Raw genomic sequence first — 111,553 nt, forward strand, 5'->3', positions numbered from 1 at the left:
CACCCCAAAAGCCAGGCCGCCGCTCATCTGTGGCGTTGGGAGAATCTGCTCAAGCTGGCGGATGAAGCCGGCCGCATCGTCCCCGTGGGCCGGGGCGGCGAGCGCCGCGCGATTGCCCTGGCCAATCCGGCGCTGGGCGGCCGCCCGTTTGCCACGCCCACGCTGTGGGCTGCCATCCAGTACCTGATGCCCGGCGAAGATGCGCCCGAGCACCGTCACACCCAGCATGCCTTCCGCTTTGTGGTCGAAGGCGAAGGCGTGTGGACCGTGGTCAACGGCGACTCGATCCGCATGTCGCGCGGCGACTTTCTGCCCCAGGGCGGCTGGAACTGGCACGCCCACCACAATGCGGCTAGCCAGCCCATGGCCTGGATAGACGGGCTGGATATTCCGTTTGCCTACTACACCGAATCTCAGTTCTTCGAGCATGGCCGCCTGCATCTGGACCCGCAGGAGCGTGCCACGCCCGAGTTCTCGCGCTCCGAGCGCCTCTGGGGCCACCCTGGGCTGCGCCCTGTGGCTCATCTGCAGGACAGCCCGACCACGCCTTTGCTGGCCTACCGCTGGGTGGATACCGACCGCGCGCTGAGCGAGCAACTGGCGCTCGAAGCCGAAGGCCATGCCGCCACGGTCAGCCCCGGCCATGCCGCCGTGCGCTACACCAACCCCAGCAATGGCCGCGACGTGCTGCCCACCATTCGCTGCGAAATGCACCGCGTGGCTTGCGGCGCCAGCACCCGGGTCAAGCGCGAAGTGGGTTCTGCCGTCTTCCAGGTCTTTGACGGGCAGGGAACGGTGACCGTGGGCGAGCGCCAATGGCAGGTGCGGCGCGGCGACATGTTTGTCGTGCCCTCCTGGCAGCTGTTCAGCGCGCAATGCGATGCCGACCAACCGCAGCTGGATCTGTTCCGTTTTGCCGATACGCCGATTTTCGAGGCCGTCCACGCGTACAGGGCGGATACGCCCTGAGCCGCTTCGCGTCTTCCCCCTCAAGGGGGAGACAGCCTTTGCTGCAGGGCGGCGGGGCCGCCCAGGCCCTTGCCGGCTGTCTCACACATGGAACGCCTCTTTTTCAAGCACCTAGTCACCGATACCCATCAGGAATCACATATGACCCAAGCCAACTACAACGACAACTATCTCTGGGCTCCGTCCCCCGTGCAGTCCCTGCCCGTGCGCGGCAGCGAGCAGCGCCTGCCCGTCAACCGCCTGTTCTTTGTGGGCCGCAACTACCACGCCCATGCGGTGGAGATGGGCCGACCCGTGGACAAAAGCACAGAGCGCCCCTTCTACTTCACCAAGGCCCCGCAAACCTTGACCGAATCGGGCGCCACCGTGGCCTATCCACCCGAGACCAGCAACTACCACTTCGAGATGGAGCTGGTCGTGGCCATCGGCAAACCGGGCTTTCGCATTCCTGCCGACCAAGCCCATGAACATATCTACGGTTATGCCTGCGGCCTTGATATGACACGCCGCGATCTGCAGCTGGTGGCACGCGACAAGGGCCGCCCCTGGGATCTGGGCAAGGATGTGGAGCAGTCCTCCGTCGCCAGCGAAATCGTACCCATGCCCGGCAAGGTGATCGAGTCCGGCCTCATCGAGCTGAGCGTCAACGGTCAGGTCAAGCAGCAGTCCGATGTGAACAAGCTGATCTGGAATATCCGCGAAATCATTGCCGACCTGTCCCTGTTCTATCACCTGCAAGCCGGCGATCTGATCTACACGGGCACGCCCGAGGGCGTGGGCGCCGTGCTGCCGGGCGACCGGATCACCGGCCGCGTGGAAGGCGTGGGCGAGATTACCCTGAGCGTGGGCCAGCCCGAGTAAGGCGCGCAGACCATGAAGCTCTACAGTTTTTTTCGCAGCGGCACCTCGCACCGCCTGCGCATTGCTCTCAATCTCAAGGGCCTCACACCCGACTACCTCCCTGTCGATCTGCGCGTGGACGAGCAGGCCGAAGCGCCGTTCAAGCGCATCAACCCGCAAGGCCTGGTGCCCGCGCTGACGCTGGACAGCGGCGAAACGCTGATCCAGTCGCCCGCCATCATCGAATGGCTGGAAGAGCGCTACCCCACGCCTGCACTGCTGCCTGCCGACCCCGAGGCACGCGCCCATGTGCGCGCCATGGCGGCCATCGTTGGCTGTGATGTGCACCCCATCAACAACCGCCGCATCCTGCAGACCCTGCGCCAGCAGTTCGGTGCCGACGAGGCCGCCATCAACGCCTGGTGCGCCACCTGGATCACGGCCGGCTTTGACGCCATCGAAGCCTTGCTGGCCCGGGACGGCACACGCGGCAGCTTTTGCTTTGGCGCAGCACCGAGCCTGGCCGATGTCTATCTGATTCCACAGGTCGAGAGCGCACGCCGCTTTGGCGTGGATCTGGCCCGCTGGCCGCTGATCTGTGCCGTCGATGCGGCTTGCAGCGCCCTGCCCGCCTTTGCCCAGGCAGCGCCTCTGGCCCAGCCTGACGCCCCGCAATAGACCCGCCACTGCAGCCGCCTCAGACGCGGCTGCCCAGCAACGCTTTGCAGTCCCTAAAAACACCCACCGGAGACAAACTGTGAAATACGAGCAAAATCAACACCGAGCCCAATCGGAATCTGCGCAATCAGCTATTAAATCTATCGCCATTGCTGCAGCTCTGCTGGCCTCAGCCGGCCATTCACTGGCCCAGGGCGATGCATCCAGCTATCCCAATCGCCCCGTGACCGTGGTCACGGCCTTTGCCGTGGGCAGCGGTCCTGATGCCGTGCTGCGCATCGTTGGCGAAAAGCTGGCCCAGCGCTGGAAACAGGGCGTGACCGTGGACAACCGCCCCGGTGGCGGCGGCTTTGTCGCCATCGAGTACGCGCGCCGTGCCAAGCCCGACGGCTATACCCTGCTGCAACTGGACAGCGAGCATATCTCTGCCCTGCCCTATCTCTACAAGAACAAGAACTTCAACACGCTGAGCCACTTCGACCCCGTGGCCCCGCTGTTCCTGACTCCGTTCTTTGTGGCCGTGCCCACGAATTCGCCATGGAAGAACATGGGCGATCTGATCAAGTCCGCCAAGGCCGAGCCCGGCAAGATCAGCTACGGCTCCTGGGGCGTGGGCAGCCCCGGCCATCTGGGCGGCGAATGGCTGGACTATCTGACGGGCAGCAAGATGACCCATGTGCCTTACCGCGAGGTCAGCCAGCTGTTCACCTCGGTGGCCAACGGCGACCCGAGCTGGAGCTTTGCCAGCCTGCCCTCCAGCCAGGGCATCTACAAAAGCGGCAAGATTCGCTATCTGGCCGTGGCCGCCCCCAAGCGCATTGCGCAAATGCCGGACGTGCCCACGGTCGCCGAAGCCGGTGGCCCTGCCGAGCTGGATGTGAACTCCTTTGTCTCCCTGCTCAGCCCCAAGGGCGTGGATGCCGCCGTGCGCGACAAGATCCGCAGCGATGTGGTGGCCGTGCTGCAGGACCCGCAGGTCAAAGAGAAGTTCTCCACCTTCGCCTTCCAGCCCATGAGCTTCACCGTGCCCGAGATGCAGCAATTTGCCAAGAAGAAGTCCGAGCAATACAAGCTGCTGATTGAGAAAGCCCAGATCAGCCTGGATTGAGAGCCGCCTTCGGCCATCAAATAAATCACGGCAAAGGCATACGCCCGCAGCCGGCAAAGCCCCGTCAGCACTGGCTGCACGGGGCTTTCTTCATTGATGCAATGCCTCTCTGTGCTCCGGATCAAGAGGAGCTGCACAAAGACAGCAGAGCTCCCAAGGCGTGCAAAAACGACCTCGACCCGGGGTTACACTTGTTGCGAGGCGTTTCTCCGGATTTCCATCCCACCTCTAGAACGCCCGCATGCCATGAGCCCCCGTTGATAAGCGTCAGGGCTGTTCGGCAACTTCCCGCCCAAGCCGCAGCGCCGTCTGTCTGCCAGGGCTCCATGCTGTTTTCACGTGACCCCACGTGATTCAGCCCCTTCAAATCGTTATAAAAATATGAACAATTCCATCAAGACTGCCATCGCTTTTTTGCTGCTGCCCCTGGCCGCAGCTTCGCAGGCAGCCGAGCCGCCTTCGCCTATTGCTGCTGCCGAGCTGTACATCCGCACCCTGGTCAATCACGACGAGCAGGCCATCAGCCAGCTCAATGACTATCTGCGCCCGGACCGCCTGCGCTCGGGCCGCAGCGCGGACTACGCCAACGCCGCCGAACTCAAGCAAGCCGACAAGGACTTCCCACGTGAAGTCACCGACGTGGCCCTGCCCCTGTTCCCCGAGGCACAGCGCAGCGCCCTGCGTGCGCCCGTGGAAAGCCTGATGAGCACGGTGCAACAGGCGCGTCAGCAATCGCAGTGCAAGACCGTCTCGGCCACCAAGCCCAAGCTCGACAAGCATGGCGTGCTCAATAGCGATGTGAAGTTCAGCTGCCAGCTGGTCAAGACCCCCGAGACCTGGGCCGAGGGCATTCAACGCATGGTGCGCAACAAGCTCAGCCTGGATCAGGTGCAGGGCGAACTCAAGAAGCTGCAAGCTGCATACTCAGCCCCCGCCAGCTACACCTACGAGGGCGTACTTTCCCTGGGCATGGTGCCCAAGGACAAGGACAAGGCCTGGCGCAACGACTTCGCGAGCGAAGCCTTTGACGAGATGTTCAGCGAGCTCTAAGAGCACCTGAGAACGGCAAAAGGGCCCGGGTGGGCCCTTTTGCATTTTGCCGCCGCAGGTACTGCAGTCATGCCTGCACGACAAGCTCCAAAGCGCTGGCAGACATAGCATCCACTTGTGCACATTTGCACACCCTATGTGCAGTGTTTGCTATTGCTACAGCAAATCCGCACACATACCATGAGGAACGAATTCACCAACGGAGACACCTCATGAACGCACCGACTTCCGCCAAGGTTCTGGCGCCCACGGTCAAGCTGCTTATCAACGGGCAGATGGTCGAATCCAAAACCACCCAGTGGCGCGATGTGGTCAACCCCGCGACGCAGGAAGTGCTGGCGCGCGTACCGTTCGCCACGCCCGACGAGGTCAACGCCGCCGTGGCCAATGCCAAGCAGGCGTTCAAGACCTGGAAAAAGACGCCCATCGGCGCACGCGCCCGCATCTTTCTGAAGCTGCAGCAGCTGATCCGCGAAAACATGAAGGAGCTGGCCGCCCTGCTGACGGCCGAACAAGGCAAGACCCTGCCCGACGCCGAAGGCGATGTCTTCCGCGGCCTGGAAGTCGTGGAGCACGCGGCCAGCATCGGCAATCTGCAACTGGGCGAGCTGGCCAACAATGTGGCCAACGGTGTCGATACCTATACGCTGAACCAGCCTCTGGGCGTGTGTGCAGGCATCACGCCCTTCAACTTCCCGGCCATGATTCCGCTGTGGATGTTCCCCATGGCGATCGCTACGGGCAATACCTTCATCCTCAAGCCTTCCGAGCAGGACCCCATCGTCACCATGCGTCTGGCCGAGCTGGCACTGGAAGCCGGCGTGCCTCCTGGCGTGCTCAACGTCATCCACGGCGGCGAAGACGTGGTCAACGCCATCTGCGACCACCCCGATATCAAGGCCATCAGCTTTGTGGGCTCGACCAAGGTCGGCACCCATGTCTACAACCGCGCCAGCCTCAATGGCAAGCGCGTGCAATGCATGATGGGCGCCAAGAATCACGCCATCGTCATGCCCGACGCCAACAAGGAGCAGTCGCTCAACGCCCTGCTGGGCGCTGCCTTCGGTGCGGCCGGCCAGCGCTGCATGGCGGTCTCCGTGGCCGTTCTGGTGGGAGAAGCCCGCAACTGGATTCCCGACCTGGTGGCCAAGTCCAAGACCCTCAAGGTCAATGGAGGTACCGAGCCCGGCACCGATGTCGGCCCCCTGGTGAGCTGCGCAGCCCTGTCGCGTGTCGAAGGCCTGATCGAACGCGGTCTGGCCGACGGCGCCACGCTGGAGCTGGACGGTCGCAAACCCGAGGTGGCAGCCTATGCCAAGGGCAATTTTGTCGGCCCAACCATCTTCAGCGGCGTCAAGCCCGGCATGAGCATCTACGAGCAGGAAATCTTCGGCCCCGTGCTGTGCCTGGTCGCGGCCGAGGACATCGATCAGGCCATCGAGTTCATCAACGCCAACCCCAATGGCAACGGCACGGCCATCTTCACCCAATCGGGTGCGGCCGCGCGCAAGTTCCAGGAAGACATCGATGTGGGCCAGGTCGGCATCAATGTGCCCATTCCCGTGCCCGTGCCGCTATTCTCGTTCACGGGCAGCCGGGCCTCCAAGCTGGGCGACCTGGGCCCCTACGGCAAGCAGGTGGTGATGTTCTACACCCAGACCAAGACCATCACGGCGCGCTGGTTCGACGACAGCACCACCAGCCACGGTGTGAACACCACCATCAGCCTCAAGTAAGCCGGCCATGAAACCCGACAGTGCCGCCCTGCCTCTTGCAAGGCCCGGGCTGCACTGGGCGGCTTTGCCGATGATGGCAGGCATGTACGTTCAAGAATTGTCCCGTTTCCCATCTCAGCGTTCTGCCATCGGCACAGCCGGCATTTCTGCCCGGCCGCTGGCCCGGCTCTGCGCCCTGGCCGTCAGCGGCCTGCTGCTCATCCACCTGCCTGCAACTGCAGCCCAGGATGGTGATCAGGAGGCACCGCATTGCCCGTCTGGCCAGCCGCTGTCGCTTGCCTGCCTGCAGCACCAGGCCCAGGTCATAGAACGCAGCATGCAGGTGCTCTATCTGTCTTTGCAGCGCCGGCTGCCGCAGGACAGCGCCCAGGCTCTGCAGACCGAGCAGCAAGAGTGGACGCAGGAGCGTGATCGGCGCTGCCAGCCCAATGGCTATGTCCATGAGGCCGAAGACATGGCTGCCTGCCGCATCGGCATGGCCCTGAGCCGGGTCGTGGTCTTCAAGAACCAGTGGCATCCGCTGGCCAGGAACGCGCAAGGCGACGAACAGCCATGAATCGGGCAATTCCACACCGACAGCGCCTGCAGCCCACCATGGGCTGCGATGATGCGGGCATGACGATCCGCACTCCCCAAAGCAGGCGCACATGGCATGCAGCCGTTGCCAGCCAATCGCTTGCAGCTCTTTTGATGACAGCCAGCTTGAGCCAGCACGCACTGGCCCAGGCCGGTGCCGACTGCGTGCCCGGCGGCACCACGGCCCAGACCAATGCCTGTGCCATCAAGGATTTCCAACAAGCCGACACCGACCACCAGATTCTCTATGGCGATGTGATGCGCGCGCTATCGGCTCATGAGCGCCCCGCTCTGCGCAAGGAGCAAGGCGAATGGAGCCGCCATCGCATCACCCAGTGCAAGCAGGCCACGAAGGCCTTTGAAGCGCAGCCCGACTGGCCCAGCCGCTACCACGGCTGTCTGGTGCAGCAAATCACGGCCCGCGATGCGGTGCTCAAGCGCTGGCTGCACCAGGGGCCGCCGGACTGAGCTGCAAAGCCGTCGGGGGCCAGAAGACGAATAGAACAAAAAGGAGACATGAAATGGACTTTGAACTCAGCGAAGATCAACGCGCTTTTGCCGATACCGCCCGTGCTTTTGCGCAGGCCGAGCTGGCGCCGCATGCGGCCGAGTGGGACCGCGAGCACATCTTCCCGCGCGAGGCGATTGCCAAGGCCGGCGAGCTGGGCTTCTGCGGCCTCTATGCTCCGGAGAGCATCGGCGGCCTGGGCCTGCCACGACTTGATGCAACGCTGGTATTCGAAGAAATGGCGGCCGCCGATCCATCGACCACGGCCTTCATCACCATCCACAACATGGCAACCTGGATGCTGGGCACCTGGGCCACCGACGCCGTGCGCGCCGAATGGGGCGAGCAGCTCACCAGCGGCAGCAAGCTGGCCAGCTACTGCCTGACCGAGCCCGGCGCGGGTTCGGATGCGGCCTCGCTCAAGACCCGGGCCGAGCTGGTCGGCAACGAGTACATCGTCAACGGCAGCAAGGCCTTCATCAGCGGCGCGGGCAGCACCGATGTGCTGGTGCTGATGGCAAGAACCGGCGATGCCGGCTCCGGGGCTTCGGGCATCTCGGCCTTTGCCGTGCCTGCCGATGCGGCCGGCGTGAGCTATGGCAAAAAGGAAGAGAAGATGGGCTGGAACAGCCAGCCCACACGCGTCATCAGCTTCGACAATGTGCACATTCCCGCGCACAACCTGCTGGGCCGCGAAGGCGAAGGCTTCAAGATCGCCATGAAGGGCCTGGACGGCGGGCGCATTAATATCGCCACCTGCTCGGTGGGCGCGGCCCAGGGGGCACTGACCCAGGCACAAAGCTATATGCAAGAGCGCAAGCAGTTCGGCAAAGCGATTGCGAGCTTTCAGGCCCTGCAGTTCAAGCTGGCCGACATGGCGACGGAGCTGGTCGCGGCACGCCAGATGGTGCGCCTGGCTGCGTCCAAGCTGGATGCCGGTGCGCGTGATGCATCGACCTACTGCGCAATGGCCAAGCGCTTTGCCACCGATGCCGGCTTCATGGTCTGCAACGAAGCCCTGCAGCTGCATGGCGGCTATGGCTATATCCGCGAGTACCCGCTGGAGCGCCTGATGCGCGATGCCCGCGTGCACCAAATTCTGGAAGGCACGAACGAAATCATGCGCGTCATCATTGCCAGGCGCATGCTGGAGGGCGATGCTCCGGAGGTCATTCGCTAAGCTGCTGCCATCACGCAACGCAAGGATCGTCATGCCCGCCAAGCCCATCGCCCCTGAAACCCTGCAGCTCATAGATGCCGTGCGCGATGCGCTGCAAGATTGCACAGCCGTGGAAGAGAAGACCATGTTCGGCTGCCATGTGTTCATGGTCGACGGCAAGATGTGCCTGGGCGTGGAAAACGACGAGTTGCTGGTGCGCCTGCCCCCCGCCAGTCATGCGCAGATTGCGGAGATGCCGGGCGTGCGCCCGCTGTCCTCACGCGGACTGATGGATGGCTACTTTCTCGTCGGCCCCACGGCCTATGCCCGGCGGGATCAATGGCTGTACTGGATAGGCGAGGCCCTGGCCTTCAACCCGTTGGCAAAGGCCACGCCAAAACGCAAGACCGGCAGCAAGGCCAGCAGCGAGACCGATAGCAAGAAGCCGGGCGAGGGAGAAAGTCCTGCCGGCCAAGGCACCGGCAGCGGGCGCAAGCGCACCAGGGCTGCCCCGAAACCGGCTGATGCAGACGTCCCCAGAAAACATCCTATTTTCGACAGCGAATAAGCACAAAGGACTGACCTCATGGCCATACGCATAGTCCAGCTAGGCAGCGAACGCGCCCCCGACGAGGGCCTGCGCATAGGTACGGTGCGCAGACCGCCGCGCGGCGTGCCCAAGGCCGAGTTCGCAAGCCGCAACTACTACGACTGCTGGTATCCCGAACTCTCGCCCGAGGTGGAGCTGATGCAGCAGGCCCTGGAGGCCATCAAGCTGCGCACGGCCGGCCAGGAGGCACAGGCCGACAAGCTCTGGAAGCAGTTTGAAAAGCAGTTCCGCAAGCAACTGGCCGAGCCCGCAGCCGATCGCACCCTGGGCCTGCTCGCAGCCTTGTCGCACAGCTCCGCCTTTTCTCTGGGCTGCTACTGCGACGACGAGGCGCATTGCCACCGCAGCATCTTGCGCAGCCTGCTCGCTGACAAGGGTGCCATTCTCAAGAATTAAGCGAAAAACCAATCAATCGCTTATGGATAAAGCGCTAGACGCTTTCAATTCAATAACAGCAAGGAGACAGACATGCAAATCGCTTTTATCGGTCTGGGCAATATGGGTGCGCCCATGGCCGTCAATCTGGCCAAGGCCGGCCACAGTGTCAAAGCCTTCGACCTGAGCCAGGAGGCCATCGCCAAGGTCGTGGCCGCCGGGGCACAGGCGGCCTCCAGTGCCCAGGAAGCCGTGCAAGGCGCCGAAGCCGTCATCACCATGCTGCCCGCCAGCCAGCATGTAGAGAGCCTGTTCCTGGGCCGCGACGGCGCGGCCGGTCTGCTCGCGCATATCGCCAAGGGCACGCTGGTCATCGACAGCTCCACCATCGCCGCGGCCACCAGCCAGAAGGTGGCCAAGGCGGCTCAGGCAGCGGGCATAGACTTCATCGACGCCCCGGTTTCGGGCGGCACCGGCGGTGCCATTGCCGGCACGCTGACCTTCATGGTGGGCGGCAGCGACGCGCAGCTGGCACGCGCCCAGCCATTGCTCGAAAAAATGGGGGCCAATATCTTCCACGCGGGCGGTGTCGGCGCGGGCCAGACGGCCAAGATCTGCAACAACATGCTGCTGGGCATTCTGATGGTGGGCACCAGCGAAGCAATCGCCCTCGGCGTGGCCAACGGCCTGGACCCCAAGGTGCTGTCCGAAATCATGCGTCGCAGCTCGGGCGGCAACTGGGCCCTGGAAAAATACAACCCCTTCCCCGGCGTGCATGAGAACGCGCCGGCCAGCAAGGGCTATGCAGGCGGCTTCGGCACGGACCTGATGCTCAAGGATCTGGGCCTGGCGCAGGATAACGCCACGGCCAACCGCGCCAGCACGCCGCTGGGCGGCATGGCGCGCTCCATCTATGCGGCGCACAGCCTGTCCGGCCACGGCGGCGAAGACTTTTCCAGCATCATCAAGATGCTGCAGAAAAAGGCCTGAGATCATGGCCCTGCCCCACGCCCAACCCGGGGTTCCCGTCGAAGTGCAGCCCTACGGCACCTCGCTGGGAAACCAGAAGACCGCTGCACTGTTCAAGTCCGACACCCTGGAAGTGATCCGCCTGGTGTTGATGGCAGGCAAGCGCCTGCCTGCGCATCAGGTGCAGGGCGAACTGACGATTCAATGTCTGGAGGGGCGGCTCGCCGTCATCCAGGGCGCAAGCCGCCAGACACTGAGCGCGGGGCAGTTGCTGTTTCTGCCCGCCCAAACCATGCATGAGGTCGAGGCCGAGCTCGACTCCTCGGCCCTGATCACCATCGTGCTGCACAGCCACTAGCCACCAGATCCGGTCGCCGGCCAGCTGACCCCGCTCTGCTGCAGCGGGTATCACAGCTGGCCTCCGGGCTTGAAGCCTGTCAGGCTGTCAGCTCTGACTCCGCAAGCGCTGACAGCTATTCTTTCCGAAGCGGACTGCTCCTGCTGAAGACTCCTTGTCTGCCCACGCAAATCGACTCCTGCTGACGCTTGCCACGGTGGTGCAAATCGCTGCCCTGTGTTTAAGATGGCCCCAGAGGAAGTGATCGCTGCGTTGCTCTCAAGGAGTTCTCCATGATGAAGCTGACTGGACAGAACATTCTCATCCTCGGCGCCGGCAAGATCGGCTCAACGATCGCCGACATGGCTGCCGAGCTGCATGAAGCCACCGTCACGCTGGCCGATAAGCAGCCCCCGCCCGGCAGCGACCCGCAGATCCACCCCCTGCAGCTGGATATCGACGACGATGCAGCACTGAGCAGCGCGCTGCAGCAGCACTCGCTGGTCATCAATGCCCTGCCCTTCTTCTGTGCCGAGCGCGTGGCCCGGGCTGCGGCGCGGCAGGGCGTGCATTACTTCGATCTGACCGAGGATGTGGCAGCCATGCGCGCCATACAGGACATTGCGGCGCAGGCGCGCTCGGTGCTGATGCCGCAATGCGGACTGGCACCGGGCCTGATCGGCATGCTGGGTGGGCATCTGGCCCAGCAGTTCGACGAGCTGTTCGATCTGCAGCTGCGCGTGGGTGCGCTCACCCGCCATGCGACAAATGCGCTGCGCTACCACTTCACCTGGAGCGTGGACGGCGTCATCAACGAGTACTGCAAACCCTGCAACACCATCGTCAACGGTCAGCCCATGCTGGTGCCGCCGCTGGAGGGGGTCGAAGCCCTGATTCTGGACGGCGAGAACTTCGAGGCCTTCAACACCTCGGGCGGTCTGGGCACGCTGTGCGAGACGCTGCAGGGCCGCGTGCGCAACCTCAACTACAAGACCATACGCCACCCCGGCCATCGCGATGCCATGCATTTGCTGCTGCACGGCCTGCGCCTGATAGAGCGACGCGATCTGCTGCGCCAGGTGCTCGAAGGCGCGGTGCCCCACAGCCGTGAAGACATGGTGGTGATTGCCGCCATGGCCAGCGGCATGCGCGCGGGCCGGCTGGAGCAGCTGATGCGCGGGGCCCGCATCTTTGGCGCTGCACTGCGCGGCAGACAGCGCACGGCCATAGAGCTGACAACCTCGGCCGGCATGCTGGCCGCCGTGGAGCTATTCGCCACGGGCCAACTGCCGCAGCAAGGCTTTGTGCGCCAGGAACAATGCACGCTGGCCGCACTCTCGGGCACCCGCGTGGCCCCCTACTTCGAAGGCCTGCTAGGCTGAGGCCTGTATCTCGAACCATTCAGGAGGGAATGCCATGACTGCCATCTCCGCTGCCGACTTCCAGACCGTGCTGAGCCGCTGCGGCATAGCGCTGCAGGCCCTTGAAGGCAAGGACATCCGCGTGCACTCGCCCATCGACGGCACGGAACTGGCCAGCCTGACCGCCCTGCCCGGCGCTCAGGTGGCGCAAGTCATAGACCATGCAGTCGAGGCGTTCAGGCAATGGCGCCTGGTTCCTGCTCCGGTACGCGGCGAGCTGGTGCGGCTCTGGGGCGAGGAGTTGCGCAGCGCCAAGGCCGATATCGGCCATGTGATTTCCTGCGAGGTCGGCAAGATAGCTCAGGAAGGCCTGGGCGAGGTGCAGGAAGGCGTGGACATCTGCGAATTTGCGCTGGGCCTGTCGCGCCAGTTGCATGGCAAGACCATTGTTTCCGAGCGTCCCGGCCATCGCATCATGGAGCAATATCACCCGCTAGGGCCGGTGGCCATCATCACGGCCTTCAACTTTCCCAGCGCCGTATTTGCGTGGAACGCGGCGATTGCCCTTGTCTGCGGCAACCCGGTGATCTTCAAGCCCTCCGACAAGGCGCCGCTATCGGGCCTGGCCACCTTCAAGGCACTGGAGCGGGCCATTGCGCGGTTTGGGGACCGCGCTCCGGCAGGTCTGGCGCAGATCGTGCTGGGCGGCGCAGCTGTCGCCGAGGCCCTGGTGGACAGTCCCCGGATTGCACTGGTATCGGCCACGGGGTCGAGCCGTATGGGCCGCACTGTGGGCCCCAAGGTGGCGGCGCGCTTTGGCAAACGCATTCTGGAGCTGGGCGGAAACAACGCCATGGTGGTCACGCCCGCTGCCGATCTGGATCTGGCCGTGCGTGCCATTGTCTTCAGCGCCGTGGGCACGGCCGGCCAGCGCTGCACCTCGCTGCGCCGCCTGATCGTGCACCGCGATGTCAAGCAGCCGCTGCTGGACAGGCTGCTGCCGGCCTACCGCAGCCTGCGCATCGGCAACCCGCTGCAGCCGGACACCCTGGTCGGCCCCCTGATCAACGAGGCATCGTTCGAGGCGCTGCAGCACTCGCTGAGTCAGGCGCTGAAAGACGGCGGCCATTTGCTCACGGGCGGCCAGCGCCAGCTGGAGCAGCAGTTTCCGCAGGGCTTCTATGTGGCTCCGGCGATCGTGGACATGCCGGCGCAGACCAGTATCGTGCGGCACGAGACCTTTGCTCCCCTGCTCTATGTGCTGGGCTACGACGAGCTGGAGCAGGCCATTGCGCTCAACAACGATGTGCCTCAGGGCCTGTCCTCCTGCATCTTCTCCAACGATCTGCGCGAGGTGGAAGTCTTTCTGAGCGCGGCCGGCTCGGACTGCGGCATGGCCAATGTCAACATCGGGCCCAGCGGTGCCGAGATCGGCGGAGCCTTTGGCGGCGAAAAGGAGACTGGCGGCGACCGCGAGAGCGGCTCCGACGCCTGGAAGCAATACATGCGCCGCACGACCAACACCATCAACTACTCGCGCGAGCTGCCACTGGCGCAAGGCATTCAATTCGGCTGAGCCACAGGCATTGCCATCTTTGACTGACAGGGTCTCATGGAGCAGGTTTTCTCGTCGAGCGGCAACAGACGCACCGAAGTTGCGGACTTAGCGGACTGCGGCTGGGAGTTCTGGCCGTGCGGCGTGCACCAGGTTCTGCACGCTGGCCACAAAGGCCTCGAGCACGGCCGGCATGCCCTGTGGCCGCCAGGCCAGCACGGCCGGCGTGGTCACGCGGCTGCCGCGCAGCGCCGCAAAGCGCACGCCGTTCATGCCCACGGTCTGCATGCAGGCAGGCACCAGAGCCACCCCCTGCCCGGCCGAGACCAGTGCCATGACGGTCAGCCACTGGCGCGCGGCATGGCGGGTATGCGGATGGATGCCGGCTTGCTGCAGACAGGCGATGACGTTGTCGTAATTTGCCGGAGCCACCTCGCGTGCAAACATGACAAAAGTGTCCAGAGCCAGCTCGTGCAGATCGATTTCGCCACGCTCGGCCAGTGCATGGTCGCTGGGCAGGCAGCAGACAAAAGCCTCCTCGCCAATGGACAGCGTGCGTATATCGTCCTGGGGCGTACCGATGTTGAGAAAGCCGCAGTCGATCTGCCCGCTGGCAATGGCCTGCAGCTGGTCGCGCGTGGACATCTCGTGCAGGCATAGCTCGACCAGCGGGCGCTCGACGCGAAAGGCCCGACAGAAACGAGGCACCTGCCGGTAGACCATGGACCCTGTGATGCCGATGTCCAGTCGCCCCTGCAGCCCCTGCGCCACGCCGCGCACCACCTCGGCCGCATGCTGGAGCTGGGCCAGCACCTTGCGCGCCTCATGCAAAAAGGCTTCACCGGCAGGCGTGAGCCTGACGCTCTTGGCGTCGCGCTCCATGAGTACCGTGCCCAGATCCTGCTCCAGCGCCTTGAGCGCCATGCTCAGCGGCGGCTGGGTGATGCACAGGCGCTGGGCGGCGCGGCCGAAGTGCAACTCTTCGGCCAGGACCACAAAGTAACGCAGCAAATGGGTTTTCATCATGATTCGCAAAGTCTGGTCAAGACCATACTCGATGCAGCAAGACACCGGGAATTCGCCTCGGTGGCTCATATGCCTCGCTCACCAACTCCTGCGGTCATGTAGCTGCAACAGAGAATTCAATTCAAATCAGCCTCTAGCCCTTTCACAGCATGCGCAAGCAGCTATCAAAAACAGCTATCAGATTTGTCGCCAGCGACAGAGGCCTTGCCGGCCACGCCGGGATTTCGCCCCGGCGGGCGACTCACTTTCTTGCTTGTGCAAGAAAGTAAGCAAAGAACACAGCCCTACCGTCCGCGTCCCTGCGCTTCGCTACGGGCAAACCTGCGTCACGCCATTCAGACTGCGGTGCCGCCCAACTCGCTGCGCAGCAAGCCGCTTCGCTCAGACAGACGGCGGCAAGCCAGAGCACGATGCAACGCTGTCCTGCGGCAGCGTTGCCCGCATCCCGAACCGCATGCCGCAGGCGCAGACACACGGGTGGGTACGGGCGGCCTGCAAGAATTGGGACGAAGCCGGTTGTTGGTCTCACCCCTTGTGCCCACGCCTGTGACGGCAAGCTCTTGCGGCGTGCAGCTGCACCGCAGAGTGCAGCTGCATCGTCATCAAATCTGCGGCCGTGTGTCTGAGCGAAGCGTGCACAGCACGCGCAGCGAGTTGGGCCGCACAGCCGCAAGAGCTTGACGGCGCAGGTTGCCCGCAGGCGCAGCCGGCGGGACGGGGGCAGCGGGGGCCGGCTCTTTGCCTACTTTCTTGCGGAAGAAAGTAGGTCGGCTGGCGGGCCGAGATCCGCCCTCTGACCTTGGCGACGAAAGGTCAAGCGGGTCATTTGCTAACCCTCCCTCCGCTGCCCCTCGGGCTGTCAATACGACTTGGGCAAGCCCAGCACCTTCTCGGCGATAAAGCACATGATGAGCTGCGGGCTCACGGGTGCCAGGCGCGGAATCCAGGACTCGCGCATATAGCGCTCCACATGGAACTCCTTGGCATAGCCCATGCCGCCGTGCGTGAAGATGGCGGTCTCGCAGGCCTTGGCGCAGGCTTCGGCGGCCAGGTACTTGGCGGCATTGGCCTCGGCTCCGCAGGGCAGGCCCTTGTCGTAGAGGAAGGCGGCCTTCTGCACCATCAGATGTGCGGCCTCCAGGCCCATCCAGGCCTGGGCCAGCGGGTGCTGCACGCCCTGGTTCTGGCCTATGGGCCGGTCGAAGACCACGCGTTCGTTCGCATACTGGGTGGCGCGCGCCAGGGCCGCACGGCCCAGGCCCACGGCTTCGGCCGCGATCAGGATGCGCTCGGGGTTGAGGCCGTGCAAGATGTACGAAAAGCCCTTGCCCTCCCCGCCGATGCGGTCCTGCACCGGGATGCGCAGGCCGTCGATGAAGAGCTGGTTGGTATCCACGCATTTGCGGCCCATCTTCTCGATCTCGGTCACGGCGATGCGGCTGCGGTCCAGGTCGGTATAGAACAGCGACAGGCCTTCGGTGCCCTGGCACTCTTCCACGGGCCTGGTGCGCGCCAGCAGCAATATCTTGTTGGCCACCTGGGCCGTGGAGATGAAGACCTTCTGCCCGTGCACCACATAGACATCGCCGTCGCGCACGGCACGGGTCTGCAGCTTGAGGGTGTTGAGTCCGGCATTGGGCTCGGTCACACCGAAGCAGGCCTTGTCCCGGCCAGCGATCAGCGGCGGCAGCCAGCGCTGTCTTTGCTCGTCGGTGCCGAAGACCACGGCCGGGTGCAGGCCGAAGATATTCATGTGCACGGCCGAGGCCCCCGACAGGCCTGCCCCCGTGGCCGAGATGGTGTGCATCATCAGCGCGGCCTCGGTGATGCCAAGACCCGCACCGCCGAACTCCTCGGGCATGGCAATGCCCAGCCAGCCGGCTTCGGCCAGGGCCTGGTGGAAGTCGTGCGGAAAGCCGCCGTCCCTGTCCTTCTTCAGCCAGTAGTCATCGTCGAAAGGCGCGCAGGCCCGCTGCACGGCATCCCGGATCTGTTCCTGCTCGGCGCTCCATAAAAAATCCATGGCAGCTTCTCTCTATCGGTTGAATTTCAATGAAATCCGCCTCAAACGCCCGCCTGACAGGCGCTATCAGCTATTGTTTTTATCAATCAGGTCGACGCACGCGCGCCGGGTTCTCGCCATAGGGCGGGCTGTAGATGACCAGCAGACGCACAGGCTGGTCGCTGGTGACGCGAAACACATGCATGCAGTCCTCGGGGAAGAAGCAGGTGTCGCCCGCCTGCATGGCAAAGCGCTCGGTCTGGCCCTGGCTTTGCACCTCCACCTCGGCCGTGCCGTCCAGCAGATAGCAGGCCTGCTCCATGCCCGGGTGGGCATGCGGCAGCGCACCGCCGCCTTTTTCCAGCGTTCCGAGCACCACTTCCATATGCTGGGCGCCGACATTGGCCTGGCTGACGAGGCGCCGGTTCACCGTGCCGTGGTGGTTGGCGGGACTGTAGCCCTGTACGTCCTGCTCGCGGATCAGATAGCGGGGCATATGTCTGTCTCTCTTTGGTCGTTGGATGATGAAGCCTGCATGCAGGCACCGCTGGCCTGCAGCGCGGCAATCTGCGCCTCGCCAAGACCCGCTTCGCGCAGCACCTGCAACGTGTGCTGGCCCAGCTGCGGCGCAGCGCTGGCCTCGCGGCCCGGGGGCGTTGCGCTCCACTGCGTGGGATTGGCCGTGGTGCGCAGCCGCCCCTCGCTGGGGTGCTCGATCTCGCGCACGAATCCCGTGGCCGCATGGTGGGGGTCGGCCAGCAGGTCCTCGGGCGAGGCCATGGGCATATTCGGCACGTCGGCCGCATCGAGCAGCGCACGCCACTCGGCCGTGCTGCGCTCGCGCATCAGGCTCGCCACCTCGGCATAGACGGCATCGATATTCGCTGCGCGCTGGCCGTGGGCGGCAAACATGGGCTCGCGCATGCGTTCGCCCTGGCCTATGGCGTTGAAGAAGCTGTGCCAGTGCTTGTCGTTGTAGATCAGCACGCAGAGATGGCCGTCGCTGGTGCGGTAGGGCTTGCGATGGCGCGTCAGCAGCCGCGCATAGCCGGCCTCGCCCAGCGGCGGCTCGAAGCTCAGCCCGGCCATGTGATCGCCGAGGATGAACTGCGTCATGGCCTCGAACATGGGCACGACCACCGCCTGGCCCTGGCCGCTCTTCTCACGCGCATACAACGCTGCGGTGACCGCATAGACCGCATGCAGGCCCGTGACCCGGTCGCCCAGCGTCATGGGCGCATAGGACGGCTCGCCCCCGCCATACTGCTGGGCCAGCCAGGGCACGCCGGTCGCCCCCTGGATCAGATCGTCGTAGGCAGGCCTGGCCGCATAGGGGCCGGCCTGATCGAAGCCGCAGCAACTCACATGGATCAGGCGCGGATGGCTTTGCTCCAGCGTCTGCCAGTCCAGGCCGAGTCTGGCCATGGCCTGGGGCCGCACATTGCTGATGAAGACATCGGCATCGGCCAGCAGCTGCAGCAGCGCCTGGCGCGCTGCGGCCTGCTTGAGATCGAGCACCACCGAGCGCTTGCCCTGGTTGGCCTGCAGAAAAATGGGGCCCATGCCAGGGTTGCGCATGGGTCCTACATGGCGCATGTTGTCGCCCTCGGGCGACTCCACCTTGATCACATCGGCGCCCAGGGCGGCCAGAATCTGCGTGGCAAACGGCCCCATGATCACAGAGGTCATGTCCACGATCCTGACGCCGGCCAAGGGACCGGCTGATGTATCCGCTGAGGGGCTCGCTGTGTGGCCCGCAGCCTGACTGCTATTGCTGTGCATGCTCGTCATCTCACTGCGCCTCGATACCGGCCTGCTTGACCAGCTGCCCCCATTTGGCAAGCTGCTCCTTCACATAGAGCGCGAACTCGTCGGGCGTGGCCGTGGGCCAGACTTCGAAGCCGACCTGGGCCAGTTGCTCCTGCACGGCCTTGTCCTTGAGAATGAGCTGCAGCTCGCTGTTGATGCGCTCGGCAATGGCCTTGGGCATGCCGGCCGGGCCGAAGATGCCGTTCCACGAGGTGATGTCGAAGCCCGGCAGCGTCTTGCCGATGGCGGGCACATTGGGCAGCAGCTGCGATCCCTTGGCCGCCGTCACGCCCAGCGTGCGCACGCGCTCGGTCTTGAGCGTGCCCCAGGCCGAACCCAGGTCGGCCACATACATCTGGATCTGGTTGCCCATCACATCGGTCAGCGCCTGCGGGCTGGACTTGTAGGGCACGCCGGTGATCTGCGTACCCGTGATGTATTTGAAGGTTTCCGAAGCCACCAGCGAGGTGCTGTTGGGCGTGCCGTAGGAGAGCTTGTCCGGATGCGACCTGGCATAGGCAATCAGCTCGGCCACGGTCCTGGCCGGCACCGAGGGATGGACCACCAGCGCGAACGGCAGCTCGCCCACACGAGCCACGGGCGTGAAGTCCTTGACTGGGTCGTACTTGAGCCCCTTGACCAGCCAGGGATTGGCCGAATGCGAGGTGTTGGTGGTCATGAACAGCGTATAGCCGTCCGGCTTGGCCTTGACCACATGCGCGGCCGCAATCTGGGCATTGGCCCCGGCCCGGTTGTCCACCACCACGGGCTGCTTGAGTCGCTCGCCCAGCTTGTTGGCCACCACGCGGGCTACCGCATCGGTGCCGCTGCCCGCGGCAAACGGCACCACCAGCGTGATGGGGGCTGCGGGATAGCTCTCCTGAGCCAGCACCGCCCCGCCAAAGCCCATGCTCATGGTGGCTGCCAGGCCTGCGCTCGCACAGGCTCGCACTAAGAATCGCTTGTTCATGCTTGTCTCCTTGTTCAGGCTGCGGCACCTGTATCCGGTGCCTGCACTGCATGCTGAAGCGTTCAATCATTCAAGTCCAATTGTTTAAACCGCATGAATGATTCGATTTGCAAATCATTGAAGCCAGCTAGACATTCCCAGCCGCTGCGCACGGCGCCTCGCCTTCCCCTCTGCACGGCGAAATGAGCCGGATTTGTACCTGCGTGACCAGCCCTTATGCCTTTGAGGTGGCGACAGCGGCGACGATCGCGAGAGCGGCTCCGACGCCTGGAAGCAATTCATATGCCGCACGAGCAACGCCATCCACTATTCACGCGAGCCGGCGCTGGCGCAAGGCATTCAGTTTGAGCAAATAGCTGAAGCGGATACGGCGTTGAAGCGCCGCTCAATGGCAGACTGTCGCCTTGTTTCTTCTGTATTCCTCTGACCATGGCCGAGCCTCTCAATCACCCCGGCAGCGACATCGAGTTCCATGCCGACCCGTCTCTTTTGCTGGCGCCCTTCGATATCTATGATCGGGAAGAGTCTTTGGGTCAGGAACTCGCAGCCTATGATCCCAATGATCCCCAGCAGTTGCTGCAGTTGCTCGATCGCTATTTCTTTCCCTGCTGTGAGCAGGCTTCATGGAGCACAGCGCATAAAGTGATGCTGACCCGGTCACTGCAAGCCGCCTTGCAAAGCCTGCAATACGACTTTGCAGCCCCACTGCAAGACAGCCATGACGACTGCTTCTACCTGCCCGCAAACTGGCGGATTCAGGCTCCTCGACAGTTCTTCCTGAACGCTTATTCGATCCTGCTGAAACGCTGGGCTGCAGAGTTCGCGACAGCGGGCTTCAGCCCCATGCCTGCCGAGAATCTACGACACCTGGCATGACAGCTGCCAGCCGTTCCCGGACCTCTGCGATACGCGCCAAACAGCGCTGATGAGCAACGAAACGAGGCGATAAGGCCTGATGCCCTACAGCGCTGTCACAAAACGGTGATTGAACTTGGGCCCCACTCGGGGGAGAATGCGTTATTACCGCTTTCGCTCAGGTGCTGTCATGGACCATATCCACTCCACGCCCACCCACCAAGCTCTGGATGTCGCTCCTTACGGAGCCAGGCTTCCTGCCGCTCACTCGAGCGTGCTCTTCAAGGCGGAAGATCTGGAAGTCATTCGCGTCGTGCTGCGCTCGGGCCAGTCGCTGCCGCCGCATCGCGTGCCTGGCAGCGTCAGCCTGCAATGCCTGGAAGGTCGGCTCGAAGTTCTCATCGGCCAGACCGTGCATGAACTGGGCCCCAAGCAACTCATGCATCTGCCAGCCAATATGCCCCACGCCGTGCGTGCCATGGAAGACTCGTCCGCGATTGCCACCATCGTGCTCTGTGAGGCCTGAAGAACTTCTATCGAACGGGCAAAAACTGCATGAACGGTCCGGCAAGCAATCCCTGCGCATAGCCGATGACGGAGCGCCGGTAGCGCTCGGTGGTGTAATCCGCCACCAGATCCAGCCGGCCGATGATCTTTCCCATCTCGCGCTCGAAGCTCAGGTTGCGCCCCTCTTCCGCTATCTGATTCGATAGCAGCAAGGGCTTTCCACCGGGAGCTTTACGCGAGTTGAGAATCCAGTTGGCAATTTCCAGATTGCGCGCTGCATTGAAGACATGCTGCGGATCCAGTCCGTCGATCAGCGTGAAGCTGGTGCGCCCGCCATGCGCGGTGATCAGCATGTCGGCTGCTGCATGGACGAAGGCCGCGACCCGGTCCCCTGCGAACTCGGGCTGCAAGGCCAGGGACAGCGCTGCCACATCGCGTTTGTCCTGCAGCTCATGCCAGGGCTGGCGCTCCATAACGGCAATGCGCACATAGGTCATGGCCGCTTCGCGGCTGGAAGCCGTCTTTTTCCATTCGGTGGGATTGCGGCGATAGAGCTTGTCCATGATGAGAAACAGGCTCTCCAGATTTTCCTTCATGGCCAGCGTTGCCATGCGGTTGCTGTCGGACTGCAGCAGCTCGCGCGAGTGAAAGTCCTCGCCCTTTACTTCGCCATGATTCGTGGGGGCGCTGGAACAAGCGGCCAAAGCGCACAGCACCAGCGCTGACAGCAGCCACCGCCCCATGCGCGGGCGACCGCGCAGGGGATCGCGCGTGCAGTGGCCTGCGGCGGCATGGGGCAAAGCTCGTGCTGCTGTCATGCTACAAACATAACAGCAGATGCTGCTGGGTCAGTCACGCCAGAGGCGCGCGATTGTTATCAATCGTGAACGACGCCCTGTCCAGGCACCGGTTTCGGCGCTATTTGCGCAGCTGCCTGAGGATCTGCTCCAGCACCTTCCATGGCTCGGTCTGGTCGGCCATCGCCACGGGCACGCGCAGCTTGCTGCTGGTTGCCTGCTGCGGCGAAAACAGCAGGCCCGGCGCCAGCAGCAGATTGCTCAGCGCCGCCTGACGCGCCAGAACCTCGGTGTCCACGCCGCAATCGACCCAGGCAAAAGTGCCGGCCACGGGTTCGTACTCCGCATGGCAGCCGAGCGCTTCGAGCTTGCGCAGGCAACGCCCGCGCGCGCGGTCCACGCGCTCGCGCAGCCGGTCCACATGCTTGCGAAACGAACCGTCGGCCAGAATATGGTGCACGATCTGCTCCGCCGGCAACGAAGAGGTCAGGCCTGCCAGCAGCTTCATGTCGGTGAGCCGGTGCACATACTCGGGTTTGGCCGCGATATAGCCCACGCGCAGTCCGCCCGACAAGGTCTTGGAATAGCCCCCCACCAGAATCACGCGCTGCAATCTGTCCATGGCCGCCAGCCTCAGCGGCATGGCGCCCAGGAATTCGGCATAGGTGTCGTCCTCTACCAGCAGGAAATCATGGCGTTCGGCAATGCGCAGCACCTCGTGGGCCACGCCGGCAGACAGGCTCAGCCCCGTGGGATTGTGTACCGCCGTGTTGAGGATGAAGAGCTTGGGCTTGTGGCTCTGGGCCAGCGATGCCAGGGCAGCCACATCGGGCCCGCCGGGCAGGCGCGGCACGCCGACCACATTCACACCCATGTACTTGAGCCGCCCGAAGATCAGGAACCAGGCCGGATCTTCGACCAGCACGGTATCGCCGGGCTTGAGAAAGCAGCGCACGACCAGATCCAGCCCGTGGGTCACCCCGCCCACCGTCATGAGATTGGCCTCGGGATGGGCCGGCACCTCCTGGGCTTGCAGATTCGAGGCGATCTGCTGGCGCAATGGCAGAAAGCCCTGTGGATGGCCATAGCTGAGAAAGCTCTGCTCGGCCCGCGCATTGTTACGGGTGATGGCGCGCATGGCGCCCGTGATCAGGCCTTGATCCATCCAGCTCGAAGGCAAACAGCCCGCCCCCCCGGTGCCCGCGCTGTCATCACGAAAAATGCCGCGCAGCAGATAAGCGGTGTCGAAGTCCGCCGGCTGCGCCGAGGCGGCAGCAACGGCGGCAGGCTCCATCACGCGGCGCTGGGCCGCTACATAAAAACCGCTGCCGCGCCGCGATTGCACCAGGCCCTGGGCAGCCAGCTTGTCGTAGGCCTGGACCACGGTGTCGCGGCTGACACCTGCGCTTTCCGCCAACGCCCGCACCGAAGGCAGGCGCACGCCCACACGCAGGCCGTGGTTGCGGATCAGCCCGCCGAAATGCTCGACCAACTGCTCCACCAGTCCCACCGCACTGGAGCGCATGGGCTGCCAGCCCAGGGATGCCGTAGCGGCCACAGGCAAGGCTGCCGGGGTCGCTGCCCTGCCGTCGATATGAGCATCCAGCATGAAGTGCTTCCTCAAAGTGTCAGGTCAATTAGAGCAGGCCAGCTCATCAACTGGCCTGCAAAAGTGTACTGATAGTGTACTGACTACAGATCTTAGTATAGAGGCACAACGCTTATGCAGCCCCAAGGTTCACCATGCCATTTCTGCCTGAATCCCCAGCCTTCATCCTGCCATTGGCCATGTTTGCCTTTGTCAGCTCCGTCACGCCTGGCCCCAATAATGTGATGCTGACGGCCTCGGGGGCCACTTTCGGCTATCGCCGCAGCGTGCCGCATATGCTGGGCATCTGTCTGGGCGTGGTCATCATGGTGCTGCTGATCGGCGCGGGCCTGGGCAAGTTGTTCGAGGCCGAGCCCCGCATCTACACCCTGCTCAAATATGTGGGCGCGGCCTATCTGATCTGGCTGGCATGGAAAATCGCCCGTGCCGGCGGCGTGGACCAGGGCCAGTCGGGCAGCCGCCCATTCAGCTTCTGGCAGGCCGCCGCTTTCCAGTGGGTCAACCCCAAGGCCTGGATCATGGCCGTGGGCGTGGTCGCGACCTACACACCGCGCGAAGGCTTTTTCGTCAATCTGATGCTGTCGGCCCTTGTTCTGGGTCTGGTCAACTATCCCAGCATCAGCGTCTGGACCCTGTTCGGCAGCACCGTGGGGCGCGCACTGCGCACTCCACAGGCACTGCGCATGTTCAACGGCGTGATGGCCGGCCTGCTGCTGCTGTCGCTGGTGCCCATTTTTGCCGAGCATGTCTAAACTCGGCCCATGCAATATGACATACGCCAACTGACTGAGTCCGACCTTTGCAGTTATCGCGACCTGCGCCTGCAGGCCCTGACAGAATGTCCCGCCGCCTTCGGTGCCACGCCCGCGACCGAACAGGCACTCGGCGATGCGCAATTGCTGAGCCGCTTCAGCGGCGCCCAGGGTCAGGCCATGTGGGGAGGCTTTGACGCAGACGGCAGACTCTGCGCCAGCCTGGGCATGTATCGCGATCAGGGAGAGAAGACCACGCACAAGGGCCATCTCTTTGCCATGTATGTAGCTTCAACGGCCCGTGGCCAAGGCCTGGCACGCCGCCTGCTGGAGACCGCTGCTGAGCACGGCAGAGCGCTGAACTTGCGGCAACTGATGCTGGGCTGCAATGCCGGCAACGGCAACGCACTGCGCTTGTATGAGCAGGCAGGTTTTCGCGAATATGGACTGGAGCCCGCGGCCCTGTACGTTGACGGCGAATATTTCGACGAGGTGCTGATGGTGATGAAGCTGGACTAGTCCGCACCGCACCGGCCCTTTTCAGCTGGCAGGTTTGAACAAGCGGCTTGGCTCAGCGCACCTGCATCGCAATGATCTGCTGCGCCAGACCAGTGATGGCCTCGTCCGAGAGCTGGTCTGTCTCCAGAACCTGGCGCCGAGACCATTGCTCGAAGTGATTCGACTGGGAGCGCTCGTAGTGCGGGTCGTAGTGGCGCAGCATCAGCTCTTCAAACAGCGCAGGCAGCTCCCCTTCCCGTGCCCATTGCTGCCAGCGGCCCACAGTCTCCTTGCCCTGCAGCTCCTTGAGCCAGCCCAGCTTGGTGGCCAGCACTTCGGGATCGTCCCCCAGATAGGCATAGTCGCGCAGCAGATAGGAAAGGCGTGCGGCGGTCGTCGCACGCACCTCGATGACCGGAGCCTTGTGCAGATGCTGCACAAGTACCAGCGGCAGGCCGACACGGCCGATCTTGGCGCTCTCGCCTTCCAGATAGACGGGGCGCGAGAGATCGAAGCTTTCCAGCTGCTCGGCAATCAGGGTTTCGAAACGTTTCTGGCTGGGCTGCTCGATGCCGGGCAGGCCGCCCAGCAAGGAGCCCTTGTGGCTGGCAAAGCCCTCCAGGTCCAGTACCTGCTCGCCGCTTTGGGCCAGCGCATGCAGCACGCGGGTCTTGGCCGAGCCGGTGGCACCGCAGAGCACGCGCATCTGCAGCTGCGGCACCAGGCTTTCAAGCTGCGCAATCACATGGCCGCGAAACGCCTTGTAGCCGCCGGCCAGCTGCTGTGCATCCCAGCCGACCAGACGCAGCCAGGTCACCATGGAGCCGCTACGCAGGCCGCCGCGCCAGCAATAGACCAGAGGCTTCCAGTTGGCAGGCTTGTCGGCAAAGGTTTCGCGCAGATGGCGTGCCAGATTCGCCGACACATAGGCAGCACCCAGTCGCTTGGCCTCAAACGGGCTGACCTGCTTGTAGATGGTGCCGATCTCGGCACGCTCGGCATTGCTCAGTACCGGACAGTTGATGGAGCCGGGGATATGGTCCTGCGCAAACTCGGCGGGCGAGCGGGCATCGATCAAGGCATCAAACTGGTGACGTTCGGGAACGCGAACGGGCTGGCGGTGGGACACGGCAGACTATCCATGGCTGCGCCTGACAGCCTGCATGGCTGCCGGGCAATGGCGTGTGGTCGGGCGCAAAGCGGGAATCGCGACAATGCGGCGATTCGACTTGAGGCTCGGCAACATGAAAAACCTGCAGTCTCATCTCAAGATGAAGCCCGGCAGGCCACGAAGCAAGGGCGTGGATCGAGCCTCGATACGCACAACGGCTGCGGCAAGATTTCCCGCAACAGTCATTCCCTGTGTGGAGGCATTTTCGCAGATATGCGGGACTGCTTCAGCCACAGCCCCAAAACAGCACAGGGCGCAGCTGCTTGCACAACTGCGCCCTGCGTGAGGTCAGGTCAAGCTCCAGCGCTTATGCTTCAAGCGCCTGAAGCTTTCAAAATGATCAGGCCTGATTTTCCTGGCGCGCAAAGTATTCGCGAGTGAGCTGCACGATCACAGGTGACAGCAACAGCAGCGAGATCAGATTCGGAATCGCCATCAGCGCATTCAGCGTATCGGCGACCAGCCAGGCAAAGTCCAGCGTGGCCACGGCACCCACAAAGGCGCTGATGGTCCAGAAGATGCGGAAGGGCTTTTCACAGATGGTGCCGACCAGATAGGTCCAGCATTTTTCACCGTAATAGGCCCAGCCCAGAATCGTGGTGAAGGCAAACACCGACAGCGAAACGGCCAGCACGTATTTGCCCACGCCGGGCATGGCGGCCTCGAAGCTCTGGGTGGACAGCACGGCCCCGGTAGCGCCAGAATTCCAGACGCCGCTGACCACGATGGCCAGCCCGGTCATGGTGCAGACGATGATGGTGTCGATGAAAGTACCCATCATGCCTACCAGCCCCGAAAACACAGGGTCTCGCGTGGCACCAGCAGCCTGGGCGATGCCGGCCGTGCCCAGGCCCGCTTCGTTGGAAAAAATGCCGCGCGCCACGCCCATGCGGATGGCCATCAGCACCGTGGAGCCCAGAAAGCCGCCCGTGGCCGCCGTGGGGTTGAAGGCCTGCTCGAAGATCAGTGCAAACGCAGCCGGAATGCGGTCGAAGTACACGCCCAGCACATAGAGCACGCAGATCACATAGGCCACGCACATGGCAGGCACCAGCTTTTCGGCCACCGCACCGATGCGGGTGATGCCTCCCAGCACCACGGCACCGGTAAGCACGGCCAGACCCAGGCCTGTGATCCAGTTTTCCAGACCGAAAGCCGTGTGCATGGCCGATGCAATACCGTTGGACTGCACCATGGAGCCGATGCCGAAACCGGCCAGACCGCCAAAGATGGCAAACAGCGTACCCAGCCATTTCCACTTGCTGCCCAGGCCATTCTTGATGGCGTACATCGGGCCGCCCACCCACTGGCCGTGGTCGTTTTTCTCGCGGTACTTCACCGCCAGCACCACCTCGCCATACTTGGTAGCCATGCCCAGCAACGCCGTCATCCACATCCAGAACAGCGCGCCCGGGCCACCCACGGCAATGGCCGTGGCCACGCCGGCAATATTGCCCGTACCCACGGTGGCGGACAGTGCCGTCATCAGCGCGGCATAGGGAGTGATGTCGCCATCGGCCTTGTCGCCGGGACGGCGACTGCGCCAGATCATGCGAAAGCCGCGCACGATATTGCGCAGCGGCATGAAGCCCAGGCGGATCTGCAGATAAAAACCCGTGCCGAGAATCAGCACGATCATGGGAACGCCCCAGACAATATCGTTGAGGGCCTTGAAGAGTTGGGTTAACCAGTCCATTGAGTGTCGTCTGCCGCAGCCAGCTTTCGCCTGCGGTCCATTGAATGGCAACAGTCCCGGAACATGTCTTTCACCCATGAGCGGCAAGTGCAGCAACCGCAAGAGGCCCGTGTGAGGCCCACGCACAGTGCACTATTCCTGTTTGCCGGTTGGCAAAGCGCCCTACTTTAATCCAGTCTGCAATCGCTTTTGGGCTACTGCGGACTATGACTTGCACAAGTGCGCAAAATCACGGCCAGCATCTTCACGGCACTCACTTGCGCGGGCGCAGCAGCATTTCGTCGCCGCTCATCTGCACATCGAAGTAGCGCAGAAAGTTCTGGCCCAGCAAGGCGTCGTCACTATCGTCACCCGTATAGCCCGTGCCCACGCGCACATCGCGCACACGCAGGCTGGCGATACGGACCTCGCCGGCGGTGACGATGCGGCCGTCACGTTCGCCGTTGGCCGTGCGAAAACGTACCTTCTCGCCGCCCTCCAGGCCGGCACGCTCGGCCAGCGCATCGGTCACGCTGACCGAGGTGGCCCCGGTATCGACCATAAAGGTGACGGGCTGATCGTTCACATAGCCCTTGACGCGGAAGTGCCCGTCCATGCCGCGCTCTATGCGCACCGTGCCATCGGCCATGACCTTGGCCTGGGCTGGCTTGAGGAAATACTGCATGGCCAGATACATTGCGCCCATGACCACCAGCCAGAACAGCAGAAACAGCATGGTGCTGCGCCGTGCCACGGATTGCGGGGAAGGTTCGGACTCTGGCGAGGACTGGGGCGGCGGCGTGACATTCAGGCGCATGGACAGGCAAACAAGCTGAGGACAATGCAGCCATTTTGCCAAGACCGGCGCCAAGGTCATACCCGGCCACTACGGCGCCAGCGCAGCTACCGCGCTTACATTGAAGCTTGTTTGCAAATCTACCGGCCTTGCAGGCCTTCCCATATGAACACATCCAAGCTGCCCGCCCTGGTGCTGCACTATATTTTCGATCCTCTGTGTGGCTGGTGCTATGCCGCCGCCCCGCTGGTCAAGGCCGCGCGCGAGGTGCCCGGCATCGAGGTTCAATGGCATGCCGGCGGCATGCTGACCGGAGCCCACACGCGCACCATCACCGCGGACTGGCGTGACAAGGTCATGCCCAGCGACCAGCGCATTGCCGAGATGACGGGCCAGCCTTTTGGCGATGCCTATCTCAACGGCCTGCTCAACGACATTGGCGCGCCGCTGGACTCCGAGCCCCCGACCACGGCCCTGCTGGCCGCCGAAGCGCTGGCCGGCAAGGGCCTGGAGATGCTGGCTGCCGAGCAGAAAGCCCATTATGTGGAGGGCCGCCGCATCAGCGAACCCGCCGTGCTACGCGAGCTGGCGGCCGGCATCGGTCTGGACAGCGCGGCCTATGACATGGCCTACGCCGAGCAAAGCGGCGCAGCCACGCAAAAGCATATTGCCGAAAGCCGCCAATGGCTTGGCATGGTGCAGGGCCAGGGCTTCCCCACCCTGGCGCTGGAGTTCGACCACCCCGAGCAGGCTGGCCAACGCGCCGTGCAGCGCATCGAGATCGGCGAATGGCTGGGCGATGTCGACGGCTGGAAGCAGCAGCTGGCCGCCTGGGCCGAGCAGATTGCCGAGCTCAATCAGCAGCAGGCCGGCGACACCGACACCAGTAGCGACCCCAGTTGCGGCCCCGACGGCTGCGAGCTGCCACCGCGCTAAGCGGCATGGCCTGCGCGGCAGATACTCTTTTATTCATAGCTTACAGCGCTTTTTATTTAAAGAATTCAGACATTAATCAATCTGAACTCCTTATCCATCAAGCGCAAGAAGCTATGTTTTTAGAATCTTTCTGCCACGACCCGGCACCCTGTCGCTACTGCAGCAGGGCATAGGCGATCACATAGTCACCGCGCTTGGGCGACTGGCGTGCGCCGCCGGCGGTGATCACCACATACTGCCTGCCGGTTCTGGGCGAGACATAGCTCATCGGCCCGCCCTGGCTGCCCACCGGCAGGCGTGAGCGCCAGATCTCCTTGCCGTTGGCGCTGTCGAAGGCGCGCAGATAGAAGTCCTGCGTGCCCGCGAAGAACACCAGCCCCGACTTGGTGACCATGGAAGGCCCCAGCGTGGGCATGCCGATGGGAATTGGCAGCCACATGGGAATGCCCAGAGGACCGGTGTCGCGCACCGTGCCCACGGGCACCTGCCATTTGATCTGCCGGGATTTCAGATCCACGGCCGTCATGGTGCCGAAAGGCGGCTTCTGGCAGGGAATGCCCAGCGGCGACAGAAAGCGCTGGCGCATGGCGCCGAACGGCGTGCCCTCCTGGGGCACGGCCCCCATCTCGATGCCGCTGGCACCGGGCTTCATATCGGCGCGCGCAATCATGTAGTTCGCCAGACCCAGGCGCATATCGTTGACGAACATGGTCTGGCTGATCGGGTCTATGGAAACGCTGCCCCAGTTCATGCCACCCAAGGACCCAGGAAACTGCAGCGTCGGCCCCATGCCCGGCGGCGTGAACACACCTTGATGCTGCATGTCCTTGAAGGCAATCCGGCACAGCAACTGGTCGAAGGGCGTGGCCCCCCACATATCGGACTCATTGAGGGTCTGGTTGCCGATATTGGGCATGCCAGTGGAATGGGGCTGTGTCGGCGCATAGCGCTCGCCGGGTACATGGCCTTGCGGCACGGGCAGCTCCTGCACCTCGGCCAGAGGCTCACCGGTCTCGCGGTTGAGCATGAAGATCATGCCCTGCTTGGTCACCTGCAGCAGCGCGGGGTCCACCCCGCCCTGGGCATTGGTCACATCGACCAGAGCAGGCTGGGAAGGAATGTCGAAGTCCCACAGATCGTGGTGCACGGTCTGGTAGATCCAGCGCGGCTTGCCGGTCCTGATATCCATGGCCACGATGGCGGAGCTGTTCTTCTCCATCTCCGCAGTGCGCTGCGCCGCATAGAAGTCCGGCGTGGCATTGCCCGTGCCCAGATACGCCAGCCCCAGTCTGGCGTCATAGGACATGCCGCCCCAGACATTGGGCGAATTGCGCGTATAGGTCTGCCCCTGCGGCGGCTGTCCGGTGATGTCTGCATTGCCCGGGTCCCAGGCCCAGACCAGCTTGCCGCTGTGCACATCAAAGGCGCGCACCACGCCCGAGGGCTCGTCGGACGAGAAATTGTCGGCCACGCGACCGCCCACGATCACCAGGTTCTCGGCCACCAGCGGCGCCGAAGTCTGCTGATACCAGCCCTGCTTGACCTCGCCCATGCCCTGGGTCAGATCCAGCACACCGTCCTTGCCGAAGTCGGTGCATGGCTTGCCCGAATCGGGATCGAGCGCGATCAGGCGCGCATCGATGGTGGGCAGAAACAGACGACGCCTGCAGCCTGGTGCAACATCTGCGGGCTTGCCGAGTGCGCCAGAGGCCTTGATTGCGGCCTCGTTGCCATCGAAGTAACCCAGACCCCGGCAGCGCTGCCAATTGGGCGACCTGGCCTCGGGGTCGAATTTCCACTTCTCCTCGCCCGTATCCACATCCAGCGCCAGCACCTTGCCGTAGGCCGTGCAGACATACAGGCGGTCCCCGATCTGCTGCGGCGTGTTCTGGTCTTCGGCGCCCGAGCCCGTGCTCTGGGGCACATCGCCGGTGCGCGCCGTCCAGGCCACGGCCAGCTTGTCGACATTGTCACGGCTGATCTGCTCGACGGCCGCAAAGCGCTGTCCTGCGGGGCCCTGCCCCCAGTCCGTCCAGTCCGAGGCCCTGATCTCCATGGAGCCTACCGAAGGCACCTCGGTGACCTCGGGAGCAATCACCCCCTTGGGCGAAAAGGCACTGACGGCCGTCGCGACGATGCCCAGGCCCAGCACCACCACAGACACCCCGGCGCCAAGGCGTCCGTAGTCGTTCATGACCAGCTTGCCCGCCTCAAGCTGCCCATAGCCCAGAGCCACCAGCAGACCCAGCACGGCAAACACCATCAGGCGCGAAACCAGAGGCCAGAACTCCCAGCCCGCATCCCACCAGGCCCATAGCAGTGTCAGTACAAAGGCCAGCGCATAGACATGAGCACCGGCCCTGCGCCGCGCCAGCAGCAGTGTGGCCGATGCCAGCAGCGCCAGCCCCATCAGCACGAAGTACCAGCTGCCTCCCTTGCCCAGCAGAATGCCGCCGCCTATGGCCATGTACAGACCCATCAGCAGCATCAGCAACGCCACTGCAAGCCAGTACCAGCGCCCGTCATTGGATGAAGGAGCCATAGCCTCACCTGAAATTAATTGCCATTTGTGTATTGCACGCTTTAAAGCCGATACACATCGACATACTTTCGAGGCTTTGCACGCCAGCCCCAGGACTACAAGCGCCAGGTAAGAGGCGTAAAAAAACCGCACCGTGGAGACGGCGCGGCGGCTGAAGTGACGGTACCGGCAGATCTCGCAGGCTGCCGGGCAGGCAGCGCAGCTCAGTCCATCATCGAAATCACCACATCCCCGAAGCCCGAGCAGGACACCTGGGTCGCTCCGTCCATCAGACGGGCGAAGTCATAGGTCACATGCTTGCTCTGGATGGCTTTTTCCAGCGACTCGACGATCAGATCCGCAGCCTCGCGCCAGCCCATGTGGCGCAGCATCATCTCGGCGCACAGAATCATGGAGCCGGGGTTCACATAATCCTTGCCGGCATAGCGCGGCGCCGTGCCGTGGGTGGCTTCGAAGCAGGCAATGCTCTCCGACAGATTGGCGCCGGGAGCAATGCCGATGCCGCCCACCTGCGCGGCCAGTGCATCCGAGATGTAGTCGCCGTTGAGGTTGAGCGTGGCCACCACCGAATATTCGGCCGGACGCATCAGAATCTGCTGCAGGAATGCGTCGGTGATCGAGTCCTTGATGATGATGTCCTTGCCCGTCTTCGGGTGCTTGATGCGGCACCAGGGGCCGCCGTCGATCAGCTCGGCAGCGAACTCGCGCTGCGCCAGCGCATAGCCCCAGTCACGGAAGGCGCCTTCCGTGTACTTCATGATGTTGCCCTTGTGAACCAGGGTCACGCTGGGCTTGTTGTTGTCGATGGCGTACTGGATGGCCTTGCGCACCAGGCGCTCAGTACCCTCGCGCGAGACGGGCTTGATGCCGATGCCAGAAGTTTCGGGAAAGCGGATCTTGTTGGCTCCCATCTCCTTGGCCAGGAAGTCGATGAGCTTTTTCGCCTTCTCGCTGCCGGCCGCGTATTCGATGCCTGCATAGATGTCCTCCGAGTTCTCGCGGAAGATCACCATATTTGTCTTCTCGGGCTCCTTGAGCGGCGAAGGCACGCCCTTGAAGTACTGCACGGGGCGCAGGCAGACATAAAGATCCAGTTCCTGGCGCAGTGCCACGTTCAGCGAGCGGATGCCGCCGCCCACGGGCGTGGTCAGCGGGCCCTTGATGGACACGGCATAGTCGCGCACTGCGGCCACGGTTTCCTCGGGCAGCCAGACATCGGGGCCGTAGATGCGCGTGGCCTTCTCACCCGCATACACCTCCATCCAGGCAATCTTGCGCTGCCCGCCATATACCTTGGCAACGGCAGCGTCTGCCACCTTGCGCATCACCGGCGTCACATCAACACCGACACCATCGCCCTCAATGAACGGAATGATGGGCTGATCGGGAACGTTCAGCGTCTTGTCCGCATTGACGGTGATTTTCTCGCCCTGCGACGGTACCTGGATGTGCTGGGAAGCGCTCATGCTCTGAAATCTCCTAGTCCTTGATGGTGTGCGGCGGCGCACCTTGCTGGTGCATTTTGCATATGACCGAATTCTGACACCACTACACCGCACAAATTCTAAGAAACCACCGGTAAATGCCTGTCAACGCCGGCACAGCAAGGCCGTTGAAAGACTGTGAGGCGCAGATGGCCTGCGCTGAACAAACCCTGAAACCAGGCATTGCCGCATCTTGAGGAAATTGGCACACACGAAAAAACTACTCGCTGTTCTGATTGCCGGTACGTTCGCCGCTGGCGCATTCGCTCAAGCCGCTGCGCCTGCGAAACCTGCCACCCCTGCCACCCCTGCTGCCCCAGCCGCAGCCACCGCACCTGCGGCCATGCCGGCCGCAGCAACACCTGCAGCCCCCTCTGCGGCGCCCGCTGCAGCACCGGCCCCCGCAGCCAAGCATGCCAAGTCCATGCACAAGCCTGCCAAGTCCCACGCCAAGCACAGCACCAAGAAAGCTGGCAAGCCTGCTGCCTGACGAGCACTGAAGGCGGCACCGGCGCGGGACCCTGAGGTGTCGCACCCGCTGCCGGCAAGCGCAAAAAGCCCGCAGAATTCGGATTTCTGTGGGCTTTGTGGTTTGTGGCATGCGGGTTTCAGGCGACATTCGGCCCCAATGCCTTAGGCTGTCGGCTTTCGACTCTTTTTTGGCATGCAAGGCTTATGAAGAACTTCTCCAGCCAGACCTCTGACTCACGCCAATGCGGCTGGCGTGCGCGCACCATGTTGCTGGCCGCAGCGGCCCTGTTCGGACTGCTGGGCACCGCTCCGGCAATGGCCGGCGATCAAGGTCAGCCCCAGACGAACCTGCGCCGCATCGACCTGACGGCCGGCATGTACCGCATCGACACCCAACTGGCCGTCACGCCGCAGCAGCGCGAGATCGGTCTCATGTTCCGCAAGGAGATGCCGCAGCAGGAAGGCATGCTCTTTGTCTTCGAGGTACCCGGCGTGCAGTGCTTCTGGATGCGCAACACCATCCTGCCGCTGACCGCGGCCTTTGTGGCCGATGACGGCACCATCGTCAACCTGGCCGATATGAAACCCATGAGCGAAGACTCCCACTGCTCGGCCAAGCCCGTGCGCTATGTGCTGGAGATGAACCAGGGCTGGTTCGCCAAGCGCGGCATCAAGGCCGGCACCAAACTGGGCGGCAGCCTGTTCACGGCCGCGCTCCGGCCTGCAGCCAAGCCATAATCGCCTTCCATGCACGCATTGCGCTCATCGTTGTCGCTCACCCGGCTGATCCTGGCCTGGTTTGCACTGACGCTGGGCGTCGCCGTGGCATCACCCCTGGTCCACCCCCAGGGCTTCGAGCTGGTCTGCACGGCCAGCGGCGACATCAAGCTCGTGGCACTGGGCGACAGCGCCGCGCCGGGCATGGGCCACCATCAGCTCGATTGCCCCATGTGCCTGACTGCTGGCGCACCGCCGCCAGCCCTGCCGCAGATGGATGTTCCCCGCCATCAGCCGCTGGCCCACGCGCTGCTGCCCCTGGTGGCAGCGCATATCGCATCCGTCACGCGCGCGCCCCTGCCGGCGCGCGGCCCGCCTTCGCCGACTCCCCTGTCCTCTTGAATCGCCGCCGGGCCTGCTGACGCGCGCCCGGCCCTCCTGCGCCCACGGGCGCGGGACCGCGCCGCATGCGCGGCGCAAGACCCGGAGTCAGTTCGTGAATTCTTTCCCCTTCCCCGCGATGGCGGCGCTGCTGCGCCTGCCCACCACCATTTTTCGTCCCCATCCCGTGGCCACGGCACTGTGCTGTGCGCTGGGCGCCGCATGGGCGCCAGCCGCGCACGCGCAGGCCCTGGCCGAGGCGGCACTGCCCGCCGTCGAAGTCTCCGACCAGGCCACGGCCGACGCCAACGGCCTGCTGCCCCTCAACAAGACCGTGGGCACCGCCAGCCGCCTGGGCCTGACGGCGCGCGAGACGCCGGCTTCGGTGCACATCGTGGACCGTGCCGCCATCGAGGCGCGCGGCGCCCAGGATACGCAGGAGATCCTGCGCTCCATCCCGGGCGTGACGGCCTACAGCCCGCCCGGCAACATCGGCATCAGCTACCGGGGCTTCGGCACGGGGTCGGTCAGCCAGCTGTTCAACGGCATCAATCTCCAGTACTCGATCGCGGCGCGGCCCGTGGACAGCTGGATCTACGACCGCGTCGAGGCCATCGGCGGCGCCTCCAGCTTCCTCTATGGCGCGGGCGGCGTGGGCGGCACGCTGAACTACATCACCAAGCTGGCCCAGCGCGACCATTTCACCGAAGGCCAGCTGCGCCTGGGCAGCCACGGGCTCAAGGAGGCCTCGGTGGGGTTGAACCGGCGCCTGGGCGATGCCACCGACACCCAGGGCAGCACCCACTACCTGCGCCTGGACCTCAACCACCGCGATGCAGGCAGCTGGGTGGGCGGCACGCAGTCGCGCTCCACGCAGCTGGCGGCCTCGCTGCTGTCCGACCTCGGTGGCGGCCTGACCCATACCCTGGCCTACGAGGCGCAGCACGAGCGCGTGGACCGCCCCTACTGGGGCACGCCGCTGCTCAATCCGCTGCGCGGCCAGGCGCGCGTGGATGAAGGCACCGTGGGCCAGAACTACAACAGCGCCGACGGTCTCTATGCCCAGCGCGTGCAGTGGCTGCGCTCCATCACCGAATGGCGCGCCAACGACCGGCTCAAGCTCAGCAACACCTTCTATGCCTACGACGCACTGCGCGACTACCGCAATGTGGAGACCTACCGCTTCACGCCCGACAACAGCGCCGTCATCCGCTCGGCCGCGCTGCTGCAGCGCCATGACCAGCGCATGGTGGGCGACCGCATCGAGGGCAGCTACCTGGGCGAGCTGGCCGGCCGGCGCAGCGAGTGGGCCTTCGGCCTGGACGTGAGCGTGAACCGCCAGACACGGTTTCCGAACAGCCTGTCGGGCACGGTGAGCATGGTCAACCCCTACGATTTCGCCACCGAGAACTTCCACGACATCCCCGGCATGGCGCCAGGCTTCCGACCCGACCGCGACAACAAGGTCACCACCACCGCGCTCTACCTGGAAAACCGCACGGCCCTCACGCCCGCCCTGCACCTGCTGACCGCCCTGCGCCATGAACGCATCGATGTGGACCTGACCAACCGGCGTGATGTGACGCCCGCCCTGCCCGCCAGCTACAGCCGCGGCTACAGCCCCACCACGGGGCGGGTCGGACTGGTCTGGGATGCCTCCCCCGAGGCCAATCTCTATGCGCAGTTCGCCACGGCCGCCGATCCCCCGTCGGGCATGCTCATGGGCGCCTCGTTCTCGGACGCGATCAACAACACGGAATTGACCACGGGCCGCCAGTTCGAGGCCGGCAGCAAGCTGTCGTTCTGGCAAGGCAAGGGAACGGCGGCGCTGGCGGTCTATCACATCACGCGCCGCAACCTGTCCACCCAGGACCCGCAGGACGCCACGCGCACGGTACTGGTGGGCCAGCAGTCATCGCGCGGGGTGGAGCTGTCCATGGGCCTGGCTCCCACGCCGCGCTGGTCCATCCAGGGCAGCTGGAGCCATGTGGATGCGCGCTACGACAACTACCAGCAAGGCGGGGTGTCACTGGCCGGCAAGCGGCCCACGAACACGCCATCCAGCGTGTTCAATCTCTGGACCAGCTACCGCATCACGCCGGCACTGGAGGTCAACGCCGGGCTGCGCCGGGTCGGCGGCATCTATGCCGATGCGGCCAACACCCTGTCCTGGCCCGCCTACACCCTGCTGGACCTGGGATTGAGCTACCGGATCGATCCGCGCATGACCGTGGTCGCACGCCTGCGCAACGCCACGGATCGCACCTACGCCGCCAGCCTGACCAGCACCATGGCCTACCTGGGCGCGCCGCGCACGGCCGACATCGCCTTGCGCATCGCCTTCTGAACGGGGCCTCGCCATGCGCCTTCACCTCAAACGCTGGCTGTTCCTGCTGCACCGCTGGCTGGGCATTGCCGTATGCCTGTTCTTCGCGCTGTGGTTCGTCTCGGGCATGGTGATGATGTACGTGGGCTACCCCAAGCTCACCGAGGCCGAGCGGCTGCGCCACTTGCCGCCGCTGGACGGCACGGCCGCCCTGCTCTCGCCGGCCCAGGCGCTGCGCTCGGCAGGCATCGAGGGTCCGCTCAAGGACTTGCGGCTGCATGCGGGCAGCGCCGGCCGCCCCAGCTATCTGGCCACGCCCGAGGGCCGGCGCCAGCCCGTGGCCATCGACGCGCTCAGTGGCCAGGTACTGCGCGGTACAAGCCAGGCACAGGCCCTGGCCAGCGCCGCGGCCTTTGCGGGGTCCGGCCAGGGGCTTCGCTACCTGGGGTCGGTGCAGGAGGATGCCTTCAGCCACTCCCGCGCCCTGGACATGCACCGCCCCCTGCACCGCGTGCAGCTGGACGATGCCGAAGGCACGCTGCTCTACATCTCGGGCACGACGGCCGAGGTGGTGCGCGACGCCACGCGCGGCGAGCGCGGCTGGAACTACCTGGGCGCCTGGCTGCACTGGCTGTACATGTTCCGCGGCAATGCCTTCGATCCCTACTGGGCGGACCTCGTGAACGTGCTGTCGCTGATCGGCATCGCCGTGGCGGTCACGGGAACCGTGGTCGGCGTGATCCGCTGGCGCTTCAGGCGTCCCTACCGCAGCGGCCGGCGCACGCCCTACCCGGGCCGTGCCATGCGCTGGCACCATGTCGCCGGCCTGCTGTTCGCACTGACCACGCTGGCATGGATCTTCAGCGGACTCATGTCCATGAACCCCTGGCGCCTGTTCGACACCGGCACGCCGCCGCTGCGCATGGCCGCATGGCAGGAAGGCCCGCTGGGCGTCTCGCAGGGCGATGCCACGGCGCAGGCGCTGCTGGATGCCGCGGGCGGCCAGGTCCGCGAGCTGCGCTGGATCCGCGCGGCAGGGCGCTCCGAGGTGCTGGCCCGGACTTCGACCGGTGCGCCCCAGGTGCTGGACAGCGCCAGTGCGACCTCCGTGGCCCATCAGCGCGACGTGTTGCTGGCCCGTGCCGCCCGCCTGATCGATGCACCCGTGCTGCGCAGCGAATGGCTGACCGCGCACGACCTGTACTGGTACGAGCGCGCCGAGCACACCATGATGGGCGGCCATGACAAGCCCCTGCCCTTGCTGCGCGTGGTTTTCGGCGATGCGGCGGCCAGCTGGGTGCACATCGATCCGCAGACGGGCCAGGTCCTGGGCCGGATGGACCGCAGCCAGCGCGTCAAGCGCTGGCTGTTCGCAATGCTGCACAGTTGGGACTGGCTGCCGCTGCTGCAGCGCCGCCCGCTGTGGGATGTGCTGCTGCTGGCCTTCAGCCTCGGCGGCCTGATGCTGAGCGCCACGGGCGTGCTGATCGGCCTGCGCCGGTTGCGCCGGAAGCGCGGCCATCATGCCCGGCCACACACATCCACCGAGGCGATTGCACATGGTTAGCCGCCATACTATATGCTTGCCGCATGCAACTCGAACAGAAATACCAGGCCTTGCTGGCCGAAGCCGAGCGTCGCCAGCTGGCCGATGCGGACAGCATCCGGCTGTGCTTCCAGACCCTGTCGCTGGCCGCGCGCATCGACCGTGACTGCGCGGCGCTGCTGGCGCCCCACGGCCTGTCCGAAGGGCGCTTCGTGCTCATGTTCCTGCTGGAAGCCGCTGGCGAGGGCCTGGCCCCCAATCACCTGGCCGAGCAGGCCGGCATCACGCGCGCCACGGTGACCGGATTGCTCGATGGTCTGGAGCGCGAGGCACTGGCCGAACGCCTGCCCGACCCCACCGACCGGCGTGCGCTGCGCGTGCAGCTCACCGCCAAGGGCCGCCAGCTGGCGCGCAGGCTGTTTGCCCAGCACAGTGCCTGGATCGCCGGCCTGTTCGCCAACCTCTCGCCGGCTGAACGCAGCCAGCTGGCCAGGCTGCTGACCAAGGCCGCGGCAGGCATGAAGGCTCCGGCATGACGGCATCGATCCCCCGCCGCAAGGGTGCCAGCCGCAGCGCCGACATCACGCCCGAACTGCTGCGTGCCCTGTCGCTGGGCGAGATAGAAACCGCCACGCTGACCGAAAGCCTGGCCGTGGACCAGGCCCTGCTGCTGCAGGCTGTCTTTCCCGAGGACTGGGCACGGCTGGAGGACACGGCGCAGGCCCTGGGCCAGCTGGGCGTCCTCAAGCGCATGGAATGCGTGGGCGCCCTGCTGTGGCAGACGCTGGGCCAGGCGGGCTGGGAGCGCTGCCTCACGCACCGCTCGGACACGGCGCGAGGCTGGGCCTGCTTCATGGCCGGCGCCCAGCCCGGCCTGACGCTGCGCCAGCGATTGGATCTGGTGCGCCCGCTGGCCGACGACGCGCATTTCGGCGTGCGTGAATGGGCATGGATGGGGGTGCGCCCGCACCTGGCCGGCGATCTGCCGCAGGCGGTGGATGCGCTGTCGCGCTGGACGGATCACCCCTCCGAGCGCCTGCGCCGCTTCGCCAGCGAGGCGCTGCGCCCGCGCGGTGTCTGGTGCAGCCATATCGCGGCGCTCAAGCAGCAGCCGGAAATCGCCCTGCCCCTGCTGGAGCCGCTGCGCTCCGATGCGTCCGGCTATGTGCAGGACTCGGTGGCCAACTGGCTCAACGATGCGGCCAAGAGCCGGCCGGACTGGGTGCGGGCGCTGTGCGCCCGGTGGCTGCGGGAATCGCCCCTGCCCGCCACGCGCCGCATCTGCGCGCGCGCGCAGCGCAGCCTCAAGAACCCGGCGTGATCGCCAGGGAGCCCGACGCCGCCAGGTGCTCGCAATCGGGCTTGAGGCAACGCCCATACAAGGTATGGGAGTGCTCGACGATGGCAAATCCATGCGTGCGCGCCAGCAGCCGCTGGCGCTGTTCGATGGTGTCGTCGTGGAACTCCTGCACCCGGCCGCAGCGCGTGCAAATCAGATGGTCATGGTGCCCGCCGTCGTCGAGCTCGTAGACCGCCTTGCCCGCCGCGAAACGCTGGTGACGCAGCAGCCCGGCCTGCTCCAGCTGCGCCAGCACGCGGTAGACCGTGGCCAGGCTGGTGCCCCGGCCCTGGTCGCGCAGTTGTCGGTAGACTTCCTCCGCCGCCAGATGCCGGGCGGATCCGTGGCGGAAGACATCGAGTATCCACAGACGGGCCAGCGTGGCCTTCAACCCCAGATGCTTGAGATCGGTGGAATCGGACATACGGTTCTCCTGAGCGGTCAGAACTCGTTGTGGATGGCCTTGTAGCCATGCACCAGCGCATTGTTGGTGCGTACCACATCCTCGGAGAACTCGCTGGCGTCGGCCGGAACCTGCGCCAGCGTGGCCAGGTCGGTTTCCGGGCCGAGGCGCGCGGTGGACGGTACATAAAAGCCCGCAGGCAGGTGACAGCCATCGACCACGGCGTTGTAGCGCACCACGCAGCCGTCATCGACCACGCAGTTGAACAGCACGCTGTTGAAGCCGATGAACACGCCACTGCCCACGCTACAGGGGCCGTGGACGATAGCGCGGTGGGCAATCGAGGTGTTGCGCCCGACAGTGACGCGCGCGCCGGACTTGGAGTGGATCACCACCCCGTCCTGGATGTTGGAGTGCGCGCCGATCACGATGGGGTCGATGTGGCCGTCCGCATCCATCTCGTCGGCGCGGATCACCGCATACGGACCGATGAAGACGTTTTCCTCCACCACCACCAGGCCGCAGAGGATGGCCGTGGGATCGACGAAGGCGCTCGGGTGGATCCGCGGCAGGTCGCCGCGCGGGTTCTTGCGGATCATCCCTTGCGCTTGTTCTTGGCACCGCCCTGGCGCGCCTTGAAACGCGGGTTGCTCTTGCAGATCACATAGGTACGGCCACGGCGGCGCACGACCTGGCAGTCGCGGTGGCGCAGCTTGGCTTCCTTGAGGGACGAGAGGACTTGCATGGGAAAAGCTCCTGAAGTGGAAGGAAAGGGTCAGAAATCGGTGGGCTCGGCCCAGGCCACGGCATCGTGCGGGTGCAGGCTTTCCAGATGGCGCACATGCACGCGAGGCTGGGCATGGGTGCCCGCCAGGGCCGCCTGGATACGGCGCGCCGCGTCCTCGACGAACATCAGGTTGCGGCCATTGAGCGCGGCAAAGGCCTGCTCGTCGGCCCGCTTGACCGCCGTCTGCACGGGCGTGCCCAGCGCCTGTTCCACGCGGCCGATCAGTGCCAGGATGCCCAGGTCGGGCGCATCGGCGGCCAGGTCCACGCTGACGCGCGCCTCGCTGCGCTGGCTGTGCGCCGTGGCCAGCGTCCCGTGCTTGCGCAGCCAGCCGGCGACGCTCGAAGGCTCGACCCGGGTCTGCCCCTCGAAAGCCTGGAGAAAGCCCTGCTCCAGCAGTTGCCGCGACAGCGCCGCCGAGCAGGGGCAGGTCGAGGAATAGCCCACGCTGACCTGCAGCCGCAGCTGGAACACGCCCTGAGCCAGCATGGCGTCCAGCCGCACGGGGTAGGCCTTCCAGCCTGACAGGTCCCGGGTCACGAGCGCGGGGCGCTGGGTCAGCAGGTCCATGGCCAGGCGCAACCGCGCGCTGCGGCTGGCGCAGTCGCGGTGGCTGTCGATCATGGCCTGCAACGCGTGGCGCAGGCCGAAGGGCGTCAAGGCCGCTTCTTCCGCCAGGCTGTCCAGCTGGCGATAGAGCCGGGACATGTGTATGCCCTTGACATGCGGGGCCGGAAGATCGACCTGCACGTCGGCACGGGCATGCAGTTCACGCCAGTAGCCAGGCTCGGCCACGGTCACGGGCAGGTCTATGCCCTGCATGCCCACCCATTGCAGCGGGCTCAGGCTGGGGGCGGGGTCGGTCAGGGAAACGTCGGGAAGAGGTGCGAGCATGCGGATTCCTGCGGGTTCAATTCCATCCTGGGAAAGGGTTGTGCCACTGTGTCCAGGCCTGCGGGCCCCGGGCCATCTCGCCATCGGTCAGCAGGCAGGCATCCAGGCGCCCGCGCAGCACGGCCTCGTCCATGTCCATGCCGATCAGCACCAGCTCCTGGCGCGCATCGCCGACACCGTCCACCCATTTTTCGAGGATGCGTTCCACCGTCTCGCTATCGCGCGGCCAGCGTTCGGCCTCCACGGCCGCCCACCAGTGACCAGCCGGGCCATGGCGGGCCACGGCACCGGCCTGGGACCAGGAACCGGCCAGCGCTGGATGGCTGGCCAGCCAGAAGAATCCCTTGGAGCGCACCACGCCCGGCCATTCGCTTTCGACCAGATCGAAGAAGCGCTGCGGATGGAAAGGCCGGCGCGCACGGTAGACGAAGCTGCGGATGCCGTATTCCTCGCTCTCCGGCCGGTGCATGCCACGCAGCTCCTGCAACCAGCCCGGCGCCCGGGATGCTGCCTCGAAGTCGAACAGGCCCGTGTCCAGTACCCTGTCCAGCGGCAACCGGCCAAAGCTGGCGATCTCCATGCGGGCACGCGGATTGAGGCCGCGCAGAATGGCCATCAGCCGCGCGCAATCGTCCTCGCTGACCAGGTCGATCTTGTTGAGCACGATCACATCGCAGAACTCCACCTGCTCGATCAGCAGGTCGACCACGGTGCGGGCATCCTCCTCGCCCAGGGACTCGCCGCGCGAGCGCAGGCTGTCCCTCGAGCCGTAGTCATGCAGGAAGTTGAAGGCATCGACCACGGTGACCATGGTGTCCAGTCGCGCCACGTCGCCCAGGCTGCGGCCGTCCTCGCCCGCGAAGGTGAAGGTCTCGGCCACGGGCAAGGGCTCGGAAATGCCGGTGGACTCGATCACCAGCTGGTCGAAACGGCCCTCGCGCGCCAGCCGGTCCACCTCCAGCAGCAGGTCCTCGCGCAGCGTGCAGCAGATGCAGCCGTTGCTCATCTCCACCAGCCGTTCCTCGGTGCGCGACAGGCCCGCGCCGCCATCACGCACCAGGGCCGCGTCGATGTTGACCTCGGACATGTCGTTGACGATGACCGCCACGCGCCGGCCCTCGCGGTTGTGCAGGATGTGGTTGAGCAAGGTCGTCTTGCCCGCGCCCAGAAAGCCGGACAGCACGGTCACGGGCAGCCGGGCATGCGGCGGCGGCACCTGCGCTTCGGTATGCATCATGGAATCTCGAAAAAGCGAATCTAGAAAAGCACAATCTCAGCGGCGCTCAGGCGCGGGCTGGCGCGCATGCCGTGCATTTGCCATGCAACTCGATGTTGGAATGCCCCAGGGCAAAGCGGTTGTTCCGCGCCCAGTGGTCCAGGCAGTGCCCCAGCTGTTCATCGATGAACTCGTCCACATGGCCGCATCCGTCACAGATGGCGAAAGCCGTCATGCCGTGGTCGCAACCCGGGGGATGCGCACAGCACACATAGGCGTTCATCGACTCCAGCCGATGGACCAGCCCCCGCTCGGCCAGCTTGTCCAGGGCGCGGTAGACCTGGGTGGGGGCGCTCAGGCCCTGGCTCCGAAGCTGGTCGAGCAGCGCATAGGCGGAGAGTGGGGCCGCGGCTTGCTGGAGGGTGTCGAGCACCCGTTGCTGGTGGGCGGTCAATGGCATGGTGATTTCCTCTTGAGCGGGTGGCGAGCGTGGCAAACCTTTTTGCACGCAGCGCGCCACGCATTTGTTAAGTTATAACATAACAAATACCCAATGCGCACCGACTGCGCCCCATGACCGGCATCGATGCGCCCAAGCAATTGACAACAAGTCACCAATATTGGAAACTTGTTGTCAATATAAGGAACCACTTCGATGCCACAAACCAAAGTCGATCGGCTGACCTCCACCACGCTGGCCGTATTCCGCCTCAACGGCCTGCTGATCCATTGGGGAGATCGCTTCAGCGAATCCCAGGGGCTCACCAGCGCGCGCTGGCAGATGCTGGGGGCACTGGCGCTCGCGGACCAGGCGCTAAGCGCCCCGCAGATCGGAGACAGGATGGGCGTGACCCGGCAGGCCGCACAGCGGCAATTGAACCTGCTCCTCGACGAAGGCATGGTCGAGGCGCTGGCCAATCCCCAGCACAAACGGTCGCCGCTGTATGCCCTGACACCGCAGGGATGCAAGGCATACGATGCACTGGACCAGCGGTGGCAGGCGCATGTGAAGCAACTGTCCCGCCATTTCGAGGAGGCCGATCTGGTCACGACGCTGAATGTCCTGCAGTCGCTTGCGGCTGCCCACGCCACCCCGCAGGAGCCGTCCGATGCCACGTAAGACCCTGCAGCGGCTGCATGGAACCGCGGCCATGGCAGCCTTGCTGCTGATCGCTGTTTTCTGGTCCATGTCCCTCGTCTCCTGGCTTTGGCTGGGACCCGATGGCACGCGGGCCGTCAAGCAGTCCATCGCCTACGCGCTGCCAGTCCTGGTGCTGGCCATGGCCGTGACCGCCGGCACCGGTGCCCGGCTCGCAGGGGCGGCCCACCCTCCTCTCATCCTGCGCAAGAAGCGCCGCATGCCCTTCGTGGCAGCCAATGCCCTGCTGGTTCTCATCCCTGCGGCGCTTTGGCTGCACTGGCGGGCGCAAAGCGGCACATTCGGCACAGGCTTCCATGCCGTACAGGCTGCGGAGTTGCTGGCCGGCCTGTGCAATCTGGCGCTGCTCGGCCTCAACGCGAGGGATGGACTGCGGCTCGGCCGACGCCACCCTGCGACCTGAGGCCGGGTTCAAACCGAAAGCGCAATTCGCTCACGCAACCACTGGTGTGCCGGATCGCGACGACAGCCCCCATGCCAGAGCATCAGCATCTCGAAGCCTGGCACCCGGATCGGAGACTCGACCAACGTGAATCCTGGCTCGCCCCAATGCGGCGGGCCACCGCGGATGAGTCAACCCCGGGCGCCCTGCATGCCTGCGGCTCCCGCATGAAAAAGGCCGGCCACCCTCTCGGGCGGCCGGCCTTGCGGCATGCCAGCCGGGGCCTGGCCCCGGCGCAGTCTCTTACACCAGCGCGTCGATCGCGGCGTTGAAGGTGGCGCTGGGGCGCATCACGGCGTCCAGCTTGGCCACGTCGGGCATGTAGTAGCCGCCGATATCGGCAGCCTTGCCTTGCACTTCCTTCATCTCGGCCACGATCTTGGCTTCGTTCTCAGCCAGGCTCTTGGCCAGAGGTGCGAACTTGGCCGCCAGTGCTGCATCTTCGGTCTGAGCAGCCAGAGCCTGGGCCCAGTACAGAGCGATGTAGAACTGCGAACCACGGTTGTCCAGCTCGCCGGTGCGGCGCGAAGGCGACTTGTCTTCGTCCAGCAGCTTGCCGGTGGCTTCGTCCAGAGTCTTGGCCAGCAGCTTGGCGCGGGCATTGTTTTCCTTGATGCCCAGGTCTTCAAACGAGACGGCCAGAGCCAGGAATTCACCCAGCGAGTCCCAGCGCAGGTGGTTTTCTTCCACCAGTTGCTGCACATGCTTGGGAGCGGAGCCGCCAGCACCGGTTTCGTACATACCGCCACCAGCCATCAGAGGCACGATGGACAGCATCTTGGCCGATGTGCCCAGTTCCAGAATCGGGAACAGGTCGGTCAGGTAGTCACGCAGAATGTTGCCGGTCACCGAAATAGTGTCCAGACCGCGGGCCACGCGCTCCAGCGTGTAGCGCATCGCGCGCACTTGCGAGAGGATGTGGATTTCCAGGCCGTTGGTGTCGTATTCCTTCAAGTAGGTCTGCACCTTCTTGATCAGCTCGGCTTCGTGGGGGCGATAGGGGTCCAGCCAGAACACGGCAGGCATGCCGGAGTTGCGGGCACGGGTCACAGCCAGCTTCACCCAGTCACGGATAGGAGCATCCTTGACCTGGCACATGCGCCAGATGTCGCCAGCTTCCACGTTCTGGCTCAGCAGCACTTCGCCGGTGGCGATGTCCACGATGTTGGCCACGCCGTCTTCGACGATCTCAAACGTCTTGTCGTGCGAGCCGTACTCTTCGGCCTTTTGCGCCATCAGACCCACGTTGGGCACGGTGCCCATGGTCTTGGGGTCGAAGTTACCGTGCCACTTGCAGAAGTTGATCACTTCCTGGTAGATACGGGCAAAGGTGGACTCAGGCATCACGGCCTTGCAGTCGTAAGGCTTGCCGTCAGCGGCCCACATCTTGCCGCCCACGCGAATCATGGCAGGCATGGAAGCATCCACGATCACGTCGTTGGGCGAATGGAAGTTGGTGATGCCCTTGGCGGAATCGACCATGGCCAGACGCGGACGGTGCTCCTGGCACTTGTGCAGGTCACGGATGATTTCTTCGCGCTGCGAAGCAGGCAGGGTCTCAATCTTCTCGTACAGATTGGCCATGCCGTTGTTCACGTTCACGCCCAGCTGATCAAACAGCTTGCCGTGCTTTTCGAAGGCTTCCTTGTAGAAAATCTTCACGCAGTGGCCGAACACGATGGGGTGGGATACCTTCATCATGGTTGCCTTCACGTGCAGCGAGAACAGGATGCCCGACTCGCGGCAGTCTTCGATTTCCTTTTCATAGAAGGCGCACAGGGCCTTCTTGCTCATGAACATGGAATCGATCACTTCTGCAGCCTGCAGCTTGACCTTGTCCTTCAGAACGATGCTGTTGCCGGACTTTGTCTCCAGCACCATCTTCACTTCGCGGGCCTTGTCAAGCGTCATGGACTTTTCGCCGTGATAGAAGTCGCCCTCTTCCATGTGCGACACATGGGTTTGCGACCACTGCTTCCACTCACCCATGGAATGGGGGTGCTTCTTGGCGTAGTTCTTGACCGCGGCAGGCGCGCGGCGATCCGAGTTGCCTTCACGCAGCACGGGGTTCACGGCAGAGCCGATGCACTTGTTGTAGCGTGCCTTGATGTCCTTTTCGGCATCGGTCGTGGCGGTTTCAGGATAGTCGGGGATGGCGTAGCCCTTGCCCTGCAATTCCTTGATCGCTTCTTGCAGCTGGCCCACAGATGCGGAGATATTGGGCAGCTTGATGATATTGGCTTGAGGCGTGAGCGTCAGCTTGCCCAGTTCAGCCAGGTTGTTCGGAGCGCGTTGGGCTTCGGTCAAAAAGTCGGGGAACTCGCCCAAGATACGGCCTGCCAGCGAGATATCGCTGGTCTCCACATTGATGCCGGCCGGTGCTGCAAAAGCACGGATCACCGGCAGGAATGCACTGGTAGCCAGGCGGGGAGCCTCGTCAGTCAAGGTATAGATGATGGTGGGTTGCTGCGTACTCATCTCTTGTCTCAGGTTGTGAAAAAAGGGGGAAAGGTGCCTTGGGCCTGCATCCCGGGCTTGCGCAATGGGGCCTGACACAGCGGGACGACACTTTCTTGATGCAATGCGTTCCCACAATACAAAATTCTACGCGCAACCGGGCCGATTTTTTCAAGTCTTGTACAAGACTCAAGGATTTAGCTCAACTTTCAAAAGGTGTTTTCATTGGGAAACAGGCTTTTCTTCCCGGTTTTCTGCCATGTAAAAAAGTCGCACTGCCGCATTCATCTAGCAGCCATCACAGCCATGCAAGTTGCGAGTTAGAGTTGCGTTGCGCGGCCTTTGGCACAAATTTGCGCGCTCTTTGGCACAAAGTAGCACAGCCTTTGGCACCAAGGCTGACAAATTGGCAAGCGTTCAGGGGCCCGTATTTGTTGTTTTTTCGCCAAAAGTCAGATCCAACCCTGGCGATGGATGCATCAACCAGTGGACTTTTCAGACTACAGGAGCGGCAGGAAGCGACCCACTGCAGTCAGTCGATAACATTGAGATAACCGGCGAGCGGAGGCCGCAGGCTCGATTTAGTCCGTTTGATTGATGAGTTGGGTATTAAGCGAGGACTGTGAATGAAAAGCCTGTTCTCCCGATAGCTTCACTGTGAATGGATGCGATATCGATACTAGCCCTCGCTTCTTTGGCGCAGAACTCGATCAGGTCTTTGACCTTTTCAGGTTCGGCAAAGTGGTGTACTCCGACGCACCATACCGCTCGTAAGTCATCTTGTGACCACTTAATCCTGGAGATCTTTTTCTTGTCGACCAGCATCGCCTTCACGCATGACCGCAAAGAGTTGATCTGCTTTAGCTCTATTCCAAGTGGTGAATGTTTACGTTTTTGATGAACAAAGAAGTCGATTGCAGTTTTGGATCGGATGGCACTTCGTTTGTCCAACTCATACCTAGCTTCTCTCCCCCAAGCCTTAATGTCTTCATGAGTGTTGCAGTATTTGGCCAACTCGATTTGAAACCACTTCTCCCATCCGGTAATTTCTGTTTCTGAAATGATACTTAGTGTCTCTCTGGTTCGCTTCTGCTTGAAGAACCCTTGAAATAACTCGACTACGAAATCTTGGTCTTGTGCCATATCTGAGGTGCAGGGTTTATGAATTGATGTCTAAGGTTGTAGGTAACCGTGCTGCCGCTTGCGGCAGGTCCGGTTGACCGAATGGTAAGCTTTCACGGCAATAGCTTCGCGACTTCAGCAGGAGTCAAGTAATGCGTTTTTTGCGGCTTCTTGACTAACCATACTTTTGCAAATGCCGATCTGCCTGAAGCAAAGTGGAGCTCGAGAGTATTAAGCAATTTTGAATGGAATATGTTCGGGATAGGAACTTTGCCATTCAGGTAGCGGATAGCTCCCTTTACGGCGGGTGAGGCTGTTAGTGTGCTTAGGTTCCAGATTTGAGAACCTGTTGCAGTTAATAGTGACATTGCAGCGGCATCAGCTCCTGTTGTTGCAGTCGTTGATGTCCAAGAAACCTCTGTCGACAACAACGCTACAAAGGCAAAGTCATCTACATCGGGATATAAAGAAGCTGCTCGCATGAAGTCCTTCACGAGATCTCTTCGCCGGTTGGATGCATTCCCCTTGTCGGTTTGTCTCCACCATTTCAATTCAATTCCGCCCACCTCTTTCAACGTTTTTTGCTGGCCAGACCGATAAATCACCAAATCAACGGCTGAATCAGTCCATCCCGTTGGGAGAACTTCTCTTTCAAGTACCCACGCTTGTTTTATCTGGGCACCCGCTGCCGCAGCAGCAACGATCAAACTGTCTCGGAGGGTAATTTCACCCATACCTTCCAAAGACGACGTGGCTAGGCCATGGGAGGCGTGCGACATCAACATTGCGCAGATACGGTCGGCTAATTCTTGAACTTGTGCTGGGGTAAGTGCCATTGGAGAGTGCCAACTAGATTTAGACGACAGGCAACAATGCTCGTCGCTCTTATAAAAATAACTCTATGCGCATTTATCAGAGTGAGCAATCGCAAGCAATCGTTTAGGCAAACCTAAAAATTTTTAGATTGCAGCTTGTTGTGAGCAGTTAAATGCCAATGATGGAATGAATGACTGCTCCTGACCGAACGCAGCCCATCACTCCTCTTGCCTGTTCTAAGACAACGATCAAGCACGATGCTTAGCTGCGGCGACAGCCTGTTTCTGGAGTGCAGTCAACTTTTTTGTTATTCCTTAATTTTTTGGAATTGAGATACATCAATCTGAGACACAATGTGCGCGGTCACTTTCGCTTGAAAGTGAACTAACTGCATAAGCGATGTATCTCATGTATGAGTGCACCAATTTAGTGCTATCTCAAAGATTTACAGAGGACCTCTTTTAAATGAGTACACATTCTTACAAGGAATTGTTGGCACAACGCGAAGCTCTTGAACAGCAGATTGCCGCTGCTCGAAAGGCCGAAGTCGCAGGCGCGGTGCAAAAAATCAGGGAATTGGTCGAGGCTTTTGGCCTGACCCAGGACGATGTCTTCCCTACCGCCAAGCAAAAACAAAAGCGCCAGACTGGCTCTGTAGCCCCTAAATACCGCGACCCAGCCACGGGCCAAACATGGACTGGCCGAGGCAAGCCCCCGGCCTGGATCAAAGATCAAGACCGCTCCAAGTTCGAAATCTAAAAAGTGGCCCTCGTGGCCACTTTTTTATTTCTTGGATGCGCCGCAGCTTCCTCAAAACAGCCCCGCAGGCTCCTCGCTCCTGGCCCAGCTGTAGATCACCAACTCGCCACGCTCCACACGGTTCGCCCCTCCTCCAACCGTGTAGTCCAGTTTTAAAGACTCCATCTCAAAGTCTTTGAAGCAGTCTCGAATGGCTGGATGGTCGTTGATGCTGATGACGGCCTTGCCTTTGATTTCCTTGAGCTTTGTGGCCATCAGCTCGTACTGCTCCCACTCAAATGGCACGCCATAGCCCTCGGTCTCCCAATAGGGAGGATCAAGGTAGAAAAGCGTGTGCGCCCTGTCATATCGGTCAATGCATTGCGCCCAATCAAGCTGCTCTATGTATGTTCCTCCTGCCATTCGCAGGTGGGCTGCCGAAAGGTTCTCCTCGATCCGCAGCAGATTAATGGCTGGGGCCGTGGTCGCCGTGCCAAAGGTCTGGCCTGCCACTTTCCCGCCAAAGCTCTGCTGCTGCAGGTAAAAGAACCGGGCAGCGCGCTGAATGTCCGTCAAGGCTTCGGGCCTAGTCTCCTGCAGCCATTTAAAGACCTGCCTACTGGTCAAGGCCCACTTGAACTGCCTCACAAACTCTTCCAGGTGGTGCGTCACCACCCGGTAGAGGTTGACTAGGTCACCGTTGACGTCATTCAGGACTTCGACATCGGCTGGGTGGCGGGCAAAGTAGACCGCCGCCCCACCCGCAAAGACCTCCACGTAGCAGCTATGGGCTGGAAAGCGTTTCAGGAGCAGATCGACCAGGCGGCGTTTGCCTCCGATCCAGGGCACGATTGGGTTTGTCATTGGTTTCAGCTGTTGGCCCTGCTGGGGGCTCTGGTTCGGTGCTCACGGCACTCAGCTGATTGAAGACCCCACACCTGGGGCACTTGATGCTCAGGCGCACATACACGCCCTCGCCTAACTTCTTGCGGCAGTTGCCGCAGCGGATATCGTCCATTTGCAAGCCTTTAAACCTTTAAAACTCTGGTAGGCTCAGCGCGCTCTGTACAGGGTGAGCGGGCCTTGCCAGCTTGCAGGCTGGTTCTGCGGTTGGGGCTTGGTTGGGTGTTCGTAGCACCTAACCAAGTCGCCCGTTCTTTTTTGGTGGCTACACCTCCCCTTCTGTATAGGTCAAGTTCGGAGCCTCGCCTTCGATCGCTCCATCACGCACAAACACGCGCTGGCCAGCTTGGGCCGGGCCTCGCGCCTGCAGCCGTCCTCCACCTGGCAGATTGATCGTCGCCAATCCGTTCACTACAAAAGCCACCGTGCCTACCAGCAAAGGCTTGGGAGACTGCAGCGCCATGAACTGCTTGTAGAGGTTAGGCATGGGTCTCGACCTCCAGCGTCTGACGCAGCCTGGGGGCTGCCCAACTGATCGATGTCGACCGAACAATGCCCACCACGGTCTCAGGGCCTACGTAGCGAACAAATTGCCCCGGCAAGATCACGCCAGTCTCAGGCAACACCTGCATGGATAGAGAAACCCGCGCCTGGTGGCCCGTGTCGGCAAGCTCTGCCAGGCCGCGCTGCCGATGCACCTTGGAGTCCGTGATCAGCGCGTGTGTGACCTGGGGCGCAATCAAGTCGCCAGCAGTGCCCGCCCGTGTAATTGGACCGAATACGCCCGCGCTCATGCCGCCGACAAATACCCGGTTGTAGTCCGGCTTGTCCAGGAACTCCGTGCCCTCTATTTCGGCTACGGCTGAAGGAATTTCATAATCCGGCACCACATCGCCCCAATGCCAGGGTGCAGTCGGATACTTGGGCAGGATGCGCAGCACCTGGTCGGTGTTATGGGGCTGCACATAACCGCCAGCCGCCGCCGCGACATCGTTGATGGCGTCGATATAGCTGCCCTGCAGCGCCCAGGCTCCGGCAGGCACTTGCCAGTCCTCCAGCTGCCAGTCGATATCCCAGCCAATGGAGACGCCGTTGACCTTGAGCACCTCAGCTGCCAGTTGCTGGGCCGTCAGCGTCTGAGTCGGGCTACCGAAGGACATGGACTTGGCCCAAGGCTCGGCCAGCACTGCGGCAAGGCCGCGCCCTGAGACAGACCAGCGCTCCTGGGGCAAGAATCTGTGGTCGCGGCTGGTGCGCTCCAGGCGCAGCTTGAAGGGCACGCCATTGATGTTGGCCAGGAACTGGGCAGGGTCGCCATCCGTGTCACGGCCAAGGTGCAAAGCCGCATCCTTATGCAGCGAGGCCGTCCAGTTCCACGTCCAGCTCTGAAAGTCCAGGGACATATTGAAGGCCAGAGCAGGCAGCTCGACGCCGGTATCCAGCCGCGTGAGCACTATTTTGTTGAGCACGATGTAGACCTTTCGGACGGGAACGATGACCTTGCCCGGCTGCGGCCCTCCATCCTTGCAGCACGTAAAGACCAGCGCGGTCGACGCGGCCCAGGGTTTGCAGAGCAGCAATTTGATGGGGCCGCCCACCAGTTGCTCATAGCAGCCGGGCTTCTCCGGCTCTGGCGGCTTGACCTGAGACTTGCCTGCAGGCGGCCTCATGGCCTGCTGGTAGCGGGTCTGGAAGCCCCGGTACAGCGGCACCGATGGGCCTGCGCCAGTGGTGAAGAGGTATTGCAGGCCCATTGCATCCTGGGCAGTTGCCTCCAGCAGCAAGCGACAGTCGCGCAGGCTTTCCTGAAACCGCACGGCCCAACCGGCCCGCACGGGTGCAGCATCCCGAGCCGTGGCCTGCAGGCTCACGCGCACGCCCTGGGCCTCTTGCCAGCGGGCCAAGGTTGCGGCACCAGGCAGCGCCCTCGCTTGCTGAAACCGCCCCTGCAGGGCCACCTTTTGCCGCTGGCCGTCCTGCCAGGCAACGCCAAACTGCTCTTGCAAGGGCATTGCGTCCTGCGCGGTCGACACCCAGCCCGCAGGCAGTGCATCCGTATCTTGCCAACCCGAGAGCCAGCCTTGCACCACAGGCTGCGCCTGCTGGGCACTCGCGGCCACCTCGGCCACTACGGGCCGGGGCGTGTCGGTGTTGTAGCGTACGACCGCGCTGCAGCGCAGAGCCGGCATGCGGCCCGCAGCGACCAGATCCTTGCGCACATGCACCAGGGATCTGACCCGCAGACCCGGCATGCGCGCGGCAACGGCCAGCGTTGCATTGGGTAGCTGCCCGCCGCCATCGTCACCAAACACCAGCTCGACCGGGTTGCCGGTCTTGAAGGCGCGGCTAAAGATCAGGTCGACGGCGGCCATCAGGCTATCCTTGTCTCGCCCAGGATGGCCTTGCCACCCGCATAGAGCTGGGTGCCGGTGCTGCCCAGCAGCTTGAAGTGCCCCGCGCCCGCCTCATCCGTGACCAGGCCGCGCCCCACCAGCTTGCCGTCGCTGGTAGCCCAGACGCCGATGGCAGCCTGGCCGCTCGCCAGAATCATGTCGCCGCTGCCGCTGGCCTGGGTCAGCACCAGATAGCCGCCTTCCGTGATCTGGCCGCAGGGCTTGGTGAGCGTCAGAGTGACGAGCAGTTGCTCAGCTGCGTCATACAGCGAAATGCGCGAGGCGTCTGGGCCGGAGTCCGCAAATGCCAGAGTGGCCTGCAGGCGGGCGACCGCATGGGCCTGCGAGATCTCGAATTCGGGCAAGCCGCTCATGGCATGACCTCCGCCAACTGGTTATTGGCGACGGTCGAGTACTCCTGCAGCTCGTGATCCCAGGCGATCACATCCCACTCATAGCGCGTGGAGATCTCGCGGAATTCATAGGAGCCGTCAGCCTTGCTCCAGGTCTCGCGGGCGAGATACCCATCCACGCTGCGATGCAGGCGCACCCGACGACGCAATGGGACATTTGTGGGCGTGCTCTTGCGCGCGACCGTGCCGTAAATGCGCCCCTGGCCGCCGCATTCCACGTCAAGCAGCTTGGATGGAAGGTGGCGGACCATGCTCTGCAGCCCCTGTGCCGGTGGTTGACTGAGACTTCGCGACTGAATGGACGCTTGAAGCCTCGCCGTCACTGGGGATCGCTCCGTTAGCAGCACGGTTTGACCGTTTGCCGGGAAGATGCTCAAGGAAATACGGGTCTTCGCCGTCTGCCCATCACCCACCGGGGCTGCCTTGAAGTAACCAGAAATCAACCCTTCCTGTTCGGTATACCCCGCAGCCAGGCGCCGCTGGAAACTGCCAGACGCAGAGACACCAAACATGCCAGTCAATGTCGGGGGAGGCGTCCAAGAGCCACCAACGATAGCGACTTGCACCTGAGACAAGGAGACAATACCCAGGCCGTAGGGCTTGACGTCAATGGGCAACGCATCCTGCCCCTGAAATGACCCGCTGACCGCATCAGCCAGCAGATCAATCTGAGGCATCAAACCACCAGCATTGACCGCAACGCAGCCCGCATTCAGCCGTCCGGCCATTGCCTGCTTCACCGTAACGGTCTCCGCTCCAGCGCTGCCCAGTGTTTTGGGCTTGGACAGGACGGATTGCCATTGATTCACACCAGCATCCGAGGCAACAGGAGATGTGACAAGCAGTGACCAACCAGCCGGCACATCCAGTGCGCTACGGTGCATTACAAAGGTCAGAAGCAAATCCCCCGCCACGCTGTTGGGTGGGACGGTCACAACAGCCTCCGTTCCAGAATCGATAATGACTTCATCCAGGAACTGGCGCACCGATACTTGTGGGGGGGCCTCTGGATACCAAGCGTTCGCACTAGGCAACTGATACTGATAGCGATAGCTGTCGCTAGCAGCATTGCTAAACCAAAGGCCGTCAATCAGTGCCTGAATCTGCAAACGAGAACATGCTCGAGCGCGGTCAGTGCCGCAGCCCAAGCGAACTCGCGTAATATCCTTCGCTGAAGGCAACGCCCACTGGATATAGAAGCCCGGTGATCGAGCGTCAGCTGCGGCAAACCGGCAGCCTGTCTGCATATCACTATCGGCCAGCGCTGCCAAAGAACCGCTGATAGGCCGATGACTGCTTGTCAGGACGGCTCCGACATCGACTCTGCCAAACATGTCATAGAGGTGTATCTCCGACAGCTCAAGATCACCACTGCCGAACGTGTCGATACCGTAGATACGCCATACCGTGGTTGCCATCTCAAGACCTCCAGGGGCCGGTGATATCCAGGAAGGCCACGCCCTGGCTGCCTCCGCCAGGGGAGCCGATCTGCACACTAAGCAGTTGCTTGCCGGAGAACTGCCCTTGCCCCTGGGTGATCGACACATCCGAGCCGAAGCCCGCCAGCACTGATGACTGCGGGCAGTGGTATGCCCCCGGCATGCTGCCGCGAGGCGCTGCATTATTTGGACCATCGGTGAGCAAGATGGCCGACAGGTGCAGGCTGTTGTCTACGGTTGACGGAAATGTCCCCAGGAAACCGTCATAGCCGGAGGGGCTGGATACAGTACCCATCACCTTGCGGAAGGACTGCACCGCATTGCCCATGCCGTGAGACATGCGCTTGATCGTAAAGCCGGCGCTGCTGCCCGTGGTGAAAACACAACCCACAGTGCTGTTGTAGGCCACGTCGCTGACGCCTGTCAGGACAGCCCCCCAGGCGTCGCCGCTGCGAAAGCTGTTGAGATCCCCCATGTGGTAAGACGTCAGCGCGTAGCCTCCAGAGCTGGCGGGTGTTGACGCGGTGTAGATTCCGATCATCAGATAGAAACCGCGCGAGTCGCCTGCAAGCGCCCAGTACGAAGACGCAGTGCCGCTGCTGCGCTTGTGCCAGTAGTACCCGCCAGCGACCGTCAGCGGCGCAACCCCCACACCGTTGTCCACGTCCGTCATGGACTCGTACATCTGTACCCGGGCGTATTGCGCATTCGTGTCGTCCACGCGGTAATAGGTGCGGGTCGACGCTGGGTCTGTTGGCCTGTAGACGGCTTTGTTCGTTCCAGCAAAGACCTTCTCCCACCCGAGCGGGGCCATCTTGAAACTGATGGAGCCGGTAACGGCACCGTCCGGCAGGTCGGTCTTGAACTCCACCCAGGCATTGGCGACAGCCGTCACCTTCTGCTCGCCGTTCAGGGCCGAGGGCGTTGCGCCGGACACAGTGATTACGGCATGGGCCTCGGCCGCACTCTTGCCGCTGGCAAAGTTCAGGCGGCAGATGCCGTTGCTGATGACCGCCGAATCCACGCCCTTTGCGCCCCAGCCGTTGACCAGGAACGCATCGAGCGCGCCGATCAGGGAGCCTGCGGTGCCACCAATAGCCGGTGCCCCGGCCATGGAGCTGTATGCGTGCTTGACGCTGGTATCTACAGGGGATGCCATATCTCTCTCCGGGAAATTAGTTGGATTGCGGGCGGTTCACATCACCGCGCGCCAGGATGGAAAAGCTGTGCTCGATGCCGGTCTCGGGTCCCGGCTGGATGGTGCGCACGACCCAGAAGGGGTAGATGGCCCCCACGGTATTCATGCGCAAGATGTTTCCGATGGCCCAGCCGCTGCCCCAGCCCAGCGGCTGGATCGTGAAATAAGGCTTGCCCGTGGCCGGGTTGAGTGGCGAGCAGACGCTGTTGATGTCGCCCGTGGCAATCACGCCCACATGCTCGCCAATCACCCGAAACTGCGTGGTGCTGGTGAACTCCAGCACCCAGCGCTCGGTGCTGCCGCCCGCATTGGTGATCTCAATGGGCGTGACACCCTGGTCGTACTTGGCGGGCGGCTCCTGCCCCATCAGGGCGTCAGACCAGGCGTTATCGACCCAGGTCTTTTGCGCAAAGGCCAGGCTCACCCGAGCACGGCGGTCGCTGGCCTGCAGGGCGCTGGAAACATAGGTGCCGTCCTTGGGGTAGTCATGGGTCAGCGCCCGGTTGAAAGTGATCTCGCCCGAGATCTGCACATCCGTGGCCGTGGCCATGTCCTCGATGCGATCCTCAATCGTCACCGGCATGGTCATTGCCGACACATCGGTAAAGGTGACCAAGCCGGCCTCCAGATCGACGGAGTAGCCGGTGTTCAGGGTCTTGCCGTTGGCATCCCTCACCACCACGCGAGACAGTCGCACGCGGGCCAGATTGACGGTCTGGCCGTTGCTGACGTTGAGCTGGGCGCTGGTCTTGGTGTGTCCCACCACGCACAGCGAGCCAGGCCGGAAGATGGGCACCTTGCCGTCGCTGGGCAGGCGCACCGGGTCGATGCCGATGATGTCGGCATTCATGGGCAGATAGGCATAGGCCACCGCCGTGTAGCGCAAGGCGCTGGCGACAACCGGCTGGGGCTTGAAGATCTTGCCGTCCGGCTGCACGTTGGCCGCGTCATACCAGGGCTCAGCCTCATTGCCTGCGACCACGACCAGGCTGCCAAAGCCCAGGCGCACCAGGCCGGTTTCGTAGTCCACCGTGCCGACCACGCCAGGGGCCGTGATGCTGCCGTCAATGCCTGCGCTGACGTTCTGCGAGCCGCCCGAGGCCCTGGGAACCTGTACCGTGAGGGAGCCGGGACGCAGGGGAGCTGCCGCCGTGCGGAACACGTAGGCGCTGCTGATGGCGTCGCCCAGCGTGGTGATGCAGCCTGCACGGCGCAGCGTATTCGCATTGCCCGGCGTCCACGAGGTCAGGCCCACACGGCCTGTGGCGTAGTTGATGCTGCCGCGCGTCACAAAGCCGCCCGAGGTCAGCACCCGCAGCACGCCCCTGCCGTCATCGCTCCAGGGCTGACCGCTGGAGGGCATGAGCACGACCGAACCCGGCACCACCGGGGCCTGCACGCCCGTGACCAGGTCAAACTCGGGCGCAAACGTGACCTGCAGCGTGCGGCGCGTGGCGCTGCCTGCGGCGCGAAAGCGGATCTTGACGTAGCCGCTTTCGTCGTTGGGGTAGATCGACGGGGCATTCAAGTACTCGATACCCTCGTAGTTGAGGCGGTACTTGGCGACCTCGCCATTGAAGCCGCCGCCGCTGACCTGACTGGATGAGTACACCGGCTTGGGGATCTTGATGACCACATCAGGATTGAAGTCCACCGCGCCCGTGCTGTAGTTGATCGTGCCGACCTGCACGCCATTGAGCATCAGCTTGCCGTTGCCGTCATCGCGGGCGAGCTGGGTCGGGTCCACCAGCGTCACGCCCATTTCCTTGAGCTGGTCGCGGGTGTACAGGCCGAGGACGCTCTGGTCGGTCAGCGTGTTCCACTCCACCTCGACCGTGAATGGCACCAAAGCGCCTTGGCCCGCCGATACGGCCAGACGGCCCTGGCCGTTGCGCGACGGATGCTGCAGGTTCACCTCCACCGCAGGAGCCGTGTCGACCGTGACATCCAGCACCGTGCCCACGGCGGGCAGCAGCTTCGGAGCAAACAGCACTTCGGAGCGGCCCACCCTCACCTCGCCCGTGGCGTCTCCCTGGAGCTGCCAGGCAGCGGTGGCCGTGGCCGTGCGCTGGGTCTGGCCGTCCATCCACGCGATGGAGAAAGCGCCGGGATAGAGCGCCTGGCCAGCAGGCAGAGCCAGGGCGATGGTCTGGCTGATCAGCAGATCGGCGGCGGGCTGCACGGTTTCCTGCGTGGGCACGCCCCAATGCTGGACGATGGAGCTGCCCACATCGGGCAAGGCCCCCAGCGTGACGACAAAGCTGCCAGTCTCGGCGCTATAGGTGCCCGCGCCATAGCTGGAGTCGGTACCGCGCAGGGTGCCGTCGCCCGAGTCCGAGAGCACATACCAGCGGCCCTGTGCCCGATAGCTAAAGCTCAGCGTGCCGCGCGCGGGCAGCGGTGTGATGAAGCCGGTGTAGCTCTGGCTGCGGTTTTCCGCAGTGATGCGGATCTCGCTGGACTGCGGCATGCGCTGCATATAGGCGGCGGGCCGGTAGCTGATGGTCTTGCTGCCCGAGTAGTCGCCAGAGTTGGAGGTGACGATGCCGTTGGCATAGTCCACCAGCCCGATTTGCTGGGTGCCCGACATCAGAATGCCGCCCTTGTCGGTAAAGGTCACACCTCCCACCACGATGGACAGCGATCCTGGCAGGCAGCCACCCGGCAGGGCCAGGCTGGTGGTGGAGTTCCAGGTCTGGGCGGTGCTGAAAGTCACGGCCTCGGCCGCAGAGATGGGCAAGCCTGCCGCCGCATAGGGAATGGCGGCCGGGATGGGCGTCTCACTCTGGGCCGAAGGCACGATCTGGGTCATGATCGTTTTAGCGATGATGGTGAAATCGCCCAAGGCTGCAGCTTTCTGCAAAGGCGTGACGCCCACATAACTGCCCGCATCGGCCACCACCGTATCGCGCAAGCGGGCGCTGTTGAGCAGGCGTGTGAACTGGCGGCTGGCCGGGGAGCCGGTGAAGCCGTAGCGCAGCGCATCCGAGATCTCGACAGAGACAATCACCGCCTTGTAGTCTTTATCTGTGTCATAGGTGAAGGAGCGCTCCACGCTGGTCACGCGAATGGCGCGGACATACTGCATCTGCTCATTCGCCAGCCCTTCATTGCCCACCAGCACCAGGGTCTTGCCTACGGCAGGCAGTTCGGTGCCGGGGCGCTGAAAGATCTGAATGACGCGCTGGCCCTTGATGTGGTTCTCGTAGAGATAGCCCGCCCATTCAGCCCCCTTGTTGAGGTAGGCCTCCAGCCGGGCCTGCGCCTGGGCACGGGTGTCATAGACCCCACCCGTGGCAAACAGGGTGATGGAGATATTGGGATCTTCGGGGGGCTTTGCCACGATGACATTGCTGCCCTGGTAGGTGTCGCGGTCTTGGGTGTCCACGCCCACATGCACCTGACGCAGGTTGGCGCGGCCCGTGGCTCTATCCATCTCGGAAATGTCGGGCATGACGGCGTTTTCTTGACCGGACTCGATCACGACCGTGGACGGCCCGCCGCCGCCCTCAGGCACATCGTCCATGACTCGGCTGGCTCGCAGCTGGATGTCGCCTTGCAAAATGGGCATCGTCAAACCTCAATGAATCGGAAAGTGGGGAGATACAGCTGCTCGGGCGATTCCTCACCGTCCTGCAGCTTGAAAACGGGCTGGCCTGTAAATCCACCCTTGGCGTGGTCGAACATGACCTGGCGGGCCTGGCCACGCAGCACAAGCGTGAGTTGGATGCCGGGCAGCTCGGCCCAGGCCTGCAGCGTTGAGCACAGCGCCCGTGTGATCCAGGCGGCGGTTTCGGTGCCCATCAATGTGATGGGACGACCGGCCTGCTTTAAAGCCACATCCACCAGCAGCGCGCCCGTGGTGCTGTAGCTGCTGGCCTGATCGACCGGGCTCCAGCTGAACTCGTCCTGCCAGTCCAGGCGGTCGCTGATATGGGCGGTGGTGCCGTTGTAGGTAAGCGTGATCATGAGGACGAGGCCCCTTTCTGGCGGCTCAGCTCTCCGAGAAACTGGTTAAGCGAGGCGGCACCAGCCGGGTCGGTGTTGACCTGGCCATAGGGCTGGCCGTTGAGCTGCAGATTGATGGTTGAGATCTGACGCGAGACCATGGCTTCCAGCGGCGTCTTGCTGGAGTTCTCCGCGTTGCCGTTGCCCTTCATGGTGTTGCGTAGCTCCATCGCATCCACCTCACGGTTCCACTCGAACATGGTCATGTCGTGCATGAAGTTGCCGAGCTGGCCACCGCTTTGCGTTGAGAACGGGTTGTCCCTGACGTACTGCTCTTTCCACTTGGCCAACCATGCATCGGCCTGGGCCTTGCTCTCGAATGCTGGAACCGCATCGGCCCCGCGAATGGTTCCTGCATTGCGTTTGGCCTCCATGAGCTGCAGCTCACGGGTGGCCAGCTCATTGGCTTTTTCTTGAGAGGCGATTTCTCGCTCACGCTCGGCGTTCAAGTGCTCCAGGGCCGTGCGGTGCTGATCGATGGCATTGGCTGCCCGGCTGTGTGAGCCAGCCGAATCGTCGACCGAGCCCTTGAGCCTGAGCGTGGCCCGACCGGCACTGTCGACCGCAACCTCATATCCGCGCATGGCAGCCTCTGCCTGGACCCAGGCTGGCGCAATGCCCTTGTTGGCCGCAATCGCCGCATCGGCGGACTTTTTAAAGGCCTCGCCCATTTCACGGGCGCTGGCCGTGCCGCTGTCGCGCAGCACGTCATAGGCGGCTTTTGCATCGGCTGCCGTCTTCTTGAGCGTTTCATCCGAGGTAATACCCAGCTGCTTGAATGCCTCACGCACGCTATTAATGCCAGGCGTGGCGGCGTCCAGAGCATCCTTGAGCGCATCGGCTTTCTTTTTGGCCTGGTCGAGCAAACCATCTGCCAGTGGCTGGCCCAATGCACCACGCACCGATTCGATTTGTTCTCGAATGGCCTTTAAAGCGGCTTCACTGTCCGCGCTTTCAATGGCTTTGCTGAAACTCGCATTCAGCACTCGGCCAGTGTCGACACCCTCTTCCTTGAGTTTGCCCAGTTGGTCAATAATCGCCTGAGTATCATTAATCGCACTGCGAGATGCAGCGGCAATATTCCCACGTAGCACGTCATATTCAAGCCCAGCGCGCTTAATTGCTTCGGTCAGAACCGCATCGGTTAATTGCGCCAGGCGCTGCGCTTCACGGCTACTGCCCAAAAATGCCGCCCTGGCATTGGCTTCGAATACCGCTAAATCCTTGCCCGATAAAGCCTTGGCCCAAGCCGCCTCGGTTTCGCTGGCCGTAATCTTTGCGGTCTCGCCCAGCTTATCCAGCGTGGCCGCAAAATCCTTGATGCCTTGAATCTTGGTTAAATCAAAACCTTCGGTGACGCTCTTTAAGGCATCGGCACTGGCTTTGCCGGACTTTGTGAGATGCTCAAACTCGGCCACGGCATTGCGTGCAGCCTTGGACAAATCAAAGAGCTTGTCTGCCGCGTCCTGGGTTTTCTGGGCCTCGGCGGCACGCGCTGCCGCCAATTCACGCGCAGCTGCGGCTGCGGCTTTTTCCGCCTTTTCCAGCTCTTCGGTCCGGTCCTTATATCCCGCGAGCTTGGCCGCGCTCTCCCCTATCCAGGTACCGATATCTTTGATGTTGGAAACAATGCCAACCAAAGTGAAAGTCTTGAGCCCACCCATGACCGCCGCAAATCGGCTGGTACTGGCTGCAGCTCCTGCGGCTGCCGCCTGCGTGGCCACGAGCTGGGCATTTGCAGCAGCGATGCCTGTAGCTGCCACTTGCGTAGCTTGGCCAATGCCCAGAAAGTGCTGCGCCAGGCGCAATGCAGTGAATGCCACCGCAGCCTGGCCTAAATCCATCAGCAGGCCCGCAATGCTCTGCAGGTTATTGGCCAGCAGTTGAATGGCTTTGGCCGCTGCGGCGCTGGCACCATTCGCCTGGTCCACCTTTTGCACGTACAGGGTCCACTGCGTGGACAGATCCTGCATGGCCCTGCCCACGGTGGGCGGCAAGCGCTGAAACTCTGCGGCAACGGCTGCACTTTGGCCCTGCAGGGTAGTAATCACCGTCTGTGTGGTCAGCAAGCCTGACTCAGCCATCTTGCGCAACTCACCGGTGGTCACGCCCAGACCATCAGCCAGTGCCTTGGCCAGACGCGGAGCCTGCTCCATGACGCTGTTGAATTCTTCGCCACGCAGCACCCCGCTCTGCAAGCCTTGAATCAGCTGGGTAATGGCAGCAGAAGATGCCTCTGTGCTTGCGCCGCTGATCTGAACAGTCTGGTTGATCGTTTCCGTCAGCCCCAGGCTCTGCAGGCTGGCCTTCTCGGCACTCAGACCGGCATCACGCCCGGCCTGAGCAATGCGAGAAAACAGCACCCCGGTATCTTCAAGCGCACTGTGGGTGCGCAGCGCCACCTCGGTCACGCCCTCCCACGATCGTGTGAAGTTCTCGCCCTCACCCGTGACCAACTTCATGCGGGCCTGCAGGTTGTTGGCCTGGTCAGCAGTAGCGGCCAGGTCGAAGGCGAGATTTTTAAGGCCCTGCAGCGACTGCAGTCCTATATAGAACTTCTGCAGCCGGTCCAGCTGCTTGCTGATGGACTCCACGCCATCACCGATCTGGCGGTGGCTGCGCACCATGCTGGCGGCGGCATTCTGTGCGCCAGCTGCAGCACCTTGGTGAGCGGGCACCAACGTGAGCACCGATTCACGGACTTGCTCCACCTCCTGGCGCAAGCGCTGCTGCGCCTGCTGGGCATTCTGTCCAGCGACGCCAAAGCGCTGCAGTTCACCTTGGGCCTGAGACAGGGCCTGCTTCTGCAGGTCGAAGGTGGAGCGCGCACTATCTGCTGCTGCATTAAGCTGCCGAAGCGCGGCTGCTTCTTTTTCTGTGGGCGGGCCAAGCGCCGAGATCTGACGACCGTAGTTTCTGGCCTCGGTCTCTGCCTGGCGCAAGCTGGTAGCCGATGACCTGGCCTCGGCCTCCAGCTTGGTGAACGTGGTGATCGCGGCGTCCTGCTGGGCCAATTCGCGCAGCCTGGTTGCCGCCGTGCGCGCCTCAACCGCAACCTCGCCCTCCAGGACCTTGGCAACATTCTCCAGATCGTCAGCCAGGCCCACGATGGACTCACGCCCCGTGACCCCGGTGTCAATCTGCAGGCTGATTTGCTTATCTGTCATGGATTCCTACAATGGGCGGATGACTCGTCTCATCGCCTTCATTGCATGCATCGCCTTCCTGGTGGGTGCAGGAGTGTCTGTGCGTGCAGGCATGGCACTTGCGGCAGTGGCCTACGGCCTGCTCGGTGCCTATGTCCTGTGGACCGGGCTGCAGATGCTTCTTGGCCCCAGACGGTGACGCTGCTTGAAAGCGGCTTTCAGGCATCACTGTCGGTTTTTGAGCGCCAACAAAAAAGGCCAGCGAGTGCTGGCCTTAGTCTTTTAAAAGGTCTGGTGCGGCGTCAGGTCTTGCGCACGCGGTAGTACTTGCTGATGCCGTTGCCCACCTTGGTGGAATCCATCAGGACCGAGCCGGTCACCTTCAGATTGATGAACCCGCTTTCCTGCAGCAGCGCGATGGATGATGCCACGCCCTGGCTCGCGCGCCAAATTTCCACGATGGCCAGCTTGCCGTCATCGGCTTCGTTCAGCCCTTCCAGGATGATCTCCAGCTCCTTGGGCTTGGTGGTCAGCGCCTCGATCACGGCATAGCCCACGTGAGAGTACGCAACCTTGACCTCTTCACCCTCGGCCAGCCCTGTCGCGTCTTGGAACACGAAGATGCCAGCCGGGCGAACTTCATAGTTGCCTGCCGCAGGCACCACATCGCCAATGGTTGGGTATTTGTAGTTCACCCAGATGCCCTTGCCATCCGTGACACCGGGCGCAGCGGGATCGAGCTGGATACCTGCCGCCGTGACCGAGTAGTTGCCTGCCATGGTGAGCGCGGTGGCCGTGGCCACGCTATCACCGATCCGCACCGTCACATCCGTAGCCCCCGTATGGGCCAACGCCACCAGGTCGCCCTTCTTGACGTCCAGATGCTCTTCATCGGTCACGGTGGCCGTGCCTTGTGTCGTGCCTTTGGTCAAGACGACATTGCTGGGCTGCAAATGCTTGGTGCGCAACAAGCCGCCGCGCGTCACCTTCAGGGTCTCATTGCTGATCTGCCCCTGCTCCACCCCGCTGACTGTGCCCTGCGTGGCGCGTGCCAGGTTGATCGGATTGATGTCGGCCAGCGTCATCGCCAGCTCGACCTCCGTCACGCGGCGGATCTCGGAGTGCGTGCCGCCGCCCAGCGTGGTCATATTGGGTTGCTTCTTCACATCCTCCTTGTGCGACAGCTCGGCAGCCAGCACGTTGCCAATGGGCAGCGGCGCACTGGTGCTGCCGTACTCACGGGCATAGATCTGGCCGACCAATGCGGCAGGGGCAAAAATGCGTTTGATGACGTCATCAGACATAGGTCAGTCCTTTGTGTTGACAGGTTGAGATGCGGTTTGAGTTGTGGATGGAGCGGGTGCGGCGACGCCCATGGCCTCCAGCCATTGCGCGGTATCGGGGTGCACTGAGATCGCTGCGCCCGGCTGGAGCACAGAGCCCAGGTGCTCGTGCTCCGCCTTCAAGGTCACAGAGACCATGGCGAGCTGGGCCGGTGCGGCCTTGCGGCGGGAGCTGGGTTTCATGGCTTCCTCCATTCCACCCAGCTGCGGGTGCTCATCTCCAGCATGGCGCTGTGGCACAGCACCCCGGCAAACATGACCGGGCCAGCACTGGCCACCTGCACGCCGCGCTCCTCCTGGGTGGAGCCGCCCAACAGGCCGGGCAAGCCGAGCGTGGTGTCCACGCGCACGGCAGAGCGGATGCGCTCGACCAGGTCGTCAAAGATCAGCTCACTCTCCACGGCATCTTTAAAAGCCATGTAGCCACGGATCAGCCAGCGGTGCTCGTTCAGAATGCGACCATTGGCGTTGACCTCGGTGGTCGCTGTGCGGCGCACATACCAGCCACGGATATGCGGATCCAGCCCGAAGTCGTCGTCGGCCTGCGCCGGGCTGTACAGATAGAGCTTGCGAAACTCCGCCTCACTGGCGGCAAAGCGCTCCCGAGAATGAACCATGCCCACGGCAGGGACTGCGGCCAGGACGGCCAACAGCGCGCTGCGGGCAGCAGACAAAGTGGCGGCAGTCATGCCTTGCCTCCTGTGATGAAGTTGAATATCTGGGCGGCAGCGCCTTCGAACATCGCGATGACCTGGCCGCGCGTGGTCAGGGCCGCCCGCTCCATGGGGCGCTGTGCTTCGGTGCCTTCACGGGCAATCTTTCTGGCAACCAGGAAGGCCACCCGTTTGACTTCCTTGGGCTCACGAATGCCCAGCACAGCCTTGACCCAGGGTTCGATGGCCTTGATCGGCGGCATGTGGGGCTGGGTGCCCAGCTCAATAAACAAGGCCGTGGGCTGGCTGCTGCCCACAATGCCGAGCACCCCGGCAGGCGTGCTGGCCACATCGCTGGTGATGCTGCGGGCCGTGATGCCACTGACGCGCGGCATGTTCTCTTGCCACTCGCGCTGCACCAGCAGTGTGGCCTGGTGCATGGTGGCTTCCAGCACCTGCCGGGTGTAGTCAGGCTCCTGGCGCAGGCCACGCTCGATGGCGCTCAGATCGCCCAGGCTGATGTTGAGGTTCATAGCCCGCCCCTACTCACCAGCCGGTGGCGAGGATTACGACGCGGCCAGCTCACGACCGCCGACACGGCAGAGCCTGCGACCGCATCCTGCAGCGCCGGGTCCAGTTGACCAATGCCTGCAAAGTAGGCGGCCCGATAGTCCTTGGCGCGGGCTGCATAGTTGCGCGAACGGCTCTCGGTGCGAGACATGTCCGAGCCCAGCGTGGTCTCGCGATCGCCTGCAAAGCGCGTGGCCAACTGCTGGCACAGCAGATGGGCCGCAAACGAAGCCACGGCCAGGCGATGACGTTGAGGAATGCTGTCGGCAGTGGCGTCCAGCACATGGGGAAGCAGAAAGCTCACCCGGACCAAAGCATTGCCAGGCAGCGCGTGTTCGCTCTCCAAACCCCAGCCGTTCGCCGTTCGGTAAGCGTCCGCCAACACCAACGAGGCAGGACGCCGCCCCACCGGAAACTCCACGGACTGGATGACTGCGCTATCCGACCAGCCTGTCGGCACCGGACCAAACACGCCAGTGGCAGGCCACACCACCTCCTCCAGCTCCAGGCGCGGCACGTCATCGCTGTAGCGCATGCGCGCCTGGTCGAGGGCACGGTCGCGCACTTCAGTGGTGATCGCATCGTCCTGGTCCGAGACCATGTCCTTGACCAGATTCTGAAAATCCTCAAGCGCCACGACGGCTCCTAGTGTTTAAACAGGGAATGAACAAATCGACCATGGGTTTGCAAAGGCTCCTGACCAGGCTGGTGGCTTTGCAAACCCGCCCCGCTTGGGGCAGGCTTGGATGGGCTGGCGGGCCGGGCGAGTTACGCGACCACAGCCTTGGTCGTACCCTTTTCACCGTCGACCAGGACGGTGCCGCCATAGATGTGGCGGATCTTGTAGGTCAGCTTGTCGTTGCTGAACATGGAGCCACCATTGGGCTGGTCCTGCACAAACAGCTCGGGCTCTTCCTGGCCGTCCAGGAAGCCGACCTCCAGCACCGGCAGCACCACAGGGTCAGCGACCGTGCACCAGTCGTTGGCATCCGTCCAATAGCTGACGGGGATCACCTCGGGATTGATGGTCTGAACAAAGGTCTTGTCCAGGTTCTGGTTGCGCACGAACAGGTCATAGGCGGTTTCCTGCAGCTCGAACGGCACCAGGATCGCTGCCGGGCCTGTGGCCAGGCGCTTTGCGCTGCCCGCACGGGTCTGCTTGAGCATGGCCAAGCGATGCGCTGCAAACTCGGCAGCCGTCAGCGCGCCCGTGAAAAGGTTGTTGTGATCGGCGTGGTAAAGCGCCTTGGCGTCGTAGATCAGGCCGTTGACGCGGAAGAAATCAAACACGAACTCATAGAGCGTGTTCTTGGCCGCCAGCGCCAGCTCGGTGGGAATGCGGCGCAGCGCCTGGACATCGTCGTTCTTGATCGCTTCCAGCGTCACGTCCTCCGTGCCGCCGCGCTTGCTCACCGCAAAGGTGGCCTTGTCATCGCCAGGCGAGCCCAGCGGCTGATAAGCGGCACCCTGCGCGACCGCAGGCAGATTGCCATAGCCGCCGATACGGATGCGTTCCTGGGTGCGAAAGTCTTTGATCGGCGCGGTCGTGGCCACACGTCGCCATGCGTCCAGGTTGGTCAGGCCTGTGTAGACCGCCTGCATGCGGCGGGTGATGCTGTCGCCCAGCGCATCGCTCCAGGTGCTGCTGGTGACCGACTCACGCATGACGCCCAGGCTCTCGGCCATGCGGCCCAGATCGCAGTCACGGATCTGGCCCGTGACACGGCGGTCGCCCGTGATCTCGATGTAGCACTCGCGCAGCGACTGCACGTTGCGGTGCTCCTTGTGCGTGGGGTCGAAAAACGCCGTCAGCATCTCGCGGATGGACACGCTGCGGTCTTCCACGTTGATGGAGCCATTACCGAACGCAGGCACACGAACCGTGCCGGACTCCGTCATGCGGGCAATGTAGTCGCCCTCAGCCTTGATCAGATCACCCACGGCTGCTTCGGTCAGGCGATCAGCGCCAGCGGTAGCCACCTGAGTCAGCAGGCGCTCCTTGGCTGCCTGCGGGAGCTTGGCGGCATTGATGCGCTCGCGAGCAGCCCCCCGCAGCTCAAACACCTGCAGGTCAGCGCGGGTCAGCGGCGCTTCGTCCGCCTGCGCCTCGGTCACACGCTGCGTGCCGGGCTCGGGCACCAGCGGGCCGCAAACGGCTTCATGCAGATTGACCACCTCGTCGTCGGTGATCGTGTCCAGTTTGATGGCGGCATGCTTCGCCGGGTCTTTGGCCTTGATGGCCTCCAGCATGCGTTGCTTCCACAAAGGCATGGTTTGGCTTCCTTCTTGAGATTCAGGGGGAGAGGTACTTGGATCGGCAGCGGCTTCGGTAAGACGGTCCAGGCCGCCGCCCGCGCCTGGCTCGACAATCAGGTCCACCGAGTGAACCTTGGTGAACTTCACGGCTTCGCGCAGGGTCTCGCTGCCGCTGGTACGTTTGCGCGTGCGAGCGTCCGCGTCAATCGACAGGCCCAGGAGACCTTGCATGCCCCGTTTGACGGAGCCGACCATCTTGGTGACCGTGGAGTCGCTGGGGTCGATGGCTTTAAAGGTTCCGACCAGGCTGCCTGTGTCGGGCGTCTTGCCTTCGACAAAGCGCACGCTGTAGATGCCGCCGATCAGATTGCGCACGTCCTTGCCCTTGCCTGCGCTGTGATCGGCATCAGACTTGGCAAACACGCGTACGCCCTCAAACATGGGGGCTGCTTCGCGCAATGCCTGGTCGGGGTAATAGTTGCGGTTGCCGCTGCGGCCCGCACGGATCAGCGTGACTTCAATCGTGCCGTCCTGGGCTTCGCGGAAGGCTGCGGCTTCCTGAGATTCGCGCACAACTGAAGCAGCGGCGGGATCAGCGGCTGGTGCAGTGCCCACCGGCTGAAACTGTGCAACCACCTCTTCGGCCTCGGCCAGCACCACGGCGTTTTCTGCGCTGATTGTGTAGGCGTAGCTGTAAAGACGGCCCTTGTACTGCACCACCGCCCGGTCGGGCCAGATACCGCGCATGTCGACGTAGTAGTCGCTGTTGAGGGTCAGGCGCAGCTTGTCGCGTACCGCCTGGCGCACCAACTCAATCAACTGACCATATTCGGAAGTGACCGCCTCCGTCAGGCGATCAAAGCCCGTGCCGTGAGGAATGAGCTTGAGCATGGCTTATTTGCCAGTCAGCTTCTGACCGTCCACGGTCACCACGACGATGTGAGTGCCGTAGTCCTTGAAGGACAGCACTTCATCACCGGAAACCGCGAGGCGCTTTTCTTTGAACTTGTCCTTGCCTTCTGCAGGCTCCAGGACGATGCGCTGGACGCGCTTTGCGGCATCAGCTGCCGTCAGCTTGGTTTCTTTGGTCTCGGATTCGGACATGGGCCACTCCATCGAAGATGAGCCGCAGGGTGCGGCATTGCGATGGAGTGACTGTGCCTAGCGCGGCACAAATAAATAAGGCCCGCAAATGCTGGCCTCAATCTGAATCAACTGGCTTTTTATCAGCTCGCTGGGATAAAGCTGTCAATGACTCAAGAGCTTTACTTTGCTGATCCTCATTGTCCGAGAATGTCTTAATAACGCTCGCAGGAACTAAAGTGAGTACGACAGTCCAAATCTGCCAGAGCGTAAGAGACACTAGAACTGCATAAGAAAAACCTCTCACCCACTCTCGATCAATATCAATTGGATAGCGCTTTGCGATCGGTGCCACAATGCCAATCGCCAAAATAATTCCGAGAATCGATGTCGAATTTACAACGGGTGTAAATAGCTGTCCAAGACCAGTGTCTTTTGGATCGCTTTTGTCTTTTGATCTTCGCAGCGAGAGCTTCAATCTCTCTGGGTAGATGATTGCAAGCCACGCACCAATAACCGCGAAAATAATTGCAGCCGTAGTGCGGAGTGCTTCAAACATTGGCCATTGTTCAGCAAAAGGCACAAGCCGACCAAACCACCCTCCGGCAGCGACAGCTACCACAGCAAAGGTCCAGCTAAGTATCTGCAACCGCACAAGCATTTTCCTTAATTTTCGAGCAGCTTCAAAAGCTGTCCACGATACCTTTCCAGCTCATGGAGCAAACTTTCCGGCTTCACAATTTCAATATTGTTACGAACGACATCTAGCTCCAACGTATCTCTGGCATACGATCGTCCTAGCCAGTGAGTTTTACTATCCCCTCGAAGGACAAAACCGTAATCTGAAAGTTCATCATCATCTTCTGACCATTGCTGAACGATCTCCTGTACTTGACCCGCATCCAGTCCTGACACTTCTAATTCATAGTAAATAGCTACCTCTTGCTCCACAGTTTTGTACTTCGTCAGATTCACATCTTCCAACATCTTCTGCCACAGAGCTCTCTTTGGACGATGCTTAAGTTGCAACGATGCCTTTTTCTTAATCTTTCGAATTTCTGGTGCATGCGCGACCACATAGTCAATAGGGCCGGGCTTTTTAAAAATTTCAGTCTTAAACGATGGTCTGAAGCCTCCCAGCTCATCAGCAGCAGACTTCCTGTACCCAACTACAGCAATCGATCCGGCCTCGTCGGGCTCCCCCAGAACTACGTGTGGTCCAAAACTATTGAGAAAACCGCTGATGAACTTACCCATTTCGTAGACACCAGCCATGGGGTGCTGAAAACGAATAGTGGCCATCAGGTTCTCTGCAGGCAGTAGCCAAAAGTAGGTCGCATGGCCTGGAATATGCCCCTCCTCAACCTCAGTCTCTGAAACGTCAGCAGCGCCTACAGCAGCGAACCCATCGATTGCAACAACCTTACCATCTGTATTTGCAGATTCGTTCCACAAAGTAAGAAGCCAAGAATTTTTGCCTGGAGACGCATCTACAAAATAAGCAGGGTACGCAACGGAAGCATCGGTCTTTCCATGAGTTCTCGTGTGGGCTAAAGATCGACCGGTGGACCATGCCGAGATGTGCCTTAGCGTGTCCTCAAGCGTTCCAAACTCAGCTTGGCGCTTTTTTCCGTACGGGTAGTAGCCGCACGAGCTAATTTTGTAAAACGTGATCTTTGCCTCTTCCATCTACCTAACCTCTGGTCTATGTCGTTAGGTGGATTACATCACGATACAAGCATTGCTTTAAACAACCTTTAAATGGGCGATAGCTGAGCCGATTCAGACTGCCGTGTATCAGCTTATGGATTTTGTGTTTAAAGCTCCACAGGCCGGCCTATTCAATGCGCCTTCCCCCAATCTTCGCCGCCTGATCAAGCGCAGCCTTGCGCCCATCCAACTGCAGCTCACGTTCAGTGAATGGCTTGGCCCCTGGGGTCATCACCCGCCAGCTCTTCATCCAGGGGATGGAAATACACCCGCAGTGGATGATCTGCTCCACGGGAGCCCTGGGATCATGCGGGCACTGCATCTTGTCGATGCCACCGCCAGGATTGGGCACCTTGAAAGGCTTGCTGGCTTCCACGACCTGACCGTCGATGATGTCGTGATTCCAGCGGCTGTGGATCTTGCCGCTGCGCCGCCACTGTTTGCCCAGGCCAGGTACGAGAGGCTCTGCCTGTTGCAAGCGTTCATTGGAAGCCACGGCAAATGCCCGGCTGACTTCCGTGCGAACAATAGTCGCCGCACGCTTGGGTGACTCGGCCCCGAGAATCTTCTGCACCGCCTGGATGGCTTGGTAAGGCGTCTGCGCCCCAATAGTGGTCTGGCCCAATTGCTGACCGATCTTGCGAGCCGCTTCGTTGCCCACGTCCTTGAGCCGCAGGGAGCCAAAGGCCTTCATCTGCTTGAGCACGCCCACATCGAGCTGGGCCAGTCGCAGCTCCACGCGGTGGCCAATGATGGCCAGGGGCTTGTCTACGAAATCCTCCCCCAGGGTCCAGGCATCCTGCATGCGCATTTCAAATAAGGCACCGGCACGGCTGGTGGCTCCGGCCAGGACATCCTCGATCTGACCCAATAAGCGCGAGAGCTGTAGCTGCTGCCAATCGGCAGGCAAGCCTGCCAGCGTGACCAGGATCTGATCGCGGGCCTCTTTGAGCAGCAGCAGAACCTGAGTTTCTCCAGCCAGGAGCAGTTGGGCGCGCTCGCGCAAGCGCCGGGCCAGCTCAGCCTCAAATGCTTTATCTGGCTTTTGACCCAGCTCCTGCTCGCTTCTGGCTTTCTTAACCATGGCTCTGAGCAGATGCTTCAGCCCTTACGGCAGCCAGATCCGCAGGCAAATTGGTGAACACGTCTTCAGCGTCTCTCTTGGCCTTACGCTCGGCAGCTTCCTTGCGTGCGGCCTCCAGCTCAGCCTTGGCATCAAAGTCTTGACCAAAGCGCTGGGCTACATCGGCCACGATCTTGAGCGCTGTTTCCTCCGTCATCAACCCGGCCTCGATCATCTGCACCACGGACGCAGCCAGGGTCTGCATGGCGCTGGCAAATTTAGTGACGTCACGGTTGAGCAGTTCAGGGAAGACCGCAGTCACCTGCCACTTCTCTTCTGACCAGTCGGGTGTCACGCCTTGGGTTCGTGCCTGGCACAGCAATACATGGCGGCCAATCTCCTCCAGCATGATCTTGAGGAAAGACTGACGCATGCTGTACATCTTGAAGGTGGGCTCACCCATCTCAGAGGCAGCAGCGCGGTTCACATCCCCGCCGCCCCCAAACCAGTGCTCAGGCATGGTGCTGCCGCCGAGCACGTGGTTTCTCAGCAAGCGGGCGCTCTCGCTGGTGTCGGCTGCCTGCAGGCTCGGGCTCTTGGCTTCCAGCGTGACGCTGTCGTTATGGACGAACGTGCTGTTGGGCGCAGGCGGCACAAAGGTTTTCTCGTATTCCTTGACCTTGGCGTCATCCGCACCCTTCAGCTCCACGTCCCAAACAAAGGAGCGCAAGTAACCGATGCGGTCCAGCTCGTTGAACAGGAACTCGTCATAAGCATCCAGCCAGTCCATCTGGCCCAGAAGGTCGGAGCGACCCCGGCTGCCATTGGGAAACTTGTTGAGCTGGTAGAGCAGACACTCTCCATCTGTAAATTCTTCTGCGCGAATGCGGCATGTGTTCTCGCTGAACAGCTCCACGTCCTCGCCCAGGACGATCACTCTGTATTTATATTGACGCCCCCGGTTGTCGCGCTTGGTCACGACACCAATGGGCTGCTCTGGGTTGCCGGGGTCATTGACCACGGTCGCGATCTGGCGCGGGTCCAGATAACCCAGGCGCACAAAGCCGTCTCCGTCGCGCACATTGGCGATATAGCACTGCTCACCAAGCAGGCCCAGAGCGCGCACCCTGCCCTGCAGCTTCAGCGGCCAGTTATTGATGGGGTCGGTCCAGAATGTATTCAGCAGTGCCTGGTGCTCTTCGTCCTGGCACTGCAGAGAGACGCCCTCGGCCAGCAGATAGGCCAGGGGCAGCTCGGTCAGACGATTGGCCAGCAGATTGCTTTGCCATAGATACTCAGCCAGCTTCTGCATGCGGTCCTGGGCCATCGGTGCCAGGTCGCGGTCGTTCAAACTATCAAGGCCCCCGCCGCTGAGCTTGCGCCACCCTTCATCACTATTGCCCTGGGCGCTGGCGGCTTCCCGCATGGGCTGGGCGTGATGTGCCTGGTCTGTGTCTTGTGCGACCGCTGCCTGGTCAAAACCCAGAAAGGATATGACTCGGCTCCATGCCTGGGGCTTCATGTATTTCTCCTGAACATTCGTGAGGCCTGGCGGGCATAGCGCTCGCGGGCGGTCTGTACCTGGTGGTTGTTGCCGCCCTGTGTGGCCGCAGCTATGCCACCAGTGACGGCCAGCATGTAGAGCATCTGAACCATGTCAGGACCGTCGTCGTGGTCTGCTTTGGGAAAATGCCTGAACTGGTCAATCAGCGTGGTCTGGCTGCTATGCACACGGATCAGGCCGTTATGCATATGAGGCTGCAGGCTTTCAATGCGCAGCAGCTTGTCGCTGATCGGCAAGAGCGGACGAGCCGGTACCGGGATGCCCTGCTGGGCGCTGCGCTTGACCAGCTCGGTGCGCAAGAATTCCTGGAACTGCACGGATTCGAAGCCCCAGACAACGCAGCAGTATTCGCGCTGCATCTCGATGACATCGCTGATGATGCGATCGGGCACGCGCTTGCGGATGGCAGCCTCGACCACATCCATGATGCCTGTCTCTCGGTTGTAGCCGCCGACTCCAATTGCGCTGGGGTCGCGGCTATTGCCCGCCCTGCCCAGGCTGGGGTCGCATGCACCATAGAACACCCACTCGGCCAGGCGGTTGACCCAGAAGCGGATGGAGTTGGCAAACGGTGCATCCTCCCCGGCTGTCGGGTCGTTCTGCTGCTCGGAGTCAAATGCCGAGTGCCCTTCACGGGCGCGGCGGATCATCAGCTTGACCAGGGGCCGCAGTGCTGGCCAGGAGACCTTGCTGCCTTTTTCCATCTCGGCCTGGTGCTCTCTATATAGAGCCATGGCCGCAGCTTCGCCTTCCTGGGGCGTGTCGGCATTGAGCAGAAAGCCTTCGAACTGCTCCCACAGATCCATGCGCTCGGGCCACTGGATGATGGCTTTAAAGACTTTGCGGTTCCACAGCGGGTTCTTGAGAAAACGCGCCAGCACGCTGTCGTAGTGCAGCACGGTGCCCACCAGGATGGCGTCCATGGAGTCATCTGGTGGCCCCAGCGACAGCACGCTCTTGGTCACAAAAGCCTGCAGCTTGTCGCGTTGGGCAGGAGTGTTGACGTTCTCGTCGTTCTCGATGTCGTCGCAAATCGCCAGATCTGGGCGGTGCGCGCCATGGCGGCGGCCCCGGATCTTCTTGCTGGAGCCAAACGCCTCGACCTTGCGACCGTTCGCCGTCACGATCACGCCCGCCCGCCAGACACGGCCCAGCCCGCAGGCTTCAGGAAAATCGTTGGCAATGCGCGGGTTGGCTTCCAGCTCGGCCTTGATGGCCTCGAGCATCTCTGCAGCCTGCTCAAAAGCGTCCATCACGATGATGGCGTACCACTTGGCCCCGGTGACCAGGCACCACGACACAAAGCTCATGCTGATCTTGGTGGACTTGGCCTCGCCACGCGGGGCCGCAATCGCATCGCGCTGGCCCGCCGCAGTGTTCACTATCTCGGGCAAGCGCTTGTAGAGGTACTTGTGCAGCTCGCTGGGCTCGGCCCGGCCATAGTGAGGGAAGTAGTTGCGATCCCAATACTCGTAGCCATTGACCGGGTCACAGACCTTGCGGCGGCGCTCGGCAATGGCGGCAGGATCGGTATCCCAGCCGTCCAGGTTAGCGTCGATCTGCTTGCGCAGGTCATCGGCCAACGCTGTCAGGCCTGCCAGAAAGTCCTTGCTGTTCTTGGCCATGGCTATTTCACCTTGGCCAGCTCTTCGCCAAACGGCTCCAGCATCTCGACCAAAGCGGCCAAGTGCTGCGGATAGCGCTGCTGGGCAAATGCGGCAAAGCGTTGAAGGATGTCCAGCTGCACGGCCTGGCGGTTCAACTCAGGATTGAGACGCTTGAAGCTGGACATGGTCTTGTTAAAGCTGTCGCTCATGCTGGCCAGAGTCTCGGCACGATCGCGCGGCCCCATGTCCTTGGCCTCGCGCAGCAGATCCATGGTGGCCTGGTGCTGGATGAGATAATCCTCGAGCAGCTTGGCCGAGAGGTTCTTGAAGTTCTCATCACCCATGGCCACGGCAGCTCGGGCGGTCTCCCAGTCATCGCCCTGCTCTGTCGCCTCCTGCTTCCAGCGGTTGCCGGTGCTGCGTGGCACGCCGAGCTTCTTGCAGGCCGCCTCCATGGCCATGCGCTGAAACACATACAGGCCACGCAGCTGGGTACGTTTTTCTTTGCCGTGCGCCATCAGTTCCCCAGGCCCCCGCCACGAAAATAGGTCTTGATGCCTTCTACGATCAACGCCGTGCCGACCGCCACAGCACCGCCTGACACCGCGCCCGCGACCGCAGCCTTTTTCTCGACTTCGCGCAGCCGGGTATCAATGGAGTTGAGCCGCTGATCCACGCGTTCATCCAGCTCTTGAATGCGTTGGTCCTGGCGATTGAGATGCGCGGTAATGCCGTCGAGCTTGCCGTCGATCTTTCCCAGCAGCATCAGTTCGTCTTTTTCGAGTGACATGGTTCCTCTGTTTTTTGTGGCGAGTCATGGGTGCAGCAGCAGCGACCGGCAGGACGCATAGGCCGCGTTAAGGGTTTCGATCTCCTGAATCACTCCTGCAAGGCGCGCAGAATTTGCTGCTGGAAGTAGCCCGTAGGCCTGGCCTGCGTCTGCTGCACCAGGGTCGGTGCTGGCGGCTTGTTCACCTGCGGCGCGACAACCACCTGCCCCACTGGCAGCGAGCTGGGAGACGATGCGCACCCGCACAGGGCGCAGCTTGTGCTCACCAGTAAAGCGAGCGATTTCTTGGACTGCCTGGGCATCGGTTTTTTCCTGCTGTTGGTAAAGCTGATCCAGCCTGGCTTGAGCAGCATTGCGCTCGGCTGTCAGGCGCACCAGTTCGGCCTTGGCGGTGCGGTTCTGGGTGGCCACGCTGGCCTGCAACTGCTGCAGCTCGGTGGCGACGAGATGAGACTTGGTCTTCAAGTGCCACATGCCCAAGGCAAGCGCCAGGCACAACAGCAAAGCCAGCGCCAGCACCCCAGGGGCAATGAATTCCATAAAGCGCTTCATGGCTGCGCCTTCCAGGTGCCGGTGGCAAAGTCGTAATGAGCGCGCAGCAATGCCACGCCCAGCAGGCAATCAGCGCGCTCTTTTAAACGGCGGTTGTAGAGGCCCTGGACAAAGCGATACTCCCACTCGCCCTTGGCATTGCGCTTGCCGGTCTTGGTGTAGCTCCAGACGGGCGTGCCACTCGGCGCATGAGCCAGCGCATCGCAGGCTTCCTCATAGCGCTTGGCATTGAGCAGGCCCATGGCTCGACTGGCGCAGGTCGACGGTTCACCGTTGTTGTGGCCATGGCTGGAGAAGGCATCCAGAACGGGCTGGGTCACCGGCACCTTGATGCAGTCAAGGACCTTTGCCTGCCCCTTAGCCAGCACCTGACTGCCCACCGCCATGCATTGCGCATCGGACCAGTAATCGCCCAGCACAACAGGCACCGGGCTGGCGGTCTTGGTCAGCCCCAGGCAGGCCGTGGGCAAGCCTGCTGCCAGTGCATCTGCGTAGACCACATTCTTGAATTGCGGCCTGCCATCGCGCTTGGCAGGACCGTCCTCGTAGCCAGAGATATAGGTGACATACGCACCGCCACCCAGCACAAGTGGGATGCCAAAGCGCAGAACCGTTCTACCAAGGGAGAGTGTGTTTGCCATGCCCTCCACTTTCGTGGGACAGGCATAAACGAAAAAGGCCCGCAAATGCTGGCCTTAAAGATTTAAGAGACAAGATGATATCAGCGTAGGTAACCTAAATCTATCACCATGAACATAATATTTAATCTCTAATAACAGAAAAATGCTGTAATGATCTTGTTACCAATTGCTTGATGTCGTCAGAATGACGCTGATATTCTGCTGATAATTTAAATACGTCGTAACAGCGATTGCGAGCATCTTTTTTATCAGAAGCCAATCCAAGATTAATCATTTTTTCAAATAGAAAATGATGATCCTCATACTGTAACGAGGAAGATAGCTCTTCATTTGGATGGCTTGATAGATAGGAACGCACGAGGAATTTTTCTGGTTTATCGTGAGGATAAATGAATCCAGCATACTCATCATTATTATTCATATAATATGCGTAATTTTCATCCTCAGCATAATCACCATCCATAACAGCACAATAGCCAATTTTATTTCTTAAGTGACTAAAGTTTTTTTTATGTCGTTCATAATCAACCTTAACTTCATTAATTGGCCCAGATGGCACGATATTAATTAATCTAGAAATATGTGGTTCAGTATTTGACAGATCAATTAACTGTTGAGATATCAAAAATTGTGCAAGATCGTCTTCACAATACAACTGAATAAGAGGGTGCGAAATGGAATCCATCTTACTAGCTGCTGCTTGAATAGAAATCTCAGGGGTGCACTTCCACTGCCCATTATTACTTTCAATAAAGCGACGCGAGCACCCATCCACTGCTGAAAGTGCCGTTGGCGAATGAGTAGTAAATATAACCTGTTTCTTGTCACGCCAAGAAACCATATAAACAATATCTATTAATTTTCTTAAAACTGCAGGATGAATACCAGCTTCAATTTCCTCAATTAAAATTAAAGTGTTTTTTGGACTCTCAATTAAATCTTTAAGTATGTATATAACTGCCTCCTCTCCGGAAGCAGCGTTATATGTCGAGTACGTTGCTGTATTTCTATTAATAATAAAACAGCGTCTATTTAAGTGATTTGCTGCCTCTGATATACTTGCAACAGGAGTACTAAATATGTACCCAAATGCTTTTGCAATATCAACATCCAAAGCTAAAACTTGGGCACCATTAGCCTTCTTGAATAGATAATCAGAAAATGCACGCGCTGGTAGCAATCTCTCCAAATCTATAAGACGAACTTCTTTTTTTCTTATCTTTGCATTCGTGCGATTTTTATCAGAACTTCTCTTGGCGAGTCCACTCCATGCGCGAGAAGTGTGAAGTCTCTTGCCTGTCCCATCGCGATCTTTTGTGCCTTCACGCCACTCCATCTTGTACTCATAGTCAGATTGAACAGTTTCATGTGACGTAAAAGAAAGAACATCTGCCCACGTATGTTCTCGCATTCCAACAGCAGTCGATTTCGCATCCAGTCGCATAAATTTTTCATGACTACATGCAAGAAGTAATAGCAAACTTGTTTTCCCCGACCGATTAGAACCTGCAATTGCGGTTACCGGACTGGAAAATCCAACTTCTAAATCAACAATATGGCGGAATTGAGTGATATGGATTTTCTTTACAAAATTTGAATAACTTTGTCCTGAATCAACAAATATAGATACATCGCAATTCTCAATTTTTTTCTTAATTTCGAATAAATTCTGAATTTCGAGAGCCACTACAAACCCCTCCGCCTTATTAAATTAATTCTTCGTAATTTTTGATTATTACATTCTTATGAGTATAGCTTTACAGCAATGCTAGTAGCGAAGAGCATAGGCTTGCTCAACTCGAGATTTCGTACATCCTGTACATGCACACCCGTAGCCTCTTTAATGCAAAAGCTGCATGTTGTGTCTGAAAACATACAGGCAGGTATCCAAAGGCTCCCCGATTGCAGCCAGGTTGACATGACTGCTTTTCGGGCATGTCTGTTCCATAACTCCCCCCATTCTTGTGAGCCGCCTACACCAACGGCGCAAACCCTGAATCATTGGCAGCCCTAGGCTGCCTTGTCTCTTGGGACGATTGGCTTTGCAGCTGCAGAAGCAGCAGCATCAATGATTCTTTTTCCCTCTTCACTCATCTGGTCGTAGTTCTCCAGCAAAAAGCGTTGACGTGGAGACAGTGCAGGCGCATCTGCAGCCTGTTGATTTATTTGACCGGTGAGCACGTAAAGCACATCTACCCCAACAGCGGCGAGTGCAGATAACTGCACTGCGGTCGGTGAGGAAACGCCTTTCTCCCAATCAATCAGCGTTCGCTTGCTCACACCGGCGGTTTCCGCGAACACCGGCTGCGTGAGTCCAAGCCTCTCTCGCTCACTCTTTAGCCGTTCATTGATCACGAAAATATCCTCACCTTTCATTTGCATAGTGCAAATATCTGCACCATAATCCAGCCTAAGAAAGCGCCGAACTCCGTCCGGCGCTGTTCCCCCTAACTACTTAGACAAAGGATATCAAAGCAATGCACCCGGAAGAGATCAAAGCGGCGATGCGCATCGCAGGAACAACGCCCGCCATGCTGTGCGACGAGCTGCAAGTGGCGGCATCCTCCATCTCGCAGACCATCAGTGGCCATATCAAAAGCAAGCGCATTCAAGCGCGCATTGCAGAAATCATCGGCAAGCCCATCGATTTCATCTGGCCCAACCAGCTCGTTTTGCGCCGTACCCGCGCCCAGATCGACTCCCAGCGCCAGACCATTGCCGCCGGCCAGCAGCGCGACACGGCCAGCAACTCTTCCCCCAAGCCCCGCAGTCCTCGTCGCAAGCCCAGCGCACCTGCGGTTGCAGATGAAGGGAGAGCCGCATGAACTCGCGCATTGACTACTTTCCGCCCGCCGTCATGCGGGAGGCTCGCCGCCTTCGAGTCCCGCCGCGAAAGCGCGATACAGATTCAGTGCCCGTAACACCAGCGGGAACTCCTCCCCATCAGGACCATGGAGCTGCAGCGCCGCTTCCTGAAACCCACTCAGAAGCTGATACGCCGGCACAGCCCCCGTGCGGTGCATGCCTGCCATCAGAACCCGCAGGGCCGCCTCGCTGGCCATCAATCGGTCCTGGGTCAGCTTCAGGGCGTCCTCCAGAAACTCCACCCGCTCCTCAAGGCTGATGCCTTCCTCTGGGTTATCGGTCATTGACCCCTCCTCACAAAAGAGCACCATCATGACAGCAGCCATTACGATCTTCGACACCGGTATTCGGCAGGACTCCGATGGACGCTTCTGCCTTAATGACTTGCATAGGGCGGCAGGCGGCGTCAAAAGACACGCACCCAATGAGTGGCTGCGCAATCGCAAAACCAAAGAGCTGGCTCAGGAAATAAGCAGACCGGGAATTCCCGGTCTGGTCTCCATCAGGGGCGGCAAGCACCCTGGGGTCTTTGCCGTACGCGAGCTGGTCATTGCCTACGCCGCCTGGATCAGCCCCGTCTTTCATGTCAAGGTGCTGCAGGTCTTTCTGGCGGCAAGCTCCCCAGCCCCATCCTTGCCGCAGCGTGCTGCGCCCCGTTATATGAGCGAGGCATGGTTTGCCATCCTGCGCCACCAGGCGGGCTGCACCATGCACCGGGCCCTGGCTCGGGCTTTGCAGATTCATGAGTCCACCTTGAGTCAGGTGCTCAACGGCTCTGGCTGCTACGGCGCAGGCCACTGCTCCACGGACCGTATTGCGCATCGCGTGATGCGGGTGTTCTGCGCCAAGCAGCGCATTCACCCTCGGCAACTGAGCCTGGTCTAAGGGGCAGGCTTATGTGGCTCACCTCCAAGCATCTGGCTGGTCTTGATGGCTTGCCTTCTTCTGAAAAAGGTACTCGACTTTGGCTGCAACGCCACGGCGTACCTAGCCGTCCACGCAATGCCAGCGGAGGCGGTCTTGAATACGACTGCTCAAAGCTGCCCGAGGCTGCTCGTGCAGCCTTGAGCGCAAAACAGATCGCAGAGGCAGGCTCCAAAGCTCTGGCCGTGGTGGACACCCCTCCAGTCCGCAGCTTTTTGCCACCTGCGTCTACGGTCAGCAACGCCATCAGCCGTGTGCCCAGCCAGGCAGAAAAAGATGTGGCCGACGCCCGCGTGCGCTTGGTCAACCTGGTGCTTGAGCTAGTGCCCCTGCATGGCCTGCGCCGAGCATGCCAGTTGCTGGCCGCGCGCATCATCACAGGCGAAGCTGGAGCCGAGGCACAGAACATTGCACGTCAAGCGAACCAACGCGCTCGTGGTGGAGAGGTCAGTGCCCGTTCACTGGAGCGCTGGGTGGGCATGCATCGCAGCAACGGCTGGTTTGGACTCTTGCCCGCTGCTTCACAGTCCGGATCGACACCACAAGTTGATGACGATGTGGCCGCCGTGCTGGGTTTGTTCCACAGCAAGGACCACCGCTTTCGCAAGTTGAGCGGCGCTGCCAAAGAAGTCACCCGCATGCTGGGCCGCGATTTCGATGAATGGCGCAAGCTGTACCACCGCGCCCGGCGCGTTCTGGACAAGCTGGGGCAGTCTGCAGAGGCCAGTGTCGCCCTCATCAAGTCTCGCCATACCGGCGCGCAGCGCGACACCAAGCTGCCGTTTAAACGCCGCGATACCTCCATGTTGGCTTTTGCTGATGTGTTCGTGATCGACGGTCACACCTTTAAAGCCAAGGTTCGCCACCCGGACCATGGTGCACCCTTCGCGCCTGAGCTGACAGTGGTGCTGGATGCCGCGACCCGACTGATCGTGGGCTGGTCAGTCAATCTGTCCGAGAACGTGATCGCGGTGGGCGATGCCCTGCGCCATGCAGTGGGCCAATACGGCATTCCGGCCATTCTTTATGGTGACAACGGCGCTGGTGAAACCGCCAAGGCCATGGACTGCCCGATCGATGGTATCTGTGCGCGCCTAGGCATCGATCACCGCCTGGGCCTGCCCGGCAAGCCGCAAGGTCACGGAATCATTGAGCGCAGTTGGCAGACCCATGCCATCAATGCAGCCCGCAAGTTCGGGAGCTTTCAGGGCGGCGATGTGGATGCAGGGACCTTCCGCAAGGTAGCAGCAGTCCTGGCCAAGGAGCAACGCGCCATCAAGCGTTCGGAGCAAACCGGAGAGGTCATCGCGCTCACTCCCAAGGCTCCGACCTGGAAGCAGTTCGTCGACGGCATCGAAGTGATGGTCCACGAATACAACACGCAGCACCGCCATCGTGGTCTGCCCAAGCGCACAGACGGCAAGCACCCCACGCCCATGGAAGCGTTTGACGCCTGCTTTGACCCAGCGCTGCAGGAGAAGCCTTCTGAGCTGGAGTTGCGCACCTTGTTCATGCCGAGCGTGATCCGCACCGCCAAGCGCGGTCAGGTGCAGTTCTTCAATCAGTTCTACCAGGCACCCGACCTGATGCGCCGCGATATCGATGGCCGCGAAGTCAGCGTGCGCTACGACATTCACAACCCGAACTATGTATTGATTTACACGCTGGGCGGTGAGTTCGTCTGCGAGGCGCAGTGGGATGCCAACCGCATCGACTACTTCCCCAAGCCGGTCATTCAGATGGCCCGCGAAAAGCGCGTGGCCCAGGCCGTCAAGCGCCGCGAGCTGCAGATCGACACCGCCCTGCGCGAGCTGGGTCCAGCCATGGACACCACACCTCTTTCCCTGCCGGAGCCAAGCACCCCATTCGTGACGGTGCCCTCCTTCGTGGAGACACCTGTCTCCGCCATCAACTCTCCCTCCACGGAAGTGGCTGCGCAAGCAGCCGCTAGCAGGCCTTTCTTTAACGGACCAAGCGAGCGCTACGAATGGCTCATGCGCAACCAAGACCAATGGACCGACGCAGACGGCACATGGCTGCGCAACTACACGGCATCAGAGAGCTATGCAGATCTACGCGACTACTACGAGGGGCGGGGATTGGGATGGAACGACGCGGGCAATGAGCCCGGTTTGAAGAGTGCTCTGTGACGGCGGCAACCGTCACAGAGCGTGCCAGAGATTTTTTTTAAGAAATACGAGCAGGAGAAATGTACTGTGAAACGAGGCTTTGTCAAAACTGAAAACTTTAAGCGCCTATCCGAAGCCCAGAAGCTGGTGGAAAAGCGTGGTGCTCGCGAGGCAAGCCTGGTGCTGGTCCAGGGCCGTTATGGCATTGGCAAATCCGAGCTGACCGAACGCTGGGCCGCCGATAGCGGCTGGGTGTTTGTGCGCGCCAAGAGCACCTGGACCAAGCGCGCTATGCTCGATGAGCTGGCCGAGCGCATGGGTCTGGCCAAGACCGGACGCAACACCGAGGTGCAGTCGCGCATCATCGGCAAGCTGGCGGTCGAGATGGTCCCTGTGATCATCGACGAGGCCGACTTCCTGGTGGGCACAACCGCAAGCCTGCTGGAGCTGATCCGCGACGTCACCGACCTGACCGGCACCATGTGCTTCCTGGTCGGCATGGAGCACTTCCCCATGAAGGTGGCCCGCTTCGGCCACATCGCCAGCCGGGTGGCCAAGGTGGTGGAGCTGCAGCCGATCTCACTCGCCGACGTCAAGGCAACGGTCGCAGCCAAAGCTGAAGTCGAGATTGCCGACGAGGTACTTCCCGAGATGCTGGCCCAGGCAGAAGGCCGCATGCGGCTGCTGCTCAACGCCATCGCCAACCTTGAGGCCTGGGCGGACGCCAACGGCTGGACCAAGGTCACCCTGGAGCACATCAAGGGCCTCCCCCTGTGCCCCGAGTTCAATGGCAAGCCGCTGGGCCGCAAGGGAGTCAAGCCATGACGACCGCCTCGGTGAAGCCTTACGGCTGGTTCATGCCTGCCACCTTGATCGCTCTGGGTCGCCTTACCGCCCACGCAGTGCAGCCCTTCACGGTGGCCGAGTTGCAGAAGATCGTGCCCGAGCTGACAGAGGGCAAGGACGCTCGCAGGGCTTGCAAGCTGCTGGAGCAGCGCAGGCTGGCCGTCCCCTGTCCCACCCAGCGGTTTACCTGGGAGCTGACCCCTGCGGGAGTACAGACCTGTAAAGCGGCTCTGCATGCGTCGCTGGCTGAAGGCAAATGCAAGCCTGCAGTGATGCGCCCCAACAAGCTCACGGTCGCCGAGCAGATCTCTGCGCGCCTGTGGAATCTCCTGCGCATTCGCAATGTTCTGACCAGTGTCGACGCGGTGTCGGTCTTGGCCAATGCCGGTGACAACACTGTCTATTTACAGGCTGTCATCGGTCGCCTGCTCAGGGCTTGGAGCGAGGCCTGCCCGGACGCGGTCGAGGTCAGCAAGAAACGGGTCAATGGAGCGCTGCGCTATGTACTCAAGCGCGACATCGGACCCCAAGCACCTGTGCTGGCCAAAGCCAAGAAGGTGATTGCATGAAGCCCGGCTACATGAATGAGCCTTGGTTCGCAATCCTTCTGGAGCGTGTGCAGCGGCCCGAGTCCGTGCGAGCACGCATCGCTCGCCAGCTCGGCATCAGCGCAGCGGCTTTGAGCCAGGTGCTCAACGCCAGTGGTTGCTATGGAAATGGCTCCGCCAAGACCGACCGCATTGCAGAAAAGGTGATTCACACCTTCGGTCGCTACACCTGCCCGCACCTCACGGCCGAGGCCAGTGGCGACGACCAGGTCATCACTGCGGAGCAATGCCGCGCCTTTGCCCACCGTGATGCGCCCACATCCAGCCCCCGCGACATGCAGCACTGGCAAGCCTGCCGCCAATGCATTCACCGCGAGGCCAGCGCTCCGCCCGTGCCTCGTGCACTGCAGATCAGAGGTGGCCGCAAGGTCATCCCCATTACCCATATCCAGGAGGCCAGCTATGCATCACCTCGTTAAAGACGGCTGCCTGCCTCTGGTGATCGGCTTGGCGCTGCCCATGACCGAGGCCGACTACCGCCGTCCGCCCCTGGGCTGGATCAAGCGCCGCGCCAGGCGGCTGATGCGCGCTTACCGCATCGAGCGCCGCTATGCCATCGCCTGCGCCGCCGACGACTACTCCGACTTCACCCATATGCACCGCGAACGCCTGTCTCAACTGCTCAAAGGAGAACTCCGACATGCCTAAGACCACGCGGACCCAAACGCGCCCCCTGCCCGCCTGGACCATCGAGCACGCCGGCACAGCACCGATGTCCCTCCGGGCAAAGCTGGCCCTGACGCTTTTGATCTTTGTGCTGTTCATGGCTCTGGGCTTCCTGATTGCCGCCGTTACCGGCTACGTAGAAATGCGCTCCGTGTTTTTCTAAACCCGCACTACCGAAAGAAGGCACCGTATGAATCAGCAAATCTCTCTTCCCAAGGTCCCGGCAGGCTATTGGGAAAACGCCAAGGGTGACCTGGTCCCCGAAAGCAAGGTCTGCGACATCGACAAGCTGCGCGACCAGCTGGTGCGCGACCTCTGCGCCCAGGCCGAGGCCAGGAGCAAGGATCTGGCCAAGTTCAAGCTGGACTCCATGGGCGACGTCACGGCGTTTGTGGAAGCCAGCGTGGAGCAATACGGGGTCAAGGTTCGCGGCACCAAGGGCAACTTCACGCTCATGACGTTTGACGGCAAGTTAAAGGTCGTGCGCCAGATGCAGGAGCAGATCACATTTAGCGAGCAGCTGCAGGCGGCCAAGTCCCTGATCGACCAGTGCGTGACGCGCTGGGCCGAAGGTGCCAACGACAACATCAAAGTCCTCGTCACCGATGCCTTCCAGGTCGACAAGCAAGGCCTGATCAACACAGGCCGCGTGCTGGGCCTGCGCCGCCTGGACATCAAGGACGAAGACTGGCAGACGGCCATGAAAGCCATCTCAGACAGCATCCAGGTCGCCAGCACCAAGCCCTACATCCGCTTCTACAAGCGCAATGAAACCACCGGCGCTTATGACGCCATCAACCTGGATCTGGCTGCCGTATGACGACTACCCGCTTTGCTTCTACCGCCGATGTCGCTCACTCTGTGTGCACCAGCGAGGGCGCGCAGTCGTTGCCGCTGGTGCAGAACACCAAGATCGTCGACTTCACCCTGCGCACGGTCATCGGTCTGAACTGCCAGAACGGCAACACCCTGGACATCAATCTCGGAAACGGCCATGTCTTGAGCTGCAGCGTCAAGAAAGCCATCGGCCCTACGGACGTTTAAAGGAGGCGAAATGACCCGCTTTGTCGCTCGCACCTCGCCTTTTGCTGCAAAAGATCAGCGCCGCCGTGAGCTTGGCCGCATCCATCAGGGACGCACGGCCCTTGGCTGGACGGAGGATGACTACCGCTTCCACTTGGTCGAAATCACGGGGGTGGACAGTTCTGCGGATCTGGACGCAGCGGGTCGTGCCAAGGTACTGGCTCACATGGCCAAGCTGGGCTTCCGGCCCAAGTCCAGCAACTTCAAACCCTTTGGTCAGCCCGAGAAGATCAAGTGGCTCTGGAAAAAGCTCGGTGAAGCAGGCGGTCTGCGCGACGGCAGTCCCACCGCCCTGCTCGCCTTCGTGGGCCGAACCGTTGGCGCTGAGGTGTCGCATGTGAAGTTTCTGCCAACCGCCCAGGCCAGCACAGTCATTGAGGCGCTGAAGTCCATGCTGGACCGGGCCAAGCGTCAGGCACAGGTGAAATGAACCAGACTTTCACCGTTCCCATCGACTTACTGCCGCCGCTGCTGCAAGAGTTTGAGCGCCTGGTGGGTCTGCAGGCCACCATGGCGCTGGTTCAGAAATGGGGTGGACTGCGGGTGTACTTTCCAACGCCAGAGCGTGTCACTGAAGATCACCCCTATGCCGCAGTCATTGGCATCGCAGCGCTTTTAAAGCTGGCAGAGGAATATGGAGGCCTACCTCATTTTCAGCTGCCGAAAGCGGAAAGAGCGCTCCAGGCTGTGCGCAATGCACGGATTGCGTCTGAGTATGCGACCAACAAGACTGCACGAGAGATCGCGTCAGAACATGGTCTTACGGAAGGTCAAGTCGTTAGGATTGTCGCAATGCTTGGCGTGTCCGCCCCCACTGAAAGGCGGCAGCGCAACCTGTTCTAACTCGTCCCACAATTGAAAGCGCCCAATTTTTCCTAAAGTTGGGCGCTTTTTATGAAGCACGGCAAAAAACAGATTCAAGAGAAAATACTTAATAGTCGGCTTGACTAAAAATCTGGAACGAATTTAACTGAATTCTTTAAACTCAACTCCAGAATCCACAAGCATCTCAATAAATTTTTCAACATTATTGTGGCCTCGAGAATCTAAAGTTAGAGAGAATCTAACTTTTTCTCTAGCCCTTGAGAGAGCCACAAAGAAAACATTAACATCATCATGATTATTCCAGAAGGAATCATCATTAAACTCTGTGAATATAACCATATTGTACTCTAGACCTTTTGACTTATGAATGGTCATGAGCTTTACAGAACCGCGACCTTCAAGGTTATCTATAAGCTCCCTCCAACTCATTGTGCCGGTGCTGCACTCATCGAGGAAGGAAGATACTGCATTTATGATTGAATCAAGATATTCGCTATTCTGATATTCCTTATAGCTTCGCCCTAGTTTTTCACGACGTTCAACCGTAAAAACAGTATCCATCAGAGATGGAAAGCTTACGGTTGTCGGCAACTGCTCTTTTGTTAAGAACGATAACTCAGCGACCAAACTTTGCACCAACTGAAGACTTCTTGCAGTACCTCTGTCCGTTGCAAGATCAAGGCCCTCTATATCTGCAAGTATATCCCGGCATACACGAAACGGGTTTCCACTACGAACCCCATGCACCATTTTTAAAATCGAAGCTAAGAATTCGAAAATCTTCTCTTTAACCAGATCCTGAATGCTGGATGGACCTAGCAATCTTGCATCATTTCGTAATCGCAACCCTTCCCCGGCAAAATAAGGAGCGAGTCGGCGTTCAACCTCGTCCGCTCTTATTCGCGTCAAAATCACAAAATCATGAGCACCTAAACTAGGGTCATCCAGCAAGGACTGCCTTACAAACCTTGCAAGACCTTCCCCCTCTGCCGCTCGCGTTGGAAATACCCAGCCCTCTAATGCATCATTGGGAGCTTCTGCTTCAGAGCGTGAGCTTTCTGTGCGAATGAAATCACTGGAAGGAGCTATAAGCCTAGATAGATTATTGATAACCTCAACAATCTTAGAGTTAGAGCGAAAATTAAAAAGAAGTGTTCTATTCTCAGCTATAAAATCACCAGCAAATTTATTGAATATATCTGGCAAAGCGCCAGCCCACCCCATAATAGCCTGATTAGTATCACCGACTGCTGTAACAACAGTGTTTGACCCCTTAAAAATACAACTTATCAAATCATATTGTAAGCCAGACACATCTTGAAATTCATCAAGAAAAACATGAGAATAGGTACTCGAAATTGCATTTTTTATAATTTCATGCGTACGAATAATATGTGCCGCCAACACCATAATCATATCGAAGGTAAGTACAGAGGGAGAACTTTCAATACAATAGCTCCACCAAATTTCTCTATTCTTATCAATTGAGCTAATATTATTCGTATGAATGCCTGGCAATTTCTTTCCAAGATCCGTGAGATCTGATAAATTTAATTTTCCAATATCAGGATAATCATTTTTATATCTATCTTGGAATCTAGCCAAATCCACTTTGCTGGGAAAAAATATTTTGTAGTTTGATAATGGTCTAAGTTTTATTTCCAATGCTTCTCGAAATTGATCAAGAGTCCGCTTTGCAAAAGCGTGCAGTGTAAGTGACTCGAAACGCTTTGCCACCTCATGCTCAGAGCGCAGCTGAACACGATCTAGAAGATTACGGGCCGCATCGACCTTAAAGGTAATAGCCAAGATTCTTTTTGGTGGGGTGCAAAGCCGGGTACTTAACAAAAACACAGCGCGCTGTGCAAGAAGCTCCGTTTTACCAGCACCAGGCCCGGCCAGAACAGACATTGAGGTAGTTGACTTAACTACTTCCAACGCCGCGCCTTCTATAGATATTCCTGGCGTTGACTTCCAATTCTCGGGACTGATCAACATCACAAGGCCCCTTTCGATGCCGTATCAGCAATCAATTCATTAGCCCTATCAATCAAAGCTCTCAATGGCTCTGGACAGTCCTTCTTTAAAATTTCCTGATCAAGCTCCCCAAAGGCAATAAGATGTGATCCAGGCTTAGAAGATGATTTAAAAAAATATTTATATTTATATAGTTCTTCATCGGAAAAATTGTGCCCAACCACATTAAGCTCAGTATTTCCCTGACCTTGGTTGCCAAAAACCGTTTTTTTCAATTCTATTGGATCCACTTTATTTACATCATAGGCTTTATCTGGCTTATAAGCATTAGGAAATGCCTTGATCATCATCATATCGAGATCAACAGGTGAAGAATAAAAAATTCCATTCTCTCTCAGCCAATTTACCCAAAGATCAAAATTCGTTTTATCCAAAATATCATTCTTAGGCAAATCCTCAGCTACAGCATCCTCGAGCGTCGGAGGTGCTGGTGGTGAATCAACCTCAAGCTTAGGGATATATTCTCGGCCTATGGCAGTTAACCAAGTTACAGCATTCGCTATACGCCCCATACCACCGCCATAACGGCCAAAATCTAAGTCCAAAAGAGTTAGATGTGGAATAGAAAGGCCCTTCAGAAGTCGCCACAAATGCTGTGCGTGCCTACCGCCGATAGAAACGTATGCAATAAAAGACGGATCAAGACTAGTACCCAATGCCTCTGCCATCTTTGGGATAACAATACGTTCAGTATCCCCTTCACCAATAATCACAAGCTTAGCGAAGTAGATCTCAGGGTTAGCCAAAATTACCTGCTGAATAAACTTATCCTCTTCCGTTTTCTCCAACGGAAGTGGTATTTCAAGCGCATTGGAACGCAACGTGGATGAACAATTTCGAAAATACTGAACGTGTCGTGGATTAACTCTAGATAAGATACTCGTTGCATGACTGGTGACGATAGACTGCGCGGACCCGCTAGCGTTCAAAGTGTCAAGTAAACTCATTAGCCGCGGCAAATAGAACGGCGAAAGATGATTTTCCGGCTCTTCCAACGCGAAAATCGTAAGAGGAGGATAAGAGAAGTCAGCAGGTTTGAATCCCTTAAGCGGCTTCGGTAGAGACTTTTGCATCTCCCACATAAGATTATGCAAGGTAGCCGAAAGAGCGAAATAAAGCAAAGATGTTTGCCCCTCACTTAACTCACTAAGCTGCCTCATACCACCACCAGGTGATTTATCAAATTTAAGAGTTAACTCTCTAATGAGCTTTTCAAACTCCACCGCTAAGACGCTTATTTTTGGAGTTGCGTCATAGTGCCCATCATGTAATGCGGCCCAAAAACCATTCAGCCTCGCCGTTACTTCTGTGATTGCATCGGTGGCGTTGAGGTTCTTCTCAAGGTCTTGTGCAAACTTTAAAGAAGTTGCCTTGGTCGCCTCCGTCCAATCAGCGGACCACTCCAAGCGCTGAAGCACATTTTTTAATGCATACTGACTAACACTGCGTGAATCACGGTGCGCGGGAATGTAGACAATTTCAGCGTATTGATTTATTTTACCTCGAAGCGGTGTTTTACGCTCATCTTCTGCCCCAAATGGAACAGGCTCTGTTGTATTGACGGAGTAAATCTTAACATCGATATTGTCTTCAATTGATTCAGATGGCTCATAGAGCCCCTCTAAGACAATTCGGACTTTTAATGACTTATCGGCTGAATTGAAGAACAAATCCGTAAATACTGCAGATACAGCGGAGGTAGTGTCAAAGCCGAACACTGCATCGATGACGATCTCACGTTTTCCCAAGCTTATAGCGTCTTCGCCAGGCCCAAAGTGAACGTCCGAACGCCTCAACTGACGCCCTTCAGCCAAGGGCGAGAAAAGCCGCTTCAACGCCTCTAATGCAGCAGTCTTCCCGGCGCCATTGTTTCCAACGAAAGCATTGGTACCGGCTTTAAATTTAAGAAGAACAGGAATGTCCCCGAAACAACGAAAATTCCGAATAGTTAAGCTCTCAAGATGCACTGTCACCCCTCCACGTAAAGATTTGTTAAAATTATCCTATATTTGTTGAAATTTTCCATAAAAATAAATGAGTTCTTTTAAATTATTTAAAATTTGTTAATTGACAAATTTAGGCTTTCCACTTTGCAAATTATTCTCTATCTGGAATCATCTAATTCAATACTATGAGATCGGTAGATTCTTATCTTTGAGAGATTACTTTATTGCTTCCAATATCAGAATAGCTAAGCCTCCCGTCAACTGCAGCCCTCATTTTTAGAGCTAGTCCTTTCTGCAAGGAAAAATAACTTATCCGTAACAACCCGATATATTTTGATTTTTTTCCCTGCTCTAAGAAAGATACTCTTATCTCTAGAAGGTCTAAGCGCTGAGCACCTATAAAAGCAGAGAATTTCACTTCCGAGCACCGAGAGATGAGAAGCACTTTGAACTCATCCCGATCCTAGTATCTATATGATTTATTGGAACTTTCTTGCAAAGAAGCTGCAAAGCTTCCAACCTCGTGGCTTCGCACCTTAGGAACAACATGAAATCTCGCCATGGATACATGAACTTCGCTCTAACATAGAGTATCTCTAGAAGAATCAAGTCTAACGACTTGTGCAGTATTCGATCATTCTTACCGTTTTACGCGATTGAGCAGCTCATTCGGTGCCAAAGCCACGTCAACGCGTCGAACGCCATAAATCACTCGCCAACCCGCATCAACATTGAAGGCTTGAAACTTTTCTACGAACATCTTCGGAGCCAAAACAGTCACTCCCCCACATTAGAGAGTTGCGTTGCGCGGCCTTTGGCACAAATTTGCGCGATCTTTGGCACAAAGTAGCACAGGCTTTGGCACCAAGGCTGACAACTTGGCAAGCGTTCAGCGGCCCGTATGTGTTGTTTTGTCGCCAACGGCCAGATCCAACTCTGGCGATGGATGTATCGGCCAGTAGCCTTTTCAGGCTACAGGAGCGGCAGGAAGCGCCCCAAAGAAGACTCTGGGCAGAACATCACGCGCTTCGTCGGAGCGAAACTTGTCCGCCGATGCTCTCAAGGGCGTTACACATCCCATACGCATAACAGTCATCGGCAAGGTACACCTCAAAGATTTCCCGGGCTGCAATCTTCTTCACCACGTTCTTCGCTTCTGCGTGGGACATGGGAGTGCTCAGTTGTAGCGATCGCATGAACAGTTTTTCCACGTAGCCTCCCATGCCGGGAAACCATGCAGCGGTTTCATCCCACCCAAGGACTGCCAACGTGCATGAATTTGAATGTACTTTTTTGAAAGTAGTCATTTGGAAGCCTGGTTGCAACTGATCCGCGAATGTCACTGAGCGACCCAGAGCTGACCTTTATTGAAACAGCGAAAACAGAGCGTAGATTGCCGTCAGAAACCAAGTGACTCTCTTCGCTGCGGCCGCGCTCTCGGACGTAATTGGGACCAGTTCCACATGCATCCACATTGCGACGTTAATGAGCACCGTGAGCACAACCACGGCCGCTAGCCCGACAGCCATTGGGATGTTAAGCAGAGCAGCAACAATAGAGAGCCCAGCGACTGAGAGAAGCGTTCCCACCCAGATGCCATTTGATGTGCTGGATAGGGCGGCACCGCACTGCTCACATTTTGCTGGCCACCCTCGGGTTGACCATCGCTTTGCCATTTCCGAAATGCCCCTTGCTTGGCAAGTGGGACAAAGCGTTTTCATCATGTTGAACGTCCGTTTCTGGCCGACCTGCAACTGTCGCAACACGACCCAAAGCACCCCAATGAGTCCAAAATCAAGTGCCGCTTAAATGCTGGAAGAAGTTAAGTCCTAGGCAGAGGAATATCCCTCACCCGATCAAACAAACAATTCGATTCAGGAGCATTTGTTTGGCGCAGGTTGCTCCTGCACAGGTTCAATCAAGCAACGGCCAAAAACCCTTGAGCGCTTAACCAAGATCAACTGCTGCTGCGTTATGTCTGACCTTCCTTGCATCTCACAAAAGTCTACCTCCCCACCGGAGCAAGGTAGTCCGTAGTGAACCTTCACTGAGCCACTCAACATTGGTTCCTGAAAATTGGAAGACGCGTATATCTGCTCTGGCGGTAATAAAAAATCAGCTCCTAGGAGCAATGCAACGATGAGCAACAGTGTCCGTGCCGATTTTCTAAGTGCCTTGCAGGTACTTGCCATGGTCTCACGGATTGGCTTTCCAGAAGATATCTGCAAGTAAACAAGAGCTATGCAGAGAAGCACGCCCGCAAGGGTAAGCATGGACTCAAGGGCATCCACAACTAGCAATGAAGATTTGTTCAATGTTGTGCTTCCGGCGTATCTCCGCATTTGAGTAGCACATGAGCTTGAAGTCAAATATTGCGAAGTCCGCTCTTGGCCGAAAGCGACAGTAGCAAATGACCTTAAGTCGACCGACTCAGAATTTGGACTTGCTGAACTCGTTCAGAGGCCTCTGAAGCCCACGACTCCCTTTGTCCAGACGACTTTCCCGTCAGCGTCTACCTGCCAGAAAACAAGGGCATGGGTGCTGTACGCGAGAGAGCTTTTGTGCTTTTGGCTGAAGGAGGCATGGCGGATAAGCGGTTCAGTATCACAGGAGCCATGAAAGCTAAAGCCTTGCGCCAAAAGAAATTTGGTCAGAGCGTCTTCGGTCGACCCTGGAGGAAACGCTTCGAGCAGGCGTTGATTGAGTTCTGGTGAAATGGCTAGTTTTCGAGTACTCGAAGCTTCTTCTGTCTTAGGTGCAGGGCAAGCGGAAGAGTAACCCTCGCCTGCACTCACCCCATGAAGAATGGCGGGAAGCTCCTCGTTTGCATCGGAACAGGCAGACACAATAAATGCACCTGCCAAGAGTAAAAGAGACCGAAGGCTCCTGGATAACGTCACGGTTAGGAAGCTAGAAGTCAATTTGCACGCATTCATTAGATTGCATAGCCGTTTGTCGTTGAATTCTCGGCGCCCCTAATACTGTGGACTAGAAAATATTTCCACAACACCGGGTGGAAGGGGCCCACTAACCCAACTCCGAAAGACAACTCATGGCCGATCTAAGGCTGTCGCAGACCGTCCCATAGGCAACAGGCAATATTATGAAAGTAACGATAAAATTTTGATCCGAAATTAATTTTTTCACTAAATTTATACGACCTCTTTTATTTTATAAAGGAAGAGATAGCAAATACAATGACAATTAAATACAAATTCGCAAAAGATATAACAAGAGCAACAGATCCTTTTGTTTTATTCTTTAAGCATCGTCTCAATCCAACAATAAAAGGCTCCGAAGAATCTAAATGTTTACTCATAGAGAAAAATATTGGAACAGAAATAATTGAAGAAAAAATAAAATAACAAATTAAATAGAACTCTGTGTCATCTGACATGTCGGTATCTCTCCTCTAAACACTCCCTGCGACTGGCATAAACACTATGACATATCGGGCTAGGTATGTCTGCTTCTGGCCGTCAGCAGCCCGTCACAAGGGCTGCAATCGACAAACGGCGGCTCACCCCAAGCCATTACCAACTTTCCTAGCTCTCGGAATTACCGGGGGCGTAGAGGCGAAAGCGTAGAAAGCGAACGCCATCGACATCAAACTCGCCATCCTCCTTAAATCCTAGCCTAAAAATCCCTCTAATTCTCTTTCTCGAAGGAGGCAGCAGAATGGTGATGGAAGTCAAGCCGATGCTTGTGAAAGCGAGATTGATAATTTCCTGATAGATGGTTTTGCCACTTCCCCAATATTTTGGATGCAGCACCAAGGCCAAGTCTGCGTCACCTGCTTCATGCTGCAGCCCTCCCCAGCCGGCAAATTCCTGATCTACAAAAAATGCCCATGGACCGTACCCATATTTGGCCCATTGAGCGTCTTTGTTTTCAACCCAATCCTTAGCTTTAACCTCATCGAAATCGGCCCTGCCTAACGGCATTTGGCGTAGCACTTCGGGATTGTTGTTGAGCGCAATGATTTCGGCCAAACCGACTTCGGTAAGACGCTTGAATTCCAGAGTCATGTCTTGACTTTATCTGGATTTGAGTGAATGGTGAAGTACATACATCAGAGGCTATAGCTCAGCCCGCTGACGTCCTCCAGTTGCTCCCTTCAAGCGCACCAACAACCTCTTTCGGAAAAACGTCCTCGGACTTCGTCCTTTTGGAAAGACCTCGCTCATGCGAGCTGACAAGCTTTAGTGCCAGCTTGACTGTACGGCTTCCCCAACTTTTTTCATCGGCTCGATGCTTTTCTGAATTAATACGCATCAAGTTGAGCCACAATGGATGCGTTCACTTTCAATTGAAGTTGAACTAAATGCATAAGCGATGTATCTCATGTATGAGTGCACCAATTTAGTGCTTGCACAAATATTTACAGAGGATATAGTTTTAATGAGCACAAATTCCTACAAAGAATTATTGGCACAACGCGAAGCTCTTGAGCAGCAGATTGCAGCCGCCCGAAAGGCTGAAGTCGCAGGCGCGGTGCAAGAAATCAGAAGCTTGATTGATGCTTTCGGTCTGACGCAGGATGATGTCTTCCCTCCCGCCAAGCAAAAACAAAAGCGCGAGACTGGCTCCGTTGCCCCTAAATACCGCGACCCAGCCACAGGCCAGACTTGGTCCGGTCGAGGAAAGCCTCCTAACTGGATCAAGGATCAAGACCGCTCCAAGTTCGAAATCTAAAAGTGGCCCTAGCGGCCACTTTTTTATTTCTTGGATTCGCTGCCGCTTCCTCAGAACAGCCCCGCAGGCTCCTCGCTCCTGGCCCAGCTGTAGATCACCAACTCGCCACACTCCACACGGTTCGCCCTCCTTCAACCGTGTAGTCCAGTTTCAAAGACTCCATCTCTAAGTCTTTAAAGCACTCCCGAATGGCAGGATGGTCATTGATACTGATGACCGCCTTGCCTTTGATTTCCTTGAGCTTCTTGGCCATCAGCTCGTACTGATCCCACTCAAACGGCACGCCATAGACCTCGGTCTCCCAATAGGGAGGATCAAGGTAGAAAAGCGTGTACGTCCTGTCGTATCTGTCAATGCATTGCGCCCAATCGAGCTGCTCGATGTAGGTTCCACCCGCCATTCGTAGATGGGCAGCCGACAGGTTCTCCTCGATCCGCAGCAGATTGATAGCCGGAGCCGTAGTGGCCGTACCAAAGGTCTGGTCTGCTACTTTCCCGCCAAAGCTCTGCTGCTGTAGGTAAAAGAACCGGGCGGCGCGGTGAATGTCTGTCAAGGTTTCGGGCCTGGTCTCTTGCAGCCATTTAAGACCTGCCTGCTGGTCAAGGCCCACTTGAACTGTCTCACAAACTCTTCCAGATGGTGGGTCAATACACGTCTACCGTCGCCAGAGCAGCTTGCAAGTCCATGTTCCGTACCGATCCAGTCAGACGGGGCTGCATTTGCTCGTGGACTCCACAGGCATCAAGTTTTTGGGCGAAGGCGAATGGAAATGCAAAAACGCACGGCCCTGCGCGCCGTCGTCAGTGGCGCAACCTGCACATCGGCATTGATGCACAGACACTGCAAATGCGTGCAATTTGCGTGACCAGCAACGAGGTAGTCGATGCGACCGTTGTAGCGGATCTTCTGGTCTAAATTCCTCACCACAAGGGCATCCGGAGTCTTACTGGCGATGCTGCGCATGACACTCAGACTGCCCACGAAGCAGCCATTCAAAGAGGTGCCATTCCCGTCATCCCTCCGAGAAAGAATGCCCGGGTTCGCAAAGGCGATGCCTTTGTGTACCGCAATACGGCTGCCGCCGCATGCCGGCGTTTGGGTCGAAGGATATGGAAAGTGTGGAGCGATTAGCACCGACCAAGCTTGGTGGAGACGAAAATGAACTGCATCAAACGACTGGGCGAACGGGTGATGTCCAGAACCTTTGAACGGCAAGTCAATGGACTGCATATACGCTCAGCCATCCTCAATCGGTTCACTGAACTAGGGCGTCCGCAGACGGTGGCCGTGGCATAGCTGTGTCTGGGGTCAGGGGCCAAGGCTGCAGTGCTGACCGGCAAACACAACCTCGACCCTATCTCACAATGGGTGATGGCCTTGAGGCAGCACAGTGGCTGGCAAAAAACCGCCGTGGCTTTTTGGCCAGCAAAAAATGGACGCATCCTGTGGGCGCTCATGACACAGGAGCGTACCTACGAAGCAGCCCGTATCAGCGAAGGTCCCAGGCCACCCGTCTTTGCCATTGCCTGAGACAGGCACTTCAACATGCCAGACTGAAATCCAAGATGCAATGAACAGGTCTGACCAGCAGCAGGCAAGCTCGGTTGTTGCATTGTGAGTCGCAATACGTCACGAGATTTGACTGGAGCCCTGCTGCGCGGTTTGTTTCTTGGGGCGCACACATAGTGCCTAACCCCATCTGTAGATGTGCAGTCTGTTCCTCGTTTCAATCACCTGGATCGTCCTGGCAGACAGGTCCGCCAAAGGTTAATGATCAGCGCTTGCATTGACGGGAAGTCCCTGTAGTGCAACAACGCCCTCAAGAATTGAAAAGAAAAGCGAGCTCTTGTTGAGATCTTCACCGTAGAAATTTGCAGCCACTTGAATCCAGCCTCTGTGTAATGCGTCTTGATCGCATCAAAAGCACTGAGAAAGAACGCTATTTATCTGCTGACTACTGAATATCACATTGCTCTGCCGAACTAGCAGACGAACGTTTCAAGACCAACCGACACACAGAATTTCGCAAATTTCGACTCCTCCGCAATGTGAACCAATGACAACAAATGAAACAAATCGCATACTGTTTGTATATTTGAGCTTGTATCTCTCAGTTTGCATGTTGATGGACCCTGCACACTCCTCCTATCTGGAGTGTCTGTATCCCTTGCATGGATGGTGATTTCAGCCTAGGCCCGCGGCAAGTGAAAATGGCTTGTGCCGGCCTGCATCTAGCGTAGGAGCGCGTTCTATGGTGCGGAGGTCTAGTTTCGAGTCTAAGGTTGTCACAGCATTTGGAACAGCCGCACTGGTAGTGATCGCGATGGCACTATCGACGTGGGAAGTTGCAAATGATGCAGCCAAAGCCGCCCAAATGGTGACACATGCACACCAGTTGCTCAACAATATTGATCGCGTCAGAGGCTATTCTCTCCAATCTGAACTAACCACTCAAAATTTCCGCCTGACAGGTAATGCAGAGCATATTGCCGAGCGAAATGCAGCGATGGCTGAACGAGAGCTTTCGCTGGAAAAAATACGCCAACTAACGATCGATAATCCAGATCAACAACGTCGCTGGACAGAGCTGCGTAAAGTCATTGACCAGCGCATGGAAGCTGCACGCCAAATTGAAAAATTGCGCAATACCCAAGGTCAGAAGGCTGCAAATGCATTTGCTGCCACAACTACGCTTGCATCCACGCGCTTGCGCACCTATGAGTTGCTCAGCGAGATGGATACCGAGGCACGCCTGCGACTAGCTCTGGAGGAGGCCGAGCACGCGCAAGCGCGTCATAAGCTGGTGATGGCGGGAACATTGGTCGCTGTGGCACTTATCTTGCTGTTGGGCTCCTCCTATCTTCTGATAAGACGTCAATTGCGCGAAACAGAAGCCAGTCAGCGTGCTCTGGCTGACAATGAAGAAAGCCTTGTGACCACCTTGCACTCGATCGGCGATGCAGTACTCGCAACAGACACTGAAGGGCGGATCACCCGCATGAATTCAGTGGCCGAACAGCTCACAGGCTGGAGTATTAATGAAGCTCAAGGCCGTTCTATCGAGGAAGTATTCAATATCGTTCATGAGCAGACGCGCGAGCCTGCTCACATTCCTGTAGCAACGGTGCTAGCCACCGGGGAAGTGCAAGTACTGGCCGATTACACCTCAATCATTGCCAGAGATGGTACCGAACGTCCAATCTCTGATAGTGCCGCCCCCATCCGCGATTCCAAAGGCCAACTACGAGGTGCTGTGCTAGTCTTTAGGGACGTTACTCTGGAGCGAAAGGCACAACGGATCATCCGTGAGCAAAATGCGTCACTTGAAGCTGACGTGCACCAACGCACTTTGCAATGGCATGAGATTCAAAGCCATTTGCACAACGTCATCAGCGCCGTTCCGGCGCTGATTGCCTACGTTAATGCGCAACAGCACTACGAGTACGTCAACACTCAGTACCGGGAGTGCTTTGCACCTGACCGCGAAGACATCACGGGTGAATCGGTAAGAAAAATCCTCGGAGAGGAACGCTATGCTGTCGCCAATGATTTGATCGGCAAGGTCCTCGCAGGAGAGCCGCAAACATATGATTGGCAGCCCTTTCCAGGAGTTTGGCAGACTATTCAGCATGTTCCCAAACACCAAGCCGATGGAACGGTTGCTGGCTATTACGTATTGGGCACAGATATTACTGAGCGCAAGCACTATGAAGAACGTATCCAGACGCTCAATGGTGAACTTGAACAACGAGTGCATGAGTTAGAGCACATTGGCCGCGGACTGCGAACCTTGAGCGCCGGTAATCGCACCATGCTACGTGCCAGCGAGGAACAGAGTCTGCTTGAGAACATGTGCCGAGCCATCGTGGCTGCAGGAGGCTATGGCATGGCTGCCGTCTGGTATTCGGGTGACGAGCCAGATCAACCACTACGTCCGATGGCCGAGTGCAATTATCCAGGCGGTATCGAAGCACTTCGCAGTCTAGGACTCATGGCAGCCGATACGGAGCTAGGCCAAAGTCTGACATCCAGCGCAATTCGCAGCGGCAAGGTTCAATTTGTCCGAGACATGCGCGTAGATTCCAACCATGTTCGATGGAGAGACAAGCTTGGTGAACTGAAATCAGGTTTATCTTGCCCTTTATTGGTTGAGGGCGAAGTCATTGGTGCACTATCCATTTATGACACCGAAACAGACGCGTTCGGCGAAGATGAAATCGCATTGCTGACTGAGTCAGCGGACGATCTAGCCTTTGGTATTTCCATTCTGCGTACACGCTCTGAACAACTACGTGTACAAGCAGAGATGAATCATATGCTGCGCCATGACCCCTTGACTGGACTACCCAATTCGATTGAATTCAGGGAAGTTCTGACTGCGAAAATTGAGGGCAGTTCTTCGCATCCAGAACCAATCGCGGCTTTGCAATTCAATATTGAGCGCCTCCGAGAAATCAACGAGGTGCTGGGTTTCTCTAATGGGGACCAGATTCTTAGAGACTTCGGAGAGCGCCTAAGGCAAAGCATTCCTGATTCTGCACATATTGCGCGTTTACGTGGAGACGAATTCGCAGTATTGGCGCCCACTCTGGATAGAGGTTCTGCCGTAGCCTTGGCCGAAGAATTGGAAAAAACCATCTCCCGCCCTTTCCCGATCGCAGATATTGAATTGGATGTCAGCGCAAGAGCTGGCATAGCTTTGTTTCCCGAACACGGCACAACTGCCGATGAACTATTGCGTCAAATGGGAAAGGCCACCTATCAAGCCAAGGCCCGCGGATTGAGCCAGTGCGTATTTGATCCGTCGCATCAGAAAAATCAAGCGGGACGCTTGACCATGGCAGGGGAGCTTCGGCGAGCCATTGCAGGCAACCAGCTGCGACTATTTTTACAGCCAAAGGTTGATTTTTCCTCCGGGCAAATCTGTGGAGCAGAGGCCTTGGTACGCTGGATGCATCCGCTTAAAGGACTAATTCCTCCCGGATTGTTTATCGACTTGGCTGAGCAAACAGGTTTGATCAAGCCTTTGACGGAATGGGTCATTGTCGCAGCCCTTGATCTGCTGCAGGGCTGGCAGGCAAAAGGTTGTGCTGTTCCTATTGCAATCAATCTCTCCGCGCGAAACTTCAAAGATGAACAGCTTTTCGCCAAGTATCGCCAATGGCATTCAGAGCGCTCTGTGTCAACCGGACTATTGGAAATCGAGATTACGGAAAGTACCGTAATGGAGCATGCTGAATACGCTCTACGAGCACTGAGTGAGATGAGCGATGCAGGGATTCCTCTTTATGTGGATGATTTTGGAACAGGGTACTCCTCATTGAGCTATCTACAAAAACTACCAGTAGATTACATCAAGATCGACAAATCATTCGTTTCTGCAATGCATCGCGACCGGGATTCCGCCACGATTGTGCGCTCCACCATTGATCTCATACATGATCTCGGACGCAAGACAGTTGCCGAAGGTGTGGAGACCAAAGAGCACTGGGACCTGCTCAAGGATCTCGGCTGTGATATTGCACAAGGGTACTACATCGCTAAACCTATGCCTTCCAGCGATTTCCAGCAATGGGCCAAAGATTTCAAAAAAATGTCAATTACAGGATAGCTCATTTTTTTCGGGATAACCAATTACATCGAAATCACGCATCTAGCAACAGAAAAAAAATAGACTCACAAATAGCATAGATACGCCTGAAACTTCATGCCGAAAAATTCTATGGCGACAGCGGACAACTAATTCCTATCGCGATTCAAATAATTCGACGGCTACAAGCCTTATTCCGTTACCCTTGCACTTCGCACCTTCAGAGCTGAATATATTCTCACATCCGACCTCATACGAGATTGGAAACACTTGAATTCATAAGCGCCAGGCATCTATTTGATTTAAATGACATTCAAAGATCGGATGCAGACCTTATACTACCCTGCCTCAGATTGAATTCCAAGCACACAAGAAGCGTTTCAAATGCGCACCACGCAACAAAGCAAGTATGCCAGTGGCACTATGCTGATCGCTATCGTCTATGGATTCAACTGGTGAATGCAACACAATGCATGCCTCTGGCGGAGGGAGTGCTGGCATGAAGCAAAGACCGCGGATTTACTACACTGAAAATCCAAAGAGCCGCACTTTGTACCCAAGCAGTCATTTCCCAACACCCGCTGCCAGTCCGACCTAGTTGTCCAATTCACTTACCTCGGACTACTACGCCTGCCACCATGACACCTGATCAATATCTTGCGCATTTGCATGCTGTGTATGCTGCATTCCAGCTACGCTTTCACCCCTTGCCTCCGGCCAGCGAACAGGATCTGGCCGCTTTGGCCGCCGCGCTGGGGCCTCTGGACACCGATCTTGCCGCATTCTGGCGCCTGACTGCAGGCAGCAGCACCGACAGCACCCAGCCCCTGTTTCAGCGGCCAGGCTATGTGGATGCACTGGACCTTCTCACGCCAACACAGGCCATGGCCCAGGCACTCCGCATGGAAAAACGGGCCCAGCGCATGTGGGATCTGGCCGGCCCCGCGTCCCAGGATCCACGCCTGAGCGGGCGCTGGTGGCACGCCGGCTGGCAGCCGTTTGCCAGCTTCTATGGCGACATCGTGCTAATGGCCGATCATCATCCCGGCCCTGAAGGACAACGCGGCCAGATCATTGCCTATGTGCACGACCCCGACCAGATCTACTGGATTGCCCCCAGCTTCTCAGCCTATCTTCAAGCGTCCGCCGACTCGATTGACGATGACAGGGAAGAGTTTTTGAATGGGCCACTGGACGAGCAGGAATAAGCGGAGCTCTGAGCTACTCCCCGGCCTGAAGGCAATAACTGGACAGCGTGGCCGAGTCCATGAAGGCCTCTTCAATGTAAACGCGGCGGGCCAGCTCCTGCTCGGCCTCCCATCACCATCAGCGGCAGCAGATGCTCCTCCAGCGGATGGGCCATACGCGCGCCGCGGACCCGATCCCAATTGGCCAACCAATCGAATCGTCAAACAGCTTGGAAGGCGCCCGCCCCACGGGGCCGAAGCTAGGCATATTGTGATAAATGGACGTGGTCGTGCCTCGCTGGTCGTCAGCCCGCACCCCCTCTCCAGCCTGCGCCAGCAACTGCTGCACCCTGCCTGCCAGCTCAGACGAGCCAGGCGCACGGTAATGCAGGCTATAGGTGTGCGGCAGAAAGCCTCTGTAGTCATACATGCCAGGATGGGCAGCACTCTGCCCGGTGAAAACCGGCACCTCCCAGTGGGCGGACATCGCAATACGGCCCTGGGCCTGCGCACCAGTTGGCGCGGAATATTGCGTAAACCCTCTGCCATCAGCGCATGCCAGCCGTGCATCTCGGGCACCCGGGGCCAGGGGCCGGCGCCATGACAGAGAAAGTACACGGGCATGCGAGCACCTGCCTCTACTAGCCCGGAAACCGCCTGGGTGCTCAGGCTTTCACACTCCTCCATGCCAGTCTCTCCCAAGCATCAATAGGCCCTCAAAAAACATAGATGCATGCGCTTTCCCTATCAAAACTGGAGACCTAAAAATTTTCATTCTTGACAGACAGGCATAAAAAAACCTCCTTGCGGAGGTTTTTTGCCAACGATCAGGTCCGAGCCCTACAGCCGCAGACCCGATGCCGTGTTGCCGTGATCAGGCAGCGAAGTTGGCTTCGGCGAACTTCCAGTTCACCAGCTTTTCCAGGAAGGTTTCGACAAACTTGGGACGCAGGTTGCGGTAGTCGATGTAGTAGGCGTGCTCCCACACGTCCACGGTCAGCAGCGCCTTGTCAGCGGTGGTCAGAGGGGTGCCGGCAGCACCCATGTTGACGATGTCCACGGAACCGTCGGCCTTCTTCACCAGCCAGGTCCAGCCCGAACCGAAATTGCCGGCAGCGGAAGCAACAAAAGCCTTCTTGAACTCGGCGTAGGAGCCCCACTTCTTGTTGATGGCATCAGCCAGAGCGCCTGTAGGCTCTGCTCCGCCGTTGGGGGTCATGCAGTTCCAGAAGAAGGTGTGGTTCCAGATCTGGGCAGCGTTGTTGTAGATGCCGCCGGAAGACTTCTTGACGACTTCTTCCAGATCCATGTTTTCGAATTCGGTGCCCTTTTGCAGGTTGTTCAGGTTCACCACATAGGCGTTATGGTGCTTGCCATGGTGGAATTCTAGGGTTTCCTGGCTGTAACCGAACGGAGCCAGTGCATCGATAGCGTATGGCAGGGGGGGCAGAGTGCGTTCCATGATGGTTTTCCTCGTGGTTGAAATTTTTGGGGGCCGTCCAGTGCCAAGGCGCCTGAGCGGTGACCGCTGTGCCGACGGGCACATTGCTGTACTACAGACGTCAAGTATTGCACTAACCGAACCATTGTAGAAAGAACTGAGTGGCTACGCGCCACTCATCAGGACTATTGCTCACGCTGCCAAAAGCATGCGCTCACGGCTTACCGCGCATGAATACTGGCCCCTTTTGCATTGCCTGCGCGGATTGCAAAAGAGTTCTGATGAAGAACCCGGTTAGCGTGCGGGTGTTTTGCGGCCAGCTTGTGGCCGGCGAGCATCAAAGCAGACGCGGCTGAGTGACCACCACATCCACCGCCCCGTCCGACAACTGAGCCTTCAGCGCCGCTCCCGGCACGGCCTGCCTGACCTGGGTCACAGCCCTTCCCTGCTCATCCGTCAGCAAGGCATAGCCGCGCTGCAGAACCAGGCGCGGGTCCAGCAGCTGCAAGCGCAGGTCGATACGATCAAGCGTTTGCTTTTGCTGCTCCAGATTGCGCTGGAAGATATTAGAAAAACTGACCTGTAGCGCTTGCTGGCTCTGCGCAAGCCGCTGTAGTTTTAATAGCATGGCATGACGCAGACGCTGCACCTGCCGGCTGAGTTGCAGCTGGTTGCGCGCCAGCTGCTCGCTGGGCCGACCCAGGCGCTGGGCCGCGATATCCAGGCGTTGGGCCTGGCGATCCAGCGCACGCTGCACGGCATTGTCCAGACGGTCCTGCATCAGACCCAGAGTCCCCAGCCAGACCTCGCGCGGCTGGGCTACCAGCTCGGCTGCCGCCGTGGGCGTAGGCGCGCGCAGGTCGGCGCAGAAATCGGCAATGGTGAAGTCGGTTTCGTGACCCACGCCGCTGATTAGCGGCACCGGGCTTTGCACAATGGTGCGCGCCAGTTGCTCGTCGTTGAAGGCCCACAGGTCTTCCAGCGAGCCGCCACCGCGCACCAGCAAGATGATGTCAATCACCGGCTGCCGCGCGGAATCAACACGCAAGTCGCCGCTGGCCTCTTGCCCCTCTTGCGCCAGGCGATACAGTTTTGATAGCGCCTGCACAAGCGACTGCGGTGCCTGGGACCCCTGTACCAGGGCCGGAACAATTACCACCGGAATATGCGGCACGCGGCGGCGCAACGCCGTCACCACATCGTGCAAGGCTGCCGCCCCCAGGGAAGTGACTAGGCCAATACCGCGCGGCAAAGGCGGCAGCGGCCTCTTGCGCGCAGGGTCGAACAGTCCTTCGGACTCCAACTGGGCCTTGAGGCGCAGAAACTGCTCGAACAAGGCCCCCTGCCCGGCTCGCTGCATGCTCTCCACCACCAGTTGCAGATCGCCACGCTGCTCGTAGACGCCTAGGCGCCCTCTGACTTCGACCAGCTCGCCATCACGCGGCAAGAAACCTACCTGCTCAGCCGCACGACGAAACATGGCGCAGCGAATCTGCCCGCTCGCGTCCTTGAGGTTGAAATAGCAATGCCCGCTGGCAGCACGCGAAAAGCCGCTGAGCTCGCCGCGCACCGCCACCGGATTGAAGCGCGCCTGCAAGGCATCGCCAATGGCGTGGCATAGCGCGCCAACTTCCCACACATGCGGCGTGGCTGCTGGGTTTGGACGTTCAAACAGTGAATTCATGCGGTGTCAGCGAGGTCTTACGCGGGCCGGATTCTCCACAGATGTCGGCGTCCAGCCCTGTCGGCGACAAAGCCAGAAAAATCCTAAACAGCACATGAAGAACATCACCCATCTTATTGATTTAAAACAACTTATAAGGCTTCACACAGGTGTCAAACTCGTAACAAGCCTTTAGAGCGAAGCAGATGACTGCCCGGCATAGCAACTAGATCACAAAGTTATCCACAGATTTCTGTGCTATACGCGAAAGCATTCGCAAAGAATCGCAAGCTCTTTGTGATTGCTCTGTCGCTCCAAGCTCCGTGCACTTCAAGCGCTGCCGCACGATCTTGCTGCGCTGACTCAAGTCAGCTGCATGAGGCCTGTAAAAACGGGTCGCAACGGCACGGCAGTGGGTCATAATCGTCGGCTGCAATTTCTGTACGACGAGGGAGAGCAACGTTGCTGTCGATCATACAAGCCGCAGGATGGCCTATCTGGCCTTTGATTGCCTGCTCGATTTTGGCCCTGGCCCTGATTTTTGAGCGCTTTGCCTCGCTGAAAGCCAGCAAGGTCGCGCCGACCAATCTGCTCAATGAAGCGATTTCGGTCTCCACCAAGCACCTGCCCAGCGCTGAAACCACCCAGCAACTGGCCCAAAGCTCGGTATTGGGTGAGGTTCTTGCCACTGGTCTGCGTACCCGCCAGGCACATCCCGAAAGCAGCGAGGAAGAGCTGCGCTCGGCCATGGAAGGCGCGGGCCGCGCCGCCGCCCACAAGCTGGAAAAGTATTTGAGCGCCCTGGCCACCATTGCCTCGGCCGCTCCGTTGCTGGGCCTGTTGGGCACGGTGATCGGCATGATCGAGATTTTCGGCTCCCAGCCCGGAGCCAGCTCCGGCGCCGGCAACCCCGCCCAGCTCGCCCATGGCATCTCGATTGCGCTCTACAACACGGCATTCGGCCTGATGGTGGCCATTCCTTCGCTGATCTTCTGGCGCTATTTCCGCGCCCGTGTGGACGGCTATCTGCTGGGCATGGAACTGGCGTCCGAGCAGTTCGTGCGCCACCTGGGTCGCCTCAAGCCGGCCAAGTAAGAAGCGGAACACATCCACCATGAACTTCCGTCCTCGTCACCGCGATGAGCCAGAGATCAATCTGATCGCCTTCATCGATGTGCTGCTGGTGGTGCTGATCTTTTTGATGCTCTCCACCACTTACAGCAAGTTCACCGAACTGCAGCTGACCCTGCCCGTGGCCGACACCGAGCAGCAACGCGACCGCCCCAAGGAAATCATCGTCGGCGTCTCCGCTGACGGCCGCTACTCCGTCAACAAGCAGGGCGTGGATGACCGCAGCGTCTCCTCTGTTGCTGCCGCCCTGTCCGGCGCGGCAACAGCGGGCAGTGACAGCGTGGTCATCATCAGCGCCGATGCCAACTCCCCGCACCAGTCAGTGGTGACCGTCATGGAAGCGGCCCGCCACGCAGGACTGTCGCAAATCACGTTTGCCACCCAGACCTCGGCCAGCGCAGGCAAGGCCAACTAGGAACTCGCTATCCCTCTTTTGGTGATGACACCACATGAAAAACGGGCCATCTGGCCCGTTTTTCTTTGTCCTCAGGCCTGGAGACCCAGCACCGTCAGATCCAGCTTGCCGCTGGAAACCGGCGGGCACCAGAAATAGCAGCCCGTCAGCGGCCTGGAAAAGCGGAACAGTCCATCGCTGATGCCGTCATCCATGCCCAGCATGCGGCGCATCTGAGCCTCGAAAGCGTCGAAGCTGCAACCAAAGGCGGAGAACATCAAGCCGCTGCGATCACGGCCCTGCGGGCTGACGCTCCACCAGGGCATGGAGCGTCGCACCACAAAGGCTTCCGGCTCAAAGCTCTCCTGCGCCGTGCGCTTGACATGGGCCGACTCAGGGGCATCGTCCAGCTCCTCGTTGTCGCTGCGGCGACGCCCCACGGCATGGTCCTGCTCCGTGGTGCTCATGCTGCCAAAGGCCGAGTAGTCATGCTCCCACTGCTGCAAGGCCCAGTAACTGCAGCCGTCCAGACCAGCTCCCAGTTCTGCCGCAATGCCGGCAACCACGGCCTCATCGTCCTCGGGGTTCTCGGTGCCGTCTTCATAACCGGTCAGATCACGGCCATGACCGTTGTCCGAGCGCTGGTGCACAAAGGCATCCACGATGTGATCAAGCTTGAAAACCGGTGCCAGCAAGTTGGTCAGCTTGGCCGTCAGGGCGATCAGCTCACCACGTTGATCGCCGCGCAGCCACAGGCACAGCGCATAAGGTGTGCTGGGTGCTTCGAACTGCGGTCCCTTTAGGTGCGGGAACTCGCGCATCAGCGGCAGTTTCTTGTCCAGTTGCTGCAGCACCTGCAGTCCCAGACCCGCCACTACCTGCTGACCGTCAACACTGGTCTGCAATTTCTTCAGACTGTTCTGCAAATCTGCACCTGCACCGGCCAGGGTGAAAAAAACATAGCGCCCCTGTTCAGGAAGAGACGCCAGAATGCCTGCTTGTGCTTTTGTCATGGGGTTGCCGATTCAATTGATGGAAAACACATCAAAGTTTAGTAGCGAATCAGCAGCTCCCAGCCAAGCCTTGACTGGGTTGCAGAATGAGAAAAATAGGGCTCGAACGCAAAAAAGTCGCGACTTTGCCCAAACCACCATTTTTCCGCTGCTAGAATTCATCCCATCGACGACAGGCGCGTAGCTCAGCTGGTTAGAGCACCACCTTGACATGGTGGGGGTCGTTGGTTCGAGTCCAATCGCGCCTACCAAACATCGCAAGCAAAACCAGAGCTTGCAAGCAAGACAGCCCGCTGCAAAGCGGGCTTTTTTGTTTTGCACCTCTCTTGGATCGCCGACGCATGGATCACGCCATGCATTGACCTCGGGCCGTCAATGTCGCGCTCTGTGCCGTTTTCACGCTCCGTCAGGGATGGTCGGCTCCACCAGGAGGGCAAGCAGCTGCAGCGACTCCTGCCAACCCAGATAGCAGGCCTGCTCGGGAATCATGTCGGGAACACCCTCCTGCACCACATGCAGCTCGGTGCCACAAAACACGGCTTTCAAGGTCACGGTGGTGATCATTTCACCCGGCAGATTCGGGTCCTCGAAGCGATCGGTATGGCGTATGCGCTGGCCCGGCACCAACTCCAGAAACTCGCCGCCAAAGCTGTTTTGACTGTTGGCGGAAAAATTGATGAAGCTCATGCGGTAGCGGCCGCCCACGCGTGCGTCAAATTCATGCACCTGCGCCGCGAAACCATGAGGCGGCAACCACTTGACCATGGCTTCTGGGGTCGTGAAGGCCCGATAGACGCGTTCGGGCGGAGCTTTGATCACACGGTGCAGTCGAATGGTCTGTGGCATGCGAGACTCCTGAGGTAGAGGCCGCAAGCTTAGCCCTCATCACAATGACTGGCTACCAGCTTCTCGAGGATGCGCACATCAACTGCTGCGTCGAAACAAGCACCACTACAGCAAACTCCATTGACCAGTCCTCGACATTCACAGAACCCGATGAAGGATTCGCCGACTTTAGGCAGATGGCTGTCCATGGCGCGCGATGACGAGATCGTCATCGACGCCGCCGACATCAACCACGAGGCATCGTCCAATCTGTGGTGCTTTTCTCCGTGCGATGACGAGTCCCAGGGGCTCAGTGCTGCAGCTCTTGTCGATTTCATCAACCAGGTCATGACAGCCAGGCGAGAGAAGTTGAGCGGAAATTCATCCATGCTTTTCTATTGCTGGCATGACGCACAGACGAGGCAGCTACGCTTCAGTCTTGTCTCCAGCACACATGGCCGGCTACCTTTCGGCTGTGCCATAGACCCCTCTTCAGAGCTCGCCGTCGTCGCAGGACATATCGTCAGGAAGGACTGGCTCAATGCCGACTGGGGCAAGACTGGGCCGAACGGCCCTGGTGCAGAAGCAGCCTTGAGCCTGCCCGTGTTCGTTGCCAATCTGTAGCAGCCAAGCCCGGCCTTCAGACTCATCACAGCCCAAGCCAGTCACCCACCTGAACGCTCCCGCCGCAATTCAGAAGCTGCCCACGGACATAGGGCAGGGAACATGGCACACTGTGACAAACAGCAGCGAGAGCAATGCGGACTGGAGCATCGCGTTGCCAGTCGCAAGCTTGTCTCAGCCTCATGAAAACCGCCCCGGGAGTTCGTATGGGCAAAGGCAAACCAGACGCCTCAGTGGCGTTTTCAGCTATCGCATCCCCGCTTGTCGACTCGGCAGTCGAACAGGCCCGGCGCATAGCCCGAGAGCCCGCTGCCGAGGGGATTCATCAATTGCGCGTTGCGCTGCGCAACCTGCTGACGCTATGGTGGCTCTACCGACCCCTGATGGGCGCCGAGGAGTATGCACGGCAGCGCGGCTGCCTGAAATCGATTGCCGGCGCAGCAGGCAAGGCCCGCGATTACGACATTCTGATCGAGCTGCTGGGCCGTCATGACAAATGCAGTGCAGCCGACATTGCCGCAATATACGTCGCTCGCGAGGCAGCCTTGCAGGCTGGCAGAGAAATCCTGTCACCTCCGCATATACAGACATGCCTGCTGAAAACTCTGACACAAACCGAGGCAAGCTTGCGCGCCAAGCCTCGCCAGCTGCGCTTGGGAGCAATTGCCGAGGCACGGATCGCAAAGTCCAGGCGGCAGTTGCACCAACGCATCAAGCGGGCGATAACAGCGAACAAGCCAGATATCGAAGCATTTCACGATGTCAGAAAAGCTGGCAAGAAGACTCGTTATCTTCTTGAGCTGTTCGGACCTCTGCTGCCCAAAGATCACCACCGTCTGCTCAAACGCCTCAAGAAAATCCAGCAACCTCTCGGAGAGCTGAATGATCTTGCCGCCAGCGAGAGCCTGCTACGCCAGAACCTGCGCCTGATCTCCACACCGGATCAAGCGAAAAAGCTAGAACGCTGGCTCAAGAGAAAACGCAAACGTCGCCAGAGTACTCTGGCCTGCTCGCTGCGGCAGGATTGGCAGCCCAAGCGGCCTGGCTAAGGGCCTGATACGGCACCACTATCAGTCCCACACAGGAGCCAGGCCATCGGGGCTGACTTCTCGTCCGTTGCGCTCCAGCGCGGCGATCAGCGCCATGTCTTCGGCATCCAGCCTGAGGTCGCGCGCCAGAAGGTTGCTGGTCAGGTTCTCGCGCTTGGTGGACGACGGAATCACCGCATAGCCTAGCTGCAGCGCCCAGGCCAGGGCTACCTGCGCCACCGTGGCGTTGTGCCTGGCCGCGATCTGCGCCAGCACCGGGTCATTGAGCACCTTGCCATAGGCCAGGGTCATGTACGAAGTGACCTGAATGCCCTGCTCCTTGAGGAAGGCCGTCAGCTTGCCGCCTTGCAGATAGGGGCTCAGCTCGATCTGGTTGGTGGCAATCTCGCCCCGGCCTACGGCCGCGATGGCCTGGCGTGTCAGCTCGATATTGAAGTTGGAAATGCCGATCTGGCGAGTCAAGCCCCGGGCCTTGGCCTCGGCCAGCGCTTCCATGTATTCGGACAGCTCCACGCCGTTGCCGGGTGCGGGCCAGTGGATCAGGGTCAGATCCACATAGTCGGTGCGCAGCCTCTTGAGGCTGTCCTGCAGGCTGGGGATCAGCCT

At 59.8% G+C, this 111,553-nt stretch carries 111 protein-coding genes, 1 tRNA gene and 3 pseudogenes (2 of these 115 running past the window's edge); 54 read left to right on the forward strand and 61 right to left on the reverse strand.

Features of this window, described 5'->3' with window-relative positions; genetic code table 11:
• The 15 genes from F0P97_RS16185 to F0P97_RS16255 all read left to right on the forward strand — a co-directional run.
• A protein-coding gene (locus F0P97_RS16185) for a cupin domain-containing protein (protein WP_182283107.1) crosses the window boundary here: on the forward strand, positions 1-969 show its 3' portion. 159 nt of this gene lie to the left of the window's left edge; the window shows 969 of its 1,128 coding nt (coding positions 160-1,128); its start codon lies off the left edge, out of view; it ends in the stop codon at positions 967-969.
• A gap of 141 nt (positions 970-1,110) precedes the next feature.
• Positions 1,111-1,830, forward strand: coding sequence for a fumarylacetoacetate hydrolase family protein (locus tag F0P97_RS16190; RefSeq protein ID WP_182283108.1), 720 nt, complete (start codon positions 1,111-1,113; stop codon positions 1,828-1,830).
• 12 nt (positions 1,831-1,842) lie between these two features.
• Positions 1,843-2,487: a maleylacetoacetate isomerase gene (maiA, locus tag F0P97_RS16195; protein WP_182283109.1), complete on the forward strand. Its 645-nt coding sequence runs from the start codon at positions 1,843-1,845 to the stop codon at positions 2,485-2,487.
• A 133-nt stretch (positions 2,488-2,620) separates the two neighbouring features.
• Positions 2,621-3,595, forward strand: a complete 975-nt coding sequence (locus F0P97_RS16200) for a tripartite tricarboxylate transporter substrate binding protein (RefSeq protein ID WP_182287224.1) — start codon at positions 2,621-2,623, stop codon at positions 3,593-3,595.
• Between the two features lie 381 nt (positions 3,596-3,976).
• On the forward strand, positions 3,977-4,645 hold the full coding sequence (locus F0P97_RS16205) for a hypothetical protein (RefSeq protein WP_182283110.1): 669 nt from the start codon (positions 3,977-3,979) through the stop codon (positions 4,643-4,645).
• Positions 4,646-4,857: 212 nt separating this feature from the next.
• Positions 4,858-6,381 (forward strand): CoA-acylating methylmalonate-semialdehyde dehydrogenase, encoded by a 1,524-nt coding sequence (locus F0P97_RS16210; protein ID WP_003067492.1) that lies wholly within the window; start codon positions 4,858-4,860, stop codon positions 6,379-6,381.
• A gap of 82 nt (positions 6,382-6,463) precedes the next feature.
• Positions 6,464-6,937 carry a lysozyme inhibitor LprI family protein gene (locus F0P97_RS16215; RefSeq protein ID WP_231879686.1) on the forward strand — a complete coding sequence of 158 codons (474 nt, stop codon included), beginning with the start codon at positions 6,464-6,466 and terminating at the stop codon, positions 6,935-6,937.
• 134 nt (positions 6,938-7,071) lie between these two features.
• The gene (locus F0P97_RS16220; protein ID WP_046460267.1) at positions 7,072-7,425 is read left to right on the forward strand and encodes a lysozyme inhibitor LprI family protein; all 354 of its coding nucleotides are present in this window, start codon (positions 7,072-7,074) and stop codon (positions 7,423-7,425) included.
• A gap of 53 nt (positions 7,426-7,478) precedes the next feature.
• Positions 7,479-8,645 carry an acyl-CoA dehydrogenase family protein gene (locus F0P97_RS16225; RefSeq protein ID WP_182283111.1) on the forward strand — a complete coding sequence of 389 codons (1,167 nt, stop codon included), beginning with the start codon at positions 7,479-7,481 and terminating at the stop codon, positions 8,643-8,645.
• 31 nt (positions 8,646-8,676) lie between these two features.
• Positions 8,677-9,192, forward strand: a complete 516-nt coding sequence (locus F0P97_RS16230) for a TfoX/Sxy family protein (protein ID WP_179626317.1) — start codon at positions 8,677-8,679, stop codon at positions 9,190-9,192.
• A gap of 18 nt (positions 9,193-9,210) precedes the next feature.
• Positions 9,211-9,630: a DUF488 domain-containing protein gene (locus tag F0P97_RS16235; RefSeq protein WP_012838776.1), complete on the forward strand. Its 420-nt coding sequence runs from the start codon at positions 9,211-9,213 to the stop codon at positions 9,628-9,630.
• A 72-nt stretch (positions 9,631-9,702) separates the two neighbouring features.
• Complete coding sequence (gene mmsB / locus F0P97_RS16240; RefSeq protein ID WP_003067480.1) at positions 9,703-10,599, forward strand: 3-hydroxyisobutyrate dehydrogenase; 897 nt, start codon at positions 9,703-9,705, stop codon at positions 10,597-10,599.
• Positions 10,600-10,603: 4 nt separating this feature from the next.
• Positions 10,604-10,936, forward strand: a complete 333-nt coding sequence (locus tag F0P97_RS16245; RefSeq protein ID WP_182283112.1) for a cupin — start codon at positions 10,604-10,606, stop codon at positions 10,934-10,936.
• Positions 10,937-11,208: 272 nt separating this feature from the next.
• Positions 11,209-12,297, forward strand: coding sequence for a saccharopine dehydrogenase family protein (locus F0P97_RS16250; protein ID WP_182283113.1), 1,089 nt, complete (start codon positions 11,209-11,211; stop codon positions 12,295-12,297).
• A gap of 34 nt (positions 12,298-12,331) precedes the next feature.
• The gene (locus F0P97_RS16255; protein WP_182283114.1) at positions 12,332-13,852 is read left to right on the forward strand and encodes an aldehyde dehydrogenase family protein; all 1,521 of its coding nucleotides are present in this window, start codon (positions 12,332-12,334) and stop codon (positions 13,850-13,852) included.
• 87 nt (positions 13,853-13,939) lie between these two features.
• Here F0P97_RS16255 and F0P97_RS16260 read toward each other — a convergent pair whose 3' ends face one another.
• From F0P97_RS16260 to F0P97_RS16280, 5 genes are all read right to left on the reverse strand, one after another.
• Positions 13,940-14,857, reverse strand: coding sequence for a LysR family transcriptional regulator (locus tag F0P97_RS16260; RefSeq protein WP_182283115.1), 918 nt, complete (start codon positions 14,855-14,857; stop codon positions 13,940-13,942).
• A gap of 859 nt (positions 14,858-15,716) precedes the next feature.
• Complete coding sequence (locus tag F0P97_RS16265; RefSeq protein ID WP_182283116.1) at positions 15,717-16,880, reverse strand: acyl-CoA dehydrogenase family protein; 1,164 nt, start codon at positions 16,878-16,880, stop codon at positions 15,717-15,719.
• An 82-nt stretch (positions 16,881-16,962) separates the two neighbouring features.
• Complete coding sequence (locus tag F0P97_RS16270; RefSeq protein ID WP_034358217.1) at positions 16,963-17,355, reverse strand: cupin domain-containing protein; 393 nt, start codon at positions 17,353-17,355, stop codon at positions 16,963-16,965.
• Positions 17,340-18,650 (reverse strand): CaiB/BaiF CoA transferase family protein, encoded by a 1,311-nt coding sequence (locus tag F0P97_RS16275; protein WP_182283117.1) that lies wholly within the window; start codon positions 18,648-18,650, stop codon positions 17,340-17,342. The genes F0P97_RS16270 and F0P97_RS16275 overlap by 16 nt, the downstream gene beginning before the upstream one ends.
• 1 nt (position 18,651) lies before the next feature.
• Positions 18,652-19,638: a Bug family tripartite tricarboxylate transporter substrate binding protein gene (locus tag F0P97_RS16280; RefSeq protein WP_182283118.1), complete on the reverse strand. Its 987-nt coding sequence runs from the start codon at positions 19,636-19,638 to the stop codon at positions 18,652-18,654.
• A 489-nt stretch (positions 19,639-20,127) separates the two neighbouring features.
• Between F0P97_RS16280 and F0P97_RS16285 the strand changes: the two genes are divergently transcribed.
• Both F0P97_RS16285 and F0P97_RS16290 read left to right on the forward strand, forming a co-directional pair.
• On the forward strand, positions 20,128-20,514 hold the full coding sequence (locus F0P97_RS16285; protein WP_231879687.1) for a hypothetical protein: 387 nt from the start codon (positions 20,128-20,130) through the stop codon (positions 20,512-20,514).
• 169 nt (positions 20,515-20,683) lie between these two features.
• Positions 20,684-21,019, forward strand: a complete 336-nt coding sequence (locus F0P97_RS16290; RefSeq protein WP_029158280.1) for a cupin domain-containing protein — start codon at positions 20,684-20,686, stop codon at positions 21,017-21,019.
• 7 nt (positions 21,020-21,026) lie between these two features.
• On the opposite strand, the gene F0P97_RS16295 is transcribed toward F0P97_RS16290, so the two are convergent.
• Complete coding sequence (locus F0P97_RS16295; protein ID WP_182283120.1) at positions 21,027-21,818, reverse strand: hypothetical protein; 792 nt, start codon at positions 21,816-21,818, stop codon at positions 21,027-21,029.
• A 100-nt stretch (positions 21,819-21,918) separates the two neighbouring features.
• Entirely contained in the window at positions 21,919-23,406 is a 1,488-nt protein-coding gene (locus tag F0P97_RS16300; protein WP_134737325.1) for a PLP-dependent aminotransferase family protein, read from the reverse strand.
• A gap of 134 nt (positions 23,407-23,540) precedes the next feature.
• Between F0P97_RS16300 and F0P97_RS16305 the strand changes: the two genes are divergently transcribed.
• Both F0P97_RS16305 and F0P97_RS16310 read left to right on the forward strand, forming a co-directional pair.
• Positions 23,541-24,158, forward strand: a complete 618-nt coding sequence (locus F0P97_RS16305) for a LysE family translocator (RefSeq protein ID WP_182283121.1) — start codon at positions 23,541-23,543, stop codon at positions 24,156-24,158.
• Positions 24,159-24,167: 9 nt separating this feature from the next.
• Positions 24,168-24,677 carry a GNAT family N-acetyltransferase gene (locus F0P97_RS16310; protein WP_182283122.1) on the forward strand — a complete coding sequence of 170 codons (510 nt, stop codon included), beginning with the start codon at positions 24,168-24,170 and terminating at the stop codon, positions 24,675-24,677.
• Between the two features lie 52 nt (positions 24,678-24,729).
• On the opposite strand, the gene mnmH is transcribed toward F0P97_RS16310, so the two are convergent.
• The 3 genes from mnmH to F0P97_RS16325 all read right to left on the reverse strand — a co-directional run bounded on the left by mnmH (position 24,730) and on the right by F0P97_RS16325 (position 28,319).
• Positions 24,730-25,785, reverse strand: a complete 1,056-nt coding sequence (gene mnmH / locus F0P97_RS16315; RefSeq protein WP_182283123.1) for a tRNA 2-selenouridine(34) synthase MnmH — start codon at positions 25,783-25,785, stop codon at positions 24,730-24,732.
• Positions 25,786-26,167: 382 nt separating this feature from the next.
• Positions 26,168-27,523, reverse strand: coding sequence for an alanine/glycine:cation symporter family protein (locus F0P97_RS16320; RefSeq protein WP_182283124.1), 1,356 nt, complete (start codon positions 27,521-27,523; stop codon positions 26,168-26,170).
• 253 nt (positions 27,524-27,776) lie between these two features.
• Positions 27,777-28,319 carry a retropepsin-like aspartic protease family protein gene (locus tag F0P97_RS16325; protein ID WP_182283125.1) on the reverse strand — a complete coding sequence of 181 codons (543 nt, stop codon included), beginning with the start codon at positions 28,317-28,319 and terminating at the stop codon, positions 27,777-27,779.
• A 144-nt stretch (positions 28,320-28,463) separates the two neighbouring features.
• Here F0P97_RS16325 and F0P97_RS16330 point away from each other — a divergent pair, with 144 nt between their 5' ends.
• Positions 28,464-29,234, forward strand: a complete 771-nt coding sequence (locus tag F0P97_RS16330) for a DsbA family protein (protein WP_182283126.1) — start codon at positions 28,464-28,466, stop codon at positions 29,232-29,234.
• A 154-nt stretch (positions 29,235-29,388) separates the two neighbouring features.
• Here F0P97_RS16330 and F0P97_RS16335 read toward each other — a convergent pair whose 3' ends face one another.
• Positions 29,389-31,776, reverse strand: coding sequence for a membrane-bound PQQ-dependent dehydrogenase, glucose/quinate/shikimate family (locus F0P97_RS16335; RefSeq protein ID WP_182283127.1), 2,388 nt, complete (start codon positions 31,774-31,776; stop codon positions 29,389-29,391).
• Between the two features lie 203 nt (positions 31,777-31,979).
• The gene (gene icd / locus F0P97_RS16340) at positions 31,980-33,242 is read right to left on the reverse strand and encodes an NADP-dependent isocitrate dehydrogenase (RefSeq protein ID WP_182283128.1); all 1,263 of its coding nucleotides are present in this window, start codon (positions 33,240-33,242) and stop codon (positions 31,980-31,982) included.
• Between the two features lie 220 nt (positions 33,243-33,462).
• Here icd and F0P97_RS16345 point away from each other — a divergent pair, with 220 nt between their 5' ends.
• The 7 genes from F0P97_RS16345 to F0P97_RS16375 all read left to right on the forward strand — a co-directional run bounded on the left by F0P97_RS16345 (position 33,463) and on the right by F0P97_RS16375 (position 40,022).
• The gene (locus tag F0P97_RS16345) at positions 33,463-33,750 is read left to right on the forward strand and encodes a hypothetical protein (RefSeq protein WP_182287331.1); all 288 of its coding nucleotides are present in this window, start codon (positions 33,463-33,465) and stop codon (positions 33,748-33,750) included.
• Positions 33,751-33,935: 185 nt separating this feature from the next.
• Complete coding sequence (locus F0P97_RS16350) at positions 33,936-34,469, forward strand: DUF192 domain-containing protein (RefSeq protein ID WP_182283129.1); 534 nt, start codon at positions 33,936-33,938, stop codon at positions 34,467-34,469.
• Positions 34,470-34,478: 9 nt separating this feature from the next.
• Complete coding sequence (locus F0P97_RS16355; protein ID WP_182283130.1) at positions 34,479-34,850, forward strand: hypothetical protein; 372 nt, start codon at positions 34,479-34,481, stop codon at positions 34,848-34,850.
• Positions 34,851-34,968: 118 nt separating this feature from the next.
• Positions 34,969-37,176 carry a TonB-dependent receptor gene (locus F0P97_RS16360; protein ID WP_182287225.1) on the forward strand — a complete coding sequence of 736 codons (2,208 nt, stop codon included), beginning with the start codon at positions 34,969-34,971 and terminating at the stop codon, positions 37,174-37,176.
• Positions 37,177-37,189: 13 nt separating this feature from the next.
• Positions 37,190-38,722, forward strand: a complete 1,533-nt coding sequence (locus F0P97_RS16365) for a PepSY domain-containing protein (protein ID WP_182283131.1) — start codon at positions 37,190-37,192, stop codon at positions 38,720-38,722.
• Between the two features lie 23 nt (positions 38,723-38,745).
• The gene (locus F0P97_RS16370) at positions 38,746-39,237 is read left to right on the forward strand and encodes a MarR family winged helix-turn-helix transcriptional regulator (protein WP_182283132.1); all 492 of its coding nucleotides are present in this window, start codon (positions 38,746-38,748) and stop codon (positions 39,235-39,237) included.
• Positions 39,234-40,022, forward strand: a complete 789-nt coding sequence (locus F0P97_RS16375; protein WP_182283133.1) for a DNA alkylation repair protein — start codon at positions 39,234-39,236, stop codon at positions 40,020-40,022. Before F0P97_RS16370 ends, F0P97_RS16375 begins: the two co-directional genes overlap by 4 nt.
• Here F0P97_RS16375 and fur read toward each other — a convergent pair.
• Genes fur through F0P97_RS16405 form a run of 6 tightly spaced genes read right to left on the reverse strand, consistent with a single transcriptional unit; the run spans position 40,006 to position 43,800 of the window.
• Positions 40,006-40,464 carry a ferric iron uptake transcriptional regulator gene (gene fur / locus F0P97_RS16380; RefSeq protein ID WP_182283134.1) on the reverse strand — a complete coding sequence of 153 codons (459 nt, stop codon included), beginning with the start codon at positions 40,462-40,464 and terminating at the stop codon, positions 40,006-40,008. The two genes, F0P97_RS16375 and fur, sit on opposite strands and share 17 nt — an antisense overlap.
• Positions 40,465-40,481: 17 nt before the next feature.
• Positions 40,482-41,042: a carbonate dehydratase gene (locus F0P97_RS16385; protein WP_182283135.1), complete on the reverse strand. Its 561-nt coding sequence runs from the start codon at positions 41,040-41,042 to the stop codon at positions 40,482-40,484.
• Positions 41,039-41,188: a type B 50S ribosomal protein L36 gene (ykgO, locus tag F0P97_RS16390; protein WP_182283136.1), complete on the reverse strand. Its 150-nt coding sequence runs from the start codon at positions 41,186-41,188 to the stop codon at positions 41,039-41,041. The genes F0P97_RS16385 and ykgO overlap by 4 nt, the downstream gene beginning before the upstream one ends.
• Positions 41,189-41,218: 30 nt before the next feature.
• Entirely contained in the window at positions 41,219-42,124 is a 906-nt protein-coding gene (gene folE2 / locus F0P97_RS16395; RefSeq protein WP_182283137.1) for a GTP cyclohydrolase FolE2, read from the reverse strand.
• A 16-nt stretch (positions 42,125-42,140) separates the two neighbouring features.
• Entirely contained in the window at positions 42,141-43,361 is a 1,221-nt protein-coding gene (gene zigA / locus F0P97_RS16400; RefSeq protein WP_182283138.1) for a zinc metallochaperone GTPase ZigA, read from the reverse strand.
• Positions 43,362-43,407: 46 nt separating this feature from the next.
• On the reverse strand, positions 43,408-43,800 hold the full coding sequence (locus tag F0P97_RS16405; protein ID WP_182283139.1) for a Fur family transcriptional regulator: 393 nt from the start codon (positions 43,798-43,800) through the stop codon (positions 43,408-43,410).
• 195 nt (positions 43,801-43,995) lie between these two features.
• On the opposite strand from F0P97_RS16405, the gene F0P97_RS16410 reads away from it, so the two are divergent.
• Together F0P97_RS16410 and F0P97_RS16415 are read left to right on the forward strand one after the other, a co-directional pair.
• Complete coding sequence (locus F0P97_RS16410) at positions 43,996-44,460, forward strand: MarR family winged helix-turn-helix transcriptional regulator (RefSeq protein WP_182283140.1); 465 nt, start codon at positions 43,996-43,998, stop codon at positions 44,458-44,460.
• Positions 44,450-44,902, forward strand: a complete 453-nt coding sequence (locus F0P97_RS16415; protein ID WP_232537960.1) for a hypothetical protein — start codon at positions 44,450-44,452, stop codon at positions 44,900-44,902. Before F0P97_RS16410 ends, F0P97_RS16415 begins: the two co-directional genes overlap by 11 nt.
• A gap of 8 nt (positions 44,903-44,910) precedes the next feature.
• Here the strand turns inward: F0P97_RS16415 and F0P97_RS27695 are convergent.
• The 4 genes and pseudogenes from F0P97_RS27695 to F0P97_RS16430 form a co-directional block, all read right to left on the reverse strand.
• Positions 44,911-45,024: pseudogene (locus tag F0P97_RS27695) on the reverse strand (LysR family transcriptional regulator); the annotation flags it as partial.
• Between the two features lie 160 nt (positions 45,025-45,184).
• On the reverse strand, positions 45,185-47,419 hold the full coding sequence (locus F0P97_RS16420) for an NADP-dependent isocitrate dehydrogenase (protein WP_182283141.1): 2,235 nt from the start codon (positions 47,417-47,419) through the stop codon (positions 45,185-45,187).
• A gap of 588 nt (positions 47,420-48,007) precedes the next feature.
• Complete coding sequence (locus F0P97_RS16425) at positions 48,008-48,541, reverse strand: hypothetical protein (protein WP_182283142.1); 534 nt, start codon at positions 48,539-48,541, stop codon at positions 48,008-48,010.
• A gap of 92 nt (positions 48,542-48,633) precedes the next feature.
• Positions 48,634-49,356 (reverse strand): hypothetical protein, encoded by a 723-nt coding sequence (locus F0P97_RS16430; RefSeq protein ID WP_182283143.1) that lies wholly within the window; start codon positions 49,354-49,356, stop codon positions 48,634-48,636.
• Positions 49,357-49,801: 445 nt separating this feature from the next.
• On the opposite strand from F0P97_RS16430, the gene F0P97_RS16435 reads away from it, so the two are divergent.
• Entirely contained in the window at positions 49,802-50,095 is a 294-nt protein-coding gene (locus F0P97_RS16435; RefSeq protein ID WP_182283144.1) for an H-NS family nucleoid-associated regulatory protein, read from the forward strand.
• A gap of 51 nt (positions 50,096-50,146) precedes the next feature.
• On the opposite strand, the gene F0P97_RS16440 is transcribed toward F0P97_RS16435, so the two are convergent.
• The 10 genes from F0P97_RS16440 to F0P97_RS16485 form a co-directional block, all read right to left on the reverse strand.
• Positions 50,147-50,938: a DNA adenine methylase gene (locus tag F0P97_RS16440; RefSeq protein ID WP_182283145.1), complete on the reverse strand. Its 792-nt coding sequence runs from the start codon at positions 50,936-50,938 to the stop codon at positions 50,147-50,149.
• Entirely contained in the window at positions 50,859-51,092 is a 234-nt protein-coding gene (locus F0P97_RS16445) for a Com family DNA-binding transcriptional regulator (RefSeq protein ID WP_182283146.1), read from the reverse strand. Before F0P97_RS16445 ends, F0P97_RS16440 begins: the two co-directional genes overlap by 80 nt.
• Before the next feature lie 150 nt (positions 51,093-51,242).
• Positions 51,243-51,464: a hypothetical protein gene (locus tag F0P97_RS16450; RefSeq protein ID WP_182283147.1), complete on the reverse strand. Its 222-nt coding sequence runs from the start codon at positions 51,462-51,464 to the stop codon at positions 51,243-51,245.
• Positions 51,457-53,349: a hypothetical protein gene (locus tag F0P97_RS16455; protein ID WP_182283148.1), complete on the reverse strand. Its 1,893-nt coding sequence runs from the start codon at positions 53,347-53,349 to the stop codon at positions 51,457-51,459. The genes F0P97_RS16450 and F0P97_RS16455 overlap by 8 nt, the downstream gene beginning before the upstream one ends.
• Entirely contained in the window at positions 53,349-53,744 is a 396-nt protein-coding gene (locus tag F0P97_RS16460) for a hypothetical protein (RefSeq protein ID WP_182283149.1), read from the reverse strand. Before F0P97_RS16460 ends, F0P97_RS16455 begins: the two co-directional genes overlap by 1 nt.
• Entirely contained in the window at positions 53,741-55,201 is a 1,461-nt protein-coding gene (locus F0P97_RS16465; RefSeq protein ID WP_182283150.1) for a hypothetical protein, read from the reverse strand. The genes F0P97_RS16460 and F0P97_RS16465 overlap by 4 nt, the downstream gene beginning before the upstream one ends.
• A 1-nt stretch (position 55,202) precedes the next feature.
• Positions 55,203-56,381 (reverse strand): hypothetical protein, encoded by a 1,179-nt coding sequence (locus F0P97_RS16470; RefSeq protein ID WP_182283151.1) that lies wholly within the window; start codon positions 56,379-56,381, stop codon positions 55,203-55,205.
• A gap of 16 nt (positions 56,382-56,397) precedes the next feature.
• On the reverse strand, positions 56,398-59,991 hold the full coding sequence (locus tag F0P97_RS16475; protein WP_182283152.1) for a hypothetical protein: 3,594 nt from the start codon (positions 59,989-59,991) through the stop codon (positions 56,398-56,400).
• Positions 59,992-59,993: 2 nt separating this feature from the next.
• Positions 59,994-60,389, reverse strand: a complete 396-nt coding sequence (locus tag F0P97_RS16480) for a hypothetical protein (RefSeq protein ID WP_182283153.1) — start codon at positions 60,387-60,389, stop codon at positions 59,994-59,996.
• Positions 60,386-63,595 carry a tape measure protein gene (locus tag F0P97_RS16485; protein WP_182283154.1) on the reverse strand — a complete coding sequence of 1,070 codons (3,210 nt, stop codon included), beginning with the start codon at positions 63,593-63,595 and terminating at the stop codon, positions 60,386-60,388. The genes F0P97_RS16480 and F0P97_RS16485 overlap by 4 nt, the downstream gene beginning before the upstream one ends.
• Positions 63,596-63,614: 19 nt before the next feature.
• Here F0P97_RS16485 and F0P97_RS16490 point away from each other — a divergent pair, with 19 nt between their 5' ends.
• The gene (locus F0P97_RS16490) at positions 63,615-63,773 is read left to right on the forward strand and encodes a hypothetical protein (RefSeq protein ID WP_158545674.1); all 159 of its coding nucleotides are present in this window, start codon (positions 63,615-63,617) and stop codon (positions 63,771-63,773) included.
• Between the two features lie 103 nt (positions 63,774-63,876).
• Here F0P97_RS16490 and F0P97_RS16495 read toward each other — a convergent pair whose 3' ends face one another.
• The 18 genes from F0P97_RS16495 to F0P97_RS16580 form a co-directional block, all read right to left on the reverse strand.
• Positions 63,877-64,878 carry a hypothetical protein gene (locus tag F0P97_RS16495; protein WP_182283155.1) on the reverse strand — a complete coding sequence of 334 codons (1,002 nt, stop codon included), beginning with the start codon at positions 64,876-64,878 and terminating at the stop codon, positions 63,877-63,879.
• Positions 64,879-64,881: 3 nt separating this feature from the next.
• Positions 64,882-65,100: a DUF7210 family protein gene (locus tag F0P97_RS16500; protein WP_182283156.1), complete on the reverse strand. Its 219-nt coding sequence runs from the start codon at positions 65,098-65,100 to the stop codon at positions 64,882-64,884.
• On the reverse strand, positions 65,097-65,606 hold the full coding sequence (locus F0P97_RS16505) for a hypothetical protein (RefSeq protein ID WP_182283157.1): 510 nt from the start codon (positions 65,604-65,606) through the stop codon (positions 65,097-65,099). Before F0P97_RS16505 ends, F0P97_RS16500 begins: the two co-directional genes overlap by 4 nt.
• Positions 65,603-66,103, reverse strand: coding sequence for a hypothetical protein (locus F0P97_RS16510; protein ID WP_182283158.1), 501 nt, complete (start codon positions 66,101-66,103; stop codon positions 65,603-65,605). The genes F0P97_RS16505 and F0P97_RS16510 overlap by 4 nt, the downstream gene beginning before the upstream one ends.
• On the reverse strand, positions 66,100-66,777 hold the full coding sequence (locus tag F0P97_RS16515) for a hypothetical protein (RefSeq protein ID WP_182283159.1): 678 nt from the start codon (positions 66,775-66,777) through the stop codon (positions 66,100-66,102). Before F0P97_RS16515 ends, F0P97_RS16510 begins: the two co-directional genes overlap by 4 nt.
• 131 nt (positions 66,778-66,908) lie before the next feature.
• A complete protein-coding gene (locus tag F0P97_RS16520; RefSeq protein ID WP_182283160.1) occupies positions 66,909-69,287 on the reverse strand; it encodes a hypothetical protein in 2,379 nt (792 codons plus the stop codon).
• A gap of 3 nt (positions 69,288-69,290) precedes the next feature.
• Positions 69,291-69,500: a hypothetical protein gene (locus F0P97_RS16525; protein ID WP_232537961.1), complete on the reverse strand. Its 210-nt coding sequence runs from the start codon at positions 69,498-69,500 to the stop codon at positions 69,291-69,293.
• A gap of 97 nt (positions 69,501-69,597) precedes the next feature.
• Positions 69,598-70,134, reverse strand: a complete 537-nt coding sequence (locus F0P97_RS16530) for a hypothetical protein (protein WP_232537962.1) — start codon at positions 70,132-70,134, stop codon at positions 69,598-69,600.
• A gap of 11 nt (positions 70,135-70,145) precedes the next feature.
• Positions 70,146-71,168: a hypothetical protein gene (locus tag F0P97_RS16535; RefSeq protein ID WP_182283163.1), complete on the reverse strand. Its 1,023-nt coding sequence runs from the start codon at positions 71,166-71,168 to the stop codon at positions 70,146-70,148.
• 148 nt (positions 71,169-71,316) lie between these two features.
• Positions 71,317-72,273 carry a hypothetical protein gene (locus F0P97_RS16540; protein WP_182283164.1) on the reverse strand — a complete coding sequence of 319 codons (957 nt, stop codon included), beginning with the start codon at positions 72,271-72,273 and terminating at the stop codon, positions 71,317-71,319.
• A complete protein-coding gene (locus F0P97_RS16545) occupies positions 72,266-73,774 on the reverse strand; it encodes a hypothetical protein (protein ID WP_232537963.1) in 1,509 nt (502 codons plus the stop codon). Before F0P97_RS16545 ends, F0P97_RS16540 begins: the two co-directional genes overlap by 8 nt.
• Positions 73,771-75,441 (reverse strand): phage terminase large subunit, encoded by a 1,671-nt coding sequence (terL, locus tag F0P97_RS16550; protein WP_182283165.1) that lies wholly within the window; start codon positions 75,439-75,441, stop codon positions 73,771-73,773. Before terL ends, F0P97_RS16545 begins: the two co-directional genes overlap by 4 nt.
• Positions 75,442-75,443: 2 nt before the next feature.
• Entirely contained in the window at positions 75,444-75,941 is a 498-nt protein-coding gene (locus F0P97_RS16555) for a DUF1804 family protein (RefSeq protein ID WP_182283166.1), read from the reverse strand.
• Complete coding sequence (locus tag F0P97_RS16560; RefSeq protein ID WP_057092523.1) at positions 75,941-76,213, reverse strand: hypothetical protein; 273 nt, start codon at positions 76,211-76,213, stop codon at positions 75,941-75,943. The genes F0P97_RS16555 and F0P97_RS16560 overlap by 1 nt, the downstream gene beginning before the upstream one ends.
• 24 nt (positions 76,214-76,237) lie before the next feature.
• Entirely contained in the window at positions 76,238-76,765 is a 528-nt protein-coding gene (locus F0P97_RS16565; protein WP_182283167.1) for a hypothetical protein, read from the reverse strand.
• Positions 76,762-77,406, reverse strand: coding sequence for a lysozyme (locus F0P97_RS16570; protein ID WP_182283168.1), 645 nt, complete (start codon positions 77,404-77,406; stop codon positions 76,762-76,764). The genes F0P97_RS16565 and F0P97_RS16570 overlap by 4 nt, the downstream gene beginning before the upstream one ends.
• A gap of 121 nt (positions 77,407-77,527) precedes the next feature.
• Complete coding sequence (locus tag F0P97_RS16575) at positions 77,528-79,093, reverse strand: AAA family ATPase (RefSeq protein WP_182283169.1); 1,566 nt, start codon at positions 79,091-79,093, stop codon at positions 77,528-77,530.
• A gap of 323 nt (positions 79,094-79,416) precedes the next feature.
• Positions 79,417-79,788 carry a helix-turn-helix domain-containing protein gene (locus tag F0P97_RS16580; RefSeq protein ID WP_232537964.1) on the reverse strand — a complete coding sequence of 124 codons (372 nt, stop codon included), beginning with the start codon at positions 79,786-79,788 and terminating at the stop codon, positions 79,417-79,419.
• Between the two features lie 95 nt (positions 79,789-79,883).
• Here F0P97_RS16580 and F0P97_RS16585 point away from each other — a divergent pair, with 95 nt between their 5' ends.
• On the forward strand, positions 79,884-80,231 hold the full coding sequence (locus tag F0P97_RS16585) for a helix-turn-helix domain-containing protein (RefSeq protein WP_182283170.1): 348 nt from the start codon (positions 79,884-79,886) through the stop codon (positions 80,229-80,231).
• Between the two features lie 30 nt (positions 80,232-80,261).
• Here F0P97_RS16585 and F0P97_RS16590 read toward each other — a convergent pair whose 3' ends face one another.
• Positions 80,262-80,555: a hypothetical protein gene (locus F0P97_RS16590; RefSeq protein ID WP_182283171.1), complete on the reverse strand. Its 294-nt coding sequence runs from the start codon at positions 80,553-80,555 to the stop codon at positions 80,262-80,264.
• A gap of 28 nt (positions 80,556-80,583) precedes the next feature.
• Here F0P97_RS16590 and F0P97_RS16595 point away from each other — a divergent pair, with 28 nt between their 5' ends.
• From F0P97_RS16595 to F0P97_RS16645, 11 genes are all read left to right on the forward strand, one after another.
• Entirely contained in the window at positions 80,584-81,156 is a 573-nt protein-coding gene (locus F0P97_RS16595) for a KilA-N domain-containing protein (RefSeq protein WP_182283172.1), read from the forward strand.
• Positions 81,157-81,167: 11 nt separating this feature from the next.
• Positions 81,168-83,345 carry a Mu transposase C-terminal domain-containing protein gene (locus F0P97_RS16600; RefSeq protein ID WP_182283173.1) on the forward strand — a complete coding sequence of 726 codons (2,178 nt, stop codon included), beginning with the start codon at positions 81,168-81,170 and terminating at the stop codon, positions 83,343-83,345.
• 66 nt (positions 83,346-83,411) lie between these two features.
• Positions 83,412-84,149 carry an AAA family ATPase gene (locus tag F0P97_RS16605; RefSeq protein WP_182283174.1) on the forward strand — a complete coding sequence of 246 codons (738 nt, stop codon included), beginning with the start codon at positions 83,412-83,414 and terminating at the stop codon, positions 84,147-84,149.
• Positions 84,146-84,739, forward strand: coding sequence for a hypothetical protein (locus tag F0P97_RS16610; protein WP_182283175.1), 594 nt, complete (start codon positions 84,146-84,148; stop codon positions 84,737-84,739). Before F0P97_RS16605 ends, F0P97_RS16610 begins: the two co-directional genes overlap by 4 nt.
• Before the next feature lie 11 nt (positions 84,740-84,750).
• Complete coding sequence (locus F0P97_RS16615; RefSeq protein WP_232537965.1) at positions 84,751-85,197, forward strand: hypothetical protein; 447 nt, start codon at positions 84,751-84,753, stop codon at positions 85,195-85,197.
• Positions 85,181-85,426 (forward strand): hypothetical protein, encoded by a 246-nt coding sequence (locus F0P97_RS16620; RefSeq protein ID WP_182283177.1) that lies wholly within the window; start codon positions 85,181-85,183, stop codon positions 85,424-85,426. The genes F0P97_RS16615 and F0P97_RS16620 overlap by 17 nt, the downstream gene beginning before the upstream one ends.
• A complete protein-coding gene (locus tag F0P97_RS16625; protein ID WP_182283178.1) occupies positions 85,419-85,607 on the forward strand; it encodes a hypothetical protein in 189 nt (62 codons plus the stop codon). The genes F0P97_RS16620 and F0P97_RS16625 overlap by 8 nt, the downstream gene beginning before the upstream one ends.
• A 27-nt stretch (positions 85,608-85,634) precedes the next feature.
• Positions 85,635-86,264, forward strand: coding sequence for a DUF3164 family protein (locus F0P97_RS16630; protein ID WP_182283179.1), 630 nt, complete (start codon positions 85,635-85,637; stop codon positions 86,262-86,264).
• The gene (locus F0P97_RS16635) at positions 86,261-86,488 is read left to right on the forward strand and encodes a hypothetical protein (protein WP_182283180.1); all 228 of its coding nucleotides are present in this window, start codon (positions 86,261-86,263) and stop codon (positions 86,486-86,488) included. The genes F0P97_RS16630 and F0P97_RS16635 overlap by 4 nt, the downstream gene beginning before the upstream one ends.
• Before the next feature lie 10 nt (positions 86,489-86,498).
• Positions 86,499-86,957 (forward strand): regulatory protein GemA, encoded by a 459-nt coding sequence (locus F0P97_RS16640; RefSeq protein WP_182283181.1) that lies wholly within the window; start codon positions 86,499-86,501, stop codon positions 86,955-86,957.
• Positions 86,954-87,370, forward strand: coding sequence for a Mor transcription activator family protein (locus tag F0P97_RS16645; RefSeq protein ID WP_232537966.1), 417 nt, complete (start codon positions 86,954-86,956; stop codon positions 87,368-87,370). Before F0P97_RS16640 ends, F0P97_RS16645 begins: the two co-directional genes overlap by 4 nt.
• A gap of 123 nt (positions 87,371-87,493) precedes the next feature.
• Here F0P97_RS16645 and F0P97_RS16650 read toward each other — a convergent pair whose 3' ends face one another.
• From F0P97_RS16650 to F0P97_RS16660, 3 genes are all read right to left on the reverse strand, one after another.
• Complete coding sequence (locus F0P97_RS16650) at positions 87,494-89,350, reverse strand: UvrD-helicase domain-containing protein (protein ID WP_182283182.1); 1,857 nt, start codon at positions 89,348-89,350, stop codon at positions 87,494-87,496.
• Complete coding sequence (locus F0P97_RS16655; RefSeq protein ID WP_232537967.1) at positions 89,350-91,362, reverse strand: ATP-dependent nuclease; 2,013 nt, start codon at positions 91,360-91,362, stop codon at positions 89,350-89,352. The genes F0P97_RS16650 and F0P97_RS16655 overlap by 1 nt, the downstream gene beginning before the upstream one ends.
• A gap of 992 nt (positions 91,363-92,354) precedes the next feature.
• Positions 92,355-92,642, reverse strand: coding sequence for a hypothetical protein (locus F0P97_RS16660; RefSeq protein WP_182283184.1), 288 nt, complete (start codon positions 92,640-92,642; stop codon positions 92,355-92,357).
• Positions 92,643-93,869: 1,227 nt separating this feature from the next.
• On the opposite strand from F0P97_RS16660, the gene F0P97_RS16665 reads away from it, so the two are divergent.
• Both F0P97_RS16665 and F0P97_RS16670 read left to right on the forward strand, forming a co-directional pair.
• The gene (locus tag F0P97_RS16665) at positions 93,870-94,049 is read left to right on the forward strand and encodes a hypothetical protein (RefSeq protein ID WP_182283185.1); all 180 of its coding nucleotides are present in this window, start codon (positions 93,870-93,872) and stop codon (positions 94,047-94,049) included.
• Positions 94,050-94,532: 483 nt separating this feature from the next.
• Positions 94,533-94,700 carry a hypothetical protein gene (locus F0P97_RS16670; protein ID WP_182283186.1) on the forward strand — a complete coding sequence of 56 codons (168 nt, stop codon included), beginning with the start codon at positions 94,533-94,535 and terminating at the stop codon, positions 94,698-94,700.
• Positions 94,701-94,880: 180 nt separating this feature from the next.
• Here F0P97_RS16670 and F0P97_RS16675 read toward each other — a convergent pair whose 3' ends face one another.
• Positions 94,881-95,363 carry a GNAT family N-acetyltransferase gene (locus tag F0P97_RS16675; protein ID WP_182283187.1) on the reverse strand — a complete coding sequence of 161 codons (483 nt, stop codon included), beginning with the start codon at positions 95,361-95,363 and terminating at the stop codon, positions 94,881-94,883.
• Positions 95,364-95,736: 373 nt separating this feature from the next.
• On the opposite strand from F0P97_RS16675, the gene F0P97_RS16680 reads away from it, so the two are divergent.
• Positions 95,737-96,030, forward strand: coding sequence for an H-NS histone family protein (locus F0P97_RS16680; RefSeq protein WP_182283188.1), 294 nt, complete (start codon positions 95,737-95,739; stop codon positions 96,028-96,030).
• A 50-nt stretch (positions 96,031-96,080) separates the two neighbouring features.
• Here the strand turns inward: F0P97_RS16680 and F0P97_RS27700 are convergent.
• Positions 96,081-96,684, reverse strand: a pseudogene (locus F0P97_RS27700) (DNA adenine methylase); the annotation flags it as partial.
• Here F0P97_RS27700 and F0P97_RS16690 point away from each other — a divergent pair.
• The 3 genes and pseudogenes from F0P97_RS16690 to F0P97_RS16700 all read left to right on the forward strand — a co-directional run.
• A pseudogene (locus F0P97_RS16690) lies at positions 96,684-97,326 on the forward strand (IS5 family transposase); the annotation flags it as partial. The pseudogenes F0P97_RS27700 and F0P97_RS16690 overlap by 1 nt on opposite strands.
• Positions 97,327-98,353: 1,027 nt before the next feature.
• The gene (locus F0P97_RS16695) at positions 98,354-101,641 is read left to right on the forward strand and encodes an EAL domain-containing protein (protein ID WP_232537968.1); all 3,288 of its coding nucleotides are present in this window, start codon (positions 98,354-98,356) and stop codon (positions 101,639-101,641) included.
• 617 nt (positions 101,642-102,258) lie between these two features.
• Positions 102,259-102,828: an SMI1/KNR4 family protein gene (locus F0P97_RS16700; RefSeq protein ID WP_182283190.1), complete on the forward strand. Its 570-nt coding sequence runs from the start codon at positions 102,259-102,261 to the stop codon at positions 102,826-102,828.
• 853 nt (positions 102,829-103,681) lie between these two features.
• On the opposite strand, the gene F0P97_RS16705 is transcribed toward F0P97_RS16700, so the two are convergent.
• Both F0P97_RS16705 and xseA read right to left on the reverse strand, forming a co-directional pair.
• Positions 103,682-104,269 carry a superoxide dismutase gene (locus tag F0P97_RS16705; RefSeq protein ID WP_003054032.1) on the reverse strand — a complete coding sequence of 196 codons (588 nt, stop codon included), beginning with the start codon at positions 104,267-104,269 and terminating at the stop codon, positions 103,682-103,684.
• Positions 104,270-104,585: 316 nt separating this feature from the next.
• Positions 104,586-105,932: an exodeoxyribonuclease VII large subunit gene (gene xseA, locus F0P97_RS16710; protein ID WP_182283191.1), complete on the reverse strand. Its 1,347-nt coding sequence runs from the start codon at positions 105,930-105,932 to the stop codon at positions 104,586-104,588.
• A 441-nt stretch (positions 105,933-106,373) separates the two neighbouring features.
• Here xseA and F0P97_RS16715 point away from each other — a divergent pair, with 441 nt between their 5' ends.
• Positions 106,374-107,006 carry a MotA/TolQ/ExbB proton channel family protein gene (locus F0P97_RS16715; RefSeq protein WP_087082458.1) on the forward strand — a complete coding sequence of 211 codons (633 nt, stop codon included), beginning with the start codon at positions 106,374-106,376 and terminating at the stop codon, positions 107,004-107,006.
• A gap of 19 nt (positions 107,007-107,025) precedes the next feature.
• Complete coding sequence (locus tag F0P97_RS16720) at positions 107,026-107,457, forward strand: ExbD/TolR family protein (protein WP_087082456.1); 432 nt, start codon at positions 107,026-107,028, stop codon at positions 107,455-107,457.
• A 71-nt stretch (positions 107,458-107,528) separates the two neighbouring features.
• Here the strand turns inward: F0P97_RS16720 and F0P97_RS16725 are convergent, their stop codons facing one another.
• Positions 107,529-108,449 (reverse strand): Dyp-type peroxidase, encoded by a 921-nt coding sequence (locus tag F0P97_RS16725; protein ID WP_182283192.1) that lies wholly within the window; start codon positions 108,447-108,449, stop codon positions 107,529-107,531.
• Between the two features lie 174 nt (positions 108,450-108,623).
• Here F0P97_RS16725 and F0P97_RS16730 point away from each other — a divergent pair.
• A tRNA-Val gene (locus F0P97_RS16730) sits at positions 108,624-108,700 on the forward strand.
• Between the two features lie 145 nt (positions 108,701-108,845).
• Here the strand turns inward: F0P97_RS16730 and F0P97_RS16735 are convergent.
• The gene (locus F0P97_RS16735; protein WP_087082452.1) at positions 108,846-109,295 is read right to left on the reverse strand and encodes an SRPBCC family protein; all 450 of its coding nucleotides are present in this window, start codon (positions 109,293-109,295) and stop codon (positions 108,846-108,848) included.
• Positions 109,296-109,481: 186 nt separating this feature from the next.
• Here F0P97_RS16735 and F0P97_RS16740 point away from each other — a divergent pair, with 186 nt between their 5' ends.
• Together F0P97_RS16740 and F0P97_RS16745 are read left to right on the forward strand one after the other, a co-directional pair.
• Entirely contained in the window at positions 109,482-109,898 is a 417-nt protein-coding gene (locus F0P97_RS16740; RefSeq protein WP_182283193.1) for a hypothetical protein, read from the forward strand.
• A 206-nt stretch (positions 109,899-110,104) separates the two neighbouring features.
• A complete protein-coding gene (locus tag F0P97_RS16745) occupies positions 110,105-110,947 on the forward strand; it encodes a CHAD domain-containing protein (RefSeq protein ID WP_182283194.1) in 843 nt (280 codons plus the stop codon).
• Between the two features lie 21 nt (positions 110,948-110,968).
• Here F0P97_RS16745 and dkgB read toward each other — a convergent pair whose 3' ends face one another.
• Positions 110,969-111,553: the 3' portion of a 2,5-didehydrogluconate reductase DkgB gene (dkgB, locus tag F0P97_RS16750; RefSeq protein ID WP_182283195.1), read on the reverse strand. It continues 222 nt past the right edge of the window; 585 of the gene's 807 nt are visible here — the last part of the coding sequence; its start codon lies beyond the right edge, outside the window; the stop codon is at positions 110,969-110,971.

This window comes from Comamonas testosteroni, from assembly GCF_014076415.1.
Classification (GTDB): domain Bacteria; phylum Pseudomonadota; class Gammaproteobacteria; order Burkholderiales; family Burkholderiaceae_C; genus Comamonas; species Comamonas testosteroni_F.

What these genes read in the sequence shown, in the direction of transcription:
- F0P97_RS16190 (WP_182283108.1), top strand. Translation starts at nt 1,111, where the DNA reads ATGACCCAAGCCAACTACAACGACAACTATCTCTGGGCTCCGTCCCCC.
- maiA (WP_182283109.1), top strand. Translation starts at nt 1,843, where the DNA reads ATGAAGCTCTACAGTTTTTTTCGCAGCGGCACCTCGCACCGCCTGCGC.
- F0P97_RS16205 (WP_182283110.1), top strand. Translation starts at nt 3,977, where the DNA reads ATGAACAATTCCATCAAGACTGCCATCGCTTTTTTGCTGCTGCCCCTG.
- F0P97_RS16210 (WP_003067492.1), top strand. Translation starts at nt 4,858, where the DNA reads ATGAACGCACCGACTTCCGCCAAGGTTCTGGCGCCCACGGTCAAGCTG.
- F0P97_RS16215 (WP_231879686.1), top strand. Translation starts at nt 6,464, where the DNA reads ATGTACGTTCAAGAATTGTCCCGTTTCCCATCTCAGCGTTCTGCCATC.
- F0P97_RS16220 (WP_046460267.1), top strand. Translation starts at nt 7,072, where the DNA reads ATGACAGCCAGCTTGAGCCAGCACGCACTGGCCCAGGCCGGTGCCGAC.
- F0P97_RS16225 (WP_182283111.1), top strand. Translation starts at nt 7,479, where the DNA reads ATGGACTTTGAACTCAGCGAAGATCAACGCGCTTTTGCCGATACCGCC.
- F0P97_RS16230 (WP_179626317.1), top strand. Translation starts at nt 8,677, where the DNA reads ATGCCCGCCAAGCCCATCGCCCCTGAAACCCTGCAGCTCATAGATGCC.
- F0P97_RS16235 (WP_012838776.1), top strand. Translation starts at nt 9,211, where the DNA reads ATGGCCATACGCATAGTCCAGCTAGGCAGCGAACGCGCCCCCGACGAG.
- mmsB (WP_003067480.1), top strand. Translation starts at nt 9,703, where the DNA reads ATGCAAATCGCTTTTATCGGTCTGGGCAATATGGGTGCGCCCATGGCC.
- F0P97_RS16245 (WP_182283112.1), top strand. Translation starts at nt 10,604, where the DNA reads ATGGCCCTGCCCCACGCCCAACCCGGGGTTCCCGTCGAAGTGCAGCCC.
- F0P97_RS16250 (WP_182283113.1), top strand. Translation starts at nt 11,209, where the DNA reads ATGATGAAGCTGACTGGACAGAACATTCTCATCCTCGGCGCCGGCAAG.
- F0P97_RS16255 (WP_182283114.1), top strand. Translation starts at nt 12,332, where the DNA reads ATGACTGCCATCTCCGCTGCCGACTTCCAGACCGTGCTGAGCCGCTGC.
- F0P97_RS16260 (WP_182283115.1), bottom strand. Translation starts at nt 14,857, where the DNA reads ATGATGAAAACCCATTTGCTGCGTTACTTTGTGGTCCTGGCCGAAGAG.
- F0P97_RS16265 (WP_182283116.1), bottom strand. Translation starts at nt 16,880, where the DNA reads ATGGATTTTTTATGGAGCGCCGAGCAGGAACAGATCCGGGATGCCGTG.
- F0P97_RS16270 (WP_034358217.1), bottom strand. Translation starts at nt 17,355, where the DNA reads ATGCCCCGCTATCTGATCCGCGAGCAGGACGTACAGGGCTACAGTCCC.
- F0P97_RS16275 (WP_182283117.1), bottom strand. Translation starts at nt 18,650, where the DNA reads ATGACGAGCATGCACAGCAATAGCAGTCAGGCTGCGGGCCACACAGCG.
- F0P97_RS16280 (WP_182283118.1), bottom strand. Translation starts at nt 19,638, where the DNA reads ATGAACAAGCGATTCTTAGTGCGAGCCTGTGCGAGCGCAGGCCTGGCA.
- F0P97_RS16290 (WP_029158280.1), top strand. Translation starts at nt 20,684, where the DNA reads ATGGACCATATCCACTCCACGCCCACCCACCAAGCTCTGGATGTCGCT.
- F0P97_RS16295 (WP_182283120.1), bottom strand. Translation starts at nt 21,818, where the DNA reads ATGACAGCAGCACGAGCTTTGCCCCATGCCGCCGCAGGCCACTGCACG.
- F0P97_RS16300 (WP_134737325.1), bottom strand. Translation starts at nt 23,406, where the DNA reads ATGCTGGATGCTCATATCGACGGCAGGGCAGCGACCCCGGCAGCCTTG.
- F0P97_RS16305 (WP_182283121.1), top strand. Translation starts at nt 23,541, where the DNA reads ATGCCATTTCTGCCTGAATCCCCAGCCTTCATCCTGCCATTGGCCATG.
- F0P97_RS16310 (WP_182283122.1), top strand. Translation starts at nt 24,168, where the DNA reads ATGCAATATGACATACGCCAACTGACTGAGTCCGACCTTTGCAGTTAT.
- F0P97_RS16320 (WP_182283124.1), bottom strand. Translation starts at nt 27,523, where the DNA reads ATGGACTGGTTAACCCAACTCTTCAAGGCCCTCAACGATATTGTCTGG.
- F0P97_RS16325 (WP_182283125.1), bottom strand. Translation starts at nt 28,319, where the DNA reads ATGCGCCTGAATGTCACGCCGCCGCCCCAGTCCTCGCCAGAGTCCGAA.
- F0P97_RS16330 (WP_182283126.1), top strand. Translation starts at nt 28,464, where the DNA reads ATGAACACATCCAAGCTGCCCGCCCTGGTGCTGCACTATATTTTCGAT.
- F0P97_RS16335 (WP_182283127.1), bottom strand. Translation starts at nt 31,776, where the DNA reads ATGGCTCCTTCATCCAATGACGGGCGCTGGTACTGGCTTGCAGTGGCG.
- icd (WP_182283128.1), bottom strand. Translation starts at nt 33,242, where the DNA reads ATGAGCGCTTCCCAGCACATCCAGGTACCGTCGCAGGGCGAGAAAATC.
- F0P97_RS16350 (WP_182283129.1), top strand. Translation starts at nt 33,936, where the DNA reads ATGAAGAACTTCTCCAGCCAGACCTCTGACTCACGCCAATGCGGCTGG.
- F0P97_RS16355 (WP_182283130.1), top strand. Translation starts at nt 34,479, where the DNA reads ATGCACGCATTGCGCTCATCGTTGTCGCTCACCCGGCTGATCCTGGCC.
- F0P97_RS16360 (WP_182287225.1), top strand. Translation starts at nt 34,969, where the DNA reads ATGGCGGCGCTGCTGCGCCTGCCCACCACCATTTTTCGTCCCCATCCC.
- F0P97_RS16365 (WP_182283131.1), top strand. Translation starts at nt 37,190, where the DNA reads ATGCGCCTTCACCTCAAACGCTGGCTGTTCCTGCTGCACCGCTGGCTG.
- F0P97_RS16370 (WP_182283132.1), top strand. Translation starts at nt 38,746, where the DNA reads ATGCAACTCGAACAGAAATACCAGGCCTTGCTGGCCGAAGCCGAGCGT.
- F0P97_RS16375 (WP_182283133.1), top strand. Translation starts at nt 39,234, where the DNA reads ATGACGGCATCGATCCCCCGCCGCAAGGGTGCCAGCCGCAGCGCCGAC.
- fur (WP_182283134.1), bottom strand. Translation starts at nt 40,464, where the DNA reads ATGTCCGATTCCACCGATCTCAAGCATCTGGGGTTGAAGGCCACGCTG.
- F0P97_RS16385 (WP_182283135.1), bottom strand. Translation starts at nt 41,042, where the DNA reads ATGATCCGCAAGAACCCGCGCGGCGACCTGCCGCGGATCCACCCGAGC.
- ykgO (WP_182283136.1), bottom strand. Translation starts at nt 41,188, where the DNA reads ATGCAAGTCCTCTCGTCCCTCAAGGAAGCCAAGCTGCGCCACCGCGAC.
- folE2 (WP_182283137.1), bottom strand. Translation starts at nt 42,124, where the DNA reads ATGCTCGCACCTCTTCCCGACGTTTCCCTGACCGACCCCGCCCCCAGC.
- zigA (WP_182283138.1), bottom strand. Translation starts at nt 43,361, where the DNA reads ATGATGCATACCGAAGCGCAGGTGCCGCCGCCGCATGCCCGGCTGCCC.
- F0P97_RS16405 (WP_182283139.1), bottom strand. Translation starts at nt 43,800, where the DNA reads ATGCCATTGACCGCCCACCAGCAACGGGTGCTCGACACCCTCCAGCAA.
- F0P97_RS16410 (WP_182283140.1), top strand. Translation starts at nt 43,996, where the DNA reads ATGCCACAAACCAAAGTCGATCGGCTGACCTCCACCACGCTGGCCGTA.
- F0P97_RS16415 (WP_232537960.1), top strand. Translation starts at nt 44,450, where the DNA reads ATGCCACGTAAGACCCTGCAGCGGCTGCATGGAACCGCGGCCATGGCA.
- F0P97_RS16420 (WP_182283141.1), bottom strand. Translation starts at nt 47,419, where the DNA reads ATGAGTACGCAGCAACCCACCATCATCTATACCTTGACTGACGAGGCT.
- F0P97_RS16425 (WP_182283142.1), bottom strand. Translation starts at nt 48,541, where the DNA reads ATGGCACAAGACCAAGATTTCGTAGTCGAGTTATTTCAAGGGTTCTTC.
- F0P97_RS16430 (WP_182283143.1), bottom strand. Translation starts at nt 49,356, where the DNA reads ATGGCACTTACCCCAGCACAAGTTCAAGAATTAGCCGACCGTATCTGC.
- F0P97_RS16435 (WP_182283144.1), top strand. Translation starts at nt 49,802, where the DNA reads ATGAGTACACATTCTTACAAGGAATTGTTGGCACAACGCGAAGCTCTT.
- F0P97_RS16440 (WP_182283145.1), bottom strand. Translation starts at nt 50,938, where the DNA reads ATGACAAACCCAATCGTGCCCTGGATCGGAGGCAAACGCCGCCTGGTC.
- F0P97_RS16445 (WP_182283146.1), bottom strand. Translation starts at nt 51,092, where the DNA reads ATGGACGATATCCGCTGCGGCAACTGCCGCAAGAAGTTAGGCGAGGGC.
- F0P97_RS16450 (WP_182283147.1), bottom strand. Translation starts at nt 51,464, where the DNA reads ATGCCTAACCTCTACAAGCAGTTCATGGCGCTGCAGTCTCCCAAGCCT.
- F0P97_RS16455 (WP_182283148.1), bottom strand. Translation starts at nt 53,349, where the DNA reads ATGGCCGCCGTCGACCTGATCTTTAGCCGCGCCTTCAAGACCGGCAAC.
- F0P97_RS16460 (WP_182283149.1), bottom strand. Translation starts at nt 53,744, where the DNA reads ATGAGCGGCTTGCCCGAATTCGAGATCTCGCAGGCCCATGCGGTCGCC.
- F0P97_RS16465 (WP_182283150.1), bottom strand. Translation starts at nt 55,201, where the DNA reads ATGGCAACCACGGTATGGCGTATCTACGGTATCGACACGTTCGGCAGT.
- F0P97_RS16470 (WP_182283151.1), bottom strand. Translation starts at nt 56,381, where the DNA reads ATGGCATCCCCTGTAGATACCAGCGTCAAGCACGCATACAGCTCCATG.
- F0P97_RS16475 (WP_182283152.1), bottom strand. Translation starts at nt 59,991, where the DNA reads ATGCCCATTTTGCAAGGCGACATCCAGCTGCGAGCCAGCCGAGTCATG.
- F0P97_RS16480 (WP_182283153.1), bottom strand. Translation starts at nt 60,389, where the DNA reads ATGATCACGCTTACCTACAACGGCACCACCGCCCATATCAGCGACCGC.
- F0P97_RS16485 (WP_182283154.1), bottom strand. Translation starts at nt 63,595, where the DNA reads ATGACAGATAAGCAAATCAGCCTGCAGATTGACACCGGGGTCACGGGG.
- F0P97_RS16490 (WP_158545674.1), top strand. Translation starts at nt 63,615, where the DNA reads ATGACTCGTCTCATCGCCTTCATTGCATGCATCGCCTTCCTGGTGGGT.
- F0P97_RS16495 (WP_182283155.1), bottom strand. Translation starts at nt 64,878, where the DNA reads ATGTCTGATGACGTCATCAAACGCATTTTTGCCCCTGCCGCATTGGTC.
- F0P97_RS16500 (WP_182283156.1), bottom strand. Translation starts at nt 65,100, where the DNA reads ATGAAACCCAGCTCCCGCCGCAAGGCCGCACCGGCCCAGCTCGCCATG.
- F0P97_RS16505 (WP_182283157.1), bottom strand. Translation starts at nt 65,606, where the DNA reads ATGACTGCCGCCACTTTGTCTGCTGCCCGCAGCGCGCTGTTGGCCGTC.
- F0P97_RS16510 (WP_182283158.1), bottom strand. Translation starts at nt 66,103, where the DNA reads ATGAACCTCAACATCAGCCTGGGCGATCTGAGCGCCATCGAGCGTGGC.
- F0P97_RS16520 (WP_182283160.1), bottom strand. Translation starts at nt 69,287, where the DNA reads ATGCTCAAGCTCATTCCTCACGGCACGGGCTTTGATCGCCTGACGGAG.
- F0P97_RS16525 (WP_232537961.1), bottom strand. Translation starts at nt 69,500, where the DNA reads ATGTCCGAATCCGAGACCAAAGAAACCAAGCTGACGGCAGCTGATGCC.
- F0P97_RS16535 (WP_182283163.1), bottom strand. Translation starts at nt 71,168, where the DNA reads ATGGAAGAGGCAAAGATCACGTTTTACAAAATTAGCTCGTGCGGCTAC.
- F0P97_RS16540 (WP_182283164.1), bottom strand. Translation starts at nt 72,273, where the DNA reads ATGGTTAAGAAAGCCAGAAGCGAGCAGGAGCTGGGTCAAAAGCCAGAT.
- F0P97_RS16545 (WP_232537963.1), bottom strand. Translation starts at nt 73,774, where the DNA reads ATGAAGCCCCAGGCATGGAGCCGAGTCATATCCTTTCTGGGTTTTGAC.
- terL (WP_182283165.1), bottom strand. Translation starts at nt 75,441, where the DNA reads ATGGCCAAGAACAGCAAGGACTTTCTGGCAGGCCTGACAGCGTTGGCC.
- F0P97_RS16555 (WP_182283166.1), bottom strand. Translation starts at nt 75,941, where the DNA reads ATGGCGCACGGCAAAGAAAAACGTACCCAGCTGCGTGGCCTGTATGTG.
- F0P97_RS16560 (WP_057092523.1), bottom strand. Translation starts at nt 76,213, where the DNA reads ATGTCACTCGAAAAAGACGAACTGATGCTGCTGGGAAAGATCGACGGC.
- F0P97_RS16565 (WP_182283167.1), bottom strand. Translation starts at nt 76,765, where the DNA reads ATGAAGCGCTTTATGGAATTCATTGCCCCTGGGGTGCTGGCGCTGGCT.
- F0P97_RS16570 (WP_182283168.1), bottom strand. Translation starts at nt 77,406, where the DNA reads ATGGCAAACACACTCTCCCTTGGTAGAACGGTTCTGCGCTTTGGCATC.
- F0P97_RS16580 (WP_232537964.1), bottom strand. Translation starts at nt 79,788, where the DNA reads ATGCAAATGAAAGGTGAGGATATTTTCGTGATCAATGAACGGCTAAAG.
- F0P97_RS16585 (WP_182283170.1), top strand. Translation starts at nt 79,884, where the DNA reads ATGCACCCGGAAGAGATCAAAGCGGCGATGCGCATCGCAGGAACAACG.
- F0P97_RS16590 (WP_182283171.1), bottom strand. Translation starts at nt 80,555, where the DNA reads ATGACCGATAACCCAGAGGAAGGCATCAGCCTTGAGGAGCGGGTGGAG.
- F0P97_RS16595 (WP_182283172.1), top strand. Translation starts at nt 80,584, where the DNA reads ATGACAGCAGCCATTACGATCTTCGACACCGGTATTCGGCAGGACTCC.
- F0P97_RS16600 (WP_182283173.1), top strand. Translation starts at nt 81,168, where the DNA reads ATGTGGCTCACCTCCAAGCATCTGGCTGGTCTTGATGGCTTGCCTTCT.
- F0P97_RS16610 (WP_182283175.1), top strand. Translation starts at nt 84,146, where the DNA reads ATGACGACCGCCTCGGTGAAGCCTTACGGCTGGTTCATGCCTGCCACC.
- F0P97_RS16615 (WP_232537965.1), top strand. Translation starts at nt 84,751, where the DNA reads ATGAATGAGCCTTGGTTCGCAATCCTTCTGGAGCGTGTGCAGCGGCCC.
- F0P97_RS16620 (WP_182283177.1), top strand. Translation starts at nt 85,181, where the DNA reads ATGCATCACCTCGTTAAAGACGGCTGCCTGCCTCTGGTGATCGGCTTG.
- F0P97_RS16625 (WP_182283178.1), top strand. Translation starts at nt 85,419, where the DNA reads ATGCCTAAGACCACGCGGACCCAAACGCGCCCCCTGCCCGCCTGGACC.
- F0P97_RS16630 (WP_182283179.1), top strand. Translation starts at nt 85,635, where the DNA reads ATGAATCAGCAAATCTCTCTTCCCAAGGTCCCGGCAGGCTATTGGGAA.
- F0P97_RS16635 (WP_182283180.1), top strand. Translation starts at nt 86,261, where the DNA reads ATGACGACTACCCGCTTTGCTTCTACCGCCGATGTCGCTCACTCTGTG.
- F0P97_RS16640 (WP_182283181.1), top strand. Translation starts at nt 86,499, where the DNA reads ATGACCCGCTTTGTCGCTCGCACCTCGCCTTTTGCTGCAAAAGATCAG.
- F0P97_RS16645 (WP_232537966.1), top strand. Translation starts at nt 86,954, where the DNA reads ATGAACCAGACTTTCACCGTTCCCATCGACTTACTGCCGCCGCTGCTG.
- F0P97_RS16650 (WP_182283182.1), bottom strand. Translation starts at nt 89,350, where the DNA reads ATGTTGATCAGTCCCGAGAATTGGAAGTCAACGCCAGGAATATCTATA.
- F0P97_RS16660 (WP_182283184.1), bottom strand. Translation starts at nt 92,642, where the DNA reads ATGACTACTTTCAAAAAAGTACATTCAAATTCATGCACGTTGGCAGTC.
- F0P97_RS16665 (WP_182283185.1), top strand. Translation starts at nt 93,870, where the DNA reads ATGGGTGCTGTACGCGAGAGAGCTTTTGTGCTTTTGGCTGAAGGAGGC.
- F0P97_RS16670 (WP_182283186.1), top strand. Translation starts at nt 94,533, where the DNA reads ATGACAATTAAATACAAATTCGCAAAAGATATAACAAGAGCAACAGAT.
- F0P97_RS16675 (WP_182283187.1), bottom strand. Translation starts at nt 95,363, where the DNA reads ATGACTCTGGAATTCAAGCGTCTTACCGAAGTCGGTTTGGCCGAAATC.
- F0P97_RS16680 (WP_182283188.1), top strand. Translation starts at nt 95,737, where the DNA reads ATGAGCACAAATTCCTACAAAGAATTATTGGCACAACGCGAAGCTCTT.
- F0P97_RS16695 (WP_232537968.1), top strand. Translation starts at nt 98,354, where the DNA reads ATGGCACTATCGACGTGGGAAGTTGCAAATGATGCAGCCAAAGCCGCC.
- F0P97_RS16700 (WP_182283190.1), top strand. Translation starts at nt 102,259, where the DNA reads ATGACACCTGATCAATATCTTGCGCATTTGCATGCTGTGTATGCTGCA.
- F0P97_RS16705 (WP_003054032.1), bottom strand. Translation starts at nt 104,269, where the DNA reads ATGGAACGCACTCTGCCCCCCCTGCCATACGCTATCGATGCACTGGCT.
- xseA (WP_182283191.1), bottom strand. Translation starts at nt 105,932, where the DNA reads ATGAATTCACTGTTTGAACGTCCAAACCCAGCAGCCACGCCGCATGTG.
- F0P97_RS16720 (WP_087082456.1), top strand. Translation starts at nt 107,026, where the DNA reads ATGAACTTCCGTCCTCGTCACCGCGATGAGCCAGAGATCAATCTGATC.
- F0P97_RS16725 (WP_182283192.1), bottom strand. Translation starts at nt 108,449, where the DNA reads ATGACAAAAGCACAAGCAGGCATTCTGGCGTCTCTTCCTGAACAGGGG.
- F0P97_RS16735 (WP_087082452.1), bottom strand. Translation starts at nt 109,295, where the DNA reads ATGCCACAGACCATTCGACTGCACCGTGTGATCAAAGCTCCGCCCGAA.
- F0P97_RS16740 (WP_182283193.1), top strand. Translation starts at nt 109,482, where the DNA reads ATGGCGCGCGATGACGAGATCGTCATCGACGCCGCCGACATCAACCAC.
- F0P97_RS16745 (WP_182283194.1), top strand. Translation starts at nt 110,105, where the DNA reads ATGGGCAAAGGCAAACCAGACGCCTCAGTGGCGTTTTCAGCTATCGCA.